This is a genomic window from Massilia sp., assembly GCF_032106685.1.
Classification (GTDB): domain Bacteria; phylum Pseudomonadota; class Gammaproteobacteria; order Burkholderiales; family Burkholderiaceae_D; genus Telluria.
On record NZ_DAMCPG010000019.1, the window covers coordinates 1 to 86,418 of the forward strand.

Below are 86,418 nucleotides of genomic sequence, written 5' to 3' on the forward strand. Positions count from 1 at the left end.
ACTTGTCCACCGCCTTCATCAGGCCGATGTTGCCTTCCTGGATCAGGTCGAGGAATTGCAGGCCGCGATTCGTGTACTTCTTGGCGATCGAGATCACGAGACGCAGGTTGGCCTCGGTCATCTCGCGCTTGGCCTTGCGCGCCTTCATTTCACCGGCCGCCATCTGGCGGTTAATGTTGCGCAAGTCCGGCAACGGCAGCACGACACGGGCCTGCAGGTCGATCAAACGCTGCTGCAGTTCCTTGATCGTCGGGATATTGCGGCCGAGGATGGCGCTGTAGGCGTGGCCGGCGTTGACTTCGCCATCGACCCATTCCAGGTTCGTCTCGTTGCCCGGGAAGACCTTGATGAAGTGGGCGCGCGGCATGCCGCAGCGGTTCACGGCGACGTCGAGGATCTGCTTTTCGATGTGGCGCACTTCGTCGACCTGGCCGCGCAGGGTGTCGCACAGCTTTTCGACGACTTTCGCCGTGAAGCGGATGCCCAGCAGTTCGTTCGAGATGGCTTCCTGGGCCTTGACGTAGGCTTTCGAGTTGTAGCCGTCCTTCTCGAAGGCCTTGCGCATCTTGTCGAACTGCTGCTCGATCTGGTGGAACTTGTCGAGGGCGGCGGCCTTCAGCGCTTCGAGCTGCTCGGCGGAGTAGCCGGCGGCGCCGGGGCTGGCGGCGGGCTCTTCTTCCTCTTCCTCTTCCTCGTCGCCGCCTTCCTCGTCTTCATCCTCGTCGCTGTCGCCCGAGGACGGGCCGACGGCGCTCGGCGAGGTTTCTTCCGATTCTTCCGGGTCGACCATACCGTCGACGATCTCGTCGATTTTGATCTCGTCGTTCTCGATGCGCTGGGCGGCCGAAATGATTTCGGCGATCGTCACCGGGCACGCCGAGATGGCCTGGATCATGTCGCGCAGGCCGTCCTCGATGCGCTTGGCGATCTCGATCTCGCCTTCGCGGGTCAGCAGCTCGACCGAGCCCATTTCGCGCATGTACATGCGGACCGGGTCGGTGGTGCGGCCGAAGTCGGAGTCGACGGTCGACAGCGCGGCCTCGGCGGCGGCCTCGGCTTCATCGTCGCTCGTGACGTTCGGGACGTTATCGGACAGCAGCAGCGTTTCGGCATCGGGGGCATGCTCGTACACGGCGATGCCCATGTCGTTGAAGGTGCCGATGATGCCTTCGATCGCTTCCGGATCGACGATGTTGTCGGGCAGGTGGTCGTTGATTTCCGAGTAGGTCAGGAAGCCACGCTCTTTACCGGACTTGATCAGCGCTTTGAGTTTCTGGCGCCGGATCTCGAGCTCTTCTTCGCTCGCTTCGGTATCGGAGGAGAACGCGTCTTTCAGCAGGGCTTTTTCTTTTGCCTTGCGGTCCTTGGCCTTGGCCTTGTCGACGGCTTTCATTTCGGCGCGTTCGACGGCGTTCAGCGCGGCGACTTCGTCGTTCTCGGGCGTGAATTCCTTCGGTTTACGCCCACGGCGTCCCGGGACCTTCACGGTCGGCAGCACGTAGCCCGACGTATCGATGGCGGCCAGGGCGGCGGCATCGGTGGTCTGGCTGACGACAGGCGCGGCGCTCGTGCGAACTTCGGCCTTGTCTTGCGCTTTGTCCGCCTTGGCGGACGCTCTGGTGGATTTGGCAGCCACTTTGGGTTCGGGTTTCTTGGTTGGCACAGGCGCTTTCGATGTCACAACGACTAACTTTACGATGGTTAAAGATAAAGTTTTGTTACCTTACATCACCCTGCAGACAGCGTACAACACTGCCTCGCTAACTGAAACTCCACGCCGCTTTTGACACGAAAATCGTTTCAAAGGTTGCAATAGTTAGCGTTTTATTATAGCACGCACCCCTTTTTTTTCCAGAACCAAACCGTGCCATAGAGGCAACAGTCCCCCGCGCTCAGCGCGGCGTCATCATTGCAGCTGCTTCCTGATCCAAAAGGTCCTGCTGTGCTTTGATTTCACGATAGCGAGTACTCACCTGATCTGGGGGCAGGCCAGAGGAAAACAACTGGTTCAACTCCTGTTTCAGTGCATCGGTCTTGATTTGCCTCACAGCACTAGCTAAAACGATACGTTCGGCCTCCGGGTCGGATTCAGGCTCGGATGCGATCTTGGCAATGAGGTTGTTGTAGGCATCGCTGCCCTCTTTCAACTGTTCGGCCAGGGCAGCAAAGTTGCCGTATTCGCCAAGCGCTTGCGCCATCCCGACCAGGTAGCGCACATTGTCGGCCGACTCCTGTCCGAAGTAATCAAATGCCTGCAGCGCCGTATCGTCGAGGGTCAGCGACAGCGCTGGATGCGCGACCAGGATTTCCTCGATCTGCGCTTGCAGCCCGACCGGTTCTGGCCGGCCCTGGCGCGGCGGCGCCTTTTTCGCAACCGATACCGGCTTGGACAGCTCGAACAGGCCTTCGATCTCGGCCGGCGTCGATTCCGTCAGGCTGGCCAGCATGCGCACGATCTGCAGGCGCAAGGCGGAGGGCGTCATCGCCTGCAACAGCGGCTTGGCATCGAACTGGGTCTTGGCGCGCCCTTCCGGCGTCGACAGGTCGTGTTCGCCCGTCACTTCGCGGATCAGGAATTGCGACAGCGGCATGGCTTCCGCCACTTCCTGGGCGAAGGCCTCGGCGCCGAATGCGCGCACGTAGCTGTCCGGGTCGTGCTCTTGCGGCAGGAACAGGAACTGGATGGTCTTGTTGTCGCTGACTTGCGGCAAACACGCCTCCAGCGCGCGCCGGGCGGCGCGGCGGCCGGCCTTGTCGCCGTCGAAGCTGAAGATGACGTTGTCGGTCTGGCGCAGCAGCTTTTGCACGTGGGTACTGGTGCAGGCAGTGCCGAGCGTGGCGACGGCTTGCGGGAAGCCGAGCTGGGCCAGGGCGACGACGTCCATGTAGCCTTCCGTCACCAGTACGTAGCCGGCGTCGCGGATCGCCTGGCGCGCCTCGAACAGGCCGTACAGTTCCAGGCCTTTCTGGAACAGCGGCGTTTCCGGCGAGTTCAGGTATTTCGGCTCCCCGCCGTCGAGCACGCGGCCGCCGAAGCCGATCACCTGCCCTTTCGTGTTACGGATCGGGAACATGATGCGCTCGCGGAAGCGGTCGTAGCGTTTCTTGTTGCCGCCGTCCTCGTCGACCTTGTCGATGACCAGGCCGGACTCGACCAGGGCCAGCGCATCGTAATCCTTGAATACCGAGCGCAGGTTGTCCCAGCCGGAAGGGGCATAGCCCATGCCGAAGCGGGCGGCGATCTCGCCGGTCAGGCCACGGTTCTTCAGGTAGTTGATCGCGTTCGGCGCCTGGCGCAGTTGCGCGCGGTAATAGTCGCAGGCCTGGGACAGGGCGTCGGTCATCGCCAGCGACTGCGCCTGCTGGGCGGCGCGCTGCTGGGGCGGGATCTTGTCGTCGGCCTCGGGCACGATCATGCCGACGTTCTGGGCCAGGTCCTTGACGGCGTCGACGAAGCCCATGCCCGAGTATTCGATCAGGAAGCCGATCGCGGTGCCGTGGGCGCCGCAGCCGAAGCAGTGATAGAACTGTTTGGTGGGACTGACGGTGAAACTGGGGGACTTTTCGCTATGGAAAGGACACAGGCCCATGTAATTGGCCCCGCCCTTTTTCAGCTGAACGTAGCGCCCAACGACGTCGACGATGTCGACGCGGTTGAGCAGATCGGTAATGAATGATTGCGGAATCACTTGGCTTACACAGTGTTTGTCTCAGGTCAGACTATACCGCAGGGCTCGCTGGAAATTGATTTACAACAAGGAGGGCCCGGAAGAGGCTTCCTTGTTGCATTTGCGGTCCATTACGCGCCCGACAGCGCCTTCTTGACGAGGTTCGATACAACGGTCATGTCGGCGCGGCCAGCCAGTTTCGGCTTGACGATGCCCATGACCTTGCCCATATCCTGCGGGCCGGCGGCGCCGGACGCGGCAACGGCGGCGGCGACTTCGGCGGCGATCTCTTCATCCGACAGGCCGGCCGGCATGTAGGCAACCAGCACGTCGAGCTCGGCCTTTTCGATCTCGGCCAGGTCCGGACGGTTGCCGGCTTCGAACTGGGTGATCGAATCCTTGCGCTGCTTGATCATCTTTTCGACGATGGCGATGGTCTGCTGGTCGTTCACTTCGATCTGCTCGTCGACTTCCTTGCGCTTGATCTCGGCCAGCAGCAGGCGGATGGTGGCCAGCTTGCCGGCTTCCTTGGCACGCATGGCGGCTTTCATGTCGTTGGAGATTTGTTCTTTCAGGCTCATGGCGTCCTCGAGGGTAGATGGGTGCAAACAACAAAACCCGCCGCGGTCACAACCAGGGCGGGTTCAAGAGACTTCTAGCAGCTACCGGGAACGGGCGTACGCCCGCGATCACCGGATTGTGGCCGGCTGGACAGTCTTAGTACAGTTTCTTCGGCAGTTGCTGGCTGCGGATGCGCTTGTAGTGGCGCTTCACGGCAGCGGCCAGCTTGCGCTTGCGCTCTGCAGTTGGCTTTTCGTAGAACTCGCGAGCACGCAGTTCAGTCAGCAGACCGGTTTTTTCGATAGTGCGCTTGAAGCGACGCATAGCGACTTCGAACGGCTCGTTTTCTTTAAGGCGGATAGTGGTCATGTAAAAATCAAACCGTTGGATTTAGGGAAGAACGAAATTCTAGCAGCTTTTGACAAGTAGTGGAAGAGTTTACTGAGATGTGCTGAATTAGCCACAGGGGGCGGGTAGGCGAGCAGTGGTGGGGCTGTTGCCTGCTCTGTTATTGCTGCGTTTCGTCCGCGTGGGCTCGAGAGCCCACCCTACGGGAGGTGCTGCGGACTCGGATCAGGAAAAGCGTGTTCGGCCCTTACACGCTCTGGCCGGCGGCGAAGCCGGAGGCCCAGGCCCACTGGAAGTTGTAGCCGCCGAGCCAGCCGGTGACGTCGACGGTTTCGCCGATGAAATACAGGCCAGGAACTTTATTCGCCATCAACGTCTGCTGGGACAGTTCGCGGGTGTCGACGCCGCCCAGGGTCACTTCGGCCTTGCGGTAGCCTTCCGAACCGGTCGGGACGATGGCCCAGCGGTTGATGGCGTCGCCCAGCTTGCGCAGCTTGGCGTCGGGCATGTCGGCCAGGCGGGCATCGGGCGCGAAACCGTTGGCGAGCAGCAAACCTTCGGCCAGGCGCGCCGGCAGCCATTGCGCCAGCACATTGCCCAGTTGCTTCTTGACCGTCGTCTTCGCGCCGATCAGTTCCTCGGCCACGTCCATTTCCGGCAGCAGGTCGAGCATGATCGGGGTGCCGGGCTGCCAGTAGCTGGAAATCTGCAGGATCGCCGGACCGGACAGGCCGCGGTGGGTGAACAGCAGGTCTTCGCGGAAATAGCCTTTCTTGGCGCCTTTCCCCTTGCCGGAGCCGGTCGAGACGTCGACCTCCAGTGCGATGCCGGCCAGCGGCGCGAACGGCGCCCAGCTCGGGCCGTCGAAGGTCAGCGGCACCAGGCCCGGGCGCGGTTCGATCACGTTCAAACCGAATTGGGTGGCAATGCGATAGCCGAAGTCGGTCGCGCCGATCTTCGGGATCGACAGGCCGCCGCTGGCGATCACCACGCTGGCGGCGGCGATCTCGCCGTGGTCGGTGGCGATGACGAAGCCTTCCTCCCGTTTGTCGATCGATTCGACCTTGCACGGCATGCGCCAGCTGACCTCGCCCTTCAGGCACTCCGACTTCAGCATCTCGATGATCTGCTCGGCCGAGTCGTCGCAGAACAGCTGGCCGCGGTGCTTCTCGTGCCAGCCGATGCGGTACTTTTTAACCAGCGCCAGGAAATCCTGGGCCGTGTAGCGCGACAGCGCGCTCTTGCAGAAGTGCGGGTTCTCGGACAGGTAGTTCTGGTGGGTGGCGCCGATGTTGGTGAAGTTGCACCTTCCGCCGCCGGAGATGCGGATCTTTTCCGCCAGCTTGCCGGCATGGTCGATCAGCACCACGCGCTTGCCGCGCTGGCCGGCCACGGCCGCGCACATCATCCCGGCCGCGCCCGCGCCGATTACCGCCACATCGAATTGTTTTGCCATGCCTGCCGCCCTGCCCTCGCAGGTTCCCGTGAATCGCCGAACCCGCCATTGTAAACGCTTGCGGCGGCCGTGTCCGCTCGCATTCGCATCGGCCGGCGCCTGAAACTTAGGTATCGGTCGCGCGGCGCACCTCGAGATCGCGGCCGTTGAGGATCGTGCCCTCGGGCCCGATCGTGACCGCCTGCCCGGCGCTCTCGACCAGGCCGAGGCGGGCAAGCTGCTCGGGGTCGACCCGCAGCCGGTATTGCCCGGGGAAGACGCCGGTCAGGACGTAATAACCGTCGGCGCCGCTGCCGATGGTGGCGGCGACCTTCCCGCCGGCGTCGACCAGCTGCAGCCGCAGGTCGCCGATGGGACGGCGCGCGCCGCCGGCGGACAGATAGGTCGTGCCGTCCACCTCGCCGGTCAGGCTGACCGCGAACTCGACCTGGCTTACCTTGCCCGGGCGCGGCACGATGCGCACGCCGCGCCGTTGCGGCTGCCACTGCGGGTCTTCGAGCGTATCGGGGTCGAGCCCGATGTCGGTGTGGCGGTTGGCCGGCAGGCGCGCCAGCCAGGCCAGGCCGGCCCCGTCCGTGCGCGCGCCGTAGCGGGCGCCGTTGACGGTGAAGCCGGCGCCCTTGATCGCCTCCTCGTCCTCGTCCATGACGCCATTCTGGTTGGCGTCGACGAACACGCGCAGCGAGGCCGCGCCCATCCCGGCCATCGGCTGGGCCTCGCGCAGCAGGCGCGCCCGGCGCGGCTCCAGCCCCATGGCCATGAACAGCTGCACGCCGAGGCCGTAGGCGCCGCGGTTCGCATAAAAGGCGTTCACGCCCAGGCCGACACTGCCCAGGCTCTTGTTCAGCGCCGCCGCCCACTGCAGCTCGCGCTCCCGGAACAGGCGCGTCACGCCCAGGTTCAGCAGGACGCTCTGGCCGAGGCGCCAGTCGGCCGAGACGGCCGCGCTGGCCAGCTGCCTTTCCGGCGCCAGCGTGTAATGCAGTTGGCCGGTGACGCCGACGCCGGCCATCCTGCGGCTGAGCTGGAACTGGCCATCGGCCCGCTCCGTGCCGGCCGGCGCCGCGCCGTCCAGCGCCGCGGCCTTCAGCGACTGCCAGCGCAGCGCATTGCTCAGCGCCGTGCCGTCGCGATAGGCCGACAGCCGGGCCTGGACGTCGCGCTGCTCGGCGCCGGAAGCGAGCAAGTCGCGCCGCAGCTGCAGCGACAGCGGGAAGACGTTGGCGGCGCCCAGCGCCAGCACGCCTTCGGCGCGTACTTCGTCGCGGAGGCGCACCGGGTCGCTCGCCGGCCTGAAGACTTCGCTGCTGAAGCCGTCCAGCCGGGCGCGGCTGGCCGTCAGCGCGATGCGGCCGATGCGGGTCTTCAGCCCCAGCTGGGCCAGCCTGCCGCCGTCGTCGGCGCGCACCGCGTCGGCGGTCAGGATCAAGGTGTTCCAGTAGCTGCGCAGGCCCAGGCTGGTATAGCTGCGCATGGCGTCGGCCAGCGGCAGGCGCTGCCAGCCGGCGGCAAGGTTCAGGTGCGCGCCCGCGCCCCACTCGACCCTGGCCAGGGCGCGCGCCTGGCCGTCGGCGCCGCGGTGGGCGGCCAGGTCGTAGAACAGCGCGCCGCGCGGCAGCGCGGTCTGCTCCAGCAGGAAGGAACGGCGCTCGACCCGCGTCTGGCCGAGCGGCCCGTGGAATACCAGGCGGAAGTCGTTCGGGCCATAGGCCAGCGGCTGGTCCACGAAGCTGTACATGCCGCTCGGCCCCGACTGCTGCAGGCCGACCAGCGCGTCGTTGTAGTACAGCTCGACGTCCCAGCCCGGCGGCAGGCCGCCCTGCAGCGTGTGGCGGTCGAAGCTGGCCGGCTGGTCCAGCGGCCGATTGCCGAGCGCGATGCCGTCGCCGGCCGCGCTGGTGAGCGAGACGTTGGCCACGCCGGGCACCGGCACGCTGCCGACCAGGACGCTGCGCGCCCGCAGGGGCCCGAGCAGGGCGCCGTCCGGGTCCTTGCGCCCGAGCGTCAGGCGCAGCCCGGCCGAGGGGGCGCGGCGGTTGCGGTTGAGGTACAGCGCCGCCTCCATCCCCAGCAGGTCGGCGGTCAGGTAGGTGGTGGACGAGACGTCGGTGCTGCGCGCGTCGGTACCGTGCTGCTGCCCGCGCCGGTCGAGCGTGAACCCGAGCGTCTGGTCGACGAAGGGAAGGTCGGCCAGGCGATAGGGCGTGTCCAGGCGCGGATAGCCGGGGTCGACATACCCGCCCGGCATGCCCGGCAAGCTGCCGTGGCGGCGCCGCGCCAGGCGCGCCTGCAAGGGCAGCTGTTCGCGCGGGCGCACCTTCAGGAGCAGGCTCGACATGTCGAGGTCGAGGTCGACCGGCAGCCAACGTGCCAGCAGACGGCTCGCCACGTAGATGTCCTCGTCCTGCACCAGGAACTGCGCGGGGTCGAGCTCCTCGCGCCGTCCCGCCAGGTCGGCCGCGCGGCCCGGCAGGTCGAGGCTGAAATGGCGTTCCTCGGCCAGGATGTAGCCGCTGGCCCTGCCCTCTTCCGGCGCCACCCGGATCGCCAGGGTCAGCAGGCGCGCCATTTCTCCCAGCGGCAGGTAGATGTCGCGCCCGTTTTCGTAGGCGCTGACCGCGTCGGACAACTGCTCGCTGCCGAGGCGCACCTCGAGCAGGACCAGGGCCGCCTCGCTCTTCTGCACCGGCGCGCCCGCGCCCGGGGGCGCCGCGCGCAGCGGCGCCGGCAGCGCGGCCAGCAGCGCCAGCGCCGTCAGCGCAACTGCGGCAAGGCCGGTTCGAGACGCTTGCATGGCCGGGAGTGCGGCCCGTCGCGGCGCGCCGGCCGCCGCCGCACCCTGCTTTTCAAGGAAGAGCCAGGCTGGCCTGCGCCAGCAGCTTGCCGCCGGCCTCGGGCCGCTCGCGGTAACTGACCTCGATCGTGCCGCCCGCCAGCGCCACCCCGGCCGGCACCTCCAGCGGCAACGCCGCCTTGCGCAGGCGGTTCGGCGTGTACACGGCGATGCCGCTCACCTGGCCCAGGCTGTGCGGCTTGCCGTTCTTCGGCGTGAAGATCACCTGGATGTCGCCATACACCGAGCTGGCGCCCTCGCGCTCGAAGCGCAGGGCCAGCAGTGGGTGCCTGCCCTCGCCCGGCTGCAAGGCCAGCCCGGCCAGATGCACGCTGGCGCCGCCACCGCCATGGCGGACGATCACCGGCACCGAGGCGCCCACCAGGGCGTTCATCACCACGCCGATCCCCTTCGCGCTCGCCGCCTGGTTCTCGATGCTGGCATTGGCGGCGACCTCGGGCAGTTTCTCGAACTGCAGGTGCGAACGGTATTCGCCCTCGGCCAGCTCGGCGGGTTTGCGCAGCATCACGCGCACGGTCTGGGCCATGCCCGGCTGCAGGGTGACCTGGCGCGGCGAGAAGCGCAGCATCTCGTCGGCGAAACGTTCGCCGTCCTGCGCCCGCTCGGCCGGCTCGAACTGGCCGGTCTCAGTCATGCGGCGGTTCACCAGCGCGATGCGGTAGCTGGCCGGCTTGCTGCCGGTATTAATCAGTTCGATTTGCGCGGCGCGCGCGTTTTTTTCGAACACGATCCGGGTCGGGTGCAGCATCAACTCGGCGCGGGCGGGCAGGAACAGCGCGAACAGCAGGCAGGCCAGCGCGCTGCGCGTCCAGCGCAGGCGAAGCAGGCAAACGGATGCGGACGCGAGATACACCATGACGAAGTCCTTTCGCTGCGGGCACATGGCGCCGCAGATCATTGGTAGTTGACGATCAGGGAAAAGCTGCCCGCGTAATTGCCGGGCGCCTGGTTCGGCGCCACCGTCAGCGTCGCGCCCACCGCCAGCGTCGTGCCGCCGGCCGGGATCGCCGACAACTCGGCGGGCGTGTGGACGAAGCCGTCGACCGCCATGCTGTGGGCGCCGCTGAAGAGACGGGTGGCGCCGTTGGGCGGCAGCGAGACGATGACGGCCAGGCCGGCGTCCTCGCCCCTGCGTCCGAGGCTGAACGCCGCCTGCCCCGCATCCGGGGAGTTGAGCAGGACCACGCCGCCCGTGCGCGAACGCAGGCCGCCGGGACTGACGACCACGGCGCCGCCGCTGCCGGCGACGAAACGGCCGAAATCGAGGCCGCGGATGTTCACCAGATTGACGTCCTGCTGCTGCGCGCACGCGGAACGAGCAACGACCGCGAGCAGCGCCAGGCAGGCGATGCGCGCGGTCGCGAGGAAGCGATGGCGGCGTGGCGGCATGGTCAGGAGCGGCGCTGCCGCTCCCCACCCTAGTTGTACTCGACGGTTGCCGAGACGCTGCCGGTATAGGTGCCGGCCGCCTGTGCGGCGCCCACCACCAGCTCGCCGCCGACATGAATGCTCTGGGTGCCGGCGGTCAGCACGCCGCTGGTGACATTGCCCGAGGTGATGGCGCCGCCGACCAGGTCGCTCACCGTGGTGAAGGCCATCGTATCCGTGCCCGAGCTCAGCTCGGTGGAGCCGCCCAGCGTGATCGAATAGGTCGCGCCGGCGCGCCTTCGACGTCGAACCTGGCCGCGGTGACCGTCCCGCCCATCAGCACCGCACCGCCGCCCGCGGCGCGGGCGCCGTTCGGGCTGACCGTCACGGTGCCTGGGACGGAGCCGCCCGCGAAGGTGCCGAACGACAGGTCCGCCCCCTTGGTGATCTTGAGCGGGGCGACGACGATGCTGGTCGAGTCGGCGGAAACAGTGGCGGCGATGGCGCTGCCGGCGCCGGCGACAGCCAGCGCCAGTGCGGCGAGACGCAAACCATTGGAAATCGGGAAAGTCTTGTTCATGCTGGTCATCCTTCGGGTTGGAGGGCCGGCGCGTGGGTGCCGTGCCTGTGGAAGCGAGACCGAACGCGATCGTGTCGAAGGGGTCGAACGAATTGCCTTACGGTATCGTTTTTCTATACTGCAAGAAAACAGGCGCGACGTTTTTGCCGCAGATCATCTAACGGCTGATCTGCGGGCAGCGTAGGGTGGGCAGGTTTCCTGCCCACGCGTTCAAACCGTGCATCCCGGCCCGCTCCGTGGTTTGCACACGTGCGTTGAACGCGTGGGCGGAGACTCCGCCCACCCTACGTGTATGTGTAGGTTGGAACTAGGCGCGCAGGGCGCGCGCCGCCCGCACGCATTCGGCCACCTGGACCAGGATCGGGCGCGGCACCGGCGCCTCGCCGCGCAGGGCGGCGCCGATCCAGGCCGCGGTGGCGGTGGCGTCACGGGCGCCGGGCACCTCGGCCAGCGCGTCGGTGGGCGCGTCGCGCTCGACCAGCACGGTGCGCGTGCCGGCATGGAACCAGTCGATCTGGGGCGCGCGGTGCGGATTGGCCACCGTCTCGCCCTCGGTGCCGCGCATCAGGAAGGCGTCGCCGCGTGCGCCTGGCGCGGCCGTGGTGAAGTATTCGCCCAGGGTTTCCAGGTATTCCGGATGGGTGTAGGAGACCAGGCGCAGGGCCGCGCCCTCGAAGGGTTGCAGGATCTTGACCAGCGTATGCGTGGAATTGCGCACGCCGAGGATGCGGCGCAACGACAGCTGATGAGCGAGCGCCGGCGCCAGCGTCTCGATCGGCATGAAGGCCGGGCGGTGCGCGGCGAAGGCGTCCTGCAGTTCGGCGCTGGAACCGGCTTCGGCCAGGCCCATCTCGAACAGGATCTCGGCCGTGGTGACGCGCCCCGGGTCGCTGCGCACGCCATGCACCAGGACCGGCACGCCCTCGCGCGCCAGCAGCAGCGCGAGCAGGGGCGTCAGGTTGGCCAGCTTGCGCGCGCCGTTGTAGCTGGGGATGAGCACCGGCGCGAACTCGCCCGGCGGACTCGGAAGCGGCGCGAAGGAGCGCTCGGCGGCGTCCATGAAGCCGGCCAGCTCCTCGACGGATTCGCCCTTGATGCGCATGGCGAGCAGGATCGCGCCCAGCTCGAGATCGGAGACGCGGCCCTCGAGCATGGCGCCGTACAGCAGGGCGGCGTCCTCGCGCGTCATGCTGCGGGCGCCCTTGACGCCGCGGCCGATCTCCTTGATGAAGCGGGCGGCGGCGAATGGTCGATGATCGGTATGCATGGCGCTAGCTTACACCGTTGCGACGCGGTGTCGCTTCCCCGTTGCTTTTGACCTGTCCGCTGCAAATATGCATTTTTGGCGCTACACTGGCCCATCCGACTTGCCTCACAGACGCACCATGCTGATTACACCAGATATCGAAAATACCAACGTCACCTCGTTCGGGCGCATGCCGACCCCGACCGAACTGCACGCCAAGCTGCCGCTGACCGAGCGCGCCTTTACCACCGTCATGCAGGGCCGCGCCGCGCTGCGCGACATCCTCGACCGCAAGGACAAGCGCCTGTTCGTGGTCGTCGGCCCCTGCTCGATCCACGATCCGGAAGCGGGCCTGGACTATGCGCGCCGCCTGAAGAAGCTGCAGGAAGAAGTGGCGGAAACGATGCTGCTGGTGATGCGGGTGTACTTCGAAAAGCCGCGCACCACCACCGGCTGGAAGGGCTACATCAACGATCCGTTCATGGACGACTCGTTCCAGGTCGACGTCGGCATGGAACGCGCGCGCCGCTTCCTGCTCGACGTCTGCGAGCTGGGCCTGCCCACCGCGACCGAGGCGCTGGACCCGATTTCGCCGCAGTACCTGGGCGACCTGATCGCCTGGACCGCCATCGGCGCCCGCACCACCGAATCGCAGACCCACCGCGAGATGTCGTCCGGCCTGTCGACCCCGGTCGGCTTCAAGAACGGCACCGACGGCGACGTGAGCATCGCGATCAACGCCGTGCTGTCCTCGGCCAATCCGCACGCCTTCCTGGGCATCAACGACAAGGGCGTCGCGGCGATCGTGCGCACCCGCGGCAACGCCTACGGCCACGTGGTGCTGCGCGGCGGCGGCGACCGTCCGAACTACGATTCGGTCTCGGTCACCATCGCCGAGCAGGCCCTGAAGAAGGCCGGGCTGCCGGCCAACCTGGTGGTCGACTGCTCGCACGCGAACAGCTACAAGAAGCCGGAACTGCAGCCGCTGGTGATGTCGGACGTGATCCAGCAGATCCGCCACGGCAACCGCTCGCTGGTGGGCGTGATGATCGAGTCGAACATCGTCGCCGGCAACCAGCCGATCCCGGCCGACCTGAGCCAGCTGAAGTACGGCTGCTCGGTGACCGACGGCTGCATCGGCTGGGAGGATACGGTGGAGATGCTGCAGCGGGCGCACAAGGAGCTGCTGCAGCGTCCGTGAGGTTCTCGTAGGGTGGGCGCGGCCGGCGTAGGCTCTTGAGCCCACGCGGTCTCATCGTTTGCATCGTCGCGGCATGGCCGCAGGCACGCGACCGGTGAGACAGCGTGGACACAGGTGTCCACCCTACCAACCCTGCATACAACACCATCGCCGGTATTCATCGACCGGCCACAGCACCGCGCGCCCGCGTGCTTTACAATGTCGAATTCCGCTTTCCCCTTCCGTCTGTTCCCATGATTGTTCTCGGCGTCGAATCCTCCTGCGATGAAACCGGCCTGGCTCTGTACGATACCGAGCGCGGCCTGCTGTCCCATGCCCTGCATTCGCAGGTCGCCATGCACGAGGAGTACGGCGGCGTGGTGCCGGAACTGGCCTCGCGCGACCACATCCGGCGCGCCCTGCCCCTGCTCGAACAGACGCTCGACAAGGCCGGCATCGCGAAAAACGACATCGACGCCATCGCCTACACCCAGGGGCCGGGCCTGGCCGGCGCGCTGCTGGTCGGCTCCTCGGTCGCCTGCAGCCTGGGCCTGGCGCTCGACAAGCCGGTGCTCGGCGTGCACCACCTCGAGGGCCACCTGCTGTCGCCGCTGTTGGCCAGCGAGCGCCCCGACTTTCCCTTCCTCGCGCTCCTGGTCTCGGGCGGGCATACCCAGCTGATGCGCGTCGACGGCGTCGGCCGCTACACCCTGCTCGGCGAGACCCTGGACGACGCCGCCGGCGAAGCCTTCGACAAGTCGGCCAAGCTGCTCGGCCTGGGTTACCCGGGCGGGCCGGCGATCTCGCGCCTGGCCGAATTCGGCGACCCGGCTGCCTATACCCTGCCGCGCCCGATGCTGCACTCGAAGGACTTCAACTTCAGCTTCTCGGGCCTGAAGACGGCGGTGCTCACGGTGGTGAAGAACCACGAAGAGAAAGTCATCGCCAACATCTGCGAACAGGACAAGGCCAACATCGCGCGCGGGTTCGTCGATGCGATCGTCGACGTGCTGACCGCGAAATGCGTCAACGCGCTGCGCCACACTGGCCTGAAGCGCCTGGTGATCGCCGGCGGCGTCGGCGCCAACAAGCAGCTGCGCGCCTCGCTGGACGCGGCAGCGGCCAAGCGCAAGTTCCGCGTCTACTATCCGGAGCTGGAGTTCTGCACCGACAACGGCGCCATGATCGCCTTTGCCGGCGCCATGCGCCTGGAGCGGAACCCGGCGCTGGCGACGCGCGATTACGCCTTCAACGTGCGGCCGCGCTGGCCATTGGACGAGCTGGAAGCCGCCTGATCGCGGCCTGATCGCGGCCGTTTGATGCCGCGTCGGCGGTGAACTTGCAACGCCGACATCGATCCTACCGTGTGACCGCGCCATGCCAAAGAATGGCACTATCTGGCGGTTCAGTTTTCGGAGGTCCTACATGCGCGTTGTAAGTTGGAACATCCATTGGGGCTGTGGGAGAGACGGGCGCATTCGTATCCACGCAATCATCGATGTGCTGCGCAAGCTCAATCCCGACGTCATCTGTCTGCAGGAAGTGGCAGCCAATCACCCCGAGCTCGAAGGCAGCGCCAGCGCCAACCAGTTCAAGCAACTGGCCGGCGCCTTCGGCGGCTACCACGCGGTCGAGTACGCCCCGAGCGAAATCTACCGCAACAATGTTCCCCGCCTGTTCGGCAACCTGATCCTGTCCAAATTCCGCATCACCCAGGCCCACCGCCACCTGCTGCCCTGGCCGGCCGACCCGGCGCATTCGCCGGGCATGCCGCGCGGGGCGATCGAAGTCGTGCTCGACACGCCGCGCTCCAAGCTGCGGCTGGTGACCACCCACCTGGAATACCATTCCCAGCTGCAAAGAAGCGCCCAGGTGCGCCGGCTGCGCGAGCTGCATGCCCAGGCCTGCGCGCGGGCCCGTGTATTCCAGCCGAATCCCGACATGGACGCGCCCTACCAGCTCGGGCTGCTGCCCGACTCGGCGATTTATTGTGGGGATTTCAACCTGCAGCCGGCCTCGCCGGAATATGCCGCCCTGATTGCGCCGCCGGCCGAGGGCGAGCTGGCGCTGGTCGACGCCTGGCGCGCGCGCCATCCGGACCACGCGCGTGCGCCGACGGCCGGGCTGCATGGCTTTGCCTGGCCCGAGAAGCCGGATTGCTACGATTATTTCTTCGTGACGGAAGACCTGGTGCCGCGCATCGCGGAAATCGAGGTGCAGTCGGAGACCTCGGCGTCGGATCACCAGCCGGTCGTGCTGGATCTGGTTTGAGGTTCGTGGCTGGTCTGTTGAAGCGCTGGCGGTTTGCCGGCCGTGCGGCTGGGCGCCGCGCTGGCGTCATGCGGGCGTTCGCGTGGGCACGGGTGCCCACCCTACGGTTTGCTGGCCTTGCGGCCGGGCGCTGCGTCGAGTTTGCGGACTGACTGCCGCGGAGTCGGCGCAGAAGCGCCGTCTCCACAGATCACCCCAGCTGCGCCTCGCCCTGCGCCGCGATCTCGCGCAGCGCGCGCTCGAACACTTCCGGCGGCTGTCCGCCCGAGATCAGGTGGCGCTGGTTGATGACGATGGCCGGCACCGAGCGGATGCCCGCGCGCTGGAAGAAGTACTCGGCCTCGCGCACCTCGTCGGCGAATTCGCCGGACTCCAGGACGCGCCGGGCCTCGGTGGTGTCCAGTCCGACCTGGCCCGCCACGCGCACCAGCAGCTCGCGCGAGCTCGGGTCTTCGCAATGGGTGAAATAGGCTTCGAACAGGGCCAGCTTGAGCGCGTGCTGGCGGCCCTGGGACTCGGCCCAGTGCAGCAGGCGGTGAGCGTCGAAGGTGTTGTAGATGCGGCCGCGGCGCGCCATGTCGAAGGTGAAGCCGACCGCTTCGCCGCGCTGGCGGATGGTCTCGCGCGACTGCACCTGCTGCTCGAGCGTGGCGCCGTATTTCTCGGTGATGTGCTCGACGATGTCCTGGCCCTCGGGCCCCATGTCCTGGTTCAGTTCGAACGGCTGGAAATGCAGGTCGACGGTGACCTCGGGCGCGACGCGCTCGATCGCCTGCTCCAGCGACTTGAGGCCGATCGCGCACCATGGGCACGACACGTCCGACACGAAATCTATCCTTAATTGCTTGCTCACGCTACACCGCCTTCCTGAAATGAATACCGGCGCACAACGCGCCGGTCTCCGCCCCATATGGGCCTGCTTGCGGAACTATCAAGCTACTTTTTCTTGGCGCCCGCCGCCTTGCTGCCGATGCGCGACTCCTTGCCGGCGATCAGGTTGCCGATGTTCTTGCCGTGACGGAAGATCAGCAGCGCGCTCATCGCGGCCACGGCGAACAGGATCTCGTTCACGCCGAACAGCAGGCCATAATAGAAAGGCGCGAAGATCGAGGCGATCAGCGCCGCCAGCGAGGAATAACGGAAGGCGTAGGCCACGACCAGCCAGGTCACCAGGGTCGCCAGGCCCAGCCAGACGTTCAGGCCCAGCAGCACGCCGAGCGCGGTCGCCACGCCCTTGCCGCCCACGAAACGGAAGAACACCGGCCACAGGTGGCCCAGGAAGACCGCGATCGCCACCAGCGCGACGCCGCCGCGCTCGATGCCGTATTGCTCGCCGAACTGCACCGCCAGCCACACGGCCAGCCAGCCCTTGGCGGCATCGCCGACCAGGGTGGCGATCGCCGCCTTCTTGCTGCCGCTGCGCAGCACGTTGGTGGCGCCCGGGTTCTTCGACCCGTAGGTGCGCGGGTCGGACAGGCCGAACAGGCGGCTCATCACGACGGCGAAGGAAACGGAGCCGAGCAGGTAGGCGGCAACGACGGCGATCAAGGTAGTCATGTAATCTCTCTATTATTTCCCGTATGGAACGGGCTCGTGAATATACACCAGCCCGCAGCGCCGCGATAGTCAGTCGGCCAGCGCGCACTGCACCGGTTGCGCGCCCAGCACGTCGACCAGCACGCCCGGCGCCATGCCGACCAGGTAGCCGCGCCGCCCGCCGTTGATGTAGATCTTTTCCAGCGCGAGGACGCTTTCCTCGACGTAGACCGGCATCGCCTTGCGCGTGCCGAAGGGCGAGGTGCCGCCCACCAGGTAGCCCGAATGACGCTGCGCCACCTCCGGCTTGCACGGCTCGACCGACTTGCAGCCGATGGCGCGCGCCAGGTTCTTGGTCGAGACCTTGCAATCGCCATGCATGAGCACGATCAAGGGGCGCGCCGCCTCGTCCTGCATCACCAGGGTCTTGATGACGTCGTGTTCGGGCACGCCCAGTTCGCGCGAGGACACGGCCGTGCCGCCATGCTCCTCGTACGCGTAGGGATGCTCGGAAAAAGTCACCGCATGCTTGCGCAGGAACCCGGTGGCGGGCGTTTCTGATACGTGCTCTTTCTTGGCCATGCGTGATACGCTAAACACTGGAATAAGGGGTTTCTATTATGCAGCAAGAAATACGTTTTGCGACCTTCAACGTCTGCAACCTGGCGCCGCCGGGCGTGAAGCTCTACGACAACTTGCTGCCCACGACACCCGAGGAGTACGAGGCCAAGCTGAACTGGACGGCGCGCCAGATCGACCTGCTCGACGCCGACGTGATCGGCTTCCAGGAGATCTTTTCACAGGCGACGCTCAGGGAAGTGCTGGCGCGCAGCCGGCGCTACCGCGAAGCCTTCCACGCCGGTTTCGACCCCGACCCGGCCGCGATGCGCCTGACCCCGAGCGTCGCCCTGGTTTCGCGCCTGCCGCTGGTCTCGCCTGTTCCCCTGGCCGAATTCCCGCGCGGGATCGAGCTGCCGCCGGGCAGCCGCGATGCCGCCCGTTTCACCCGCGCGCCGCTGCACGCCGTGGTCCAGGCAACGCCCGACGTGGCGGTCGACGTGGTGGTGGTGCATTTGAAATCGCGCCGGCCCGACTACCGCACCGGCGACACCGGCGAAGATCCCGCCCTGTATGCGCTGGCCTGCCTGCGCTCCCTGATCCGGCGCGGCACCGAAGCCGCGGCCCTGCGCGTGCTGCTCACCGAGATGGGCCGCGCCAATCGCCGTCCACGCGTGGTGCTGGGCGACTTCAACGACGTCGCCGATTCGGTCACCACCAGCATCGTGCTCGGCGCCGGCACGCCGATGGCCGACCGCCTGTACGACGCCAGCCAGGTGCAGCGCCGCGTCGACCATGCGCGCCACCTGGGCTTTTCGAGCGTGCACGAGGGCCACTACTCGACCATCGACCATATATTGGTGTCGGAAGAATTCAATGCCGCGCTGCCGAACGCGATCGGCGAAGTGCTCGACGTGCTCTACCTGAACGACCACCTCGACCTGGAATTGCCGGAAGCCTCGGACCACGGCCAGGTGCTGGCGCGCATCCGCCTGTTCGACGAAAGCCACGGCCTCATGGACGCGGGGATGTGAAGGGTGGCGTGAGCGGAGGCGTGCCGCTCGCCGTCGCGGCGTAATGTCCCTGGTATTCGTCGCAGCCGTGCTGGCGCAGGTAGTGCAGCTGCTCGATCGTTTCCACGCCTTCCGCGACCACCCGCAATCTGAGGCTGCGCGCCACCGCGATGATGGCCGGGATCATGACGGCATGGTCGGGCGCGCGCGTGATCTCGTCGACGAAGCTGCGGTCGATCTTCAGTTTCGATAGCGGCAGCAGGCGCAGGCTGGTCAGGCTCGAAAAGCCGGTGCCGAAGTCGTCGATGGTCAGTTGCACCCCGCGCCCGCGCAATGCGTCGATGGTCTCGCGCGTGGCCGAGCCGCTGTTCATCACCACCGCTTCCGTGATTTCCAGGTCCAGGTATTCCGGCGCCAGGCCGGAGCCTTGCAGCGCCTCGTCCACGTAGTGGACCAGGTTGTTGTGGATGAACTGCACGTTCGACAGGTTGACCGCCACCACCATCGGATACCCCTGGTCGCGCCACTGGCGCGCCTGGCGGCAGGCTTCGCGCAGCACCCATTGGCCGATCGGCACGATCAGGCCGGATTCCTCGGCCGCATGGATGAACTGCTCGGGCAGCAGCAGGCCGCGTTCCGGGTCGCGCCAGCGGATCAGGGCCTCGACGCCGACCGTGCGTCCGCTGGCGATGTCGATCTCGGGCAGGTAGTCGAGCACGAACTCGTCGTTGGCGAGCGCGCGCCGCAGGCGGTTTTCCATCTGCACCCGCTCGTGCACGTGAGCATTCATGGCCGGGCTGAAGAAGCAGAACTCGTTGCGCCCGTTCTGCTTGGCGTGGTACATCGCCACGTCGGCATGGCGCAGCAGGGTCTTGGCGTCCTGGCCGTCGCTGGGACAGAGCGCGATGCCGATCGACACCGACAGGCTGATCTCGCGTCCGCTTGTCGCCACTGGCCGCGCCACCGACTGCATGACGGTGGCGGCCACGTGCGCGGCCTGGTCGGCGCCGCCGATGTCGGTCAGCAGCACCACGAATTCGTCGCCGCCCAGGCGGCTGACGGTATCGACCCCGCGCACGCAGCGCGTCAGGCGCAGCGCCACTTCCTGCAGGACGGCGTCGCCGGCCTCGTGGCCATGGGTGTCGTTGATGGCCTTGAAATGGTCGAGGTCGAGGAACATCAGGGCGAACTCGGCGTGCTGGCGGCGGTTGCCGGCCAGCGCCTGGGCCAGCCGGTCCATGAACAGCACCCGGTTGGGCAGGCTGGTGAGCGGGTCATGGTGGGCCAGGCGCCGGGCCTCCTCTTCCATGCGCTTGCGGTCGGTGATGTCGGACAGCAGCGCCATGTAACTGGTGACCGCGCCTTGCGCATCGCGGATCGCCGACAGCGAGGCGCGGATCGGGAAGGTGGCGCCGTCGCTGCGCACGCTCCACAATTCGCCCTCCCAGTGATCGTGCCGGTCCATGTGGCGCAGGATGCGGTCGTAGAAGGTCTGGTCGTGCACGCCCAGGCGCAGGCTGGGCAGGCTGGCGCCGATGATCTCGTGCGCCTGGAAGCCCGTCATGGTCGTGTATGCGCGGTTGACCGCCAGCACGTGGTAATTGCCGTCCATGACCAGGATGGCGTCGCGCGAATTGTCGAACACCAGCGCGGCCTGCTGCAGCGTGCCTTCCATCTCCTTGCGTGCGCTGATGTCCATTTCCATACAGAACACCTGCTGCGTCCCGCCCGCTTCCATTACCGGAAAATGGCTGGAGTGCAGCCACAGGCGGCGCCCATCCGGCCGCTCCACGTGCCACTCGCGCGCGGGCGGCGCCTGCAGGCTGGACCAGATGGCCGCGAGGGTGCGGTCGAATTCGTCCTGCTGCTCGAGGTGCGACACCAGGCTGGCGAAAGGCTGGCCGAGCGCCTGCTGCGCCGGTACGCCGAACAGTTCGGCGCAGGCGCGGTTCCAGAAGCGCACGATGCCGCCGCGGTCCTGGCTGTGCACGGCCACTGCGGGCGTCAGCTCGATCGCCGCCACGAAGCGGTAGAGCGCGTCGAGCGCGTCCCGGCCCTGGCCGTCGGGCAAGGCCAGCGGCGGTGGCGGCGGTCCCGGCGCGTCGTCGTTCACAAGAAGCCTTTCTATAGGAAAACCTGGCGGCCGTGCCGCCCACATCTCCCCATTCTTGTCCAGGCACCGTATCAGGCTTTTGCGGGCACGCAAAGGCCCACAAAAGCCGCGGCCGCTTCCCGGCGCCCGGGGTTTGCCAACGTCTGGTCCGCTTTTTCTGCACTTCAGCGTCCGGAAACGCCTGCTTGTCGCATTCCGTTGGCGCTGCAAGTTGCCATTTTCTATAGTCCTCACAATGCGCACGGAGCTCCGCCTTGCACACAAAGCGGAGCACGGGCGCGCCCTTCCGCCTTTCCCAACAATACAAACAACGGCCGCCATGAAAATCGAAACCTTGCCGCTTGCTAATGCGACTCCCCTCTCAACCCGGCGCCGCTGGCGCAAGCCGGCCATCGCGCTGGTACTGGCGCTGCTTGCCGCCGGCGGCTGGTATGCGTTCGCCGGCAAGGGCCAGCCGGCCCCGGCCGCATCCGCGGCGAAGGCGGCGCCGAAGACGCCCGTGTTCGAACTGGCCCACAACGACGTGGTGACGGTCGAGTCGCGCGAGCTGGCGCTGCGCCTGCCGCTGTCGGGTGCGCTCTCGCCGCTGGCCCAGGCCACGGTGAAATCGAAGGTCTCGGGCGTCGTGCTGGAGACCACCGTGCGCGAAGGCATGAACGTGCAGGCCGGCCAGGTCATCGCGCGCCTGGACGACGCCGACGCGCGCGCCCGCGTGGCGCAGCAGCAGGCGGCGCTGAAGGAAGCCAACGCACGCCTGGCGCTGGCCACCAAGAACGAAGCCAACAGCCAGGCCCTGCTGGCGCAGAAGTACATTTCGCAGAACGCCTTCGACACCACGCGCAACAGCGTCGAGCTGGCGCAAGCCGCGGTGGACGCCGCGCGCGCCCAGCTCGACCTGGCCCGCATCGCGATGAACGACACCGTGATCCGCGCCCCGCTTTCCGGCGTGGTCAGCAAGCGCTTCGTGCAGGCCGGCGAAAAGCTCTCGCCGGACAGCCCGGTGATGGCGATCGTGGATCTGGCGCACCTGACGCTCGACGCCCAGGTGCCGGCCTCCGACATCCCGCGCGTGCAGGTCGGCCAGGACGTGCGCTTCAAGGTCGACGGCTTCGATGCGCGTGAATTTTCAGGCAAGGTGGCGCGCATCAACCCGGCGGCCGAAGCCGGTTCGCGCGCCATGCTGGTGTATATCAGCGTCGCCAACGACGACGGGCTGCTCCGCGCCGGCATGTTCGCGAAGGGCCAGATCACCACCGAGAAATCCAGCGCGCGTCCGATCGTGCCGCTGGCGGCCCTGCGCAAGGATGGCGCGCGCGACGTGGTCTACCGCGTCGACGGCGGCAAGGTCGTGGCCCAGCCGGTCGAGCTGGGCATGCGCAACGACGACGAGGGCCTGGCCGAGGTGACCGGCGGGCTCGACGCCGGCGCGGTGCTGCTGGCGGTGCCGCTCGACGGCGTCAAGCCGGGCACGCAGGTGAAGCTGGCCGGGACCGCGCCGGCGAAACCGGCTGCCAAGCCGGACGCCAAGGCCGAGGCGGTCATCGTCGCGAAAAAGGACTGAGCCATGTGGATCACCAAAGTCAGCATCCGCCACCCCGTCTTCGCGACCATGGTCATGGTCGGCCTGATGGTGCTCGGCCTGTTCTCCTACCGCTCGCTGGGCGTGGAGAGCATGCCGAACGTCGATATTCCGTTTGCCTGGGTCGAGACCCAGTATCCGGGCGCCTCGCCGGAGCAGGTCGAGAACGACGTCACGCGCCCGATCGAGGAAGTCGTCAACACCGTCAGCGGCATCAAGAACATCCGCAGCAATTCCTGGGAAGGCCGCAGCGGCGTCTCGGTCGAGTTCCACATCGCCACCAACATGGACAAGGCGATGCAGGACCTGCGCGACAAGATCGCGCGCGTGCGTCCCGGCTTCCCGAAGGAGGTGAAGGAACCCTTCGTCATCCGCGCCGACGGCGAGAACCAGCAGCCGGTGGTGCGCCTGTCGGTGACCTCCAACGAACGCGACATGCGCGCCCTGTCGACGCTGGCCGAGCAGGTCATCGTCAAGCGCCTGCAGAGCGTGGCCGGCGTGGGCGAAGTGCGCACCGGCGGCGTGGCGACGCGCCAGATCCTGGTGCACGTGAAGCCCGAGCAGCTGCGCAGCCAGAACATCGGCATCGACGAGGTGTTGCGCGCGATCCAGGCGACCAACGCCAACCTCCCGGCCGGCAACCTGCAGTACGGCGCCGCGGAACGCCTGGTGCGCGTGGAAGGCAAGATGCGCGAGGCGCGCGAGTTCAACAACATCATCGTCGCGCGCCGCGCCAGCGGTCCGGTCTACCTGTCGCAGGTGGCCGACGTGGTCGACGGCGAACGCGAGGAAACCTCGATCTCGCGCGTCAACGGCGTGCGGGCGATTTCGCTCGACGTTACCAAGGTGCAGGATGCGAACACCGTGCAGGTCGGCACCGGCGTGATCAAGATGGTCGAGGAGATGCGCAAGACCCTGCCCGCCGACGTGCATTTCCGTATCATGGACGACCAGTCGACCACGGTGCAGCAGCAGCTCGACAACGTGAAGCGCACCATCATCGAAGGCGCCATCCTCACCATGGTGATCGTGTTCCTGTTCCTGCATTCCTGGCGCAGCACGGTGATCACCGGCCTGACGCTGCCGATCTCGGTGCTGGCCTCCTTCATCGCCATGCGCTACTTCGGCTTCACGCTGAACTTCCTGACCCTGATGGCGCTGTCGCTGTGCATCGGCCTCCTGATCGACGACGCGATCGTGGTGCGCGAGAACATCGTGCGCCACCTCGGCATGGGCAAGTCCCACATGCGCGCCGCCGAGGACGGCACCAACGAGATCGGCCTGGCCGTGATGGCGACCACCTTCGCCATCGTCGCCGTGTTCGTGCCCATCGCCTTCATGGACGGCATCATCGGCCGCTTCTTCCTGCAGTTCGGCGTGACCGTGGCGGTGGCGGTGCTGGTGTCTCTTTTTGTGAGCTTCACGCTCGACCCGATGCTGTCCTCGGTGTGGCCGGACCCGGTCAAGGACCGCTTCAAGTACCTGCCGTGGCTGGGCCGCCTCATGGCGAAGACCGAGCACGGCATCGAGCGCGTCCACGTCTGGTACGGCCGTGTGCTGGCGCTGGCCCTGCGTTGGAGGAAATCGACCCTGGCGCTGGCGCTGGCGGTGTTCGTCGGCAGCCTGGCGCTGGTGCCGATGATCGGCGGCGAATTCGCGCCGAAGACCGACAACGGCTTCATCGAGATGCGCTTCAAGACCCCGGTCGGCTCCAGCCTGGCCTACACCGACGGCAAAGTCAAACAGGTCGAGGACATCCTGCGCGAGTACAAGGAAATCGACGCGATCAGCAGCGCGATCGGCATGTACGAAGGCCACAACAGCGCCCAGGTGACCCTGAAGCTCACCGACGTGAAAAAGACCAAGCGCCGCTCGCAGGAAGAGATGGAGTCCGTCATCCGCGAACGCCTGTCCTCGATCGCCGGCATCACGATGTCGGTCGGTAACAAGCCGATCTTCATCGCGATCCTCGGCCGCGACGAGGCCAAGCTCGACGCCGTCGCCCACAAGCTGATGGACAAGATGCGCGCGATCCAGGGCGTGGCCGACATCGAGTACAGCCAGGAAGGCGCGAACCCGGCGACCGTCATCCGCATCAACAACGAGCTGGCCAGCGACCTGGGCCTGTCGGTGCAGCAGGTCGGCGCGGCGCTGCGCCCGTTTGTCGCCGGCGACGAGATCAGCCAGTGGCTGGCGCCGGACGGCCAGAACTACCAGGTCAACGTCCAGCTGCCGCGCAGCGGGCGCCAGAAGGTGGCCGATCTTGCCGACCTGTCGCTGGCCTCCTCGCGCGTCGATGCGAGCGGCAACCCGATCATGGTGCCGCTGCGCCAGGTGGTCGAGTTCGTGCCTTCGTTCAGCCCGCAGGTGCTCAAGCGCCAGGCGCTGGAACGCCGGGTCGCGATCTACGCCGGCGTCGAGGGCCGCCCGTCGGGCGACGTGAACGCCGACATCGACAAGGCCATGAAGTCGATCGAACTGCCGGAAGGCGTGCGCTTCGACGTCGGCGGCGACGCCCAGCAGATGGCCGAGACCATGGCCAACTTCGGCTCGGCGCTGGTGATCGCGATCATCTTCATCTACCTGGTGCTGGCCTCGCAGTTCGGCAGCTTCCTGCAGCCGATCGCGATCATGATGTCGCTGCCGATGTCGCTGATCGGCGTGCTGGTGGCGCTCCTGGTGACGGGCAGCACCCTGAACGTGTTCTCGGTGATCGGCGTGGTGATGCTGATGGGCCTGGTGACCAAGAACGCGATCCTGCTGGTGGACTTCGCGAACCACGGCCAGCGCGAGGGCAAGGGCCAGTTCGCGGCGATCCTGGAAGCCGGCCAGGTGCGCCTGCGCCCGATCCTGATGACGACGCTGGCGATGATCTTCGGCATGCTGCCGATGGCGATCGGCGCCGGCGACGGCGGCGAAACGCAAGCGCCGATGGGCCGCGCGGTGATCGGCGGCGTGATCACCTCGACCCTGCTGACGCTGGTGGTGGTGCCGGTGGCCTACAGCTACCTCGACAACCTCGGCAAGCGCGCCAAGCGCTGGTTCGCCAAGGGGCACGAGGAAGTGGCGGACGAGGTGCCGGTCATTGCCAAGGAAGGCGTATAAAACAGATGTAGAGAGACCCGTAGGGTGGGCGGCTCCACCTTACCGGCCATGATGATGTGACATTTGCGCCGCCCACGCGTTCAAGCGGCAGGAAATCCGCCGCGGCATCTCATACGATCGTTGAACGCGTGGGCGGCGTTATGGCCGCCATGACGCACGCACCGGGGTGGAGCCGTCCACCCTACGATTGCTCCTGCGGCTCGGCCGTTTCCTCGCTTCCGGCCTCCACCTGCACCCCCTCCGCCGGCTTCGGACTGGTCTTCGCCTCCAGCTTGCGCCGCGCTTTTTCCTCTGCCTTGCGCTTCTTTTCCAGTTCCCGTTGCCGCTTTTCGTATTGGAAGTTGGTCTTTGCCATGATTTCCTCGTGTGCAAGCTGACATGAAAGGATGATGCCGAACTCGAACTATTATGCGCCAGTTATGCTTCCAGGATTTGAATTAACCACGTGGGTGGTGACGTGCATGCAGGTGCTTAAGGCGCTCGCGCGCAACATGGGTATAAATCTGTGTGGTTGAAATATCGGAGTGGCCCAGCAGCAATTGCACCACGCGCAGGTCGGCGCCGTGGTTCAGCAGATGGGTGGCGAAGGCATGGCGCAGGGTGTGCGGCGACAGCGGCGCGCGGATGCCCGCCCGCAGCGCGTGTTTCTTGATGAGGATCCAGAACATCTGGCGCGTCATCGGTCCCCCGCGCCCCGTGACGAACAGCGCGTCGTCGACCTGGCCGTTGAGGATGATGCCGCGCGCGTCCTTCAGGTAGCGCTCGATCCAGTTCCTGGCCTCGGCCCCGAAGGGGACGAGGCGCGTTTTACTGCCCTTGCCGGTGATGCGCAGCACGCCATCGTTCAGGCTCAGTTCGACCAGTTTCAGGGCCACCAGCTCCGACACCCGCAGGCCGCTCGCATACATCAGCTCGAGCATGGTGCGCTCGCGCAGCCCGAGCGGGGTCGACACGTCGGGCGCCGCGAGCAGCGCCTCGACCTGTTCTTCCGTGAGCGTGTGCACGAAGCGCTGCGGCTGGCGCGCGGTGGCCATCTTCAGGCAGGGATCCTCCGCCACCTGGTTGCGGCGCAGCGCCAGCTGATAAAAGCGCTTCAGGACCGACAGGCGCCGGTTCGCGGTGCTCGGCTTGGTGTCGGCATGGCGTTCGGCGAAGTAGCCGGCCAGGTCCTCGGGGCCGGCCGCGAGCAGGCCGCGTCCCGGCCGCTTCGTCTCCAGCCAGCCGGCGAACAGGCGCAGGTCGCGCCGGTAGGCGTCGAGCGAGTTCTTCGCCAGGCCGTGTTCCAGCCACAGCGTGTCGCAGAACTCGTCGATCAGTCCCAGATCGACTGCTGCTGCCATGGGGATGCGGTGGCGCCCTCGTGGCGCAGGAGCCAGCGCTTGACCGAGAGGTGGAAGCCGTTCTCGTCGTCGTTGCTGGCGAAGCCGCCCAGGCCGCGCGCGGCGGTCACGCGGTGGCAGGGAATGACGAGCGGGAACCAGTTGGCGCCGCAGGCCTGGCCGACCGCGCGCGGCGCCGAACCGAGCTCCTTGGCGAGGATGCCGTAGGTGCGCACGGTCCCGCGCGGGATCGCACTAATCGCTTCCCAGACGCGGCGCTGGAAGACGCTGCCGGCTTCCATCAGCGACAGGTCGAAGGCGAAATCGGGGTCCGCCAGGTAACGCTCGACCTGGCGCGCGGCCAGTTCGGCCGTCGGATTTTCCGGCGCCTTGTCGCCGAAACGCGGTTGCAGGTAGACCAGTTCGCGCACGCGCTCGGCCTCGGTGCGGATGCCGATCGCGCCGAAAGGCGCCGGCACGATGGCGGAAAACAGCTCGCTGCCTTGTGGTGTATTCATGGTGCGCAGTTTACTCCTGGCGCCGTCCATCCACCACTGTTTTTCGCTGAAGCAATTGCCCGTCCGTGGCGTCCCATCCATGGGAAAACGACTATCCTGTCATCAAACATCGACACGGACCATATGCCGCGCGCACTCTGCCTCCTGGTTTTCGTTTCGCTGCTTGGCTTGCTGGGCCAGGCCGGCGCCCAAACGCCCGCGCCGTTGCGGGTCGGTGTCTACGCCAACGCACCCAAGGTGTTCATGAACGAGGACGACCAGCCGGCCGGCATCCTGGTCGAGCTGCTGCGCGAGATGGCCAGCGCCGAACGCTGGACGCTCGAGTTCGTACCCTGCGAATGGCAGGACTGCCTCGACCTGCTCGCCGCCGGGCGCATCGACCTGCTGCCCGACGTCGCCTGGTCCGAGGGACGCTCGCGCGCCTTCGCCTTCCACCGCATCCCCGCCCTGCACAGCTGGTCGCAGATCTACGCCCCGCCCGGCAACGCGATCCGCTCGCTGCCGGCCCTGAAGGGCAAGCGCGTGGCGGTGCTGGCCGGCTCGGTCCAGGCCCAGAACCTGCCCGCCGTGCTCGAAGGGTACGATGCCGGCGTGATCGTGCTGCCGGTCTCCTCGCTCGAGCGCGCATTCACGATGGCCGCGCGAGGCGAGGCCGACGCGGTCGCCGCGAACCACTTCTTCGGCGACCTGCAGGCCGCGCGCCACGGGCTCGATGCGACCGCGGTCGTGTTCAATCCGGCGCGCCTGTACTACGCCGCCACGCCGGGACGGCACCAGGCGGTGCTCGACGCCATCGACCGCCACCTGGCGGCCTGGCGCGCCGACCCGGATTCGGTGTACTTCGCCACCCTGCGCCGCTGGCAGGCCGCCGACACGACGCAAGCCGCGCCCTCGCGCCTGTGGTGGGCGCTGGCGGTGGCGGTCGGCCTGCTGCTCTCGAGCCTGGCGCTGGCGAGCTGGCTGCGCAGCCAGGTCGCGGTGCGCACGCGCGAACTGCGCGAGAACGAGGAAAAGCTCAACACCATCCTCGACAGCGTCGACAGCCTCATCTACATCAAGGACACCCAGTCGCGCTACCGGTACGTCAACGGCGAGATGTGCCGCCTGCTGAACCGCCCGGCCAGCACCATCATCGGCCAGGGCGACGAAGTGCTGTTCGGCCCGGCGCTGGCGCGCATGACGCGCGAGAGCGACCGCGTCACGCTTACCGAGCAGCGGCGCCACGTGGTCGAGGAACGCATCGGCGAGAAGATCTACCTGACCACCAAGGTGCCGCTGGCGCGCGACGGCGAGCTGTATGGACTGTGCGGCATCACCACCGACATCACGCCCAACAAGCAGGCCGAGGAATCGCTGCGCATCGCCGCCACCGTGTTCCAGTCGGGCGAAGGCATGTGCGTGCTCAGCCCCGAAGCGACGATGGTCGAGGCCAACGAAGCCTGGGGCCTGCTGGTCGGCTGCCCGGCCGCCGAACTGCCCGGCACGCCCTTTCCCCCGTTCTCGCTGGAGCAGGACGGCGACGACTACCGCGAACGGATGTGGGCCACGGTGCGGCGCGCGCACACCTGGCAGGGCGAAGTCTGGACCCGGCGCCGCAACGGCCAGCCCTACCCGGCCTGGCTGACGGTCAGCGCGGTGCGCAACGCCGACGGCGAGCTGACCAATTTCGTGTGCACCCAGTCCGACATCAGCGCGCGCAAGCAGGCCGACGAGAAGATCGTCCAGCTGGCCTACTACGACTCGCTGACCGGACTGCCGAACCGGCGCCTGCTGTACGAGCGCCTGCACCACTGCATCGGCCAGCACGGGCGCAACCGCCGCGTCGGCGCCCTGCTGTTCCTCGACATGGACAACTTCAAGGACCTCAACGACAGCCGCGGCCACGTGGTCGGCGACCACCTGCTGCAGCAGGTGGCGGCGCGCCTGCTGCTGTGCGCGCGCGAGAGCGATACCGTGGCGCGCCTGGGCGGCGACGAATTCGTGATCCTGCTCGAGGCGCTCGGCGCCAGCGAGGAGGAGGCGACGCGCCATGCCGAGGCGGTCGGCCACAAGATCCTGGCGGCGCTGCGCGAGCCGTTCGAGGTCGGCGGCGCCGCCCACCACGCCAGCTGCAGCATCGGGGTCACGCTGTGCACCGGCCACGAACAGCAGCTCGACGACCTGATGCGGCGCGGCGACCTCGCCATGTACGAGGCCAAGCGCCAGGGCCGCAACACGCTGCGTTTCTTCCACGGCTCGATGGAGCTGGAGGTGACCTACCGCACCGCGATCGAGACCGAGCTGCGCGAAGCGCTGCGCCAGTCGCAGTTCGTGCTGCACTACCAGGGGCAGGTCGATGGCGACGGCGTGCTGACCGGGGCCGAGGCCCTGGTGCGCTGGCAGCATCCGCAGCGTGGCCTGATCGGACCGGCCGGCTTCATCGCGATCGCCGAGACCTCCGGGCTGATCGTGCCGCTCGGGCGCTGGGTGCTGCGCACGGCCTGCGAGCAGCTGGCCCTGTGGGCCGCCACACCGGCCACCGCCCACCTGACGCTGGCGGTCAATGTCAGCGTGCGCCAGTTCCTGCAGGGCGACTTCGTCGAGGAGACGCTGGCGATCGTGCGCGCCAGCGGCGCCGACCCGGCGCGCCTGAAGCTGGAACTGACCGAGACCCTGATGATCGAGGGCGTCGAAGAGACGATCGACAAGATGCGCGCGCTGCGCGAACACGGCATCGGCTTTTCGCTGGACGACTTCGGCACCGGCTACTCGTCGCTGAGCTACCTGAAGCGCCTGCCGCTGGACCAGCTGAAGATCGACCAGAGTTTCGTGCGCGACGTGCTCGACGACCCGAACGACGCCTCGATCGCGCGCAGCGTGGTCGCGCTCGGCAAATCGCTGGGGCTGGGCATCATCGCCGAAGGGGTGGAAACCGAGGCCCAGCGCTGTTTCCTGGCCGAGATCGGCTGCGATGCCTGGCAGGGCTTCCTGTTCAGCCGGCCGGTGGATGCGCGGACGCTGGAGGAGCTGGCGGCGTGATCGTGGGCTGTGGCCGCGGCAGGCTTTGCGGGCGATGGGCCGCCGCCGCTGTCCGCCGGATGGCCGCGTAACGCGTGGGCACGGGGTGCCCACCCTACGAAAACGCGGCGTCTCAGGTGCGCAATTTGAGGATACAGCGCTCCCCGTAGGGTGGGCACGTGTGCCCACGCGGTCCAGGCTCATCCGCGAGCCCGCGACAGCGAGACATCGCCCGCAGCTGCATCCGCCAGCCGCGCAAAAAAAAAAGCGCACCAGGTGCGCTTTTGAATCATGGTCACGTCCCGGCCGCTAGGCGTACCCGCAGCTTCTGTCGAACGTGTGTCTCCTCACATGATCTCCGGTATGGACTACCGTGCTTTTCTCTCACTCCCCAAGACTTGTGTCCGGTTTGCCCGCACCACTCTGGTGCCGACAGCGCTCAATCATAACGCAACTGTGCCGGCGAAGAATAGTTTTTTATATACGATTTTCGAGAATCAACCATAGACGAGGTTAGGCAGCCACAACGAGATCGCCGGCACGTAGGTCACCAGGAGCAGGAAGCCGAGCATGGTCAGCAGCCAGGGCATGACTGCCACCGTCAGCTCGGAAATGCCCATCTTGGTGATGCCCGAGGCCACGTACAGGTTCAGGCCGACGGGAGGGTGGCACATGCCCACTTCCATGTTGACCACGATCAGGATGCCGAAGTGGATCGGGTCGATCCCCAGCTGCACCGCGACCGGGAACAGGATCGGCGCCATGATCAGCACGATCGAGGACGGCTCCATCACGTTGCCCGCAAGCAAGAGCAGCACGTTCACCACCAGCAGGAAGCCGACCACGCCCAAGCCCTGGCCGGTGAGCCAGGCCGCCATTTGCTGAGGGATGTTTTCGCTGGTCATCAGGAACGAGAACAGCACGGCGTTCGTGATGATGTAGAGCAGCATCGCCGACAACGAGGCCGAGTCCAGCAGCACCCTGCCGACCTGTTCCAGGCGCAGGTCCTTGTAGACGAACACCGAGATCACGAAGGCATACACGGCGGCGATCGCGGCGGCCTCGGTCGGCGTGAACACGCCCGAATAAATGCCGCCCATGACGATCACGATCAGGAACAGGCCCCAGGCGCTCTTGCGGAAGGCATGCCAGCGTTCGCCCCAGCTGGCCTTGTCCATGCGCGGGTAGCCGCGCTTCTTGGCCAGCACCCAGGTGGTCAGGCCGAGCAGGAAAGCCAGCATCAGCCCCGGCACCACGCCGGCCATGAACAGCGCGCCGACCGAGGTGTTGGTGGTCACCGAATACATCACCATCACGATCGAGGGCGGGATCAGGATGCCGAGCGCGCCCGAGGTGGTGATCACGCCGGCGCCGAAACGCTTCGGATAGCCCTGCTTGACCATGGCCGGCAGGATGATCGAGCCGATCGCCACCACGGTCGCCGGGCTCGAACCCGACACCGCCGCGAACAGGGCGCACGCCACCACGCCGGCCAGGGCCAGGCCGCCGTGCCAGTGGCCGACCATCGAGGTGGCGAAGCGGATCATGCGCCGCGCCACGCCGCCATGGGTGAGGAAGTTACCGGCCAGGATGAAGAAGGGAATGGCCATGATCTCGAACTTCTCGATGCCGGTGAACAGCTTCAGCGCGACCGACTCGATCGGCACCGTGGTCATCGTGAACAGGAAGGTCAATACCGTCAGGCCGAGCGAGATCGAGATCGGCATCCCGGTCAGCATCAGGAGCAGCAGCAGGATGAAGATGATGGCGGCGTTCATGCGGCACCTTTCGAGATCGGCAGGTCGTCGTCGTCCAGGCCCTCGACCTGGGCCGGGTCATGGTGCGGCACTTCGCCGGTGCGGATGAAGTTCACCATCACCTGCAGGAAGCGGAAGCACATCAGATAGGAGCCGAGCGGCACCGCCAGGTAGACGATCCACATCGGCCATTCGAGGTCGGCCGAGGTCTGGTCGGTTTCCGACATGTGCCAGACGAAGTTGGCGCCCAGGGTGCCGACGATGCCGGTGAAGACGGCCCCGGCCAGCAGGCCGAAGACGATGAAGCCGGCGCGCCAGCGCGGGTTCAGGCGGTTCACCAGCACGTCGACGCCGACGTGGATGCCGGTGCGCACGCCATAGGCTGCGCCGAACTTGGCCATCCACACGAACATGTAGATGCACAGTTCCTGGGCCCAGCTGGTGTTGATCTGGATGAGGTAGTCCTGCAGCGCCGGAATCGGCAGCCCGGACAGGTAGCGATGCACCACCGCGATGAAGATGACGACGGTCGCCGCCGCCATCAGGGTCGCGATGATCCACTCTTCGAGTCGATCGAGGAATTTCATGGATGTCTTTCAGGAGGCAAGGGAGCGCGCGGCCAGCGACGTGCACGCGCACCGCAGCTGCGGTACGCGTGCGTCGTGACGTCTCTTCGGCTTGCTTGGGCGGCTTGCTGCGCCGGCTTACTTCTTCGCGGTCTCGCGGCTGATCGCCTGGATCAGGTCCTTGCCGATCCGGCCTTCCATCTGCTTGTGCACCGGCAGCAGGGCCTGGCGCCACTGCGCCTGTTCGGCCGGCGTCAGGTTGTAGATGGTGGTCTTGCCGGCCTTGCGGATGGCTTCCAGCGCCAGGTCGTTGTCGCGCTGGGCGATCGCTTTTTCGAAGGTGGTGGCGTCGCGCATGGCCTGCTCGAGCTGGGCGCGGATATCGGCCGGCAGGCCGTCCCAGAACTTCTTGTTGACGATGACGGCGTAGCCCAGGTAGCCGTGGTTCGACACCGTCAGGTGCTTCTGCACCTCGTGCATCTTCTGGGTGTACATGTTCGACGGCGGGTTCTCGGTGCCGTCCACCACGCCGGTCTGCAGGGCCTGGTAGACCTCGGAGAAGGCCAGCACCTGCGGGTTGGCGCCGAGGGCGCGCATCTGGGCGTCGAGCACTTTCGAGGACTGGATGCGCATCTTCTGGCCGCGGAAGTCGGCCGGCACGTGCAGCGGCTTGTTGGCCGACATGATCTTGAAGCCGTTATCCCAGTAGGCCAGGCCGGTGATGCCCTTCGGTTCGAGCTTCTTCAAGAGCCCCTTGCCGATCGGGCCCTCGGTCACCGCGTACAGCGCGGCCTTCGACGGGAAGATGTAAGGCAGGTCGAAGGCTTCGAATTCCTTCACGCCGAGCGGGCCGAACTTGGCCAGCGAGGGCGCCAGCATCTGCACCGCGCCCAGTTGCAGGGCTTCGAGCTCTTCCTTGTCCTTGTAGAGCTGGCTGTTCGGATACACTTCGACCTTCACGCGCCCCTTCGTCAGCTTTTCGGCCTGCTCCTTGAAGCGTTCGGCGGCCTGCCCCTTCGGGGTGTCGGTCGCCACCACGTGGCTGAACTTGATGACGATCGGCGCCTGGGCCCAGGCGGCGTTCATGGAAAGGACGACGGCAAAGGCCGCGACCAGGGTTTTGATCTGCATGATGTCTCCTTGGTGTATCGAATTATTGTATTTACCAGCACCGAACAGTCTGCTCACCATCATTTTGCCTTGCAATTGTGGATTTCCACAATAACATCGGAAACAGGAATGTTCCACGGTATCGCATGAAAAATCCTTTCCGGCTGCCGCGCCGCGCCAGCCTCTCGCGTCCCTGGCGCTGGCTGGTGCCGGTGCTGCTGGTGCTGCTGTTCCTGGCGGTGCTGATCTGGCTTCCCTGGCAGGCGCGCCAGATGGAAGCCAACGAGCGCCAGGAACAGCTGATCGCCGATACGCTCTGGGTCGAGCAGACCCTGCGCTTCGAGCTGGCGCGCAGCGAGGAGGCGCTGGCCGTCCTCGGCGCCGACCTGGTGTCCAAGCCACCCACGCCGGAGCAGCTGCAGGCGCGCTTTGTGCAGATGTTCAAGAACGGCCACGAACTGCGCCGCGTGCTCTGGCTCGGCGCCGACGGCGCCGTGCTGGCCCAGCACGGCCTGGAACTGCCGCCCGGCGGGCCGGCGCAAGTGGGCAAGGAAACCCTGGAGATGGCGCGCCTGACGCGCGCCGGCCGCTACACCGAGCCGTATGGCGCCAGCACCCATGCGCCGGGCATGATCGACTACTACCTGCCGCTGTTCAAGCGCGGCGAATACGCCGGCAGCCTGGTCGCCAGCTACAGCCTGAAGGTGCTGCTGGACGAGACCGTGCCCTGGTGGTTCGCCAAGGACAACGACCTTGCCCTGCTCGACCGCGACGACCATCCGGTCGCCGAGCGCGCCGACGGCGGCCCCGGGCGCGGCATCTACACCCACCGGCGCGCGCTCGACCTGCCGGGCAGCGCGATCGTGCTCGCCACCGACAGCGTGAAGGGCGCGCCGCGCCTGCTGCCGAATTTGCTGGTCGGTTCGGTGATCGTGCTGGCGCTCGGCCTGCTGCTCAGCCTCATGACGCTGTGGCGCCACATCTCGCGCACGCTGGCGGCGGAAGCCGCACTGCGCCAGCAGATGGCCTTTCGCACCGCGATGGAGAATTCGCTGCTGACCGGCCTGCGCGCGCGCGACCTGGAGGGGCGCGTCACCTACGTCAACAAGGCCTTCTGCCAGATGGTCGGGCTGTCGGCCGAGGAACTGGTCGGCAAGAAACCGCCGATGCCCTACTGGGCGCCGGAAGCGATGATGGAATACGAGGAACGCTTTGCCGGCGTGCTGGCCGGGACCATCACGCCGCAGTTCGAGACCGTGTTCCAGCGCTCGGACGGGGTGCGGGTACCGGTGCTGGTGTTCGAGGCGCCGCTGGTGGACAGCCGCGGCAAGCAGACCGGCTGGATGAGTTCGATCCTCGACATCACCGACCGCAAGCGGGCCGAGGAACTCAACCGCCAGCAGCAGGAAAAGCTGGAAGCGAGCGCGCGCCTGGCCACCATGGGCGAGATCTCGTCGATGCTGGCGCACGAGCTGAACCAGCCGCTGGCAGCGATTTCCAGTTACACGGCAGGCGCCCTGAACGTGCTCGAGCGCGCCGACAGCGGCGTGCCGGTCGAGCCGACCCTGCTGCGCCGCGCGCTCGAGCAGGCGCGCCAGCAGGCCCAGCGCGCCGGCCAGATCATCAAGAGCGTGCACGAGTTCGTCAAGAAGAGCGAACCGCGGCGCGAGGAAGTGGCGATCAGGAGCGTGGTCGACGGCGTGCGCGCCCTGATCGACCTGCAGGCGCGCAAGGCCTACGTGTCGCTGCAGTTCGAGCTGCCGCCCACCTTGCCCACCGTGCTGGCCGACCGCGTGATGCTCGAGCAGGTACTGCTCAACCTTACGCGCAACGGCATCGAGGCGATGGTCGACGTGCCGCCCGCGCGGCGCATCCTGCGCATCGCCGCCGCGGCCGACGCGGCCCAGGTCTCGGTCTCGGTGATCGACAACGGCCACGGCATCGCGCCCGACGTGGCCGAGCGCCTGTTCTCGCCCTTCTTCTCGACCAAGGCCGAGGGCATGGGCATGGGCCTGTCGATCTGCCGCACGGCGATCGAGTTCCACGGCGGCACCCTGACCCACGCGCCGAACCCGGCCGGCGGCACCGTGTTCACCTTCAGCCTGCCGCGCCAGGATGCGGCGGCGGCATCGCCTGAGCTAAAATAGCGCACCGAGGAGAAACCGCATGCTGCACATCGTCGACGACGAAGAAGTGATCCGTGACGCCCTCGCGTGGCTGGCACAGTCGCGCGGGCTGGCGGCGCGCGGCCATGCCGGCGGCCAGGCCTTCCTCGACAGCGTCGGCGAACCCGATCCCGGCGGCGACTGCGTGCTGCTCGACGTGCGCATGCCCGACATGAACGGCGTGGCGGTGTTCGACCAGCTGATCGGACGCGGCCTGCTGCCGCGCCTGCCCGTGATCTTCCTGACCGGCCACGGCGACGTGCCGATGGCGGTCGATTCGCTCAAGCGCGGCGCCTTCGATTTCTTCGAAAAGCCCTTCAACGACAACCAGCTGATGGACCGCGTCGACCAGGCCCTGGCCGCCTCGCGCGCCGCCGCCGCATCCGACCAGGTGCGCGCGCGCCTGGCCACGCTGTCGGCGCGCGAACGCGAAGTGCTCGACCTGATCCTGGCCGGCAAGATGAACAAGGTCGTCGCCGACGAGCTGGGCATCAGCATGCGGACCGTCGAGGTGCACCGGGCGCATATCTTCGACAAGATGCAGGTCAAGACGGCGGTGGAGTTGGCGGGGTTGTTGAAGTAATTCTTTGCGGCGTTTGTGGCGCTGTTGCGTGATCCGTTATTGGTCTTGTTAATCCGCGTGGGCACAGGTGCCCACCCTACGGGACGCGTTAACAATCAGGGTTGGCGTGCGCTCGCAACTGGCGGTGACCGTAGGGTGGGCACCTGTGCCCACGCGGATGCAGCGCACCGATAACGCCCCAGGCAACAGCCCCACGACACCAACACGCCCCTTGCGCTGGCTCAATCCGCCCCTACCTGAAAGTTATCCCCGCTCCTCGCCCCTCCCCACCAACCGCTCGCCGCAAGCCGCGCCAGCTCAGCCATGACTTTTGGTTTCAGGAGGGCGCGCACAGGACGTGCCAAAGGCCGTCCATTTCGGGGATCGCTTGTAAAATCAATTTGAACGCGTCGCCGCGCGCGCGCCGCGCGACGCCAACTTCTTTAGGGAAAGCAGATGAACGAAAAGACAGTTGCAGACAGAATGTTTTTGCGGAATGCGAAGTCGATGCAGGTGCTCAATGGCGGCGTCCACCCCACGGTGGTGTCGCAATTGCCGCAGGAGCTGATCAAGGAAGGCGATGGCCCCTTCGACGTCATCATGGCCTTTTGCATGAACCGCAAGGACCTCGAGCAATACGTGCCCGTCGCGAAAGAACGCCTGGGCGACAAGGGCTCGCTGTGGATCGCCTACCTGAAACAGACCGCCTCGAAGGCAACCGACATCAACCGCGATTCGATCAATGCCTATTTGAAGGAACAGGGCATCACGGCCGTGGCGATGATCTCCATTGACGGCGACTGGTCGGCGCTGCGGGCCAAGCGCATCGAGCTCTAACCCTACCGGAGCGTTCAAATGTGGCGTGCGAGCGCCCAGGCCACGTGCTCGCGCACCAGCTCCGACGGGTGTTCGGCACGGGCTCGCAAGGCGGCCACGATGAGCGGATCGCCAGCACGTCCTTCAGCGGCATTGCCCAGCCCCACCGCCAGGTTGCGCAGCCAGCGCTCGTGGCCGATGCGCCGGATCGGACTGCCTTCGGTCCGGCGGTTGAATTCCTCTTCTTCCCACCCGAACAATTCCACCAGGCCTGCCGCGCCGAAGCCGTTGCGCTCGTCGAAGTCGGGCAGCGCCGCGCGCTGCGCGAACTTGTTCCACGGACAGGCCAGCTGGCAATCGTCGCAGCCGTAGATGCGGTTGCCGATCAGCGGGCGCAGTTCCAGCGGGATGCTGCCCTTCAGTTCGATGGTCAAATAGGAAATGCAGCGCCGCGCATCGAGCCGTCCCGGTCCCAGGATGGCGCCGGTCGGGCACAGGTCGATGCAGTTGCTGCACTGGCCGCAGTGGCCGGTAGTCGAGGCGTCGACCGGGAGCGGCAGGTCGACCAGGATCTCGCCGATGAAAAAGGTCGAGCCTGCCTCGCGCGAGAGCAGCAGCGTATGCTTGCCGCGCCAGCCCAGGCCCGCCTTTTCCGCCAGCGGCAGCTCCATCACCGGCGCCGAATCGGTGAACACGCGGTAGCCATACTCGCCGATCTCGGTTTTCACGCGCTCGGCCAGCTGGGCCAGGCGGTTGCGCAGCACCTTGTGATAGTCGCGGCCGCGCGCGTACACCGAGACCACGGCCGCGCCGGGGTCGCGCTGGCGCGCCGCCTCGCGCGCGCGCCAGTCGCCGGCGTCCCGCGGCAGGTAATCCATGCGCGCCACGATCGCGCGCACCGTGCCCGGCACCAGCTCGGCGGGCCGGGCGCGCTTCATGCCGTGGCTTGCCATATAATCCATCTCGCCATGGTGGCCCGCCGCCAGCCAGGCGCGCAGCCCTTCCTCGGCGTGCGCGAGGTCGACGTCGGCGATGCGCACGTCGGCAAAGCCGAGCGCCGCGCCCCATGCCTTGATGGCGCGCGCTAGTTCGTTCAGGTCGGGGGAGTCGAGGGACATGGCAAAGACGACAATCGCGGCGACATCGCGCCGCCAAACATGACATTCTAATTGATGCAGCACTTCACAGCCTACCTGCCGGACGAAACGGCGACCGCCGCCTTCGGCGCCGCGCTGGCGCGCGCCCTGGCGCCCGGCCTGGTCATCTACCTGCATGGCGACCTCGGCGCCGGCAAGACCGCGCTCACGCGCGCCCTGCTGCGCGCGGCCGGCCATCAGGGCACGGTCAAGAGCCCGACTTATACCCTGTCGGAACCCTATCGCGTGCAGCTGGACGGCCAGCCGGTCAACGTCATCCACTACGACCTCTACCGCATGTCCAGCCCGGAAGAATTCCTCGACGCCGGCTTTCGCGAGGACTTCGACGGCCGCAACATTTGCATCGTCGAATGGCCGGAAAAGGGCGAACCGGTGTTGCCATTGCCCGACGTTAAAGTCTTGCTTAAGGTCAGCGGCCTCGGCCGTGAGGTAGAATTGCAGGCGTTGTCCGAATTAGGCCTGCTATGCCTCGACCGCCTCTCCTACGCTCCTCCCCCCTGACGTCCGGCGCGCGGCGCCGCACCCTGCTCAAGGCCGGCGGCACGCTGCTGTTGTCGGTCCTGTCTCCGTTGCCCGCGCGCGCGGCCCAGATCCTGGCCGTGCGCGTCTGGCCGGCCGACGACTACACCCGCGTGACGCTGGAAAACGACAGCGACCTCAAGACCGACCATTTCCTGCTGGCCGATCCGCCGCGCCTGGTGGTCGACATCGACGGCCTGGACCTGAACAACACCCTGAAAAGCCTGGTGGCGAAGGTCGAGGCGAACGATCCCTACATCAAGCAGGTGCGCGTCGGCCAGAACCGCCCGCGCGTGGTGCGCCTGGTGTTCGACCTGAAGGAAGAAATCAAGCCGCAGGTGTTTACGCTGGTGCCGGTGGGTACCTATAAACACCGCCTGATCTTCGACCTGTATCCGGTGCACGAGCCGGACCCGATCCTGGCGCTGATCGAAAAGGGCGAATGGTCGCCCGGCGACGGCACCCCGACCGCGGTCCCGGCCGAGCCGACGCCGATCCAGCCGCCCGTTCCCGATCCGGTCGCGCGCATCGAGGCGGAGATCGCCGCGATCGACGGCAGGACGCCGCCGGGTCCGGTGCAGGCGCCGCCCACGCCGGGCAAGCCGGCCGTCAAGCCGCCCGCTCCGCCCGCCAACAACGTGGTGCGCATGGTGACCATCGCGCTCGACCCCGGCCATGGCGGCGAGGACCCGGGCGCGATCGGCGCCACCGGCACCCGCGAGAAGGACATCGTGCTGGCCGTGGCCAAGCGCCTGAAGGCCAAGCTGGAAGCGCTGCCGAACACGCGCGTGATGCTCACCCGCGACGGCGACTATTTCGTCCCGCTCGGCAAGCGTGTGGAAAAGGCGCGCAAGGTGCAGGCCGACCTGTTCGTCTCGATCCACGCCGACGCCTTCACCGAACCGCGCGCGCGCGGCTCCTCGGTGTTCGTGCTGTCGGAAAAAGGCGCGACCTCGACCGCCGCGCGCTGGCTGGCGAACGACCAGAACAAGGCCGACATGATCGGCGGCGTGAACCTGGCGCGCCACGACAGGCAGCTCGCCAGCGTGCTGTTCGACCTCTCGACCACGGCCCAGATCAACGACAGCCTGAAGCTCGGCAAGGCGGTGCTGGGCGAGATCGGCGGCATCAACCGGCTGCACAAGGCCGCCGTCGAGCAGGCCGGCTTCGCCGTACTGAAGGCGCCGGACATTCCCTCGATCCTGGTCGAGACGGCCTTCATCTCGAACCCCGAGGAAGAAGCCAAGCTCAAGGACGACGGCTACCAGGAACAGCTGGCCAACGCCATCACCAAGGGCATCAAGCGTTATTTCTCGGCCAATCCGCCGATGGCGAAGAGCCGCACGACCTGAGGCCCCTACCCCCCGGCCAGCCCGCTGGCGCTGGCCGGCACGCGGTTGACCAGCTCCTCGCCGCGCTCGAAGGCCGTGATGCTGTCGATGGTCGTTTGCATGATCTGCCCGATCGCTTCGACAGTAAAAAAGGCCTGGTGACCGGTGACGATCACGTTGGGAAACGACACCAGCCGCTGGATGACGTCGTCGGCGATGATCGTGGAAGACAGGTCCTGGAAAAACAGGTTGGCTTCCTGCTCATAGACGTCGATCGCCAGGCCGCCCAGTTGCCCGGACTTCAGCGCACGAATGGCGGCGTCCGTGTCGACCAGGCCGCCCCGGCTGGTGTTGACGAGGATGCAACCGCGTTTGGCGCAGGCCAGGGTTTGCGCATTGACCAGGTGGGTGGTCTCCTTGGTCAAAGGGCAATGCAGCGACACCACGTCGCTTGAGGAAAGCAGCTCGTCGACCGACACGTAACGTCCGCCGGCCGCTTCGAACGCGGGATTGACGTAGGGATCGGCGCCGACCACGTGGCAGCCGAATCCGGCCATGATCCTGGCAAAGATCACGCCGATCTTGCCGGTGCCGATGACGCCGACCGTCTTCCCGTGCAGGTCCACGCCCATCAAGCCGTCCAGGTCGAAATTGCCGTCGCGCGTGCGGGCGCTGGCGCGGGCGATCTTGCGGTTCACGGCAAGCAGCAGTCCGACCGCGAATTCGGCGACCGAATAAGGCGAATAGTCGGTGACCCGCACCACGGCGATGCCATGCCGCTCCGCCGCGGCGGTATCGATGTGGTTATAGCCGGTGGAGCGCGTCGCCACCAGGCGCGTGCCCTGCTCGGCCAGGACGGCAAGCACCTGGGCATCGACCGCATCGTTGACGAACACGCAGACGGCCTCGCAGCCGGCGGCAAGGTTGGCGGTCTCGGTTGTCAGGCGATCGTCGAAAAAGCGCAACTGGTGACCGGCGCCGCCGTTGGCGCGCTCGAGCATTGTCTTGTCGTAGCGGCGCGCACTGAACACTGCTGTCTTCATGTTTCCCCCTCGTCTGGCCCTGGATCGATGCGGGCGGCTGCCGACCAGTGTAAAAGAAAGCATGCCTTCCGCGAGCCCGATAGCGCACGACGGTGCGCCCCGGCGCGCATGGCATACTACGCGGTCCCGAACGACCCGTTATCGACATGACGAACATGGACGCCGCCATTTCCACCACCTACGGCCAGCTCCCGGCCATCCTGCTGAGCGCGCCCGACGGCGCGCAAGCCACCATCACCCTCTACGGCGCGCACCTGATCTCCTGGCGCGGCGCCGACGGCCGCGAACGCATGTTCTGCAGCGCCCGGTCGGCGCTCGACGGCAGCCGCGCGATCCGTGGCGGCGTGCCGGTGATCTTCCCCCAGTTCGCCGAGCGCGGCAGCGGCATGCGCCACGGCTTCGCGCGCGTGAGCACCTGGCGCGTGCTGGAAAGCGGCGTCGAGGATGGCTGGGCCTTCGCCGTGTTCGGCCTCGATGCGGCCGACCTGGATCCGAAGCACGCCCAGGCCTGGCCGCACGGTTTCGAACTGGCGCTGCGGGTGGCGATCCACGCCAACGAACTGGCGATGCGCTTCGAGGTGCGCAATACGGGCGGCAGCGCCTTCCCGTTCGCGGCGGCGCTGCACACCTATCACCTGGTCGACGACATCGCGACCGTGCGTATCGACGGGGTGGAGCGCGAGGAGCTGGTCATCGCGGATAAGTTCGACCGCGTCTACGAAGGCGTCGCCCCGCCGCTGGCGCTGGTCGACGGCGGCATCGTGCTGACGCTGCGCCAGGAAGGCTTCACGGATGCGGTGGTCTGGAATCCGGGCGCGGCCGACGCCGCGGCGCTGGCCGACATGGCCGACGACGAATACCGGCGCTTCGTGTGCATCGAGCCGGCGCTGCTGGATGGGCCGACGCTGCAGCCGGGCGAGCGCTGGGTGGGCGAGTACCACGTCAGCTGAGCGCATCAATAACGTGCGCGGCGGGACGTAGGGTGGACGGGTCTTCCCGTCCACGCGTTCACACAGTGCCTGCGGTTCAGATAAGCGTTTCGAAGCGCATACGTGCGTTGAACGCGTGGACGGCGAAGCCGTCCACCCTACGGATCAATTCGATTCCTTGACCATCCGTCCCTCGCCCGCCTGCAGCGGCCGCGCATTGAGGGGGTACAGGCGCGAGAACAGCGCCATCTGCGCCGGCGAGGCCGTCATCGGCTGCTTCATCACCAGCCACAGGACGTTTTCCTGGCACGGCGGCGTGGTCTGCGAGCCCATGTAGGTGTAGTATTCGCGGCGTTCCGGCAGCAGTTCGTAGGGATCGATCTCGATGCCGGGCGCCACCGCCTGCTGCTTCTCGAGCGGGATGTGGTTCCACACGGTCTGGATCGCCTCGTTGGCCTGGCCGCGTTCGAGCAGCACGGCGACGATGGCCAGCTTGCCGTCCGGGCCGCGGTGCTCCAGGTGGACCACCATCTCGGTGCCCTTGCCGTTGATTTTCTCTTCCGACGGGCGGTGGAAGTGAAACTGCACCAGCTCGTAGCTCTGGTTGCCGATGGTGATGAAGTTGCCGGCGGCGACATTCACCTGCACGGTCTTGCCGTTGTCGATCTCGGTGAAGGGCGAGGGACGGTAGTTGAAATCGATCTCGGCCAGGTCGACCTTCATGCCGTCGCGGATGTCGATCGGCGACTGGCGCTTGCCGCTGCCGCACTGCGACCAGGCCGGATTGATCCTGCCCCAGTTCTCGGGGCCGAATTCGCCTTCGTAGTCCCAGTGATTGCTGATCTTCGGCGCCGCCGCCAGCGCCGCTTCCTTCTTGCGTTTCGCCTCGGCCGCCTTCTTCGACCGGGCCGCGGCGGCGATCCGCGCGGCCTGCTTGGCGCGCATCTCGGCCAGGCGCTCGGCGATCTTCACCGACAGCGCGACCTGCGCATCTTCCTCGCCCTGCGCGGAGATGCTCGACGCCACGCGGTCGGCGGTGGCGGCGCTCGCCCTGGCAGGCGCGGCGGCTTTGTCCGCCTGCACTTCCTTGTCGGCCGCCGCGGCGAGCGCCGCCATCGACGCCTTCTCGACCGGTTTGGCGCTGGCCGGTTTCGACAGCTCGGCCGCGAGCTTCCTGGCCGCCTCCGCGTCCGGCTTGGCGGCGGGGACAGGCGATTCGTTGGCGCTTGCGTGATGCATGACGATACTGCAAGCGAACAGGGCAATGAGCTTACGCATGGGGTTCGGGGAAGTGGCTTACCATGCTTTAACGACGCTTTCGCCCATAAACTTGAGAGAAACTTCCTCGTCAACGACAAAACGCCGGATGACTCCGGCGTTTTGTCGTTCGAACAAAGGACTTATCGGCTCAACATGCGGCGCCCGACTTTGTACAGGCCGCCCAGCATGAGCGGCACGAGCGCCACGCTGACGCCGACCAGCACGATCTCGGTCAGGTGGTTGCGCACGATCGGGATATTGCCGAAGAAGTAGCCTGCAGTAACCAGGCTGGCCACCCAGAACACGGCGCCGGTGATGTTGTAGAGCTGGAAGCGCCAGTGGGTCATGTCCGACACGCCGGCAACGAAAGGCGCGAAGGTGCGCACCACCGGGATGAAACGCGCCAGGATGATGGTCTTGCCACCATGTTTTTCGAAGAAGTCGTGGGTGCGGCGCAACGCGTCCTTGTTGAGCCAGCGGTAATCGTTGGTGAACATGCGCTGGCCGACGGCCTCGCCTATGTAGTAATTCAATGTATTACCAGTGACGGCGGCGACGATCAGGAGCGCCATCAGCAGCGGATAGCTCATTTCGCCAGTGGCGCAGAAGGCGCCGGCGATGAACAGCAAGGTGTCGCCCGGGAAGAAAAACAGGACCACGAGGCCGGTTTCGCAGAAGATGATCGCGAACAGGACGATATAGACATATACGCCATACTCAGCCAGCAGGACGCCCAACGTTTTATCGACATGGAGAATCATGTCGAAAAATTGCATCAGATCCATAATTTTCCTAAACGGTAACGACGCATCATACCACCAGTCAGCCTGCCCAAACCTTTGACCAGACTGAGCCTTTTGGGCTGTTTAAGGGTGCATTAAGGAAGCACCGATTTATTCATGGCGGCGGCCTCGGCCACGAGAAAATGCGTCCTGCTGCGTTGTAAATCCTCGCGATACCCCGGTATCGCTCCGGTTGACGCCTTGCCGGCCACATTGTTCGTGCCCGGTTCCTGCGCGCCAGAATAAATCAGTGCTTCCTTCAGTTTCCAAAACGCTTGCCGGGATGCTGAGTTTCACGTCTACAATTACCTCACATTAACAACAACCGGGAGCGGAGATGATGGCAAGGATCATGGGATGGAGGGCCGGTGTTGCGCTGGCGCTGGCGGGCAGCCTGGCGCAGGCGGCCGAACCGAAGCCGTTGCCGCCGAAACCGAGCGTCGGCGAGATCGTCAAGGCCTCGAGCGCGGCCGACTGGCGCCCCCTCGACCTGGACAACACCCTCTACATGGAGTTGCCGGGCGGGCGCGTGGTCATCGAACTGGCCCCGCCTTTCGCGCCGAACCACGTCGCCAACATCAAGGCCCTGGCGCGCGAGCATTACTTCGACGGCCTTGTCATCCTGCGCTCGCAGGACAACTTCGTGGTCCAGTGGGGCGACCCGGACGAGAAGAACCCGCGTCCCGTGAAGAACGCGAAAATGAAGCTAAAGGCCGAGTTCACCGTACCGATGAAAAACGACAAGCACTTCACGCGCCTGAAGGATGTCGATGGCTATGCGCCCCAGGTCGGGCATTCGAGCGGCTTCCCGGCCGGGCGCGACCCGAAGAAGGGCGAGACCTGGCTGGCGCACTGCTACGCGATGGTCGGCGTCGGCCGCGACAACGAGGCCGACAGCGGCGGCGGCACCGCGCTGTACGTCGTCACCGGCCAGTCGCCGCGCCACCTGGACCGCAACATCACCGTGGTCGGGCGCGTCGTGTCCGGCATGCCGCTGTTGTCGAGCATGCCGCGCGGTCCGGCGCCGATGGGTTTCTACGACAAGCCGGAGATGCGGGTGCCGATCGGGTCCTTCCGTGTCGCCGCCGACGTGCCGAAAGAAGAGCGCAGCAACTTCGAGGTAATGCGCACCGACAGCGCGACTTACCAGAAGGTGGTCGAGGCCCAGCGCAACCGCGGCGGCCCGTGGAACGTGGTGGCGGCCGGCCACGTCGACCTGTGCAATGCGCCGATTCCGGTTCGTGAAAAAGGCGGCGAGCAAAAATAAGACAGGAAGGGGGCGCCGGTGCGTTCGTCGATTTATCGACGGGTATAATCGGGGAGATGAACGCGCCCGTCCCCACCCATCGTCCCATCCAGCAACTGCCCGACCAGCTGATCTCGCAGATCGCGGCCGGCGAGGTCGTCGAACGCCCTTCCGCCGTCGTCAAGGAACTGCTGGAAAACGCGCTGGACGCCGGCGCCACCCAGATCACGGTCCGCCTCGAGGAAGGCGGCGTCAAGCGCATCGCGATCACCGACAACGGCCGCGGCATCGAGCCGGACCAGATGCCGCTGGCCCTGGCGCGCCATGCGACCTCGAAAATCGCCTCGCTGACCGACCTCGAGAACGTGTCGACCCTGGGCTTCCGGGGCGAGGCGCTGGCCTCGATCGCCTCGGTGGCGGCGGTGTCGATCACCTCGCGCACCAAGGATGCCCCGCACGCCTGGGAAATCGTCGGCTCGCACCTGGGCCAGGTCGTGCCCTCCTCCGGCCCGCTCGGCACCACGATCGACGTCCAGGACCTGTATTTCAACACGCCGGCGCGCCGCAAGTTCCTGAAATCCGAGCAGACCGAATACGGCCACTGCGCCGAGGTCGTGCGCCGCATCGCGCTGGCGCGCCCGGACGTGGCCTTCAGCCTGACCCACAACGGCCGCACCATCGACCACTGGAACGTGTGCGAGATGGCGAGACGCAGCAGCCAGATCCTGGGCAGCGATTTCGCCGAGGCGCGGCTGCAGCTCGACGAGTCGGCCGGCCCGCTGCGCCTGCACGGCTACGTCGGCCTGCCGACCGCCTCCAAGGCGCGCGCCGACGGCCAGTTCTTCTACGTGAACGGCCGTTTTGTCCGCGACAAGCTGCTGGTGCACGCGGTGCGCGCCGCCTACCAGGACGTGCTGCACGGCGACCGCTTCCCCTCGTATGTGCTGGCGCTCGAACTCGATCCGGCGCTGGTCGACGTCAACGTGCACCCATCCAAAATTGAAGTGCGCTTCCGCGACAGCCGCGCGGTGCACCAGTTCGTGTTCCACGCGGTGCAGCGCACGCTGGCGCAGACCTCGGCCACCGCCCACGGCAGCGTGCCGGCGCCGCTCACCGCCGCCGAGATCGCGCCCTCGCCTTCGCTGTCGAACTGGCGCCGCCCGCACGAGCAGACTTCGTTCGGGTCGCAGCTGTCGCCGACCTTCTCGCCTTCGCCCTATCCGCCGGGCAGCCGCTGGGATGCGCCGGCCACGCAAGGCGGCGTGGCCCAGAGCACCGCGAACTATGGCGCGCTGTTCGCCGGCGCGCCGGACCGCAGCGCACCCGGCAACGGCAGCGCTGCGGCAATGCCGGTCGCGCCGATGCCGGCAGCATCAAGCGCGCCGACCAACGACGACTTCCCGCTCGGCTTCGCGCTGGCCCAGCTGCACGGCATCTACATCCTGGCCCAGAACACGAAGGGCCTGGTGCTGGTCGACATGCACGCCGCCCACGAGCGCATCCTCTACGAGCAGCTGAAGAACGCGCTCGACGCCCAGGTCGAGGGCCAGGACATGCAGGTGCAGCAGCTCCTGATCCCGGTGACCTTCTTCGCCGACGCGATCGAGGTCGGCACCGCCGTCGAGAACCAGGAAACCCTGAAAGCGCTCGGCTTCGACATCGCCGCGATCTCGCCGACCACCCTGGCCGTGCGCGCGGTGCCGACGCTCCTGAAGAACGCCGACGCCCAGACCCTGGCGCGCGACGTGCTGCGCGACGTGCGCGAATTCGGCGGCTCGCGCGTGCTGATCGAGCGCCGCAACGAACTGCTCGGGACGCTCGCCTGCCACACGGCGGTGCGCGCGAACCGCATCCTCACCATCCCTGAAATGAACGCGCTGCTGCGCCAGATGGAAAGCACCGAGCGCGCCGACCAGTGCAACCACGGCCGTCCGACCTGGGTGCAGCTCGAGATCTCGGCCCTCGACAAACTGTTCCTCCGCGGGCAATAAGAAACATGCAACAGACATTCGATACCGCCCGGCCGCTGGCCGTGGCGATCATGGGCCCGACCGCTTCGGGCAAGACCGCGGCCGCGCTCGCCATTGCGCGCGAACGGCCGGTCGAGATCATCTCGGTCGACTCCGCCCTGGTCTACCGCGAGATGGACATCGGCACCGCGAAACCGACGCTTGAAGAACTGGCGGCCGTGCCGCACCACCTGATCGACATCATCGACCCGCTCGACGCCTATTCGGTGATGCAGTTCCGCAACGACACCCTGCGCCTGGTGGCCGAGATCGCCGCGCGCGGCAAGCTGCCGCTGCTGGTGGGCGGCACGATGATGTACTTCAAGGGCCTGACCGAGGGCCTGGACGACCTGCCGACCGCCGACGCCGCCGTGCGCGCCCGCATCGACGCCGAGGCGGCCCGCATCGGCTGGCCCGGCATGCACGCCAAGCTGCGTCTACTGGACCCGGTCACCGCCGAGCGCCTGGCGCCCGCCGACGCCCAGCGCATCAACCGCGCGCTCGAGATCATCGAACTGACCGGCAAGCCGATGTCCGAACTGCTGGCGCGCCGCGAAAAGCCCGCGCTGCCGTTCGAGCTGGTGTCGTTTGCGCTGGAAACACCGGACCGCAGCATCCTGCATCAACGGATCGCACTGCGGTTCGACCAGATGCTGGGCGACTCCGACGACGAAGGCATCGTGGCCGAAGTGGCGCGCCTGCGCGCGCGCGGCGACCTGACGCCGAACCTGCCCTCGATGCGCTGCGTCGGCTACCGCCAGAGCTGGGATTACCTGGACGGCAAGATCGACCGCGCGGCCCTGCGCGAAACCGGCATCATCGCCACGCGCCAGCTGGCCAAGCGCCAGCTGACCTGGCTGCGCTCGATGCCGGAGCGGATCGTCGTCGATTTCCTCGGCCGCGACCCGGCCGGCGAGATCCTGCGCTACCTCGATGGCTTGCCGGATTAGCACTGACAGTAAAAAAGGCGCTTGATTGCGGGCAGCAGCCTTGACAGCACAGCCGCCGCCTTGGATAATATCGTTCGCTTTGGTGATATAGCTCAGCTGGTTAGAGCACAGCACTCATAATGCTGGGGTCGGTGGTTCAAGTCCACCTATCACCACCAAAACATGTAGTACGAAAAAAGCCCGCCGTTTTGCGAGAACCGGCGGGCTTTTTGGTTTATGTTTCTGGCTCTAGTCCTGCCTGTATATCGCGTTCTCGTCGAGTTCGAACTCTCCTCGCCCGAAGGCCTCGATCACCGCTTGCGCCTGTTGCAGGTAGGTCGCCGGCACCAGGATACGTACCCCGCCCAGCGCCGGCGCCAGCAACAAATCGGTCTGCATCAAATGGGCATCGGCCAGCACGGCGGGAATGCCGGACGCTTCCAGGCAGCCCTGCATCAGCGCCGCTTCCATCGGCACGAGATAGCGCGCGACGATGAACAAATCGCGTCCCGGTATCGCCTCGATTTCCGGGTGCGCGGCGAGCCACGCGTCCAGCGCCTGTTCCATAGCTTTCTCCCGCGATTGATGGATGAGTCAATATTACTCCGTCCCCGGGTCGCATGACGCCGGATTGCGTCTTCACGACAACATGCCCGGCAGCGAGGACAGCAAATACAGCGTCACGCCGATCAGCCCGCCCACCACGGTGCCGTTGATGCGGATGAATTGCAGGTCCTTGCCGATATTCAGCTCGATCTGCTCCGACATCTCGCCGCTGTCCCAATTCTTGACCGTATCGGCAATATGCCGGGTCAGGAACACCGCGAATTCGGGCGCGGCCGCGCGCGAGGCCAGTTCCAGGTTCTCGTTCAGGGATTGGCGCAGTTGCGGGTCCTCGGCCAGCGTCTGCCCCAGCCAGGCGCCGGTCGCTTCGATTCGTCCGCGCAGCATCGACTGTTCGCTGTGCAGGTCCTGCTTGAACCAGTCGCGCAGGTCGTTCCAGAGCGAACCCAGGTAACTGTTCAGGGATTCGTCGTTGAGCAGGTAATGCTTGATCTCCTCGCTGCGCGCGGAAAATGCCGGGTCGGCTTTCAGGCGCTCGATGAATTCCTGCGTGAACACGTCGAAACGCTGGCGCAGCGGGTGCTGCGGGTCTTCGCTGACCTTGTTCAGGATGCCCGAGGCCAGGCGCACGGCGATATCGGCGCCTTTGCGGCCGATCAGGTCCGAAGGCAGCATGCGCTCGATGAAGGCGTACTCGTCGCGCAGCCAATCGACGATGCCCTGCGCAATATACGATTGCGTCTCTTCGTTGTTCAGCAGTGTCGCCAGCTGGTGGATGCCTTCGTTCAGCAATTCCTGGTGGCGTCCTCCCCGCGTCAGGCTTTCCAGGATGGTGCCGGCCGATTTCGACAGGTCGACGCTTTTCACCATCGAATGCACCGCCTTGCGCAGGAAATTCTGCACCGCCGCGTCATCGAGAAAGTCGAGCATCCAGGAAGCGAGCTTGACCAGGTATTGCCCCATGCGCCCGGTATTGGCCGGTTTCACCAGCCAGTCGGCGACCTTTTGCGCCGGGTCATGCTTGCGGATCAGGCCGACGATGGATTCGGTATCGAGGAATTTTTCGCGCACGAAGAGCGCGAGGTTCTCGGCGATCTTGACCTTGTTTTGCGGGATGATCTCGGTATGGCGCGAGACGATGGGAATCGGAATGCGCTTGAACAGCGCCACCACGGCGAACCAGTCCGCCAGGGCGCCGACCATGGCGGCCTCCGAAAAGGCTTTCAACAAGCCGGTCCACCAGTTCTGCGGCAGGAAAAAGCTGAGCACAAACAGCGCGGCCGCGCCGAAGAAAAACGACAGCGCCAGCCGCTTTGCTTGTTCGAGTTCGCGTTCTTTCGTCATCGGATCAGGTACGAGTTTCTACCCCGACAATCCTATATGACGCCGGCCTTTTCCAGCGTTTCGATTGCCGCGTTGCTCCAGCCCCAGTCGGCCAGCACGGCGGCGCTGTGCTGGCCGGGCGTGGCCGCCGCCGCGCCCGCTTCCGGGACGGTGCGCGAAAAGCGCGGCGCCGGCGCCGGCTGGGTCACGCCGTCGATCTCGACAAAGCTGCCGCGTGCATGGTTGTGCGGATGCAGCGGCGCTTCCGCCATGTCGAGCACCGGCGCGACGCAGGCGTCGGTGCCTTCAAGCAAGGAGCACCAGTCGTCGCGCGTGCGGGTGGCGAAGAGAAGCGCGAATTTTTCCTTCAGTTGCGGCCACCGCGACCGGCTCCACTGCTGCGTGAACTCCGGATCGCTCGCGCCCGTCAATTCCAGCAGCTGCGCATAGAACTGCGGCTCGATCGCGCCCACCGACAGGTATTTGCCGTCGCGGCAGGCATAGGTGTCGTAGAACGGCGCGCCGCCGTCGAGCATGTTGGCTTCGCGCTCGTCGCGCCAGGAACCGAAGGCGCGCAGGCCGTACATCATGGAGCCCAGCAGGGCCGAGCCGTCGGTCATGGCGGCGTCGACCACCTGGCCCTTGCCGGAAGTGCGCGCTTCCAGCGCCGCGCAGACCACGCCGAAGGCGAGCATCATGGCGCCGCCGCCGAAGTCGCCGACCAGGTTCAGGGGTGGGCTGGGCGGAGCATCCGCGCGGCCCATGGCGTGCAGCATGCCGGACAGGGCGATGTAGTTCAGGTCGTGGCCGGCGGCCTGCGCCAGCGGACCGGCCTGGCCCCAGCCGGTGATGCGGCCGTAGACGAGTGTCGGGTTGCGTTCCAGGCAGGCGTCGGGACCGAGGCCGAGGCGCTCCATCACGCCGGGGCGGAAGCCTTCGATCAGGATGTCGGCCTGCTCGACCAGTTGCAGGACCAGGTCCCGCGCCTGCGGATGCTTCAGGTCGAGGGCCAGGGAGCGGCGGCCGCGCGCCATGACGTCGTACTTCGTGCCGAGCATCGGGAAAGGATTGCCGGCGCCGGGTTTGGTCTTGCGGTCGATGCGGATCACCTCGGCGCCCATGTCGGCCAGCATCATGGCGGCGAAGGGACAGGGGCCGATGCCGACCATTTCGATGACTTTGATTCCTGATAGAGGGCCGGACATTGATGATTCCTCGGCTTATGCTGCGTTGTACCGCGTGGACTCGGGAGTCCACCCTACGAACTGCGAGACCCGTAGGGTGGACGGCTATACCTTGCACGAGGCGTTCCCGCGCCCCCTGCGCCGTCCACGCGTTCAGGCGCCGGATGAGACATCGCGACGTTCCCCCCGTCACAAGGAACGGGCGATGATTTCTTTCATGATCTCGTTGGCGCCGCCGTAGATGCGCTGGACGCGGGCGTCGACGTACATCTGGGCGATCGGGTATTCGAGCATGTAGCCGTAGCCGCCGAACAGCTGCACGCACTGGTCGACGACCTTGCACTGCAGGTCGGAGATCCAGTACTTCGCCATCGAGGCGCGCACGGTGTCCATGCGCCCCGCCAGCATGTCCTCGACGCAGCGGTCGATGAAGATGCGGGCGACAGTCGCCTCGGTCTTGATCTCGGCCAGCACGAAGCGGGTGTTCTGCATCTCGATCAGCGCCTGGCCGAAGGCGCGGCGCTCTTTCGCGTGTTCGACCGTCAGGCGCAGCGCGCGCTCGATGGCGGCGACGCCGGCCACGCCGATGATGGTGCGCTCGTAGGGCAGTTCCGTCATCAGCTGGGCGAAGCCCCTGCCCTCCTCGCCGCCCAGCACGTTCGCCGGCGGCACGTGGGCATCATCAAAAAACAGCTCGCAGGTGTCCTGCCCCTTCTGCCCGACCTTTTCCAGGATGCGCCCGACGCGAAAGCCCGGATTGTCGCGCGTCTCCAGCAGCATCAGCGAGATGCCCTTGGCGCCGGCGGCGGGGTCGGTCTTGGCCACGACCAGGATCAAATCGGCCAGGTAGCCGTTCGAGATGAAGGTCTTGGAGCCGTTCAGGCGGTAGCCGTCGCTGCCACGCAAGGCCGTGGTGCGGATGCCCTTCAGGTCCGAGCCGGCGCCCGGTTCCGACATGGCGATCGCCGCCACCATCTCGCCGCTGGCGAGCTTCGGCAGGTAATGGCGCTTCTGCTCCTCGGTGCCCTGGTTCAGCAGGTAGTGGGCGACGATGGCGTGCACGTGCAGGCCGAAGGCCATGTCGCCCGCATGGCCCAGCTCCTCGAATACCACCGCCATGTGGGCGAAGCTGCCGCCCGAGCCGCCGTATTCCTCGGGGATGTCGGCGGCCAGCAGGCCCATCTCGCCGGCCTTGTGCCAGAGGTCGCGGTCGACGTGCTGCTGCGCGCGCCAGCGTTCGCCGTGCGGGGCGATCTCGCTGGCGACGAAGCGGCGCACGGCGTCGCGGAAGGACTCCAGTTCCGGAGTGCTCCAGGAGGGCGTCATCGATTCCATCGGCGCCTCCTCAGGCCGCGCGGTACATCGTGACGACGCAGGCACCGCCCAGGCCCAGGTTGTGCTGCAGGGCCGTGCGCGCGCCCTCGACCTGGCGTGCGCCAGCCGTGCCGCGCAGCTGGTGGGTCAATTCGAAGCATTGCGCCAGGCCGGTCGCGCCCAGCGGGTGGCCTTTCGAGAGCAGCCCGCCGGACGGGTTGGTGACGACCTTGCCGCCATAGGTGTTGTCGCCGTCGAGGATGAATTTATCGGCGCCGCCCTCCGGGCACAGGCCCAGGGCCTCGTAGGTGATCAGTTCGTTGTGGGCGAAGCAGTCGTGCAGCTCGACGACGTCGAGCTCGTCGGGGCCGATGCCGGCCTGCTCGTAGACCTTCGCGGCGGCATCAACGCTCATGTCGTAGCCGACCAGGCGCATCATGTCGTTCGCCTCGAAGGTGCCGGGACGGTCGGTGGTCATCGCCTGGGCGGCGATGTGCACGTCGGCGCGCAGGCCGCGCCGCTTCGCGAAGTCTTCCGAAACCAGCACGGCGGCGGCCGCGCCGCAGGTCGGCGGGCAGGCCATCAGGCGCGTCATCACGCCCGGCCAGATCGCCGGCGCGTCCAGCACGTCCTGCGCCGAGACCTCCTTGCGGAACAGCGCCAGCGGGTTGTTCGCCGCGTGGCGGCTGGCCTTGGCGCGGATGCGGGCGAACGCTTCCAGGGGCGTGCCGTATTTTTCCATGTGCGCCAGGCCCGCGCCGCCGAAGTAGCGCAGCGCCAGCGGAATCTCGGGCTTGCCGACCAGGCGGTCGGTGACGGCGTCGAAGTCGTCGAACGGCGCCGGACGGTCGGTGAAGACCGAGCCGAGGGCGCCGGGGCTCATCTGCTCGAAGCCGAGCACCAGCACGCAGTCGACCGCACCGCTGGCCACCGCCTGGCGCGCCAGGAACAGGGCCGTCGAGCCGGTCGAGCAGTTGTTGTTGACGTTGACGATGGGGATGCCGGTCATGCCGACGCCGTACAGGGCCTTCTGGCCGCAGGTCGAGTCGCCGTAGACGTAGCCGGCATAGGCCTGCTCGATGTCCTCGTAGGCGAGGCCGGCGTCCTGCAGGGCGGCGCGGGCGGCATCGGCACCCATCTCGTGGTAGGGCGCGGACGCGCCGGGCTTGGCGAAAGGGATCATCCCGACGCCGGTAACGAATACCTTGCGGCTCATGTTGTCTCCTGTCTGGTTGGCGGCCGATGGCCTTTTTTGCGTTCGATTATAGACAGAGTCGGCCGCGCAGGACTGCCCGCGCCATCGAGGTTCGCCTCTATTTTTTCGACATCGTGGAAGCCCCGTCCTTTATACTGGATCGATTTACCTTCGATAAAGGGGATGTACTGCATGCACCATGAACTCAGTCTGATCACAACCATTGCCGCCGCGCTGGGCTTCGGCCTCATATTTGGCATGATCGCCATACGCCTGAAACTGCCCGCGCTGGTCGGCTATCTCGCCGCCGGTGTCCTGATCGGTCCCGCCACGCCAGGTTTCGTGGCAGACGTAGCGCTGGCATCGCAATTGGCAGAGATCGGTGTGATGTTGCTGATGTTCGGGGTGGGCCTGCATTTCTCGCTGAAGGACCTGCTCGACGTGCGCAGGATCGCCCTGCCCGGCGCGATCCTGCAGATCTCGGTGGCCACCGCGATGGGCATCGGCCTGACCCACCTGTGGGGCTGGAGCCTGGGCGCGGGGCTGGTGTTCGGCCTGGCGCTGTCGGTCGCCAGCACGGTGGTGCTGCTGCGCGCACTGGAAAGCCGCGGCGTGCTCGATTCGATGAACGGGCGCATCGCGGTCGGCTGGCTGGTGGTCGAGGACCTGGTGACCGTGCTGGTGCTGGTGCTGCTGCCGGCGCTGGCTGGCCCCCTCGGCGGCAAGGGCGCCGGCGGCGACGACTCGCTGTGGATGGCACTGGGCAAGACCCTGCTGCAGGTCAGCGCCTTCGTCGCCTTCATGCTGGTGGTCGGCCGCAAGATCTTCCCCTGGTTCCTGTGGCGCGTGGCCAAGACCAATTCGCGCGAGCTGTTCACGCTGTCCGTGATCGCCGCCGCGGTCGGCATCGCCTACGGTTCCTCGCACCTGTTCGGCGTGTCGTTCGCGCTGGGCGCCTTCTTCGCCGGCATGGTGCTGCGCGAATCGGAACTGTCGCACCGCGCCGCCGAGGAATCGCTGCCGCTGCGCGATGCGTTCTCGGTGCTGTTCTTCGTCTCGGTCGGCATGCTGTTCGACCCGATGGTGCTGGTCGAAGAGCCGCTGCACGTGCTGGCGGTGGTGGCGGTCATCATCTTCGGCAAGTCGATCGCCGCGATGGCGCTGGTGCTGGCGCTGCGCTATCCCTTGAATACCGCGATCACGGTTTCGGCCAGCCTGGCGCAGATCGGCGAGTTCTCGTTCATCCTGGCGGCGCTCGGCATTTCGCTCGGACTCATGCCGGAGGAAGGCCAGAGCCTGATCCTGGCCGGCGCGATCATCTCGATCGCCGTCAATCCGCTGCTGTTCGCGGCGATCGAGCCGCTGCAGCGCTGGCTGCGCAAGAATTCGGACCTGGTGCGCAAGCTCGAAAGCTCGCCCGACCCGCTGGCCGAGCTGCCGATGAGCGTGCCGCACGAGCGCCTGAGCGGCCAGGTGGTGCTGGTCGGCTACGGCCGCGTGGGCCGCCGCATCGCCGACGCGCTCACGGCGCAAGGCATCCACTACGTGGTCGCCGAGCAGAACCGCGAGATCGTCGATGCGCTGCGCAAGCGCGACCAGCCGGCCGTGGTCGGCAACGCCTCGGAACCGGCGGTGCTGATCCAGGCCCACATCGCGCGCGCGGCGGTGCTGGTGATCGCCACCCCCGATACCTTCCACGTGCGCACCATGATCGAGACGGCCAAGGCGCTCAACCCGGAAATTCGCTGCGTCGTGCGCACCCATAACGAGCAGGAAGCCGAACTGCTGCGCGAGGACACCGGCGGCAAGGTCTTCCTCGGCGAGCACGAGCTGGCCGGCAGCATGACGCGCTACGTGCTCGACACCCTGAAGGATGTCCAGTACGCGCACTGAGCAAGCTGCACGTCCCTCCATGCCCGCTGGCGCCCTGCGCCCAGCGGGCATTTTTCTTGGTGTTCTGGCCGGTGATACGGGTAGGAAAAATCCCATGCATGTTGCATGAGAGAAATTTTATTGACCTTTCTTTGTTGCAGCTCTAGTATTTATTTGCGGCTAACCATGGCGCGAATGCAATTCGTTCTTAACAAATGAAAGGAACGGGAAATGCAAAACCAACAGCAGACGACGCTGTTCGCTTTCCAGCTGGCACAGAAGCAGGAAGGAGAAACTGTGCAGCAAGCAGCCTGGAAAGTGCGCGACGGCGTTGCCGTTGCCGGCTGCTGCGGTTCGGACGCGTACGACAGCGACCGCGCGTCCTGCACCGGGGGCGGCGCCGACGCCGGCATCGACTGCTGAGTCCCTCCTTGAAGCCTTGCCGAGCGCAAGGCTTTTTATTTGGCTGTAGTAATTGTTTTGCATTCAGTTTCATCCCTTCATCAACCCAAGAAAGGATCGTGAAATGCAGAATCAAAAAGAAACCACACTCTTCGCCTTCAAGCTGGCCGGCCAGCGCGACCAGCCAACCCAGCCTGCGCAACAGTGGAAAGTGCGCGACGGCGTCGCCGTGGCGGGCTGCAGCTACATCGACAACGACCCCTTGATACAGCGTGCCACCAGCGAGTGGGGCGACGCCGACGGCGGCATCTACTGCTGATTTCACCCAGGGCAGTCCTCGCACAAGTTGTTCTCCATCGCATCAGAACATTTGGAAGGATCGTGAAATGCAGAACCAGAAACAGACCACACTGTTTGCCTTCAAGCTGGCCGGCCAACGCGAGCAGCAGGCCCAGTCGGCGCAACAGTGGAAAGTGCGCGACGGCGTTTCCGTGGCCGGTTGCACCTACCCCGACAGGAATTCCCTCGTGATGCGTGAAACCACCGAATTGGGCGGCAGGGACGCCGGCGTCTACTGCTGAGCTCACGTAGCGAACACCCCCGCATGGCGTTGTTCGCCCTTGCATCGCAACGTTTTGGAAGGATGTGAAATGCAGAATCAGAAACAAACGAAGCTGTTCGCTTTCAAATTGGCCGAAAAGCGCAACCAGGCGGCCAAGCCGGCGCAGCCATGGAAAGTGCGCGACGGCGTCTCCGTGGCCGGCTGCACGCTCCTCGATGAGGAAGGCACGCCCTCGCGCGAAAGCAACCGTTTCGAAGGCAGCGACAGCGGCGCCTACTGCTGAGCCACTTGAACGAAAAGCCTTGCCCTGCCTGGCTTTTCGACCCGCAGCACAACGCTTTTGACAAGGAAAGAACGATGCAAAACCAACAGCAATCGACCCTGTTCGCCTTCAAGCTGGCGGAAAAGCAACAGCAGGACGCCACGCCGGCGCAGCAATGGAAAGTGCGCGAAGGCGTCGCGGTGGCCGGCTGCACCGACGTCAACCCCGACCGCGGCCTGTACCGCGCTTCGACGACCTGGAGCGTCGACGGCGGCATCTACTGCTGAACCAGTCGAGCGACAAGTCCTGCACGTGCAGGACCTTCACCGGCTACACGACAAATATTAAAGGAGCGAGACATGCAAAACCAACAGCAATCGACCCTGTTCGCCTTCAAGCTGGCGGAAAAGCAACAGCAGGACGCCAAGCCTGCCCAGCAATGGAAAGTGCGCGAAGGCGTCTCCGTCGCCGGCTGCACGGACCCGGTTCCGGACAGCGGCCTGGTCCGCTACTCCACCACCCGCGCCGTCGACGGCGGCGTCTACTGCTAAGCACGCATCACGAAAGCCCTGCCCGGCAGGGCTTTTCCACCACCACTCCCCGACAACGGTGCCCCATGCGTCATTCGATCCTGATCGTCACCAACAGTGGCGACCTCCACGCGGACCTGGTCGTTCCGATCCTCGCCGCCAAGGGCCACCGCCCCTTCCGCATCGACCTCGATGCCTTCCCGCGCGACTACCAGTGCGTGCAGACATTCGACGCCGCGCAGGTGCGCCAGCGCATCCGCCGGCTGGACGACGAGCGCTGGCTCGACCTGGACCAGGTCGGCGCCGTCTGGCTGCGCAAGGCCGCCGAATTCGCCTACCGCAGCGAAGAGCTGGCGCCCCAGGAGCGCGCCTTCGCCAGGCTCGAGACCGAGCAGGCCCTGTTCAGCCTCCTGTACAACCTCGACTGCTACTGGATCAGCCACCCGCGCGTCCTGCGCGGCGCGCAATGGAAAGGCGAGCAGCTCAAGCGCGCCATGCGGCTCGGCTTTCGCGTGCCGGCCTCGATCGTCACCAATTCGGCGGACGAGGCCAGGCAATTCCTGCAGGCGCTCGACGGCCGCAAGATTTTCAAGACCATGTCCAGCCCGACCCTGGCCGCCGAGACGCTCGCGCCCGATGAGCGCATCGCCGGCGGCCTCGGCACCGTGCTGGTGGAGGACGCCATGCTGGCGCAGCTGGACGCGGTCGACGAGATGTTCTGCCACTTCCAGGAATACGTGCCGAAGCAGTACGAGCTGCGCGTCACCGTGATCGGCGAGCGCGTGTTCGCGGCCAGGATCGATTCCCAGCTCGACGCGCGCACCATGGTCGATTCGCGCGACATGTCCGCCGAGATCCCCTACACGGCGACGCGCCTGCCGCAAGACGTGGAGCAGCGCTGCATCGATTTCGTCCACAGCTACGGCCTCGAATACGGCGCGCTGGACCTGATCGTCACGCCCGAGGACGACTATGTCTTCCTCGAGAATAACCCGGTCGGCCAGTTTCTCTTCATCGAGCAGCTGATCCCGGAATTCAAGCTGCTCGACGCCATGGCCGACCAGCTGATCGCGGGGGCCGCATGCCGCCGCTGAATCCGTCCCTCGGCCCCGACCTGCTGCGCCATATCGCGCGCCTCGAACGCGCGCGCAACAGCACCGTGCTGGTGCTGGCGGCATCCCATCTCGATTTCGAGCTGCTGCCGGCCCTCTACGAACAATGCCGCGCCCTGGGCAAGGCCGAGCGCCTGGACGTGGTGCTGCACGGGCGCGGCGGCGTCGTCAACGCCGCGCGCCGCATTGCCCTGCTGCTGCGCGGCCATGCTGCGCGCCTGGGCTTCATCGTGCCTTACCACTGCCAGTCGGCGGCCACCCTGCTCACCCTGTGCGCTGACGAGATCGTCGCCGGCGAGCTGGCGCTGTTTTCGCCGATCGATCCGCTGCTGGGCGGCGCCGACGGCAGCACCTTCAGCGGCCTGGACATCAAGCAGTTCGGCGACATGGCGGCCAACTGGTTCGGGCTCGACCAGGAGCAGGCGCGCAGCGAGTCGCTCGCCCTCCTGTGCAACAGCATCTTCCCGCCCTCGCTGACCGCCTTCTACCGCAGCAACCTGGAAATCGAGCAGATCGCCCACGAGCTGCTGGCGACCCGCATCGATGCCGCCGGCCGCGACGACGCGCGCCTGGTGCGCCAGCTGATGGCAGGCTACCACTCGCACAACTATGCGATCACCGGGCTTGAACTGGCCGCGCTCGGCCTGCCGCTGCGGCGCGACGTCGAGGCCGAGGCCGTGGCGTGGGAGATCTCGACCCTGTTGCAGGACACGGTCGGCGGCGCCCAGCGCGCATCGGAAGACGCGCCCTGGTTCGATGCCCTGCTGGCGACCCGCGACGGCGTACAGCTGCGGCGCCGCCACGCGAGCGCGCTGGCGCCGGCCTGGGTGCCCGCGACAAGCGACGGAGCCGGGCCATGAGCGCGCAGCTGTTCGCCGCCGAGGTCCTGCGCTACTTCGTCGCCTGGTGGTGGCTGGCCGCCGTGCTGGGCAAGCTGCGCAGCTGGCCCGGCTTTCGCACCGAGCTGGGCGCCTCCTTCGGCGTCCCGTCCGCTGCGGCGGCGATCCTCGCGCCCCTGCTCATCCTGGCCGAGCTGCTGGCCGCCGCGCTGGTGCTGAGCCCGGCCAGCCGCGCCGGCATGCTGCTCTCGCTGGTGCTGATGTGCGCCTTTTCGGCCGTGCTGGGCTACCAGTTCCTGGCCCGCGGGATCGTCCGCTGCAGCTGCTTCGGCGAGTCGGTGCGGCCGCTGTCGGGCTACGACGTGCTGCGCAACCTGCTGGTGGCCGGGACGATGCTGGGCTGGCTGGCCCTGGCGCCGGCGGGCGGGCTGGCGCCCGGCGAAGCGCTGGTGGCGGCCGGCTTTGGCGCCTGGCTGTGCGTGGCCGCCGTTCATTTCCACGACCTGGTCGTGCTGGGGAAGACACGCTGATGGACCGCCAACTCCTGCTCCTGATCCTGGCCATGCTCGCCTTCGGGCTGGCCTTCAACCTCTACCTGAGCTTGAGCGTCCTGCGCCGCACGCGCATGGAACGCGACCCGGCGGCCGAGCCCGTGCCGATGCCGGGCGATGCCGCGCCGCGGCTGCCGGCGCGCCACATGGACACGCGCACACGCGCATCGCTGCTGCCCGAGGGCCGGGCCTGCGCCCTGCTGTTCCTGTCCACCCGCTGCGACAAGTGCCGCGAGCGCCTGCCGCAGGTGGCGGCCCTGCTGCCGGCCGCCGCCGCGGCCGGCCTGGCGCTGCGCATTCCCAGCGTCGAACCGGCGTTCCGCCTGCGCCGCTTCCTGCGCGGCACGCCGCTGGCGGGCGCCGTCTGGCAGCTGCGCACGGCCGACTACAAGCGCCTCAATCCACGCCTGGCCTCGCCCGCTTACCTGTTCGTCAACCACGAGGGCGGCATCGAGGCGGCCGGGCTGATCGGCGACGAGAACTGGCTCGGCCTGGTCGAGCAACTGTCCCAGGCCGAAGTAGCCACCATGGAAACGGCCGCCGCATGAAGCTCACGCCCCACCTCGACCGCCTGCGCCTGTTGCATCCGGTCCGCGGCCGCCTTGCCGCCGCCCTGCTCTGCATGGGCGCGGGCGTCCTGATCCAGCTCGGCTTTCCGCGCGCGATCGCCTGGTTCATCGACCACGCCGAGCAGCTGCGCGCCACCGGCATCCCGCCGCACCTGGTGCTGGCCATGCTCGGCGCGGCGATCCTGCTGGCCGTCGTGACCGCCCTGCGCTTCTACCTGTTCCAGTCGGCCAGCCAGCACATCGTGACCCGCCTGCGGCGCCAGCTGTTCGATGTCCTGATCCGCCAGCCGATCGGCTTCTTCGACCGCCACCACGTCGGCGAACTGACCAGCCGCCTGCAAAGCGACGTGATGGCACTGCACGAAAGCCTGACCATCGGCGCCGCCCACGTGCTGCGCTCGCTCTGCCTGTTCGTCGGCGGCGTGGCGATGCTGCTGTCGCTGTCGCCGCTGCTCAGCCTGCCGCTCGCGCTGTTCATCCCGGCCAGCCTGTACCTCGGCAAGCGCTCCGGCAACAGCTACCGCGAGCGCGCGCGCGAGGTGCAGTCCAGCCTGGCCGACAGCGGCAAGGTGGCGCAGGAGCATTTTGCCAACGTGCGCCTGGTGCACGCCTTCAACCAGCAGGCCGGCGCCAGCGCGCGCTACGGCGCGGCGACCGCCCGGGCGATGGGCGCGGCGCTGTCGAACGCGCGGCTGCTGTCGACCTACCAGGGCCTGATGTCGCTGCTGCTGTATTTCGCGCTGATCAGCATCCTGTGCTTCGGCGCCTGGCTGATCGGCCAGGGCCGGCTCTCGGTCGGCGAGCTGACCGCCTTCATTCTCTACGCCACCATGGTGACCGAGGCGGCCAACGCGCTGACCGAGTCCTGGGGCAGCTGGATGCGCACCCTGGGCGCCACCGACCGCATCTTCGAGCTGCTGCGCCTGGCGCCGCGCGCGGAGGGCGGTTTGCAGCCCGCGCGCCTGTCCGGGCGCATCGTGTTCGACGGGGTCGGCTTCCGTTATCCGCAGCGCCCAGCCCAGGCCGCGCTCGACGGCGTCAGCCTGAGCCTGGCCGCGGGCGAGACGGTGGCCCTGGTCGGCCCCTCGGGCGCGGGCAAGTCGACCATCGCCAACCTGCTGCTCGGCCATTACGCGCCCGCCGAGGGCCGCATCCTGTTCGACGGCGTCGACGCCGCCACCCTGGCGCCGGCGGCGCTGCGGCGCCACGTCGCGCTGGTCGAGCAGGAGCCCTCGCTGTTTTCCGGCACGATCGCCGACAACATCCGCTTCGCCGTGCCGGAACGCGAGGTGACGCAGGCCGAGATCGAAGCCGCCGCGCGGCATGCGCAGGCGCACGACTTCATCCTGGGCTTCCCGGACGGCTACGGCACGGTGGTCGGCGAACGCGGCGTGCAACTGTCGGGCGGGCAGAAACAGCGCATCGCGATCGCGCGCGCCATGCTGCGCGACCCGGCCATCCTGGTCCTCGACGAAGCCACCAGCGCGCTCGACGCCGCCAGCGAAACCCTGGTGCAGGCGGGCCTGGACAAGCTGATGGAGGGACGCACCACGATCGTCATCGCGCACCGCCTGTCGACCATCGTCAGCGCCGACCGCATCCTGGTGCTGGCCGGCGGCAGGATCCGCCAGCAGGGCAGCCACGCCGAACTGCTGCGCGAGAAGGACGGCCCGTACGCCGAGCTGATGCGCCACCAGCTGGCCCAGTACGGCAGGCTGGACGCGCCGCTGGCCGTGGCCTAGACAAAAAAACGCCGGGGACGCTTGCGCGCCGCGGCGTTTTTTACGCAGCCGGAGATGATCAGGCGGCGACCATCTCGCCGGTTTCCGCGCACAGCTTCAGGTTGGCGTGGCGCGGCGCGAACTGGAGCAGCTCCTTGCGCTCTTCCAGCAGCGCGAACACGGCATCCTTCGACAGCACGTACTGCTCGAGCAGCGTGTCCTTGATCGACTCCATCATCGCGCGGTAGTCGCGCATCGCGCCCAGGGTGTAGCTGTAGAGCTCATCGGCCTTTTCTTCCATCTGGCGCAGGGTGTGCTCGCCGCTGGCGTCGTTGGCAAGCTGGCTGTAGTCGATCTTCGAACGCGAGTACATCGACAGGCGGTTGACCATCAGGTTGAGCATCTTGGTGACCTTCTCGATGTCGTTCTGGGCGCCGACCGAGATGCCGCGGGCGCCGTAGAACAGCTCTTCGGCCGCCATGCCGCCGTACAGGCCGATCACGTCGCGCTCGAGTTCTTCCAGCGTGCGCAGCGACATGTCGTCGCCCGACTGCAGCACATAGCCCAGCGCGCCGATCTTCGACACGGCCTCGGTGCTGATCTTCAGCAGGTGCGACTTTTCCTTCACCTCGTCCAGGCTCAAGCCGGCGCGCAGGTACGGGTCGATCTGCATGAAGAAGTGGCCCAGTTCGTGCAGGGCGATGCGCTCGCGCTGCTTGTGCTTCTCGGCGGTGGTGGCGCGGTCGGTCAGGCCGATCGTGGCGCGCTCGTAGGCGCGGAACAGCAGGTCGGTATTGATGATCGCCTTTTCCTGGATCGAGATCATGGAGGCGCGCTCGACCACGGTTTCCAGCAGCGCCGGGCTCAGGTTCTGCGTGATTTCCGCGACCTGGTCGAGGTCCAGGTCGCTCCAGTCGACCAGGCCCTCTTTCTTACGCGACAGGAAGCTCTTCAGGAGTTCGCGGCGCTCGTTCTTGTTCGGCAGGCGGAAGTTGATTTTCACCGAGAAGCGGCGCAGCATCGCTTCGTCCATCTCGGTCGAGGCGTCGTCGAAGTTCGAGGCGACGACCCAGATCACGCCCTGGCCCTTGTCGCTCTTCACGCCGTCCAGCAGGCCCAGCAGGGTGTTGGCGGTGTCGTCTTCCCATTTCTTTTCGCTGCGGCCGCGCGGCATGAACAGGCTCTGGGCTTCGTCCAGGAAGATGATGCACTTGCCCTTGGCGCAGGCCTTGCGGTACAGGGCGTTGAGCGCCTTCGAGCCGCCGCCGACGTAGCCCGATTCCAGCGCCGAGCCCGAGGCCGAGATCAGCGGCATGTCGAGGCGCTTGGCGAGATAGCCCACCAGCTTGGTCTTGCCGGTGCCGGCAGGCCCGGTCAGCATCACGTTGAAGGGCTTGTCGATGTTGTGCGACTGGTATTCCTCGCGGTTGCGGATCATGTCTTCCAAATGCAGCACTTCCTGCTTGATGTCTTCCATGCCGATCAGGTCGTCCATGCTGCCCTTGAGCTTGTCCGGGGTGATCATGGTCGAACTCGCGCCCATGCCCGGGATGCCGAACTTCAGGCTGTAGACGATCAGGAGGATCAGGACGATCTCGAAAGCGTGGCGCTTGAGGAAGTCGCCGGTGTCGGCGGCGAAGCTGTTGCCTTCGTCGAGCACGGCCTTGTGCGTGGCCAGGAAGTCTTCCTTGGCGATCGAATACGGAATCGCGTTCTTGAGCAGGACTTCACGCTCCAGGCTCAGGTGCGAGGTGCTCGGCACCTTGACCACGTGCAGTTCGGGCGCGCCCTTGAACTTGAAGACGTAGCGCGGCGACTCGGACAGCGGCTTGGCCACCATCAGGTAATCGAGCTTGTCCTTCTGCGCGGCCAGGCGCGTGATTTCGGAAATGTCCTGCGAATGGACGACCGGGCTGGGATCCTGGGGCTTGTCGGCCGACCAGATCGCCACGCCAGCCATTGCGCCCAGCAAGACGGCGGCGGCAATGCGCACATAGACGTTCTTGAAGGCAATCTGGAGTCGGGCAAAGTTGGGCATTATCGGTACTCTACGAATGTATGGTGCGCGTGATGCAACAGTGCAAAAAACGGAGGCGTCCTTCCGGGTCGCGCTTGTCGGAATGGCGGCGGCTGGCAGGGCCGCGTGAAGTCGAACAAGTGCATGTTCGACATGAGTTTGATGCCCAAGGGCAATAGGGATAAGGAGACTATACCCGTAAAAAAAACGGAGAGGTATACGCCTGGCTTAAAATTTTTTGATCGGACGCATAGCTGGAAAAGTTGATAACCGAATTCGTTGCGAGGCTGTCAAATAAATCAGCATTCTGTCTAGCCAAATCGCTAAAACATTAATCTTGTTTCAACAAAGCTCGGAAGCAGGCTTGCTTCCTTGATATGCACCACTTCCAGCCCTGTCTCATTTCTTTAACATGATGCGCACTGGTGTACACAGGATGTTCGGCGTCGGCATGCCGTCCCCTTGCTTCGATTCCTAGCGTACATTGCACGCGCAGGGGGCGCACAAGAAGTATGTAAAAAGCGGCGACATGTACGCGAACGCGCGGCCGTTTTTGTTATGCTTTTTTGCGGATCCGATGACAGCGACGGCGCCGGCTGTGTCGCCTTGATACAGCATTTGTACCCAGCAATATCTGCAAGGAAGGAAGAATCGTGAACAGATTTTTACTCGCAGTAGCGCTTGGTTTTGTCGTCGGCGGTGCGGCGCAGGCGGCCGTCATCGACCTGACGCCGCCCGGCCAGGCGGCGCGTATCGAGCCGCGCCTGCCCGACCTGGCCAGCCTCCCGCGTCCGGAGATCGTCACCGCGCCGGTGCACATGTCCGAGCTGCCGGAACCGGAAGTGTTTGCAATGATGCTGGTCGGGCTGGTCCTGCTCGGCTACCGTGCACGTCGGGACAGCAGCGAGAAGTTCAAGTAACGCGTCAAGCAGCGGCCGGCCCTTGTTGGCCGTCCTCGGCACGCGCCGGCGAGCGCGGCGCGGTGGCCGGTGCGGGCAGGCGCCTGCTCCAGGCGCGGCTCAGCGGCGCGAAGTCGAGCGTTGCGCTTCAGGCGCCGCGCGGCGCCGGCGCGGGCTCGGTGCACAGCGCATACAGCTTGCACAAGGTATTCCAGTTGCGCGACGTGGTCGTGTCTCCCAGTTGCTTGCCGAGCGCCGCCGCCGCCGCGCTGTCGAGCACCCCATCCGGACACCAGACATAGGCCGCGCGCTGGCCGAGCGCCAGCGCGCCCTCGCCCCAGTCGCGCTCGCACAGCGGGGCCAGGGCATCGCGCGCGGCGGCGTCGGGCAGCAGGAAGACCAGCAGGCGCGCATGGTCGGTCGCCAGCGGCAGCAACGCGTTTTCCGCCAGCACCGCCGCCAGGTCGTCGCCGGCGATCACCATGACGCGCGCCGCCACGCCCAGCTTGAGCACCAGCCCTTCCTCGATCGCGGCCGCGGCCGCGGCCGGGTCGACCTCGTCGGCGCTGAACACGATGTTGCCGCTGTTCAGGACGCTGCGCACGTCCGCATAGCCGAGTTCTTCCACCAGTTTGCGCAGGTCGGCCATGGCCACGCGCTTGGCGCGGCCCACGTTCACGCCGCGTAATAAAGCAATATAGCGTTTGTTCGTCATGCGTCCATGTTACCGCCCACGCGGGTGGGCGGCGACCTGTTTACTTGACGAGGCCGTATTACTTGACCAGGCCTTCCTCGCGCAGGGCCTGCTGCACGGCCGGGCGCTGGGCGACGCGCGCGCGGAATACCTGCAGCTGCGGCCAGTCGGCCAGGCTGAACTTGAGGAAGTCGGTCCAGCCCAGCACGGTGAACAGGTAGGCATCGGCCACGCCGAACTGGCTGCCCGCGAGGAATTCGCGGCCGTCGAGGTGACGCGCGACGTGGTCGAAGCGCAGCGCCAGCATCTTGCGTGCGCGCTCGCGCATGTCGTCGGTGGAGTCCGGCTTGAACAGCGGGCTGAAGTTCTTGTGCAGTTCGGTCGAAATATAGTTCAGCCAGCTCAGGGCCTGGTAGCGTTCGACGCTGCCGACAGGGGCCAGGAGGCCGGCCTGCGGTGCGCTGTCGGCCAGGTACTGGACGATCGCCGGGCCTTCGGTCAGCACGGCGCCGTTGTCCAGTTCGAGCGCCGGCACGTATCCGTTTGGATTGATGCTGCGAAAGTCCGCGCCGCCGGCCGTGCGCTTCGTGCCGAGGTCGACGCGCTCGGAGGTGAAGGCCAGTCCTGCCTCGAGCAGGACGATGTGCGGGGACAGCGAGCAGGCGCCGGGGCTGAAATACAGTTTCATGTGGTGTCCTTTTGTCTGGAGGTGAACGGTCGCGGCATGGCGCCGGCCGGCCAGGAAGCGGCTGGTGCGTGGCCCCCGCTGCAAGGCAGGGCGAGAATACCGCAATCGGACCGGGCTTGCTTGGGGCCGCTCAACTTGCTCCGGTCATCCGATTGTCGTGCGCGATGGACGAAAACCGGCCTGCCCTGGCGGGCACCGGAAATGGAACGGGGGGAACGCCGCGTGGCGGCAGGTCGTGCGCGAGGAAAGGGCAGCGTGCGCGGCGTGTCAGGACGCCGCGCAGCTGCCCGGCATGGCCGATGGCACGGCAGTCAAGGCTGCCATGCCGCCGGCATTAGTGCGCATAGTTGCCAGACGACGAAGAAGCTTCGTTGTTCTGCGATTGCTGCTGGGTTTGCTGTTGCTGCTGCTGTTGCTGCTGGGCTGCTGCTGCGGCGGCGGCCTGGGCTGCCTTCTCTTCTGGTTTCGGACGGCCCTGGGCGTCGGACAGGCGATACTTGGTGCGGCGGTCGCCCATCAGGTCGCGCAGGTCGCGGATGCTCATGCCGGTCACTTCGTGCATGCGGATCAACAGCGAAGCGCCGACCGGCAGGCGGTGGTGACGAATCTTGCTGATGACAGGCGGGGCCACCTCGAGCATGCGCGACAGCGCAGCGTCGTTCTTCAGCTGCATCTTGCCGAGCAGGATGTCCAGCAGGTGGTTGGGGTTGTAGCTTTCCTGTGAAGACAAAGCATGATGTGCCATGATTTTTACCTCGTGAGTGTGGTTTAAAATAGTTCCGTTACGAACTTTGTTAAAGACTACCTTTCGTCAACATAAGTTCCCGAACACGCTCCGAGCGATGAAACAGAACGCGTCTGCGTCTTCGCGTAAGAAACATGCTCGCGCATGCGCTCTGCTTAACACTCCCCTGAACGCACTTGTCTTTCCAACAAATTATCAGACTCATATGGGCTTGCGACATCCGTCCTGAGCACATGACTCATTGTTGGAAATCAAGCTATCGTGTGGAAAGCTTGTCACATAGGCATTTCAACACATGGGGATTATTTGTGGCGCACGCAAGAGATTTCTTCGGTTAATTTGTGTAAAAGAATTTGCAGGGAACGTATTGATTTACAACAGGAAATATCTTGAGCAAAGCCTCACGCTGCCTTGCGCCAACCCTGTTGATACAAATTCGCAATTTAACAATCTAGGCAAACTAGCAATATAGTTGACCCAAGAAATAAGTAATTCTTGGTAGCATTAATTTGCCCTGTTCCGCACGCCGTTTTTTGATCGCCAGCAGGGATTTACGGTAAACTGGCTTGACGCTTTGTCAAAGCCTTAGCACTTCTTATAACGAAGCATTCCATGCAGAAAAAAGTATTCATCAAGACCTTCGGCTGCCAGATGAACGAGTACGACTCGGACAAAATGGCGGACGTGCTTGGCGCGTCCGATGGCTTGGTTCGCACCGACAAACCCGAAGACGCGGACGTCATCCTCTTCAACACCTGCTCGGTGCGCGAAAAGGCGCAGGAAAAAGTGTTTTCCGACCTGGGCCGCCTGCGCGAACTGAAACGCGAGCGCCCCGACCTGATCATCGGCGTCGGCGGCTGCGTGGCCTCGCAGGAAGGCGAAGCCATCGTCAAGCGCGCGCCGCACGTCGACATGGTGTTCGGGCCCCAGACCCTGCACCGCCTGCCGCAGATGATCCGCGAGCGCCGCAGCAGCGGCGCCGCCCAGGTCGACATCAGCTTCCCGGAAATCGAGAAGTTCGACCACCTGCCTCCGGCCAAGGTCGAAGGGGCCGTCGCCTACGTCTCGATCATGGAAGGCTGCAGCAAGTACTGCAGCTACTGCGTCGTTCCCTATACCCGCGGCGAGGAAGTCTCGCGCCGCTTCGAGGACGTGCTGACCGAAGTCGCCGGCCTGGCCGCGCAAGGCGTCAAGGAAATCATGTTGCTGGGCCAGAACGTGAACGCCTACCGCGGCGCCATGGAAGGTGGAGAAGTCGCCGACTTCGCCTTGCTGCTCGAATACATCGCCGACATCCCCGGCATCGAGCGCCTGCGCTTCGTGACCAGCCACCCGAAGGAATTCACCCAGCGCCTGATCGATGCCTATGCGAAGATCCCGCAACTGGTGAACCACCTCTACCTGCCGGTGCAGCACGGCTCCGACCGCATCCTGCAGGCCATGAAACGCGGCTACACGGGCCTCGAATACAAGTCGATCATCCGCCGCATCAAGGCGGTACGTCCGGACATCGCGATTTCCTCGGACTTCATCGTCGGCTTCCCCGGCGAAACCGATGCCGATTTCGAAGCCATGATGAAGCTGGTGGAAGACGTCGGCTTCGACAACAGTTTCAGCTTCATCTTCAGCAAGCGCCCGGGCACCCCGGCCGCCAACCTGGAAGACGACACCCCGCACGAGGTCAAGCTGGCGCGCCTGCAGCGCCTGCAAGCCCTGATCGACGCCAACACCCGCAAGTTCAGCGCGGCGATGGTCGGCACGGTCCAGCGCATCCTGGTCGAGGGACCGTCCAAGAAAGACCCGAACGAACTGCAGGGCCGCACCGAAAGCAACCGTGTGGTCATTTTCGCCCCGGGCGCCTCCGGCGCTGCGCTGGTCGGCCAGCTGGTCGACGTGCGCGTCACCGAGAGCCTGGATTATTCCCTGCGCGGCGAACTCGTCGCCAGCACCGATACGATTGCCAAAGCCAGTTGAAAACACATACGCCCACCCAGCCTTCGTACTTCATCCCCGAGCCGCTCGATAACACGCGGCTCGCCCACCTGTGCGGTCCGCTCGACGAAAACCTGCGCCAGATCTCCGCAGCGCTGGACGTGACCATCTTCCGCCGCGGCGAGAAGTTCATCGTCAGCGGCGCCAACGCCGAGCGCGCGGTCGAACTGCTCGAACGTTTCTACGCGGTGGCGAACAAGGTCGTGCCGATCGAGGAAGTGCAGCTGGCCCTGGTCGAACAGCGCGCCGGGCTGAAGCCGAAGATCGAGGGCGCCGCGCCGGCCGAGCAGGAAGACGAGGCCGACGACGAGGAAGGGGAAGAGAATCCCGAACTCGTCAGCCCCACGCTCAAGACCCGCCGCAGCGACCTGCGCGGGCGCACGCCGCACCAGATCCAGTACCTGCGCGCCGTGCTCGAGCACGACATCAGCTTCGGCATCGGCCCGGCCGGCACCGGCAAGACCTACCTGGCCGTGGCCTGCGCGGTCGACGCGCTCGAACGCGACGCCGTCAAGCGCATCATCCTGACCCGTCCGGCGGTGGAAGCCGGCGAGCGCCTCGGCTTCCTGCCCGGCGACATGAGCCAGAAGGTCGACCCCTACCTGCGCCCGCTGTACGACGCGCTGTACGACCTGCTCGGCTTCGACCGCACCCAGAAGCTGTTCGAGAAGCAGGTCATCGAGATCGCGCCGCTGGCCTACATGCGCGGGCGCACGCTGAACCACGCCTTCGTGATCCTGGACGAAGCCCAGAACACGACGGTCGAGCAGATGAAGATGTTTCTCACGCGTATCGGTTTCGGCAGCAAGGCCGTCGTCACCGGCGACGTGACCCAGGTCGACCTGCACAAGACCCAGCGCAGCGGCCTGGTCGACGCGATGCACGTGCTGAAGGACGTGCGCGGCATCGCTTTTACCCAATTCTCCAGCGCCGACGTGGTGCGCCACCCGCTGGTGGCGCGCATCGTCGATGCTTACGACAAGGCCAGCGAAGTCCAGGAAATGGGCGCGTTGGCGAAACCTACCACTGCCCGCAATGCAAGAAAAAAATCATAAGCTCGAACTCGACGTCCAGTACCCGGACGCGCGCCTGGAAACCGCCATCCCCCCCGAGATGGTGGAACGCTGGGTGCGCCCTGCCCTGCTGGGCCCGGCCGAATTGGCGATCCGCTTCGTCGACGCCGCCGAAGGCCAGACCCTGAACCGCGACTACCGCGGCAAGGACTACGCCACCAACGTGCTGACCTTCGCCTACAACGAGGGCGAGGAACTGGCCGACGACGAACCGGTGCAGGCCGACATCGTGCTGTGCACCGACGTCCTGCAGCGCGAAGCCGACGAGCAGAAGAAGACGCTCGAGGAACACGCGGCCCACCTGGTCGTGCACGGCGTGCTGCACGCCCAGGGCTACGACCACGAGCACGACGAGGAAGCCGAGGAAATGGAACAGCTCGAGCGCGACATCATGGAAGTGCTGGGGTATCCGGATCCGTACGCGGAGAGCTGACAGTAGGGTGGGCACCCGTGCCCACGCGGATTTACCGTTAGCAATCCAACGCATTGGGTTTCGTAGGGTGGGCACTAGTGCCCACGCTGTCTCACCGGTCGCCATGCAGCGCATTCACGCGGCAGCGTCGTGAACGCTGGCGTCTCCGTGATGCAAGCGATGAGACAGCGTGGACACAGGTGTCCACCCTACGATTTCAGGCGCCATCTTCACTCGAACGATGAGACCGCGTGGGCTCGAGAGCCCACCCTACGAACCTACGACCACGAGCACGACGAGGAAGCCGAGGAGATGGAACAGCTCGAGCGCGACATCATGGAAGCGCTGGGGTATCCGGATCCGTACGCGGAGAGCTGACAGTAGGGTGGGCACCCGTGCCCACGCGGATTTACCGTTAGCAATCCAACGCATTGGGTTTCGTAGGGTGGGCACTAGTGCCCACGCTGTCTCACCGGTCGCCATGCAGCGCATTCACGCGGCAGCGTCGTGAACGCTGGCGTCTCCGTGATGCAAGCGATGAGACAGCGTGGACACAGGTGTCCACCCTACAAAATCGGCGTCTCCGACCTGCAAGCGATGAGACCGCGTGGGCTCCTGAGCCCACCCTGCTAACTACAAAACCAACCCTACGCCTTCAGCTGCTCCCCGATCGGCAGCTTGCGAATCCGCTTGCCGGTCGCCGCGAACACCGCATTGGTCAAGGCCGGCGCGATGCCCGCCGTGCCCGGCTCGCCGATCCCGCCCGGTTCGTCGCGGCTGTTGACGATGTGGACCTCCACCACCGGCGCCTCGTTGATGCGCATCATGCGGTAGTCGCCGAAGTTCGTCTGCTGCACGCGTCCGTTGGCCAGCGTGATCTCGTTCCACAGCGCCGCCGAGGCGCCGAACACGATGCCGCCTTCCATCTGGGCGATGATGCCGTCCGGGTTGACCGCCTGGCCGCAATCGACCGCGCAGACCACGCGGTGCACCTGCACGTCGCCATCCGGGCCGACCGATACTTCCGCCACCTGCGCCATGTAGCTGCCGAAGGCGAACTGGGTCGAGATCCCGCGCCCGACCTTGCGGCCCGCGATCGGCGCCAGGGGCTTGCCCCAGCCCGCCTTCTCGGCCGCCAGGTTCAGCACGCCCAGGGTGCGCGGCGATTTTTCCAGCAGCACGCGGCGGAACACCACCGGGTCCTGCTTGGCCGCCTGGGCCAGCTCGTCGATGAAGCTCTCGACCACGAACACGTTGTGGGTCGGCCCCACGCCGCGCCAGAAGGCGGTCGGCACGCCCGGCGGTTCGTGGCGCACGTATTCGACGCGCATGGCCGGAATCGCGTACTGCAGGTCGGCCGCGCCCTCGACCGCGTCCGGATCGACGCCGTCCTTCACCGCCGGCGGCGCGAAGCGCGCCATGATCGAGGAGCCGGTCACGCGGTGGAACCAGGCCGCTGGGCGGCCCTTGTCGTCCAGGCGCGCCGACAGGCGGTCCACGTAATAGGGACGGTACATGTCGTGCTGGATGTCTTCCTCGCGGGTCCAGATGAACTTCACCGGGCCCTTGGCCAGCTTGGCGAAGGCGACCGCCTGGATCACGTAGTCGACCTCGAGACGGCGCCCGAAACCGCCGCCGATGTAATGGTTGTGGACCTTGACCTTCTCGACCGGCAGGCCGGCCGTCTTGGCCGCCGCGCCCTGCGCCAGCGCCGGCACCTGGGTGCCGACCCAGAGGTCGCAGCCATCGGCGCGCAGGTCGACCGTGCAGTTGATCGGCTCCATGGTCGCGTGCGCCAGGAACGGCAGCTCGTAGACGGCGTCGATCCTGCGTCCGCCCTTTTCCTCGAGCGCCTTGAGGGCGTCGCCGACCTTGCGCGCCACCGCGCCCTCGCCCTGCGAGACCTTCATCATGTCGGCGACGATGCCGTCCAGGCTGACCTTCGCGTTGGGGCCGTCGTCGAAGCGCGGCGCAGCCGCAGCGAGGCCCTGCTTCGCCGCCCAGAAGTGGTCGGCCACGACCGCCACCGCGCCTTCCAGGCGCAGCACCTGGCGCACGCCCTTGACCGCCATCGCCTTCTGCTCGTCCACCGCCACCAGCTTGCCGCCGGTCACGGGCGACGCGGCCACGGCGGCGATGCCCATGTTCGGCAGGCGCGCATCGATGCCGAATTGCGCCGTGCCGTTCACCTTCGCCGGCGAATCCAGGCGCTTCATCGCCTTGCCGATCAGGACGAACTGCTCCGGGTCCTTCAGCTTGACGTTCTTCGGCAGCTCCATCTTCGAGGCCGCGTCGACCAGCTCGCCGAAGTGGGCCGAGCGGCCCGAGGCCTGGTGGCGCACGCTGCCGGCCACCACCTGCAGGTCGGCGGTATCGACGTCCCACTGCTTGGCCGCGGCCGAGACCAGCACGCTGCGCACCATTGCGCCGGCCTCGCGCAGCGGCTTCCAGGCGCCGCGCACCGAGGTCGAGCCGCCGGTGACCTGGCCGCCCAGCAAGGGGTCGGCGTAGAGTTCGTTATTCGCCGGCGCCTGCTCCAGCTTGACCTTCGACAGGTCGGCGCCCAGCTCCTCGGCCAGCAGCATCGGCATCGAGGTAAAGGTGCCCTGCCCCATCTCGACCTTGTGGATGATCAGGGTGACGAGGCCGTTGCGGTCGATGCGGATGAAGGCGTCGCGCGCCAGGCCCGGCGCGGTGTCGGAATGTTCGGTCGATGCCTGGCCGACGGCCTGCTCGGACGGCGGCTCCTTGCGGCTATCCTCTTTGCTGCAGCCGAACAGCGAGAAACCGAACAGCAAGCCACCGCCGGCGGTCGCGCCAATTTGCATGAAGCGGCGGCGCGAGGGCGAAACGCGGTGTTCTTCTTTGACTTGGCTCATGTGCGTTCTTTCTTATTTGCTGGCGGCGATCTTGATCGCCTTGCGGATGCGCCCATAGGTGCCGCAGCGGCAGATGTTGCCGGCCATGGCATTGTCGATGTCGCTGTCGCTGGGTGTCGGCGTGGATTGCAGCAGCGCCGTGGCCGACATGATCTGGCCCGACTGGCAATAGCCGCACTGCACCACGTCGATCTGGCGCCAGGCATCCTGGACCTTGGCGCCGACCGGGTCGTTGCCGATCGCCTCGATCGTGACGATCTTCTTGCCGACGGCGGCGGCGACCGGGGTGACGCAGGACCGGATCGGCTGGCCGTCGAGGTGGACGGTGCAGGCGCCGCACATGGCGACGCCGCAGCCGAACTTGGTGCCGGTCAGGCCGGCGACGTCGCGCAGCGCCCACAGCAGGGGCATGTCGTCGGGGACGTCGAGGGTGGTGGTATTGCCGTTGATGGTGAGGGCAGGCATGGGCGCTCCTTTTGCGTTCTAGCTAATTACTATATGCCATTTTTGTGCGCCGCGTCGCAGCGCGCCCCGGTCGCGCACGCCTCTGTAAAGATCGGGTGTGCGCGCTTTTGGTGTATGCTTACGCCCATCGCAACAACGGCTTCACGCCAACTATGCCCGAGTATCCCAGTGACGTCCGATCGGACGCCAAACCCCACCGGTCGCTTTTCGAAAGACTGACCGCACTCATCTCCCCTGAGCCAGAAAATCGCACCGAGCTGCTCGAAGTGCTGCACGAAGCACACGAGCGCAACCTGATCGACGCCGACGCCCTGTCGATGATCGAAGGCGTGTTCCAGGTTTCCGACCTGTCGGCGCGCGACATCATGGTGCCGCGTTCGCAAATGGACGTGATCGACATCACCAAGCCGATAGAGGAATGGTTGCCGATCGTGCTGGAAACCCAGCACTCGCGTTTCCCCGCCATCGAAGGCGAGCGCGACAAGGTAGTCGGCATCCTGCTGGCCAAGGACCTGCTGCGCTATTACGCCGAGGAATCGTTCGACGTGCGCGCCATGCTGCGCCCGGCGATCTTCATCCCGGAATCGAAGCGCCTGAACGTGCTGCTGCGCGACTTCCGCGCCAACCACAACCACATGGCGATCGTCGTCGACGAGTACAGCGGCGTGGCCGGCCTGATCACCATCGAGGACGTGCTCGAGCAGATCGTCGGCGACATCGAGGACGAGTACGACTTCGACGAGGAAGAGGACAACGTCCTGTCGATCAAGGAGGGCCAGCATGGCCCGCGCTGGCGCGTCAAGGCGCTGACCGAGATCGAGCAGTTCAACGAAGAGATCGGCGTCGACCTGCCCGAGGACGAAGCCGACACCATCGGCGGCTTCGTCGCCAGCCACCTCGGGCGCATGCCGCACAAGGGTGAGGAATTCACCTTGGGCAACCTGCAATTCGAGGTGCTGCGCGCCGACGCGCGCCAGATCCACGTGCTGCTGGTCGAGAAACTGCCGCATTCGCTGCACGACAACGACGACGACTGATGCTGTTGCGTCGCCGTTCCAACCCCGCCGCCGGCGATCCGGCAGCCAGCGCCGCCGCGCGCGGCACGCGGCCGTCCGCGGCCGCGCTGGTGGCCGCCGCCCTCGCCGGCGGCGCCTCCCTGTTCTCCTTCGAGCCCTTCGGCTGGTGGCCGCTGCAGTTCCTGCTGCTGGCCTACCTGTTCTACCAGGTTGGCCTCGGCAGCTCGGTGAAACGCGCCACCCTGCTCGGCTGGGCCTTCGGCTTCGGCTGGTCGGTCGGCGCCATGTACTGGCTGTACACCATGATGACCCGCTTCGCGCACCTGCCGGCGGTCCTTGGCGTGCTCGGCGTGGTCCTGCTGGGTCTCTACATGGGCCTGTTCGGCGCCTTCGCCACCGGCGTCTCGGCCTGGCTGCGCCGGCGCTGGGCGCTGCCGGTGCCGGCCTTCCTGCTGCTGGTGCTGCCCGTCAGCTGGGGCGTGTCGGAATGGATGCGCGGCTGGGTGTTCACCGGTTTTCCCTGGGCGGTGTCGGGTTATGCCCATGACGTCTCGCCGCTGGCAGGCTATGCGCCGCTGATCGGCGTCTACGGGATCGGCGTGCTGGTCTCCGTCTGCGCTTCCTGCCTGGTGTTGCTGACCCAGCGCGTGCGCCTGCCGGCGCTCGGCCTGTTCGCCGCCGTGCTGCTGGCCGGGGCCGGCCTGCGCACCATCGAATGGACGCACGTGACGGGCGCGCCGCTGACCGTGCGCCTGCTGCAGGGGAATATTCCGCAGGATCGCAAGTTCGACTACGCCTTCCTCTCGAACATCCTGGAGCGCTACCACGGCATGATCACGGCCAGCCCGGCCGACCTGATCGCCACGCCGGAAACCGCGATCCCCGTGTTCCGCCACCAGATCGACCCGGGCTACCTCGCGAGCCTGCAGCGCTTCGCCGGCGCCAGCGGCAGCACCCTGGCCCTGGGCATGCCGCTGCTCGACGGCCCCTCGCAGTACGCCAACAGCGTGGTGACGGTCGCGCCCACCGAGCAGGCCCAGCCCTACCGCTACGACAAGGCCCACCTGGTGCCCTTCGGCGAATTCATCCCGCCCGGTTTCCGCTGGTTCACCGACATGATGAACATCCCGCTGAACGACGCCACCCGCGGCAAGGACCTGCAGGCGCCGTTCGCGGTGAAAGACCAGTTGGTGCTGCCGAACATCTGCTACGAGGACGTGTTCGGCGAAGAGATCGCCTACCAGCTGCGCGCCGCGCCGCGTCCGGCAACGATGCTGCTGAACATGTCGAACCTGTCCTGGTACGGACAGTCGAGCGCGGTGCCCCAGCACCTGCAGATCTCGCGCATGCGCACGCTCGAGACCGGCCGCCCGATGCTGCGCTCGACCAACGACGGCGCCACCGCCGTGATCGACCACCGCGGCCAGGTCACCCACCTGCTGCCCTTCTATACCGAAGGCATGTTGACGGCGACCGTGCGCGGCACGACCGGCATGACGCCCTATATCCGCTTCGGCAACCTGGGCTTCCTGCTGCTCGGCGCACTGGCGCTGGCCGGGGCCTGGCTGGCCGGCCGAAATTACCGCAAGAAAACGGCCAATCTCGCATAGTTGCGTTCAATCCGGTCCCAGAGGGCCGGGAAAACCCGCTAGAATTGGTCATTTGGCAAACTTACCGTGTTCGCGGCCCAGCGCCGCGCCACCCATTCAAGATGCTCACATTCCAACAAATCATCCTGACCTTGCAGACCTATTGGGACAAGCAAGGTTGCGCCCTGCTCCAGCCCTATGACATGGAAGTGGGCGCCGGCACCTTCCACACCGGCACTTTCCTGCGCGCGATCGGCCCCGAGCCCTGGCGCGCCGCCTACGTGCAACCGTCGCGCCGTCCGAAGGATGGCCGCTACGGCGAGAACCCGAACCGCCTGCAGCACTACTACCAGTACCAGGTGGTCCTGAAGCCGGCGCCTGAGAACATCCTCGACCTCTACCTCGGTTCGCTCGAGGCGCTGGGCCTGGACCTCAAGAAGAACGACGTGCGCTTCGTCGAGGACGACTGGGAAAGCCCGACCCTGGGCGCCTGGGGCCTGGGTTGGGAAGTCTGGCTGAACGGCATGGAAGTGACCCAGTTCACCTATTTCCAGCAAGTGGGCGGCCTCGACTGCAAGCCGGTGCTGGGCGAGATCACCTACGGCATCGAACGCCTGGCGATGTACCTGCAGGGCGTGGAAAACGTCTACGACCTGGTCTGGACCGAGTGGGAAGAAAACGGCATTCGCAAAACGCTGTCCTACGGCGACGTGTTCCACCAGAACGAAGTCGAGCAGTCGACCTACAACTTCGAGCACGCCAACACCGAACTGCTGTTCCAGGCCTTCGCCAACCACGAGTCCGAAGCCAAGCGCCTGATCGAGCTGGAACTGACCCTGCCGGCCTACGAGCAGATCATGAAGGCGTCGCACAGCTTCAACATGCTCGACGCGCGCGGCGCCATTTCCGTGACCGAGCGCGCCGCCTACATCGGCCGCGTGCGCACCCTGTCGCGCCTGGTGGCCCAGGCCTATTACGACTCGCGCGAGAAGCTCGGCTTCCCGATGCTGCCCAAGGCCGAGAAAGCCGCCGCCTAAAGCCCCAGGAACAGACAAGAACAGACCATGAATCAAACTCTCCTCGTCGAAATCCAGACCGAAGAACTGCCGCCGAAGGCGCTCGTGAAACTCGGCGCCGCGTTCGCCAACGGCATCGCCAACGGCCTGAAGGCGCGCGACTTCCTGGAAGCCGACAGCGTCGTCACCCCCTACGCCACGCCGCGCCGCCTGGCCGTCTCCATCACCAATGTCCGCGCCACCTCGCCCGACAAGCAGATCCGCGAAAAAGTGCTGCCGGTCTCGGTCGCGCTGGACAAGGACGGCAACCCGAGCGCGCCGCTGGCCAAGAAGCTGGCCGCGCTGGGCTTCCCCGACCTGCAAATCGGCGACCTCGAACGCGCCCAGGACGGCAAGGCCGAATCCTTCTTCCACACCTACACCGCCGCCGGCAGCGCGCTCGCGGACGGCCTGCAGGACGTGCTGGCCGAAACGGTCGCCAAGCTGCCGATCCCGAAGGTCATGAGCTACCAGCGGCCAAGCGGCGACACCGTGCACTTCGTGCGCCCGGTGCACCTGCTGCTGGCGCTGCACGGCGAACAGGTCCTGCCGTTGTCGCTGCTCGGCCTTGAGGCCGGCCGCCAGACCATGGGCCACCGCTTCCTGTCGCACGGCGGTCCAATCACGGTCGACCACGCCGACAACTACGCGGCCGTGCTGGAAAACGAAGGCAAGGTGCTCTCCAGTGCCGAAGCGCGCAAGGAAAGCATCCGCGCGCAGCTGCTGGCAAAAGCCGGCGCCGACCTGGTCCTGATGCCCGAGTCGCTGCTCGACGAAGTGGCGGCCCTGGTCGAATGGCCGGTGGTCTACGAGTGCCGCTTCGAGGAAGAATTCCTGGCCGTGCCGCAGGAATGCCTGATCCTGACGATGCAAACCAACCAGAAGTACTTCGCGCTGACCGATGCCAATGGCAAGCTGCGCTCGCGCTTCCTGATCGTCTCGAACCTGGCGACCGATGACCCGTCGGCCATCGTCGGCGGCAACGAGCGCGTGGTGCGCCCGCGCCTGTCGGACGCCAAGTTCTTCTTCGAGCAGGACAAGAAGAAGACCCTGGAGTCGCGCCTGCCCTTCCTGGCCAACGTGGTCTACCACAACAAGCTGGGCACCCAGGCCGAGCGCTCGCAGCGCGTCATGCGCCTGGCCGGCGCCATCGCCAAGCGCCTCGGCTACGACGTAGCGCTGGCCGAACGCGGCGCCATGCTGGCCAAGGCCGACCTGCTGACCGACATGGTCGGCGAGTTCCCGGAGCTGCAAGGCATCATGGGCACCTATTACGCCCGCCACGACGGCGAGCACGAGGAAGTGGCGCTGGCCGCCTCCGAGCACTACCAGCCGCGCTTCGCCGGCGACGCCCTGCCCTCGACCAACACCGGCCTCGTGGTCGCTTTGGCCGACAAGCTCGAAACCCTGGTCGGCATCTGGGCCATCGGCCTGCAGCCGACCGGCGAGAAGGACCCGTTCGCGCTGCGCCGCCACGCCCTGGGCGTGATGCGCATGCTGGTCGAGAAGCGCCTGCCGCTGTCGATCTCGGAACTGCTGGCTGATGCCGCCGCCGTGTTCGAAGGCCAGGCCGCGTTCAAAGACCCGCGCGCGGAAGTCACCGTCTTCATGCTCGACCGCCTGCGCGGCATGCTGCGCGAGCGCGGCTTCACGCCGAACGAAGTCGAAGCCGTACTGGCCCAGAATCCGGACCGCGTCGACGACGTGGTGCAGCGCCTGGAAGCGGTGCAGGCCTTTGCCGCCCTGCCGGAGTCCGCCTCGCTGGCCGCGGCCAACAAGCGCATCACCAACATCCTCAAGAAGAACGAGGAAGCGATGCCGCAGGACGCCGCCATCAAGGCCGAACTGCTGGTCGAGCCGGCGGAAAGCGCGCTGGCCGCGAAGATGCAAAGCCTGGAATCGAGCGTCGACAGTGCGTTCGCCAACAGCGACTTCACCGGGGCCCTGAAGACCCTGGCGCTGATGAAGGAAGAAGTCGACGCCTTCTTCAACGACGTGATGGTGATGGCCGACGACCTGGCGCTGCGTAACAACCGCCTGGCCCTGCTCTCGAGCCTGCACGGCATGATGAACCGCGTCGCCGACATCTCCAAGCTGGCGGCATAAGGAAGCATCATGAAGCTGATCATCCTCGACCGCGACGGGGTCATCAACCACGACTCGCCGGACTTCATCAAGAGCCCGGCCGAATGGGTGCCGATCCCCGGCTCGCTCGAGGCGATCGCCCGCCTGAACCAGGCGGGCTACCGCGTCATCATCGCCTCGAACCAGTCCGGCATCGCGCGCGAACTGTTCGACATGACGACCCTGAACGCGATCCACCAGAAGATGCACAACGCCGCCCAGCAGGTCGGCGCCGACATCGACGCGGTGTTCTTCTGCCCGCACGCGGCCAGCGACAACTGCGACTGCAGGAAGCCGAAGGCCGGCATGTTCGAGGAGATCAGCAAGCGCTTCAAGGTCAGCCTGAAGGGCGTGCCCACCGTCGGCGACTCGCTGCGCGATTTGCAGGCCGGCTACGTCAAAGGCTGCGTGCCCTACCTGGTCCTGACCGGGAAGGGCGAAAAGACCCACCAGACTGGCGGCCTGCCGCCCGGCACCCAGGTGTTCCCGGACCTGGCCGCGATGGTTACGGCCTTCCTGAAAACGCCCGCGCCGACCTCATCCACCTGATCCACCCGATCCACCTGACTCCGAAGGAGACCACGTTCTTGCGTACCACCGTCCTGTTTTTGCGTTCCCTGCTGTTTACGATCGTGATGGTGCTCGCCACCGTGGTCTGGGCCTGTGTCTGCTTCCTGGCCGCGCCCCTGCCCTACAACAAGCGCTTCTGGGTGACCTCGCGCTGGAACGTCTTCATCATCTGGTGCGCGAAGGTCATTTGCGGCATCCGCTACCAGTTCAAGGGCTACGAGAACCTGCCGGACGGACCGGCGGTGATCCTGTCGAAGCACCAATCGGCCTGGGAGACCATCTTCCTGCTGCCGAACCTCACGCGCCCGCTCGTCTTCGTCTTCAAGAAAGAGATCCTCTACATCCCCTTCTTCGGCTGGGCGATGGCGCTGCTGCGCATGATCCCGATCGACCGCAAGGAAGGCAAGAACGCCTTCGCCCACGTGGTCCGGCACGGCAAGCGGCGCCTGGCCGACGGCCAGTGGATCATCATGTTCCCCGAGGGGACGCGCATCCCTGTTGGAAAAAAGGGAAAGTACAAGAGCGGCGGCACACGTTTGGCGATTGAAACCAATGCCGTGGTCGTTCCGATCGCGCATAATTCAGGAGAATGCTGGCCCAAGAATTCGTTCATCAAACGACCGGGCCTGGTGACGGTATCGATTGGCAAACCGATATCGCCACAACACCACACTCCCGACAGCCTGATGCAAGAGGTCGAAAATTGGATAGAATCAGAAATGCGCGTCATTTCGCCCCACGTCTACACCGATGGCTGAACGAAGTTGGCGCCCTGATCACAGCCTCTCCATCGCAGCACAGCATGAACTCCCCCAAGATCAACGGGCCCCAGCTAGACCTGTTCGCACAAGCCTTACTGGAAGACTCCATGAAGAAGGCGGCCGCGGCGCCGGCCGAAAGGCCCGCGCCGCCTCCGCAGCCTCTCTTTAAGGCGCCGCCCAGCCCGCCCCGCATCACCCTGCCCTCCCCGCCGCGCACGCCCGACGATCCGCCCCTGAAGCGCATCGTGCTGGGCCAGTACGCGGTGGACTACGAAATGAAGCGCTCCTCGCGCCGCTCGATCGGCTTCATGATCGACGACGAGGGCCTGCACGTGACGGCGCCGCGCCGTGCGACCCAGCCCGCGATCGAGGAAGCGATCCGCGCCAAGCAGCGCTGGATCCTGACCAAGCTGCACGAACGCGGAGAGCGGCGTGCCCGCCACGCGCAGCGCGAGCCGCTGCGCTGGGAGGACGGCACGCGCCTGCCCTTCCTGGGCGGCGAGATCACCTTGCGCCTCGAGACGGCGGTGCGCAGCCACTGCGTGTTCGATTCCGAATCGCGCGAACTGCGGGTCGGCGTCGTGGCGGGCCTGTCGGAAGGGCAGCTGAAGGAACGCGTCAAGCTGTGGTTCCAGGCCGAGGCCAAGCGCCTGTTCACCGAGCGCCTCGACCTGTATGCGCCGCGCCTGGACGTGCATTACCGCTCGATGACGCTGTCCTCGGCCGGTTCGCGCTGGGGCTCGTGCACGGTGGCCGGCAACATCCGCCTGAGCTGGCGCCTGATCCACTATCCGCTGGCCCTGGTCGACTACGTGGTGGTGCACGAACTGGCGCACCTGCGCGAAATGAACCACAGCCCGCGCTTCTGGGCGGTGGTCGGGTCGGTGTATGCGGATTACGACGGCGCGCGGCTGGAACTGCGGCGCCGGTCGCATGAGATGCCGGTGTTGTTTACTGACTGATCTTCGAAGCGCTCGGGCGATTCGAGCGCTGCCTGAACGCGTGGACGGGGGACCCGTCCACCCTACGCGTCATACGGCTACTGTAACGAAGGAACGTTGCGTGGACGTTTTCGAACCCGCGGCGTCATGAACCGACACCGCGCCACATCCTACCTCAGCGCATTCTCGCGCCGCGTCGCCGCCAGCACGCGCATCGCCCCCTGCTGCGTCTCGTTCAGGCAGCGGTAGGGAATCGGCAGGGTGCCGCGCTTCAGGACCATCATGAAGCCGCGCGAGTAGGTGCGCACCGCCGTCACGTCGGCCCAGTCGATCAGCGTAACGCCACCGCTGGTGCGCACGATGCCGTGCTGGTCGATGGTGAATTCATAGGTGCGCTTGCCGCGTCCGAGCAGCACGAAGTGCAGCGCGGCGCTGGCGGTGCTCTTGATGCGCAGGTACAGGCTGGCGGGCCAGCGCACGCGCCGGCGGCGGATCAGGAAGCCGCCATGCTGCCACATGAAGCCGATGTACTCGCGCAGCGTGTAGCGGACAAAGAAATGCAGGTCGCATAAGACCGAACCGGCGGGACTGGATGGCGATACCGGACTACCTGCGGCAGCGCCGTAATAACCGTCTTCCGTGCCATCGGCAGGTTGATGGGCCATCATGGCCATCGGTCGTGCGCTGCGCGGCCGTTCCGGGTGATTAGACGACAACATGCGCATCCCCTTTTTGTCTACCGAGCTCAAAAAGCAATGGTAACAAAACCTAGGGGATAATCCGTTGCAAGAGTTCAACAGTGCGCAGGGTCGCGCCGCGGTGGCGGCCGGCAAAGGCCGCCGCCTGCGCGCCCATCGCGGCGCGCGCGTCCGCGTTCTCCAGCAGGCGCAGCGCCTGCGCCACCAGGGCGTCGGCGTCGGCCACGCGCAGCGCGCCGCCGGCCGCGACCGCTTCTTCGCTCGCATCGAGGAAATTGAAGGTGTGTTCGCCCACCAGCACGGGCTTGCCCAGGGCGCAGGCCTCGATCAGGTTCTGCCCGCCCAGGGGCAGCAGGCTGCCGCCGATGAAGGCGCAGTCGCAGGCGGCGTAATAGGCGAACATCTCGCCCATCGAATCGCCTAGCAGCACCTGGGCGTCGACCTGGGCGTCGCCCAACTGCGAACGCCGCTGCAGCGACAGGCCGCGGGCGTGCGCCATCTGCGCCACTTCATCGAAGCGTTGCGGATGGCGCGGCACGATCGCCAGCAGCGCGTCGGCCGGCTTGTCCGCCCGGCGCTGCCAGGCGTCGAGGATCAAGGCCTCCTCGCCGTCGCGCGTGCTGGCGCACAGGAAGACCGGGCGTGCCTGCATCTGCGCACGCAGCCGGGCGCCGGTCTCCAGCGCCGCCTGCGGCGGCACCACGTCGAACTTAATGCTGCCGGTGACGGCCACGTGCGGCGCGCCCAGCGAGCGGATGCGCACGGCATCGAGCTCGGTCTGCGCCGCCACCACCGACATCGCGCGCGCGGCGTCCATCATGATGCCGCCGAAGCGCCGGCCGCGCCGCAGCGAGCGCTCGGACAGGCGCGCATTGACCAGGGCCACCGGCACGCCTTGCCGCGCGCAGCCGGCGATCAGGTTCGGCCAGACTTCGGTCTCCATCAGGATGCACACGCGCGGCGCGAAGTGCGTCAGGAAGCGCCGCACCAGCAAACCCGTGTCGTAGGGAAGATACGATTGCACGACGCGTTCGCCGTGCTTGCCGAACAAGGCGCGGCCGGTGGCGCGGCCGGTGGGAGTCATGTGGGTCAGCAGGACGCGGCAATCGGGCCAGCGCGCCAGCAGCGCTTCCACCAGCGGCTCGGCGGCGCGCGTTTCGCCGACCGATACCGCGTGCACCATGAAAGTCCGGCGTTCGGGCAGGCGCGCGCCATACAAGCCCAGGCGCTCCCCCCAATATCGTCGGTAGCCCGGCTCCTTGCGCCCGCGCCACCACAGGCGCGCCAGCACCAGCGGCAGCGCCAGCCACCACAGCAAGGAGTACAGGCGACGGTTCATACGGTCGCCAGCAGGCTGCGCGCGGCGGCGATCACCTCGGCGCTGGACGGCGGCGCGCCCTTCTCGCCCAGGTTCACGATGCGCGGCGACCAGTTGCCCTCGGTCTTCCACTTCGGCGAGTCGGCATAGATCTCCACCGTCGGCCGGTAGAAGGCCGCGGCGATGTGGGTCAGGCCGGTATCGACGCCGACCGCAAGGCCGGCCTGCTGGGCCAGCGTGACCGCATCCATCATCGACAGCTTCGGCAGCACGCGCGCGTTCGGCAGTCCGGCCGCGAGCGCTTCGGCTTCCTGTTTTTCCTTGTCCGAACCCCAGGGCAGCAGCACCGGCATCGGCGCCAGCGCGCGGCCCAGCGCGATCCAGTTCTCGGGCGCCCACTTCTTGGCGTCGCGCGCGGTGCCGTGGAAGAACACGGCGTAGTCCTCGCGCGGCAGCCACTCGGGACGCTGCGACGCCTCGGGCGCCGGCAGGCCGAATTCGGGCGGCGTATCGACAGCGTAGCCGAGCGCCGCGCCCGCGACCAGGCGCCCGCGCGCCACCGCGTGGGTGCGCGGATCGAGCGGGATGCTCTCGGTATGGAAGAAGCGCGAAATGCCTTCGTAGCCCGAGCCCTCGCTGCCGTTGGCCAGGCCGACCTTGCGTCCGCCGGGTTTGACCCGCGCGGCGCCCATGATGAGCCCGGTCTTGAGCAAGCCCTGGGTATCGAACACCACGTCGTATTCCTCCTCGCGCAGGGTGCGGAAGAAGGAACGGATCTCGGCGCGGTTCTCCGGCTTGCCCAGGCCCTTGCGCCAGCGCCGCAGCGCGAACGGGATGATTTTCCGCACATGCGGGTTGAGGCGCACCAGGCTGACGTAGCCTTCCTCGACCACCCAGTCGATGGTGGCGTCTGGATGGTGGCGCAGGATATCGGCCACCATCGGCAGGTTGTGCAGGACGTCGCCCAGGGACGACACCCGCACCAGCAGGATCTTCACTAATGACTCTCGCTTCAGAACGGCAGTTGGGCGTCCGGTTTGGCGGCCAGGATCACGTTGCGGAACTCGCCCTGGATGCGCGCCAGCGCCTCCGGACTCTCGCCCTCGAAACGCAGCACCACCACCGGCGTGGTGTTCGACGAGCGCGCCAGGCCGAAGCCGTCGGCGTACTCGACGCGCAGGCCGTCGATGTCGTTGATCTTTTCCGAGGTCGGGAAGGTGGCGTCGCTGCGCAGCTTGTCGATCAGCGCGAAGTTCTCGCCTTCCTTCAGGTGCAGGTGCAGTTCCGGGGTGCTGGTGGCGATCGGCAGCGCGTTCAGGACGCGCGAGGGATCGGCGTGGCGGGTCAGCAGCTCGAGCATGCGCGCGCCCGAGTACAGGCCGTCGTCGAAGCCGTACCAGCGGTCCTTGAAGAAGATGTGGCCGCTCATCTCGCCGCCCAGCGGGGCGCCGGTTTCCTTCAGCTTGGCCTTGACCAGCGAGTGGCCGGTCTTGTACATCAACGGGCGGCCGCCGTGCTGCGCGATCCATGGGGCGAGGTGGCGCGTGCACTTGACGTCGTACAGGATCTCGGCGCCCGGGTTGCGTTCCAGGACGTCGGCGGCGAACAGCATCATCTGGCGGTCCGGATAGATGATCTGGCCATCCTTGGTGACGATGCCGAGGCGGTCGCCGTCGCCGTCGAAGGCCAGGCCGATCTCGGCGTCGGTGGTTTGCAGCGCGCGGATCAGGTCCTGCAGGTTCTCCGGGTGCGCCGGGTCCGGGTGGTGGTTCGGGAAGTGGCCGTCGACCTCGCAGAACAGCTCGACGACTTCGCAGCCCATGCCGCGGTACAGGTCGCCCGCGAAGGCGCCGGCCACGCCGTTGCCGCAATCGACCGCGATCTTGATCGGGCGCGCCACCTTGACGTCGCCGACGATGCGCTCGATGTAGGCGGCGCGGATGTCGTGGGTCGAATAACTACCCTTCTGCTCGGCGTCCTTGCCGTCATGGGCGAGGATGCTGTCGTACAGGCCGGTGATGGCGTCGCCGT

Annotated in this window: 77 protein-coding genes, 1 tRNA gene and 1 pseudogene; 40 read left to right on the top strand and 39 right to left on the bottom strand. The window is 66.3% G+C overall.

Annotated elements, in window-relative coordinates; genetic code table 11:
* The 10 genes and pseudogenes from RT688_RS12350 to ybiB all read right to left on the bottom strand — a co-directional run.
* The coding region (locus RT688_RS12350; protein ID WP_409521913.1) for an RNA polymerase sigma factor region1.1 domain-containing protein at positions 1-1,663 on the bottom strand (1,663 nt) is incomplete at its 3' end.
* Positions 1,664-1,892: 229 nt separating this feature from the next.
* The gene (dnaG, locus tag RT688_RS12355; RefSeq protein WP_313705178.1) at positions 1,893-3,689 is read right to left on the bottom strand and encodes a DNA primase; all 1,797 of its coding nucleotides are present in this window, start codon (positions 3,687-3,689) and stop codon (positions 1,893-1,895) included.
* 110 nt (positions 3,690-3,799) lie between these two features.
* Entirely contained in the window at positions 3,800-4,249 is a 450-nt protein-coding gene (locus tag RT688_RS12360; protein WP_313705179.1) for a GatB/YqeY domain-containing protein, read from the bottom strand.
* 136 nt (positions 4,250-4,385) lie between these two features.
* Positions 4,386-4,598, bottom strand: coding sequence for a 30S ribosomal protein S21 (rpsU, locus tag RT688_RS12365; RefSeq protein ID WP_005665410.1), 213 nt, complete (start codon positions 4,596-4,598; stop codon positions 4,386-4,388).
* Positions 4,599-4,824: 226 nt separating this feature from the next.
* Positions 4,825-6,033 (bottom strand): NAD(P)/FAD-dependent oxidoreductase, encoded by a 1,209-nt coding sequence (locus RT688_RS12370; RefSeq protein ID WP_313705180.1) that lies wholly within the window; start codon positions 6,031-6,033, stop codon positions 4,825-4,827.
* Between the two features lie 106 nt (positions 6,034-6,139).
* Entirely contained in the window at positions 6,140-8,827 is a 2,688-nt protein-coding gene (locus RT688_RS12375; protein WP_313705181.1) for a carboxypeptidase-like regulatory domain-containing protein, read from the bottom strand.
* A gap of 52 nt (positions 8,828-8,879) precedes the next feature.
* Complete coding sequence (locus RT688_RS12380; RefSeq protein WP_313705182.1) at positions 8,880-9,770, bottom strand: fimbria/pilus periplasmic chaperone; 891 nt, start codon at positions 9,768-9,770, stop codon at positions 8,880-8,882.
* 11 nt (positions 9,771-9,781) lie between these two features.
* Complete coding sequence (locus tag RT688_RS12385) at positions 9,782-10,276, bottom strand: DUF4402 domain-containing protein (RefSeq protein ID WP_313705183.1); 495 nt, start codon at positions 10,274-10,276, stop codon at positions 9,782-9,784.
* A gap of 29 nt (positions 10,277-10,305) precedes the next feature.
* A pseudogene (locus RT688_RS23845) lies at positions 10,306-10,844 on the bottom strand (DUF4402 domain-containing protein).
* A gap of 298 nt (positions 10,845-11,142) precedes the next feature.
* On the bottom strand, positions 11,143-12,102 hold the full coding sequence (gene ybiB / locus RT688_RS12400) for a DNA-binding protein YbiB (RefSeq protein WP_313705185.1): 960 nt from the start codon (positions 12,100-12,102) through the stop codon (positions 11,143-11,145).
* A 121-nt stretch (positions 12,103-12,223) separates the two neighbouring features.
* Between ybiB and RT688_RS12405 the strand changes: the two genes are divergently transcribed.
* The 3 genes from RT688_RS12405 (at position 12,224) to RT688_RS12415 (ending at position 15,532) form a co-directional block, all read left to right on the top strand.
* Positions 12,224-13,282 (top strand): 3-deoxy-7-phosphoheptulonate synthase, encoded by a 1,059-nt coding sequence (locus tag RT688_RS12405; RefSeq protein WP_313705256.1) that lies wholly within the window; start codon positions 12,224-12,226, stop codon positions 13,280-13,282.
* 233 nt (positions 13,283-13,515) lie between these two features.
* Positions 13,516-14,556, top strand: coding sequence for a tRNA (adenosine(37)-N6)-threonylcarbamoyltransferase complex transferase subunit TsaD (gene tsaD, locus RT688_RS12410; RefSeq protein WP_313705186.1), 1,041 nt, complete (start codon positions 13,516-13,518; stop codon positions 14,554-14,556).
* Between the two features lie 130 nt (positions 14,557-14,686).
* Positions 14,687-15,532: an endonuclease/exonuclease/phosphatase family protein gene (locus RT688_RS12415; protein ID WP_313705187.1), complete on the top strand. Its 846-nt coding sequence runs from the start codon at positions 14,687-14,689 to the stop codon at positions 15,530-15,532.
* 190 nt (positions 15,533-15,722) lie between these two features.
* On the opposite strand, the gene RT688_RS12420 is transcribed toward RT688_RS12415, so the two are convergent.
* From RT688_RS12420 to RT688_RS12430, 3 genes are all read right to left on the bottom strand, one after another.
* The gene (locus RT688_RS12420; protein ID WP_313705188.1) at positions 15,723-16,385 is read right to left on the bottom strand and encodes a DsbA family oxidoreductase; all 663 of its coding nucleotides are present in this window, start codon (positions 16,383-16,385) and stop codon (positions 15,723-15,725) included.
* Between the two features lie 83 nt (positions 16,386-16,468).
* Positions 16,469-17,089, bottom strand: coding sequence for a glycerol-3-phosphate 1-O-acyltransferase PlsY (plsY, locus tag RT688_RS12425; protein WP_313705189.1), 621 nt, complete (start codon positions 17,087-17,089; stop codon positions 16,469-16,471).
* A gap of 69 nt (positions 17,090-17,158) precedes the next feature.
* A complete protein-coding gene (locus tag RT688_RS12430) occupies positions 17,159-17,650 on the bottom strand; it encodes an aminoacyl-tRNA deacylase (protein ID WP_313705190.1) in 492 nt (163 codons plus the stop codon).
* Positions 17,651-17,688: 38 nt separating this feature from the next.
* On the opposite strand from RT688_RS12430, the gene RT688_RS12435 reads away from it, so the two are divergent.
* Complete coding sequence (locus RT688_RS12435) at positions 17,689-18,660, top strand: endonuclease/exonuclease/phosphatase family protein (protein ID WP_313705191.1); 972 nt, start codon at positions 17,689-17,691, stop codon at positions 18,658-18,660.
* On the opposite strand, the gene RT688_RS12440 is transcribed toward RT688_RS12435, so the two are convergent.
* Positions 18,641-20,752: an EAL domain-containing protein gene (locus RT688_RS12440; RefSeq protein WP_313705192.1), complete on the bottom strand. Its 2,112-nt coding sequence runs from the start codon at positions 20,750-20,752 to the stop codon at positions 18,641-18,643. The two genes, RT688_RS12435 and RT688_RS12440, sit on opposite strands and share 20 nt — an antisense overlap.
* A gap of 319 nt (positions 20,753-21,071) precedes the next feature.
* Here RT688_RS12440 and RT688_RS12445 point away from each other — a divergent pair, with 319 nt between their 5' ends.
* Both RT688_RS12445 and RT688_RS12450 read left to right on the top strand, forming a co-directional pair.
* Positions 21,072-22,313, top strand: a complete 1,242-nt coding sequence (locus RT688_RS12445) for an efflux RND transporter periplasmic adaptor subunit (RefSeq protein WP_313705193.1) — start codon at positions 21,072-21,074, stop codon at positions 22,311-22,313.
* A 3-nt stretch (positions 22,314-22,316) separates the two neighbouring features.
* Positions 22,317-25,436 carry an efflux RND transporter permease subunit gene (locus RT688_RS12450; protein ID WP_313705194.1) on the top strand — a complete coding sequence of 1,040 codons (3,120 nt, stop codon included), beginning with the start codon at positions 22,317-22,319 and terminating at the stop codon, positions 25,434-25,436.
* A gap of 181 nt (positions 25,437-25,617) precedes the next feature.
* Here the strand turns inward: RT688_RS12450 and RT688_RS12455 are convergent, their stop codons facing one another.
* From RT688_RS12455 to RT688_RS12465, 3 genes are all read right to left on the bottom strand, one after another.
* Positions 25,618-25,791: a hypothetical protein gene (locus tag RT688_RS12455; RefSeq protein ID WP_313705195.1), complete on the bottom strand. Its 174-nt coding sequence runs from the start codon at positions 25,789-25,791 to the stop codon at positions 25,618-25,620.
* 82 nt (positions 25,792-25,873) lie between these two features.
* Positions 25,874-26,776: a site-specific tyrosine recombinase XerD gene (gene xerD, locus RT688_RS12460; protein ID WP_313705196.1), complete on the bottom strand. Its 903-nt coding sequence runs from the start codon at positions 26,774-26,776 to the stop codon at positions 25,874-25,876.
* Positions 26,749-27,273 (bottom strand): methylated-DNA--[protein]-cysteine S-methyltransferase, encoded by a 525-nt coding sequence (locus RT688_RS12465; protein ID WP_313705197.1) that lies wholly within the window; start codon positions 27,271-27,273, stop codon positions 26,749-26,751. The genes xerD and RT688_RS12465 overlap by 28 nt, the downstream gene beginning before the upstream one ends.
* A gap of 123 nt (positions 27,274-27,396) precedes the next feature.
* On the opposite strand from RT688_RS12465, the gene RT688_RS12470 reads away from it, so the two are divergent.
* Complete coding sequence (locus tag RT688_RS12470) at positions 27,397-30,291, top strand: EAL domain-containing protein (protein ID WP_313705198.1); 2,895 nt, start codon at positions 27,397-27,399, stop codon at positions 30,289-30,291.
* A 476-nt stretch (positions 30,292-30,767) separates the two neighbouring features.
* Here RT688_RS12470 and RT688_RS12475 read toward each other — a convergent pair whose 3' ends face one another.
* The 3 genes from RT688_RS12475 to RT688_RS12485 all read right to left on the bottom strand — a co-directional run bounded on the left by RT688_RS12475 (position 30,768) and on the right by RT688_RS12485 (position 33,724).
* A complete protein-coding gene (locus tag RT688_RS12475) occupies positions 30,768-32,048 on the bottom strand; it encodes a TRAP transporter large permease subunit (protein ID WP_313705199.1) in 1,281 nt (426 codons plus the stop codon).
* Positions 32,045-32,614: a TRAP transporter small permease gene (locus tag RT688_RS12480; RefSeq protein WP_313705200.1), complete on the bottom strand. Its 570-nt coding sequence runs from the start codon at positions 32,612-32,614 to the stop codon at positions 32,045-32,047. The genes RT688_RS12475 and RT688_RS12480 overlap by 4 nt, the downstream gene beginning before the upstream one ends.
* Positions 32,615-32,731: 117 nt before the next feature.
* Entirely contained in the window at positions 32,732-33,724 is a 993-nt protein-coding gene (locus tag RT688_RS12485) for a TRAP transporter substrate-binding protein (protein WP_313705201.1), read from the bottom strand.
* 125 nt (positions 33,725-33,849) lie between these two features.
* Between RT688_RS12485 and RT688_RS12490 the strand changes: the two genes are divergently transcribed.
* From RT688_RS12490 to RT688_RS12500, 3 genes are all read left to right on the top strand, one after another.
* Positions 33,850-35,850 carry a PAS domain S-box protein gene (locus tag RT688_RS12490; protein WP_313705202.1) on the top strand — a complete coding sequence of 667 codons (2,001 nt, stop codon included), beginning with the start codon at positions 33,850-33,852 and terminating at the stop codon, positions 35,848-35,850.
* A 19-nt stretch (positions 35,851-35,869) separates the two neighbouring features.
* Positions 35,870-36,451, top strand: coding sequence for a response regulator (locus tag RT688_RS12495; RefSeq protein ID WP_313705203.1), 582 nt, complete (start codon positions 35,870-35,872; stop codon positions 36,449-36,451).
* A gap of 462 nt (positions 36,452-36,913) precedes the next feature.
* Positions 36,914-37,267 (top strand): DUF3052 domain-containing protein, encoded by a 354-nt coding sequence (locus RT688_RS12500; RefSeq protein ID WP_313705204.1) that lies wholly within the window; start codon positions 36,914-36,916, stop codon positions 37,265-37,267.
* 14 nt (positions 37,268-37,281) lie between these two features.
* Here RT688_RS12500 and queG read toward each other — a convergent pair whose 3' ends face one another.
* Positions 37,282-38,364 (bottom strand): tRNA epoxyqueuosine(34) reductase QueG, encoded by a 1,083-nt coding sequence (gene queG / locus RT688_RS12505; RefSeq protein ID WP_313705205.1) that lies wholly within the window; start codon positions 38,362-38,364, stop codon positions 37,282-37,284.
* A 54-nt stretch (positions 38,365-38,418) separates the two neighbouring features.
* Between queG and tsaE the strand changes: the two genes are divergently transcribed.
* Both tsaE and RT688_RS12515 read left to right on the top strand, forming a co-directional pair.
* Entirely contained in the window at positions 38,419-38,904 is a 486-nt protein-coding gene (gene tsaE / locus RT688_RS12510; protein WP_313705206.1) for a tRNA (adenosine(37)-N6)-threonylcarbamoyltransferase complex ATPase subunit type 1 TsaE, read from the top strand.
* Positions 38,868-40,274, top strand: a complete 1,407-nt coding sequence (locus RT688_RS12515) for an N-acetylmuramoyl-L-alanine amidase (protein ID WP_313705207.1) — start codon at positions 38,868-38,870, stop codon at positions 40,272-40,274. The genes tsaE and RT688_RS12515 overlap by 37 nt, the downstream gene beginning before the upstream one ends.
* Before the next feature lie 5 nt (positions 40,275-40,279).
* Here the strand turns inward: RT688_RS12515 and RT688_RS12520 are convergent, their stop codons facing one another.
* On the bottom strand, positions 40,280-41,296 hold the full coding sequence (locus RT688_RS12520) for a 2-hydroxyacid dehydrogenase (protein ID WP_313705208.1): 1,017 nt from the start codon (positions 41,294-41,296) through the stop codon (positions 40,280-40,282).
* A 146-nt stretch (positions 41,297-41,442) separates the two neighbouring features.
* On the opposite strand from RT688_RS12520, the gene RT688_RS12525 reads away from it, so the two are divergent.
* Positions 41,443-42,246: a D-hexose-6-phosphate mutarotase gene (locus tag RT688_RS12525; protein ID WP_313705209.1), complete on the top strand. Its 804-nt coding sequence runs from the start codon at positions 41,443-41,445 to the stop codon at positions 42,244-42,246.
* A 144-nt stretch (positions 42,247-42,390) separates the two neighbouring features.
* On the opposite strand, the gene RT688_RS12530 is transcribed toward RT688_RS12525, so the two are convergent.
* The gene (locus RT688_RS12530; RefSeq protein WP_313705210.1) at positions 42,391-43,503 is read right to left on the bottom strand and encodes a carbonic anhydrase family protein; all 1,113 of its coding nucleotides are present in this window, start codon (positions 43,501-43,503) and stop codon (positions 42,391-42,393) included.
* A 122-nt stretch (positions 43,504-43,625) separates the two neighbouring features.
* Positions 43,626-44,270 (bottom strand): VTT domain-containing protein, encoded by a 645-nt coding sequence (locus RT688_RS12535; protein WP_313705211.1) that lies wholly within the window; start codon positions 44,268-44,270, stop codon positions 43,626-43,628.
* Positions 44,271-44,619: 349 nt separating this feature from the next.
* On the opposite strand from RT688_RS12535, the gene RT688_RS12540 reads away from it, so the two are divergent.
* The 4 genes from RT688_RS12540 (at position 44,620) to RT688_RS12555 (ending at position 48,630) form a co-directional block, all read left to right on the top strand.
* Positions 44,620-45,534, top strand: a complete 915-nt coding sequence (locus RT688_RS12540; protein ID WP_313705212.1) for a peptidylprolyl isomerase — start codon at positions 44,620-44,622, stop codon at positions 45,532-45,534.
* Between the two features lie 56 nt (positions 45,535-45,590).
* Positions 45,591-47,504, top strand: a complete 1,914-nt coding sequence (gene mutL / locus RT688_RS12545) for a DNA mismatch repair endonuclease MutL (protein WP_313705213.1) — start codon at positions 45,591-45,593, stop codon at positions 47,502-47,504.
* Positions 47,505-47,509: 5 nt separating this feature from the next.
* Positions 47,510-48,472: a tRNA (adenosine(37)-N6)-dimethylallyltransferase MiaA gene (gene miaA / locus RT688_RS12550; RefSeq protein WP_313705214.1), complete on the top strand. Its 963-nt coding sequence runs from the start codon at positions 47,510-47,512 to the stop codon at positions 48,470-48,472.
* Between the two features lie 81 nt (positions 48,473-48,553).
* A tRNA-Met gene (locus tag RT688_RS12555) sits at positions 48,554-48,630 on the top strand.
* Between the two features lie 70 nt (positions 48,631-48,700).
* On the opposite strand, the gene RT688_RS12560 is transcribed toward RT688_RS12555, so the two are convergent.
* From RT688_RS12560 to RT688_RS12580, 5 genes are all read right to left on the bottom strand, one after another.
* On the bottom strand, positions 48,701-49,018 hold the full coding sequence (locus RT688_RS12560; protein ID WP_313705215.1) for a putative signal transducing protein: 318 nt from the start codon (positions 49,016-49,018) through the stop codon (positions 48,701-48,703).
* A gap of 72 nt (positions 49,019-49,090) precedes the next feature.
* Positions 49,091-50,359, bottom strand: coding sequence for a DUF445 family protein (locus RT688_RS12565; RefSeq protein WP_313705216.1), 1,269 nt, complete (start codon positions 50,357-50,359; stop codon positions 49,091-49,093).
* A 32-nt stretch (positions 50,360-50,391) separates the two neighbouring features.
* Positions 50,392-51,543, bottom strand: coding sequence for a CaiB/BaiF CoA-transferase family protein (locus tag RT688_RS12570; RefSeq protein ID WP_313705217.1), 1,152 nt, complete (start codon positions 51,541-51,543; stop codon positions 50,392-50,394).
* 168 nt (positions 51,544-51,711) lie between these two features.
* A complete protein-coding gene (locus tag RT688_RS12575) occupies positions 51,712-52,857 on the bottom strand; it encodes an acyl-CoA dehydrogenase family protein (protein WP_313705218.1) in 1,146 nt (381 codons plus the stop codon).
* Positions 52,858-52,867: 10 nt separating this feature from the next.
* Entirely contained in the window at positions 52,868-54,052 is a 1,185-nt protein-coding gene (locus RT688_RS12580) for a lipid-transfer protein (protein WP_313705219.1), read from the bottom strand.
* 171 nt (positions 54,053-54,223) lie between these two features.
* Between RT688_RS12580 and ybaL the strand changes: the two genes are divergently transcribed.
* The 12 genes from ybaL (at position 54,224) to RT688_RS12640 (ending at position 62,472) form a co-directional block, all read left to right on the top strand.
* On the top strand, positions 54,224-55,924 hold the full coding sequence (gene ybaL / locus RT688_RS12585) for a YbaL family putative K(+) efflux transporter (RefSeq protein ID WP_313705220.1): 1,701 nt from the start codon (positions 54,224-54,226) through the stop codon (positions 55,922-55,924).
* A gap of 210 nt (positions 55,925-56,134) precedes the next feature.
* Complete coding sequence (locus RT688_RS12590) at positions 56,135-56,326, top strand: hypothetical protein (protein WP_313705221.1); 192 nt, start codon at positions 56,135-56,137, stop codon at positions 56,324-56,326.
* A gap of 103 nt (positions 56,327-56,429) precedes the next feature.
* A complete protein-coding gene (locus RT688_RS12595) occupies positions 56,430-56,624 on the top strand; it encodes a hypothetical protein (RefSeq protein ID WP_313705222.1) in 195 nt (64 codons plus the stop codon).
* A 67-nt stretch (positions 56,625-56,691) separates the two neighbouring features.
* Positions 56,692-56,886, top strand: coding sequence for a hypothetical protein (locus tag RT688_RS12600; protein ID WP_313705223.1), 195 nt, complete (start codon positions 56,692-56,694; stop codon positions 56,884-56,886).
* Between the two features lie 69 nt (positions 56,887-56,955).
* Complete coding sequence (locus tag RT688_RS12605; protein WP_313705224.1) at positions 56,956-57,150, top strand: hypothetical protein; 195 nt, start codon at positions 56,956-56,958, stop codon at positions 57,148-57,150.
* A 74-nt stretch (positions 57,151-57,224) separates the two neighbouring features.
* A complete protein-coding gene (locus tag RT688_RS12610; protein WP_313705225.1) occupies positions 57,225-57,416 on the top strand; it encodes a hypothetical protein in 192 nt (63 codons plus the stop codon).
* A 72-nt stretch (positions 57,417-57,488) separates the two neighbouring features.
* Positions 57,489-57,680, top strand: coding sequence for a hypothetical protein (locus tag RT688_RS12615; RefSeq protein WP_313705226.1), 192 nt, complete (start codon positions 57,489-57,491; stop codon positions 57,678-57,680).
* Between the two features lie 65 nt (positions 57,681-57,745).
* Complete coding sequence (locus tag RT688_RS12620; protein WP_313705227.1) at positions 57,746-58,753, top strand: MvdC/MvdD family ATP grasp protein; 1,008 nt, start codon at positions 57,746-57,748, stop codon at positions 58,751-58,753.
* Positions 58,741-59,631 (top strand): SDH family Clp fold serine proteinase, encoded by an 891-nt coding sequence (locus tag RT688_RS12625; RefSeq protein ID WP_313705228.1) that lies wholly within the window; start codon positions 58,741-58,743, stop codon positions 59,629-59,631. Before RT688_RS12620 ends, RT688_RS12625 begins: the two co-directional genes overlap by 13 nt.
* Positions 59,628-60,140, top strand: coding sequence for a MauE/DoxX family redox-associated membrane protein (locus tag RT688_RS12630; RefSeq protein WP_313705230.1), 513 nt, complete (start codon positions 59,628-59,630; stop codon positions 60,138-60,140). The genes RT688_RS12625 and RT688_RS12630 overlap by 4 nt, the downstream gene beginning before the upstream one ends.
* Positions 60,140-60,709 carry a hypothetical protein gene (locus tag RT688_RS12635; protein WP_313705231.1) on the top strand — a complete coding sequence of 190 codons (570 nt, stop codon included), beginning with the start codon at positions 60,140-60,142 and terminating at the stop codon, positions 60,707-60,709. The genes RT688_RS12630 and RT688_RS12635 overlap by 1 nt, the downstream gene beginning before the upstream one ends.
* Positions 60,706-62,472: an ABC transporter ATP-binding protein gene (locus RT688_RS12640; protein WP_313705232.1), complete on the top strand. Its 1,767-nt coding sequence runs from the start codon at positions 60,706-60,708 to the stop codon at positions 62,470-62,472. The genes RT688_RS12635 and RT688_RS12640 overlap by 4 nt, the downstream gene beginning before the upstream one ends.
* A 58-nt stretch (positions 62,473-62,530) precedes the next feature.
* Here the strand turns inward: RT688_RS12640 and RT688_RS12645 are convergent, their stop codons facing one another.
* Positions 62,531-64,489: an AAA family ATPase gene (locus RT688_RS12645; RefSeq protein ID WP_313705233.1), complete on the bottom strand. Its 1,959-nt coding sequence runs from the start codon at positions 64,487-64,489 to the stop codon at positions 62,531-62,533.
* A gap of 632 nt (positions 64,490-65,121) precedes the next feature.
* Between RT688_RS12645 and RT688_RS12650 the strand changes: the two genes are divergently transcribed.
* Positions 65,122-65,388: a PEP-CTERM sorting domain-containing protein gene (locus RT688_RS12650; protein WP_313705234.1), complete on the top strand. Its 267-nt coding sequence runs from the start codon at positions 65,122-65,124 to the stop codon at positions 65,386-65,388.
* Between the two features lie 127 nt (positions 65,389-65,515).
* Here the strand turns inward: RT688_RS12650 and RT688_RS12655 are convergent, their stop codons facing one another.
* The 3 genes from RT688_RS12655 to RT688_RS12665 form a co-directional block, all read right to left on the bottom strand.
* A complete protein-coding gene (locus RT688_RS12655; protein WP_313705235.1) occupies positions 65,516-66,082 on the bottom strand; it encodes a DUF1697 domain-containing protein in 567 nt (188 codons plus the stop codon).
* A gap of 58 nt (positions 66,083-66,140) precedes the next feature.
* The gene (gstA, locus tag RT688_RS12660; protein ID WP_313705236.1) at positions 66,141-66,749 is read right to left on the bottom strand and encodes a glutathione transferase GstA; all 609 of its coding nucleotides are present in this window, start codon (positions 66,747-66,749) and stop codon (positions 66,141-66,143) included.
* Positions 66,750-67,083: 334 nt separating this feature from the next.
* Positions 67,084-67,494 carry a hypothetical protein gene (locus RT688_RS12665; RefSeq protein ID WP_313705237.1) on the bottom strand — a complete coding sequence of 137 codons (411 nt, stop codon included), beginning with the start codon at positions 67,492-67,494 and terminating at the stop codon, positions 67,084-67,086.
* 612 nt (positions 67,495-68,106) lie between these two features.
* On the opposite strand from RT688_RS12665, the gene miaB reads away from it, so the two are divergent.
* From miaB to ybeY, 3 genes are read left to right on the top strand one after another with little or no spacing between them, the layout of a single operon-like run.
* Positions 68,107-69,468: a tRNA (N6-isopentenyl adenosine(37)-C2)-methylthiotransferase MiaB gene (miaB, locus tag RT688_RS12670; RefSeq protein WP_313705238.1), complete on the top strand. Its 1,362-nt coding sequence runs from the start codon at positions 68,107-68,109 to the stop codon at positions 69,466-69,468.
* Complete coding sequence (locus RT688_RS12675; protein WP_313705239.1) at positions 69,465-70,541, top strand: PhoH family protein; 1,077 nt, start codon at positions 69,465-69,467, stop codon at positions 70,539-70,541. The genes miaB and RT688_RS12675 overlap by 4 nt, the downstream gene beginning before the upstream one ends.
* Positions 70,522-70,992, top strand: coding sequence for an rRNA maturation RNase YbeY (gene ybeY / locus RT688_RS12680; protein ID WP_313705240.1), 471 nt, complete (start codon positions 70,522-70,524; stop codon positions 70,990-70,992). Before RT688_RS12675 ends, ybeY begins: the two co-directional genes overlap by 20 nt.
* A gap of 626 nt (positions 70,993-71,618) precedes the next feature.
* On the opposite strand, the gene RT688_RS12690 is transcribed toward ybeY, so the two are convergent.
* A complete protein-coding gene (locus RT688_RS12690; protein WP_313705241.1) occupies positions 71,619-73,850 on the bottom strand; it encodes a xanthine dehydrogenase family protein molybdopterin-binding subunit in 2,232 nt (743 codons plus the stop codon).
* A gap of 12 nt (positions 73,851-73,862) precedes the next feature.
* Positions 73,863-74,315, bottom strand: a complete 453-nt coding sequence (locus RT688_RS12695) for a 2Fe-2S iron-sulfur cluster-binding protein (RefSeq protein ID WP_313705242.1) — start codon at positions 74,313-74,315, stop codon at positions 73,863-73,865.
* A 152-nt stretch (positions 74,316-74,467) separates the two neighbouring features.
* Here RT688_RS12695 and RT688_RS12700 point away from each other — a divergent pair, with 152 nt between their 5' ends.
* From RT688_RS12700 to RT688_RS12730, 7 genes are all read left to right on the top strand, one after another.
* Positions 74,468-75,352, top strand: a complete 885-nt coding sequence (locus RT688_RS12700) for a transporter associated domain-containing protein (protein ID WP_313705243.1) — start codon at positions 74,468-74,470, stop codon at positions 75,350-75,352.
* Positions 75,352-76,941 (top strand): apolipoprotein N-acyltransferase, encoded by a 1,590-nt coding sequence (lnt, locus tag RT688_RS12705; protein WP_313705244.1) that lies wholly within the window; start codon positions 75,352-75,354, stop codon positions 76,939-76,941. The genes RT688_RS12700 and lnt overlap by 1 nt, the downstream gene beginning before the upstream one ends.
* A gap of 101 nt (positions 76,942-77,042) precedes the next feature.
* A complete protein-coding gene (gene glyQ, locus RT688_RS12710) occupies positions 77,043-77,957 on the top strand; it encodes a glycine--tRNA ligase subunit alpha (protein ID WP_313705245.1) in 915 nt (304 codons plus the stop codon).
* Positions 77,958-77,984: 27 nt separating this feature from the next.
* The gene (gene glyS, locus RT688_RS12715) at positions 77,985-80,081 is read left to right on the top strand and encodes a glycine--tRNA ligase subunit beta (protein ID WP_313705246.1); all 2,097 of its coding nucleotides are present in this window, start codon (positions 77,985-77,987) and stop codon (positions 80,079-80,081) included.
* Positions 80,082-80,090: 9 nt separating this feature from the next.
* Positions 80,091-80,648, top strand: a complete 558-nt coding sequence (gene gmhB / locus RT688_RS12720; protein ID WP_313705247.1) for a D-glycero-beta-D-manno-heptose 1,7-bisphosphate 7-phosphatase — start codon at positions 80,091-80,093, stop codon at positions 80,646-80,648.
* Positions 80,649-80,734: 86 nt separating this feature from the next.
* Positions 80,735-81,427, top strand: coding sequence for a lysophospholipid acyltransferase family protein (locus tag RT688_RS12725; protein ID WP_409521914.1), 693 nt, complete (start codon positions 80,735-80,737; stop codon positions 81,425-81,427).
* A 110-nt stretch (positions 81,428-81,537) separates the two neighbouring features.
* Entirely contained in the window at positions 81,538-82,392 is an 855-nt protein-coding gene (locus RT688_RS12730; RefSeq protein ID WP_313705249.1) for a SprT family zinc-dependent metalloprotease, read from the top strand.
* Positions 82,393-82,541: 149 nt separating this feature from the next.
* Here the strand turns inward: RT688_RS12730 and RT688_RS12735 are convergent, their stop codons facing one another.
* From RT688_RS12735 to RT688_RS12750, 4 genes are all read right to left on the bottom strand, one after another.
* Positions 82,542-83,039: a YcxB family protein gene (locus RT688_RS12735; protein WP_313705250.1), complete on the bottom strand. Its 498-nt coding sequence runs from the start codon at positions 83,037-83,039 to the stop codon at positions 82,542-82,544.
* 100 nt (positions 83,040-83,139) lie between these two features.
* On the bottom strand, positions 83,140-84,408 hold the full coding sequence (waaA, locus tag RT688_RS12740; protein ID WP_313705251.1) for a lipid IV(A) 3-deoxy-D-manno-octulosonic acid transferase: 1,269 nt from the start codon (positions 84,406-84,408) through the stop codon (positions 83,140-83,142).
* Positions 84,405-85,385 carry a lipopolysaccharide heptosyltransferase I gene (gene waaC, locus RT688_RS12745; protein WP_313705252.1) on the bottom strand — a complete coding sequence of 327 codons (981 nt, stop codon included), beginning with the start codon at positions 85,383-85,385 and terminating at the stop codon, positions 84,405-84,407. Before waaC ends, waaA begins: the two co-directional genes overlap by 4 nt.
* A gap of 14 nt (positions 85,386-85,399) precedes the next feature.
* A partial coding sequence (locus RT688_RS12750) for a phosphomannomutase/phosphoglucomutase (RefSeq protein ID WP_313705253.1) occupies positions 85,400-86,418 on the bottom strand: 1,019 nt, incomplete at its 5' end.

Coding starts and splice junctions, on each gene's coding strand:
- RT688_RS12360 (WP_313705179.1), bottom strand. CDS start 4,249: ATGAGCCTGAAAGAACAAATCTCCAACGACATGAAAGCCGCCATGCGT.
- rpsU (WP_005665410.1), bottom strand. CDS start 4,598: ATGACCACTATCCGCCTTAAAGAAAACGAGCCGTTCGAAGTCGCTATG.
- RT688_RS12370 (WP_313705180.1), bottom strand. CDS start 6,033: ATGGCAAAACAATTCGATGTGGCGGTAATCGGCGCGGGCGCGGCCGGG.
- RT688_RS12375 (WP_313705181.1), bottom strand. CDS start 8,827: ATGCAAGCGTCTCGAACCGGCCTTGCCGCAGTTGCGCTGACGGCGCTG.
- RT688_RS12380 (WP_313705182.1), bottom strand. CDS start 9,770: ATGTGCCCGCAGCGAAAGGACTTCGTCATGGTGTATCTCGCGTCCGCA.
- RT688_RS12385 (WP_313705183.1), bottom strand. CDS start 10,276: ATGCCGCCACGCCGCCATCGCTTCCTCGCGACCGCGCGCATCGCCTGC.
- ybiB (WP_313705185.1), bottom strand. CDS start 12,102: ATGCATACCGATCATCGACCATTCGCCGCCGCCCGCTTCATCAAGGAG.
- tsaD (WP_313705186.1), top strand. CDS start 13,516: ATGATTGTTCTCGGCGTCGAATCCTCCTGCGATGAAACCGGCCTGGCT.
- RT688_RS12415 (WP_313705187.1), top strand. CDS start 14,687: ATGCGCGTTGTAAGTTGGAACATCCATTGGGGCTGTGGGAGAGACGGG.
- plsY (WP_313705189.1), bottom strand. CDS start 17,089: ATGACTACCTTGATCGCCGTCGTTGCCGCCTACCTGCTCGGCTCCGTT.
- RT688_RS12430 (WP_313705190.1), bottom strand. CDS start 17,650: ATGGCCAAGAAAGAGCACGTATCAGAAACGCCCGCCACCGGGTTCCTG.
- RT688_RS12435 (WP_313705191.1), top strand. CDS start 17,689: ATGCAGCAAGAAATACGTTTTGCGACCTTCAACGTCTGCAACCTGGCG.
- RT688_RS12445 (WP_313705193.1), top strand. CDS start 21,072: ATGAAAATCGAAACCTTGCCGCTTGCTAATGCGACTCCCCTCTCAACC.
- RT688_RS12450 (WP_313705194.1), top strand. CDS start 22,317: ATGTGGATCACCAAAGTCAGCATCCGCCACCCCGTCTTCGCGACCATG.
- RT688_RS12455 (WP_313705195.1), bottom strand. CDS start 25,791: ATGGCAAAGACCAACTTCCAATACGAAAAGCGGCAACGGGAACTGGAA.
- xerD (WP_313705196.1), bottom strand. CDS start 26,776: ATGGCAGCAGCAGTCGATCTGGGACTGATCGACGAGTTCTGCGACACG.
- RT688_RS12465 (WP_313705197.1), bottom strand. CDS start 27,273: ATGAATACACCACAAGGCAGCGAGCTGTTTTCCGCCATCGTGCCGGCG.
- RT688_RS12470 (WP_313705198.1), top strand. CDS start 27,397: ATGCCGCGCGCACTCTGCCTCCTGGTTTTCGTTTCGCTGCTTGGCTTG.
- RT688_RS12475 (WP_313705199.1), bottom strand. CDS start 32,048: ATGAACGCCGCCATCATCTTCATCCTGCTGCTGCTCCTGATGCTGACC.
- RT688_RS12480 (WP_313705200.1), bottom strand. CDS start 32,614: ATGAAATTCCTCGATCGACTCGAAGAGTGGATCATCGCGACCCTGATG.
- RT688_RS12485 (WP_313705201.1), bottom strand. CDS start 33,724: ATGCAGATCAAAACCCTGGTCGCGGCCTTTGCCGTCGTCCTTTCCATG.
- RT688_RS12490 (WP_313705202.1), top strand. CDS start 33,850: ATGAAAAATCCTTTCCGGCTGCCGCGCCGCGCCAGCCTCTCGCGTCCC.
- RT688_RS12495 (WP_313705203.1), top strand. CDS start 35,870: ATGCTGCACATCGTCGACGACGAAGAAGTGATCCGTGACGCCCTCGCG.
- RT688_RS12500 (WP_313705204.1), top strand. CDS start 36,914: ATGTTTTTGCGGAATGCGAAGTCGATGCAGGTGCTCAATGGCGGCGTC.
- queG (WP_313705205.1), bottom strand. CDS start 38,364: ATGTCCCTCGACTCCCCCGACCTGAACGAACTAGCGCGCGCCATCAAG.
- tsaE (WP_313705206.1), top strand. CDS start 38,419: ATGCAGCACTTCACAGCCTACCTGCCGGACGAAACGGCGACCGCCGCC.
- RT688_RS12515 (WP_313705207.1), top strand. CDS start 38,868: ATGCCTCGACCGCCTCTCCTACGCTCCTCCCCCCTGACGTCCGGCGCG.
- RT688_RS12520 (WP_313705208.1), bottom strand. CDS start 41,296: ATGAAGACAGCAGTGTTCAGTGCGCGCCGCTACGACAAGACAATGCTC.
- RT688_RS12525 (WP_313705209.1), top strand. CDS start 41,443: ATGACGAACATGGACGCCGCCATTTCCACCACCTACGGCCAGCTCCCG.
- RT688_RS12530 (WP_313705210.1), bottom strand. CDS start 43,503: ATGCGTAAGCTCATTGCCCTGTTCGCTTGCAGTATCGTCATGCATCAC.
- RT688_RS12535 (WP_313705211.1), bottom strand. CDS start 44,270: ATGGATCTGATGCAATTTTTCGACATGATTCTCCATGTCGATAAAACG.
- RT688_RS12540 (WP_313705212.1), top strand. CDS start 44,620: ATGGGATGGAGGGCCGGTGTTGCGCTGGCGCTGGCGGGCAGCCTGGCG.
- mutL (WP_313705213.1), top strand. CDS start 45,591: ATGAACGCGCCCGTCCCCACCCATCGTCCCATCCAGCAACTGCCCGAC.
- miaA (WP_313705214.1), top strand. CDS start 47,510: ATGCAACAGACATTCGATACCGCCCGGCCGCTGGCCGTGGCGATCATG.
- RT688_RS12560 (WP_313705215.1), bottom strand. CDS start 49,018: ATGGAACAGGCGCTGGACGCGTGGCTCGCCGCGCACCCGGAAATCGAG.
- RT688_RS12565 (WP_313705216.1), bottom strand. CDS start 50,359: ATGACGAAAGAACGCGAACTCGAACAAGCAAAGCGGCTGGCGCTGTCG.
- RT688_RS12570 (WP_313705217.1), bottom strand. CDS start 51,543: ATGTCCGGCCCTCTATCAGGAATCAAAGTCATCGAAATGGTCGGCATC.
- RT688_RS12575 (WP_313705218.1), bottom strand. CDS start 52,857: ATGGAATCGATGACGCCCTCCTGGAGCACTCCGGAACTGGAGTCCTTC.
- RT688_RS12580 (WP_313705219.1), bottom strand. CDS start 54,052: ATGAGCCGCAAGGTATTCGTTACCGGCGTCGGGATGATCCCTTTCGCC.
- ybaL (WP_313705220.1), top strand. CDS start 54,224: ATGCACCATGAACTCAGTCTGATCACAACCATTGCCGCCGCGCTGGGC.
- RT688_RS12590 (WP_313705221.1), top strand. CDS start 56,135: ATGCAAAACCAACAGCAGACGACGCTGTTCGCTTTCCAGCTGGCACAG.
- RT688_RS12595 (WP_313705222.1), top strand. CDS start 56,430: ATGCAGAATCAAAAAGAAACCACACTCTTCGCCTTCAAGCTGGCCGGC.
- RT688_RS12600 (WP_313705223.1), top strand. CDS start 56,692: ATGCAGAACCAGAAACAGACCACACTGTTTGCCTTCAAGCTGGCCGGC.
- RT688_RS12605 (WP_313705224.1), top strand. CDS start 56,956: ATGCAGAATCAGAAACAAACGAAGCTGTTCGCTTTCAAATTGGCCGAA.
- RT688_RS12610 (WP_313705225.1), top strand. CDS start 57,225: ATGCAAAACCAACAGCAATCGACCCTGTTCGCCTTCAAGCTGGCGGAA.
- RT688_RS12615 (WP_313705226.1), top strand. CDS start 57,489: ATGCAAAACCAACAGCAATCGACCCTGTTCGCCTTCAAGCTGGCGGAA.
- RT688_RS12620 (WP_313705227.1), top strand. CDS start 57,746: ATGCGTCATTCGATCCTGATCGTCACCAACAGTGGCGACCTCCACGCG.
- RT688_RS12625 (WP_313705228.1), top strand. CDS start 58,741: ATGCCGCCGCTGAATCCGTCCCTCGGCCCCGACCTGCTGCGCCATATC.
- RT688_RS12630 (WP_313705230.1), top strand. CDS start 59,628: ATGAGCGCGCAGCTGTTCGCCGCCGAGGTCCTGCGCTACTTCGTCGCC.
- RT688_RS12635 (WP_313705231.1), top strand. CDS start 60,140: ATGGACCGCCAACTCCTGCTCCTGATCCTGGCCATGCTCGCCTTCGGG.
- RT688_RS12640 (WP_313705232.1), top strand. CDS start 60,706: ATGAAGCTCACGCCCCACCTCGACCGCCTGCGCCTGTTGCATCCGGTC.
- RT688_RS12645 (WP_313705233.1), bottom strand. CDS start 64,489: ATGCCCAACTTTGCCCGACTCCAGATTGCCTTCAAGAACGTCTATGTG.
- RT688_RS12655 (WP_313705235.1), bottom strand. CDS start 66,082: ATGACGAACAAACGCTATATTGCTTTATTACGCGGCGTGAACGTGGGC.
- gstA (WP_313705236.1), bottom strand. CDS start 66,749: ATGAAACTGTATTTCAGCCCCGGCGCCTGCTCGCTGTCCCCGCACATC.
- RT688_RS12665 (WP_313705237.1), bottom strand. CDS start 67,494: ATGGCACATCATGCTTTGTCTTCACAGGAAAGCTACAACCCCAACCAC.
- miaB (WP_313705238.1), top strand. CDS start 68,107: ATGCAGAAAAAAGTATTCATCAAGACCTTCGGCTGCCAGATGAACGAG.
- ybeY (WP_313705240.1), top strand. CDS start 70,522: ATGCAAGAAAAAAATCATAAGCTCGAACTCGACGTCCAGTACCCGGAC.
- RT688_RS12690 (WP_313705241.1), bottom strand. CDS start 73,850: ATGAGCCAAGTCAAAGAAGAACACCGCGTTTCGCCCTCGCGCCGCCGC.
- RT688_RS12695 (WP_313705242.1), bottom strand. CDS start 74,315: ATGCCTGCCCTCACCATCAACGGCAATACCACCACCCTCGACGTCCCC.
- RT688_RS12700 (WP_313705243.1), top strand. CDS start 74,468: ATGCCCGAGTATCCCAGTGACGTCCGATCGGACGCCAAACCCCACCGG.
- lnt (WP_313705244.1), top strand. CDS start 75,352: ATGCTGTTGCGTCGCCGTTCCAACCCCGCCGCCGGCGATCCGGCAGCC.
- glyQ (WP_313705245.1), top strand. CDS start 77,043: ATGCTCACATTCCAACAAATCATCCTGACCTTGCAGACCTATTGGGAC.
- glyS (WP_313705246.1), top strand. CDS start 77,985: ATGAATCAAACTCTCCTCGTCGAAATCCAGACCGAAGAACTGCCGCCG.
- gmhB (WP_313705247.1), top strand. CDS start 80,091: ATGAAGCTGATCATCCTCGACCGCGACGGGGTCATCAACCACGACTCG.
- RT688_RS12725 (WP_409521914.1), top strand. CDS start 80,735: ATGGTGCTCGCCACCGTGGTCTGGGCCTGTGTCTGCTTCCTGGCCGCG.
- RT688_RS12730 (WP_313705249.1), top strand. CDS start 81,538: ATGAAGAAGGCGGCCGCGGCGCCGGCCGAAAGGCCCGCGCCGCCTCCG.
- RT688_RS12735 (WP_313705250.1), bottom strand. CDS start 83,039: ATGATGGCCCATCAACCTGCCGATGGCACGGAAGACGGTTATTACGGC.
- waaA (WP_313705251.1), bottom strand. CDS start 84,408: ATGAACCGTCGCCTGTACTCCTTGCTGTGGTGGCTGGCGCTGCCGCTG.